Source organism: Lysinibacillus sp. FSL R7-0073, from assembly GCF_038009065.1.
Lineage (GTDB): Bacteria > Bacillota > Bacilli > Bacillales_A > Planococcaceae > Lysinibacillus > Lysinibacillus fusiformis.
The window spans coordinates 2,651,984-2,763,960 of the sequence record NZ_JBBPAS010000001.1; the positions used below are offsets into that span (position 1 = coordinate 2,651,984).

Annotated in this window: 142 protein-coding genes, 2 pseudogenes and 1 riboswitch (2 of these 145 running past the window's edge); of the genes and pseudogenes, 45 read left to right on the plus strand and 99 right to left on the minus strand. The window is 35.7% G+C overall.

Annotation, left to right across the window (positions count from 1 at the left end; translation table 11 throughout):
- On the minus strand, positions 1 to 77 hold the beginning of the coding sequence (locus MKY88_RS13115; protein WP_328200636.1) for a sigma-70 family RNA polymerase sigma factor. 406 nt of this gene lie to the left of the window's left edge; 77 of the gene's 483 nt are visible here — the first part of the coding sequence; it begins with the start codon at positions 75 to 77; its stop codon lies beyond the left edge, outside the window.
- 363 nt (positions 78 to 440) lie between these two features.
- Entirely contained in the window at positions 441 to 911 is a 471-nt protein-coding gene (locus MKY88_RS13120) for a hypothetical protein (RefSeq protein ID WP_193832203.1), read from the minus strand.
- A 144-nt stretch (positions 912 to 1,055) separates the two neighbouring features.
- Here MKY88_RS13120 and MKY88_RS13125 point away from each other — a divergent pair, with 144 nt between their 5' ends.
- Positions 1,056 to 1,688: a hypothetical protein gene (locus MKY88_RS13125; protein ID WP_069481600.1), complete on the plus strand. Its 633-nt coding sequence runs from the start codon at positions 1,056 to 1,058 to the stop codon at positions 1,686 to 1,688.
- A 229-nt stretch (positions 1,689 to 1,917) separates the two neighbouring features.
- On the opposite strand, the gene MKY88_RS13130 is transcribed toward MKY88_RS13125, so the two are convergent.
- The 5 genes from MKY88_RS13130 to MKY88_RS13150 all read right to left on the minus strand — a co-directional run bounded on the left by MKY88_RS13130 (position 1,918) and on the right by MKY88_RS13150 (position 6,987).
- Entirely contained in the window at positions 1,918 to 3,123 is a 1,206-nt protein-coding gene (locus tag MKY88_RS13130) for an EAL domain-containing protein (RefSeq protein ID WP_291760115.1), read from the minus strand.
- Between the two features lie 456 nt (positions 3,124 to 3,579).
- Positions 3,580 to 4,683 (minus strand): hypothetical protein, encoded by a 1,104-nt coding sequence (locus tag MKY88_RS13135; protein WP_340813871.1) that lies wholly within the window; start codon positions 4,681 to 4,683, stop codon positions 3,580 to 3,582.
- A gap of 14 nt (positions 4,684 to 4,697) precedes the next feature.
- Positions 4,698 to 6,029 carry an SPFH domain-containing protein gene (locus MKY88_RS13140; RefSeq protein ID WP_069481616.1) on the minus strand — a complete coding sequence of 444 codons (1,332 nt, stop codon included), beginning with the start codon at positions 6,027 to 6,029 and terminating at the stop codon, positions 4,698 to 4,700.
- Positions 6,030 to 6,175: 146 nt separating this feature from the next.
- A complete protein-coding gene (locus MKY88_RS13145) occupies positions 6,176 to 6,550 on the minus strand; it encodes a DUF423 domain-containing protein (protein ID WP_069481617.1) in 375 nt (124 codons plus the stop codon).
- A gap of 11 nt (positions 6,551 to 6,561) precedes the next feature.
- Positions 6,562 to 6,987: an acyl-CoA thioesterase gene (locus tag MKY88_RS13150; protein WP_328200634.1), complete on the minus strand. Its 426-nt coding sequence runs from the start codon at positions 6,985 to 6,987 to the stop codon at positions 6,562 to 6,564.
- Between the two features lie 395 nt (positions 6,988 to 7,382).
- Here MKY88_RS13150 and MKY88_RS13155 point away from each other — a divergent pair, with 395 nt between their 5' ends.
- Complete coding sequence (locus tag MKY88_RS13155; RefSeq protein ID WP_340813873.1) at positions 7,383 to 8,882, plus strand: SH3 domain-containing protein; 1,500 nt, start codon at positions 7,383 to 7,385, stop codon at positions 8,880 to 8,882.
- Positions 8,883 to 8,973: 91 nt separating this feature from the next.
- On the opposite strand, the pseudogene MKY88_RS13160 reads toward MKY88_RS13155, so the two are convergent.
- A pseudogene (locus MKY88_RS13160) lies at positions 8,974 to 9,268 on the minus strand (DNA polymerase thumb domain-containing protein); the annotation flags it as partial.
- 286 nt (positions 9,269 to 9,554) lie between these two features.
- Positions 9,555 to 9,788, minus strand: coding sequence for a phage terminase small subunit-related protein (locus MKY88_RS13165; RefSeq protein ID WP_328200628.1), 234 nt, complete (start codon positions 9,786 to 9,788; stop codon positions 9,555 to 9,557).
- A 163-nt stretch (positions 9,789 to 9,951) separates the two neighbouring features.
- On the opposite strand from MKY88_RS13165, the gene MKY88_RS13170 reads away from it, so the two are divergent.
- Positions 9,952 to 10,080: a hypothetical protein gene (locus MKY88_RS13170; RefSeq protein WP_255319037.1), complete on the plus strand. Its 129-nt coding sequence runs from the start codon at positions 9,952 to 9,954 to the stop codon at positions 10,078 to 10,080.
- A gap of 267 nt (positions 10,081 to 10,347) precedes the next feature.
- Here MKY88_RS13170 and MKY88_RS13175 read toward each other — a convergent pair whose 3' ends face one another.
- The 6 genes and pseudogenes from MKY88_RS13175 to MKY88_RS13200 form a co-directional block, all read right to left on the minus strand.
- Positions 10,348 to 10,530 (minus strand): hypothetical protein, encoded by a 183-nt coding sequence (locus tag MKY88_RS13175; RefSeq protein ID WP_328200627.1) that lies wholly within the window; start codon positions 10,528 to 10,530, stop codon positions 10,348 to 10,350.
- A gap of 200 nt (positions 10,531 to 10,730) precedes the next feature.
- Positions 10,731 to 10,997: a hypothetical protein gene (locus MKY88_RS13180; RefSeq protein WP_328200626.1), complete on the minus strand. Its 267-nt coding sequence runs from the start codon at positions 10,995 to 10,997 to the stop codon at positions 10,731 to 10,733.
- 301 nt (positions 10,998 to 11,298) lie between these two features.
- Entirely contained in the window at positions 11,299 to 11,535 is a 237-nt protein-coding gene (locus MKY88_RS13185; RefSeq protein WP_193832226.1) for a DUF3953 domain-containing protein, read from the minus strand.
- A 330-nt stretch (positions 11,536 to 11,865) separates the two neighbouring features.
- Positions 11,866 to 12,192: pseudogene (locus tag MKY88_RS13190) on the minus strand (hypothetical protein); the annotation flags it as partial.
- Complete coding sequence (locus MKY88_RS13195; RefSeq protein WP_340813874.1) at positions 12,170 to 12,493, minus strand: LuxR C-terminal-related transcriptional regulator; 324 nt, start codon at positions 12,491 to 12,493, stop codon at positions 12,170 to 12,172. The pseudogene MKY88_RS13190 and the gene MKY88_RS13195, both read right to left, overlap by 23 nt.
- Before the next feature lie 6 nt (positions 12,494 to 12,499).
- A complete protein-coding gene (locus MKY88_RS13200; protein WP_340813875.1) occupies positions 12,500 to 12,640 on the minus strand; it encodes a hypothetical protein in 141 nt (46 codons plus the stop codon).
- Positions 12,641 to 12,820: 180 nt separating this feature from the next.
- Between MKY88_RS13200 and MKY88_RS13205 the strand changes: the two genes are divergently transcribed.
- A complete protein-coding gene (locus tag MKY88_RS13205) occupies positions 12,821 to 13,822 on the plus strand; it encodes an alpha/beta fold hydrolase (RefSeq protein ID WP_445669183.1) in 1,002 nt (333 codons plus the stop codon).
- A 298-nt stretch (positions 13,823 to 14,120) separates the two neighbouring features.
- On the opposite strand, the gene MKY88_RS13210 is transcribed toward MKY88_RS13205, so the two are convergent.
- Positions 14,121 to 14,351, minus strand: coding sequence for a LuxR C-terminal-related transcriptional regulator (locus MKY88_RS13210; protein ID WP_340813877.1), 231 nt, complete (start codon positions 14,349 to 14,351; stop codon positions 14,121 to 14,123).
- Between the two features lie 7 nt (positions 14,352 to 14,358).
- On the minus strand, positions 14,359 to 14,532 hold the full coding sequence (locus MKY88_RS13215; RefSeq protein WP_328200622.1) for a hypothetical protein: 174 nt from the start codon (positions 14,530 to 14,532) through the stop codon (positions 14,359 to 14,361).
- A 459-nt stretch (positions 14,533 to 14,991) separates the two neighbouring features.
- On the opposite strand from MKY88_RS13215, the gene MKY88_RS13220 reads away from it, so the two are divergent.
- The 3 genes from MKY88_RS13220 (at position 14,992) to MKY88_RS13230 (ending at position 16,955) form a co-directional block, all read left to right on the plus strand.
- Positions 14,992 to 15,300: a hydrolase gene (locus tag MKY88_RS13220; RefSeq protein ID WP_328200621.1), complete on the plus strand. Its 309-nt coding sequence runs from the start codon at positions 14,992 to 14,994 to the stop codon at positions 15,298 to 15,300.
- Positions 15,301 to 15,424: 124 nt separating this feature from the next.
- Positions 15,425 to 15,934, plus strand: coding sequence for a DUF3231 family protein (locus tag MKY88_RS13225; protein ID WP_328200620.1), 510 nt, complete (start codon positions 15,425 to 15,427; stop codon positions 15,932 to 15,934).
- A 475-nt stretch (positions 15,935 to 16,409) separates the two neighbouring features.
- Positions 16,410 to 16,955, plus strand: coding sequence for a collagen-like protein (locus tag MKY88_RS13230; protein WP_328200619.1), 546 nt, complete (start codon positions 16,410 to 16,412; stop codon positions 16,953 to 16,955).
- A 411-nt stretch (positions 16,956 to 17,366) separates the two neighbouring features.
- On the opposite strand, the gene MKY88_RS13235 is transcribed toward MKY88_RS13230, so the two are convergent.
- Positions 17,367 to 17,618 (minus strand): hypothetical protein, encoded by a 252-nt coding sequence (locus MKY88_RS13235; RefSeq protein ID WP_340813878.1) that lies wholly within the window; start codon positions 17,616 to 17,618, stop codon positions 17,367 to 17,369.
- Between the two features lie 562 nt (positions 17,619 to 18,180).
- On the opposite strand from MKY88_RS13235, the gene MKY88_RS13240 reads away from it, so the two are divergent.
- On the plus strand, positions 18,181 to 18,570 hold the full coding sequence (locus MKY88_RS13240; RefSeq protein WP_328200617.1) for a spore coat protein: 390 nt from the start codon (positions 18,181 to 18,183) through the stop codon (positions 18,568 to 18,570).
- 152 nt (positions 18,571 to 18,722) lie between these two features.
- Here MKY88_RS13240 and MKY88_RS24620 read toward each other — a convergent pair whose 3' ends face one another.
- From MKY88_RS24620 to MKY88_RS13255, 4 genes are all read right to left on the minus strand, one after another.
- Complete coding sequence (locus MKY88_RS24620) at positions 18,723 to 18,878, minus strand: dUTP diphosphatase (protein ID WP_445669184.1); 156 nt, start codon at positions 18,876 to 18,878, stop codon at positions 18,723 to 18,725.
- 408 nt (positions 18,879 to 19,286) lie between these two features.
- Positions 19,287 to 20,192, minus strand: coding sequence for an NAD(P)/FAD-dependent oxidoreductase (locus tag MKY88_RS13245; protein ID WP_340813879.1), 906 nt, complete (start codon positions 20,190 to 20,192; stop codon positions 19,287 to 19,289).
- Positions 20,193 to 20,589: 397 nt separating this feature from the next.
- A complete protein-coding gene (locus MKY88_RS13250; RefSeq protein WP_340813880.1) occupies positions 20,590 to 21,465 on the minus strand; it encodes a hypothetical protein in 876 nt (291 codons plus the stop codon).
- A gap of 166 nt (positions 21,466 to 21,631) precedes the next feature.
- The gene (locus MKY88_RS13255) at positions 21,632 to 21,898 is read right to left on the minus strand and encodes a hypothetical protein (RefSeq protein WP_340813881.1); all 267 of its coding nucleotides are present in this window, start codon (positions 21,896 to 21,898) and stop codon (positions 21,632 to 21,634) included.
- A gap of 558 nt (positions 21,899 to 22,456) precedes the next feature.
- Here MKY88_RS13255 and MKY88_RS13260 point away from each other — a divergent pair.
- Positions 22,457 to 22,885: a HEAT repeat domain-containing protein gene (locus MKY88_RS13260; protein WP_193832231.1), complete on the plus strand. Its 429-nt coding sequence runs from the start codon at positions 22,457 to 22,459 to the stop codon at positions 22,883 to 22,885.
- A 595-nt stretch (positions 22,886 to 23,480) separates the two neighbouring features.
- Here the strand turns inward: MKY88_RS13260 and MKY88_RS13265 are convergent.
- The 4 genes from MKY88_RS13265 to MKY88_RS13280 all read right to left on the minus strand — a co-directional run bounded on the left by MKY88_RS13265 (position 23,481) and on the right by MKY88_RS13280 (position 25,995).
- Complete coding sequence (locus MKY88_RS13265) at positions 23,481 to 24,281, minus strand: cytochrome c oxidase assembly protein (RefSeq protein ID WP_328200613.1); 801 nt, start codon at positions 24,279 to 24,281, stop codon at positions 23,481 to 23,483.
- A gap of 13 nt (positions 24,282 to 24,294) precedes the next feature.
- A complete protein-coding gene (locus MKY88_RS13270) occupies positions 24,295 to 24,759 on the minus strand; it encodes a DUF2243 domain-containing protein (RefSeq protein ID WP_193833697.1) in 465 nt (154 codons plus the stop codon).
- Between the two features lie 274 nt (positions 24,760 to 25,033).
- Complete coding sequence (locus tag MKY88_RS13275) at positions 25,034 to 25,489, minus strand: GyrI-like domain-containing protein (protein ID WP_328200612.1); 456 nt, start codon at positions 25,487 to 25,489, stop codon at positions 25,034 to 25,036.
- 41 nt (positions 25,490 to 25,530) lie between these two features.
- Entirely contained in the window at positions 25,531 to 25,995 is a 465-nt protein-coding gene (locus MKY88_RS13280; protein WP_340813882.1) for a DinB family protein, read from the minus strand.
- A 163-nt stretch (positions 25,996 to 26,158) separates the two neighbouring features.
- On the opposite strand from MKY88_RS13280, the gene MKY88_RS13285 reads away from it, so the two are divergent.
- Positions 26,159 to 26,584, plus strand: a complete 426-nt coding sequence (locus MKY88_RS13285) for a VOC family protein (protein ID WP_340813883.1) — start codon at positions 26,159 to 26,161, stop codon at positions 26,582 to 26,584.
- A 765-nt stretch (positions 26,585 to 27,349) separates the two neighbouring features.
- On the plus strand, positions 27,350 to 28,705 hold the full coding sequence (locus MKY88_RS13290) for a lytic polysaccharide monooxygenase (protein ID WP_340814832.1): 1,356 nt from the start codon (positions 27,350 to 27,352) through the stop codon (positions 28,703 to 28,705).
- A 242-nt stretch (positions 28,706 to 28,947) separates the two neighbouring features.
- Here the strand turns inward: MKY88_RS13290 and MKY88_RS13295 are convergent, their stop codons facing one another.
- Complete coding sequence (locus tag MKY88_RS13295) at positions 28,948 to 29,148, minus strand: hypothetical protein (protein WP_328200609.1); 201 nt, start codon at positions 29,146 to 29,148, stop codon at positions 28,948 to 28,950.
- A gap of 311 nt (positions 29,149 to 29,459) precedes the next feature.
- A complete protein-coding gene (locus MKY88_RS13300; RefSeq protein WP_291760764.1) occupies positions 29,460 to 29,621 on the minus strand; it encodes a hypothetical protein in 162 nt (53 codons plus the stop codon).
- A gap of 319 nt (positions 29,622 to 29,940) precedes the next feature.
- Between MKY88_RS13300 and MKY88_RS13305 the strand changes: the two genes are divergently transcribed.
- A complete protein-coding gene (locus MKY88_RS13305) occupies positions 29,941 to 30,486 on the plus strand; it encodes a DUF7010 family protein (protein WP_258269275.1) in 546 nt (181 codons plus the stop codon).
- 252 nt (positions 30,487 to 30,738) lie between these two features.
- Here MKY88_RS13305 and MKY88_RS13310 read toward each other — a convergent pair whose 3' ends face one another.
- Both MKY88_RS13310 and MKY88_RS13315 read right to left on the minus strand, forming a co-directional pair.
- The gene (locus MKY88_RS13310; RefSeq protein WP_419182561.1) at positions 30,739 to 31,380 is read right to left on the minus strand and encodes a DUF998 domain-containing protein; all 642 of its coding nucleotides are present in this window, start codon (positions 31,378 to 31,380) and stop codon (positions 30,739 to 30,741) included.
- 172 nt (positions 31,381 to 31,552) lie between these two features.
- Positions 31,553 to 32,467, minus strand: a complete 915-nt coding sequence (locus MKY88_RS13315) for an EamA family transporter (RefSeq protein WP_328200608.1) — start codon at positions 32,465 to 32,467, stop codon at positions 31,553 to 31,555.
- Positions 32,468 to 32,917: 450 nt separating this feature from the next.
- Between MKY88_RS13315 and MKY88_RS13320 the strand changes: the two genes are divergently transcribed.
- Complete coding sequence (locus tag MKY88_RS13320) at positions 32,918 to 33,853, plus strand: EamA family transporter (RefSeq protein WP_258269326.1); 936 nt, start codon at positions 32,918 to 32,920, stop codon at positions 33,851 to 33,853.
- A 125-nt stretch (positions 33,854 to 33,978) separates the two neighbouring features.
- On the opposite strand, the gene MKY88_RS13325 is transcribed toward MKY88_RS13320, so the two are convergent.
- Complete coding sequence (locus MKY88_RS13325; protein WP_258269273.1) at positions 33,979 to 34,365, minus strand: hypothetical protein; 387 nt, start codon at positions 34,363 to 34,365, stop codon at positions 33,979 to 33,981.
- Positions 34,366 to 34,395: 30 nt separating this feature from the next.
- A complete protein-coding gene (locus MKY88_RS13330; RefSeq protein WP_193832239.1) occupies positions 34,396 to 34,860 on the minus strand; it encodes a DUF3291 domain-containing protein in 465 nt (154 codons plus the stop codon).
- Positions 34,861 to 35,367: 507 nt separating this feature from the next.
- On the opposite strand from MKY88_RS13330, the gene MKY88_RS13335 reads away from it, so the two are divergent.
- A complete protein-coding gene (locus MKY88_RS13335; protein ID WP_328200605.1) occupies positions 35,368 to 35,547 on the plus strand; it encodes a hypothetical protein in 180 nt (59 codons plus the stop codon).
- A 230-nt stretch (positions 35,548 to 35,777) separates the two neighbouring features.
- Here MKY88_RS13335 and MKY88_RS13340 read toward each other — a convergent pair whose 3' ends face one another.
- The 8 genes from MKY88_RS13340 to MKY88_RS13375 form a co-directional block, all read right to left on the minus strand.
- Complete coding sequence (locus tag MKY88_RS13340; RefSeq protein ID WP_340813886.1) at positions 35,778 to 36,146, minus strand: hypothetical protein; 369 nt, start codon at positions 36,144 to 36,146, stop codon at positions 35,778 to 35,780.
- Between the two features lie 185 nt (positions 36,147 to 36,331).
- Positions 36,332 to 36,916 carry a GNAT family N-acetyltransferase gene (locus tag MKY88_RS13345; RefSeq protein ID WP_193832241.1) on the minus strand — a complete coding sequence of 195 codons (585 nt, stop codon included), beginning with the start codon at positions 36,914 to 36,916 and terminating at the stop codon, positions 36,332 to 36,334.
- 137 nt (positions 36,917 to 37,053) lie between these two features.
- Complete coding sequence (locus MKY88_RS13350) at positions 37,054 to 37,335, minus strand: hypothetical protein (RefSeq protein WP_193832242.1); 282 nt, start codon at positions 37,333 to 37,335, stop codon at positions 37,054 to 37,056.
- Between the two features lie 132 nt (positions 37,336 to 37,467).
- On the minus strand, positions 37,468 to 38,184 hold the full coding sequence (locus MKY88_RS13355; RefSeq protein WP_340813887.1) for a UDP-N-acetylmuramyl pentapeptide phosphotransferase: 717 nt from the start codon (positions 38,182 to 38,184) through the stop codon (positions 37,468 to 37,470).
- A gap of 75 nt (positions 38,185 to 38,259) precedes the next feature.
- Positions 38,260 to 38,808: an aspartyl-tRNA synthetase gene (locus tag MKY88_RS13360; RefSeq protein ID WP_340813888.1), complete on the minus strand. Its 549-nt coding sequence runs from the start codon at positions 38,806 to 38,808 to the stop codon at positions 38,260 to 38,262.
- 4 nt (positions 38,809 to 38,812) lie between these two features.
- Positions 38,813 to 39,220, minus strand: coding sequence for a DUF6157 family protein (locus MKY88_RS13365; protein WP_340813889.1), 408 nt, complete (start codon positions 39,218 to 39,220; stop codon positions 38,813 to 38,815).
- Positions 39,221 to 39,299: 79 nt separating this feature from the next.
- Positions 39,300 to 39,608 (minus strand): hypothetical protein, encoded by a 309-nt coding sequence (locus MKY88_RS13370; RefSeq protein ID WP_232540604.1) that lies wholly within the window; start codon positions 39,606 to 39,608, stop codon positions 39,300 to 39,302.
- A 180-nt stretch (positions 39,609 to 39,788) separates the two neighbouring features.
- Positions 39,789 to 40,268, minus strand: coding sequence for a GNAT family N-acetyltransferase (locus MKY88_RS13375; RefSeq protein WP_328200600.1), 480 nt, complete (start codon positions 40,266 to 40,268; stop codon positions 39,789 to 39,791).
- Between the two features lie 436 nt (positions 40,269 to 40,704).
- Here MKY88_RS13375 and MKY88_RS13380 point away from each other — a divergent pair, with 436 nt between their 5' ends.
- A complete protein-coding gene (locus MKY88_RS13380; protein ID WP_328200599.1) occupies positions 40,705 to 41,349 on the plus strand; it encodes a pentapeptide repeat-containing protein in 645 nt (214 codons plus the stop codon).
- Positions 41,350 to 41,532: 183 nt separating this feature from the next.
- Positions 41,533 to 41,703, plus strand: coding sequence for a hypothetical protein (locus MKY88_RS13385; protein ID WP_193832248.1), 171 nt, complete (start codon positions 41,533 to 41,535; stop codon positions 41,701 to 41,703).
- A gap of 101 nt (positions 41,704 to 41,804) precedes the next feature.
- Here MKY88_RS13385 and MKY88_RS13390 read toward each other — a convergent pair whose 3' ends face one another.
- Both MKY88_RS13390 and MKY88_RS13395 read right to left on the minus strand, forming a co-directional pair.
- Positions 41,805 to 42,632, minus strand: a complete 828-nt coding sequence (locus tag MKY88_RS13390) for a DNA alkylation repair protein (RefSeq protein WP_340813890.1) — start codon at positions 42,630 to 42,632, stop codon at positions 41,805 to 41,807.
- Positions 42,633 to 42,795: 163 nt separating this feature from the next.
- A complete protein-coding gene (locus MKY88_RS13395; protein WP_340813892.1) occupies positions 42,796 to 43,677 on the minus strand; it encodes a cation diffusion facilitator family transporter in 882 nt (293 codons plus the stop codon).
- A 281-nt stretch (positions 43,678 to 43,958) separates the two neighbouring features.
- Between MKY88_RS13395 and MKY88_RS13400 the strand changes: the two genes are divergently transcribed.
- Entirely contained in the window at positions 43,959 to 44,162 is a 204-nt protein-coding gene (locus MKY88_RS13400; RefSeq protein WP_193832251.1) for a hypothetical protein, read from the plus strand.
- 352 nt (positions 44,163 to 44,514) lie between these two features.
- Here the strand turns inward: MKY88_RS13400 and MKY88_RS13405 are convergent.
- A protein-coding gene (locus MKY88_RS13405; protein ID WP_328201036.1) for an IS3 family transposase occupies positions 44,515 to 46,118 on the minus strand; the annotation gives its coding sequence in 2 pieces (ribosomal slippage) (positions 44,515 to 45,446 and positions 45,446 to 46,118; 1,605 coding nt in all).
- 351 nt (positions 46,119 to 46,469) lie between these two features.
- Here MKY88_RS13405 and MKY88_RS13410 point away from each other — a divergent pair.
- A complete protein-coding gene (locus MKY88_RS13410; RefSeq protein WP_083244692.1) occupies positions 46,470 to 46,577 on the plus strand; it encodes a YjcZ family sporulation protein in 108 nt (35 codons plus the stop codon).
- A gap of 412 nt (positions 46,578 to 46,989) precedes the next feature.
- On the opposite strand, the gene MKY88_RS13415 is transcribed toward MKY88_RS13410, so the two are convergent.
- The 7 genes from MKY88_RS13415 to MKY88_RS13445 form a co-directional block, all read right to left on the minus strand.
- Positions 46,990 to 47,712, minus strand: coding sequence for an SDR family NAD(P)-dependent oxidoreductase (locus MKY88_RS13415; RefSeq protein ID WP_069481645.1), 723 nt, complete (start codon positions 47,710 to 47,712; stop codon positions 46,990 to 46,992).
- Between the two features lie 248 nt (positions 47,713 to 47,960).
- On the minus strand, positions 47,961 to 48,119 hold the full coding sequence (locus MKY88_RS13420; protein WP_193832252.1) for a hypothetical protein: 159 nt from the start codon (positions 48,117 to 48,119) through the stop codon (positions 47,961 to 47,963).
- 206 nt (positions 48,120 to 48,325) lie between these two features.
- A complete protein-coding gene (locus MKY88_RS13425) occupies positions 48,326 to 48,613 on the minus strand; it encodes a hypothetical protein (protein WP_069481646.1) in 288 nt (95 codons plus the stop codon).
- Complete coding sequence (locus MKY88_RS13430) at positions 48,595 to 49,575, minus strand: anti-sigma factor (RefSeq protein WP_340813895.1); 981 nt, start codon at positions 49,573 to 49,575, stop codon at positions 48,595 to 48,597. Before MKY88_RS13430 ends, MKY88_RS13425 begins: the two co-directional genes overlap by 19 nt.
- A gap of 2 nt (positions 49,576 to 49,577) precedes the next feature.
- The gene (locus MKY88_RS13435) at positions 49,578 to 50,054 is read right to left on the minus strand and encodes a sigma-70 family RNA polymerase sigma factor (RefSeq protein ID WP_340813897.1); all 477 of its coding nucleotides are present in this window, start codon (positions 50,052 to 50,054) and stop codon (positions 49,578 to 49,580) included.
- 314 nt (positions 50,055 to 50,368) lie between these two features.
- Positions 50,369 to 51,214 (minus strand): MBL fold metallo-hydrolase, encoded by an 846-nt coding sequence (locus MKY88_RS13440; RefSeq protein ID WP_340813898.1) that lies wholly within the window; start codon positions 51,212 to 51,214, stop codon positions 50,369 to 50,371.
- Positions 51,215 to 51,270: 56 nt separating this feature from the next.
- Positions 51,271 to 51,405, minus strand: coding sequence for a hypothetical protein (locus tag MKY88_RS13445; protein WP_269781038.1), 135 nt, complete (start codon positions 51,403 to 51,405; stop codon positions 51,271 to 51,273).
- A 325-nt stretch (positions 51,406 to 51,730) separates the two neighbouring features.
- Between MKY88_RS13445 and MKY88_RS13450 the strand changes: the two genes are divergently transcribed.
- The 3 genes from MKY88_RS13450 to MKY88_RS13460 all read left to right on the plus strand — a co-directional run bounded on the left by MKY88_RS13450 (position 51,731) and on the right by MKY88_RS13460 (position 53,233).
- Positions 51,731 to 52,240 carry a DUF3231 family protein gene (locus MKY88_RS13450; protein ID WP_336636689.1) on the plus strand — a complete coding sequence of 170 codons (510 nt, stop codon included), beginning with the start codon at positions 51,731 to 51,733 and terminating at the stop codon, positions 52,238 to 52,240.
- A gap of 212 nt (positions 52,241 to 52,452) precedes the next feature.
- Positions 52,453 to 52,665 (plus strand): RNA polymerase subunit sigma, encoded by a 213-nt coding sequence (locus MKY88_RS13455; protein ID WP_340813901.1) that lies wholly within the window; start codon positions 52,453 to 52,455, stop codon positions 52,663 to 52,665.
- Between the two features lie 226 nt (positions 52,666 to 52,891).
- Positions 52,892 to 53,233 carry an ATPase gene (locus MKY88_RS13460; protein ID WP_258269252.1) on the plus strand — a complete coding sequence of 114 codons (342 nt, stop codon included), beginning with the start codon at positions 52,892 to 52,894 and terminating at the stop codon, positions 53,231 to 53,233.
- Positions 53,234 to 53,340: 107 nt separating this feature from the next.
- Here the strand turns inward: MKY88_RS13460 and MKY88_RS13465 are convergent, their stop codons facing one another.
- Positions 53,341 to 53,709, minus strand: a complete 369-nt coding sequence (locus MKY88_RS13465; protein ID WP_340813903.1) for a DUF6713 family protein — start codon at positions 53,707 to 53,709, stop codon at positions 53,341 to 53,343.
- A 177-nt stretch (positions 53,710 to 53,886) separates the two neighbouring features.
- Between MKY88_RS13465 and MKY88_RS13470 the strand changes: the two genes are divergently transcribed.
- Positions 53,887 to 54,087: a hypothetical protein gene (locus MKY88_RS13470; protein WP_258269251.1), complete on the plus strand. Its 201-nt coding sequence runs from the start codon at positions 53,887 to 53,889 to the stop codon at positions 54,085 to 54,087.
- Between the two features lie 112 nt (positions 54,088 to 54,199).
- Here MKY88_RS13470 and MKY88_RS13475 read toward each other — a convergent pair whose 3' ends face one another.
- The gene (locus MKY88_RS13475; protein WP_328200593.1) at positions 54,200 to 55,282 is read right to left on the minus strand and encodes a DNA alkylation repair protein; all 1,083 of its coding nucleotides are present in this window, start codon (positions 55,280 to 55,282) and stop codon (positions 54,200 to 54,202) included.
- A gap of 207 nt (positions 55,283 to 55,489) precedes the next feature.
- Here MKY88_RS13475 and MKY88_RS13480 point away from each other — a divergent pair, with 207 nt between their 5' ends.
- Positions 55,490 to 56,437 (plus strand): helix-turn-helix transcriptional regulator, encoded by a 948-nt coding sequence (locus MKY88_RS13480; RefSeq protein WP_328200592.1) that lies wholly within the window; start codon positions 55,490 to 55,492, stop codon positions 56,435 to 56,437.
- A gap of 143 nt (positions 56,438 to 56,580) precedes the next feature.
- Here the strand turns inward: MKY88_RS13480 and MKY88_RS13485 are convergent, their stop codons facing one another.
- The 6 genes from MKY88_RS13485 to MKY88_RS13510 form a co-directional block, all read right to left on the minus strand.
- A complete protein-coding gene (locus MKY88_RS13485; RefSeq protein WP_328200591.1) occupies positions 56,581 to 56,826 on the minus strand; it encodes a GNAT family N-acetyltransferase in 246 nt (81 codons plus the stop codon).
- Positions 56,827 to 56,982: 156 nt separating this feature from the next.
- Positions 56,983 to 57,324, minus strand: coding sequence for an aconitate hydratase (locus MKY88_RS13490; protein WP_069481658.1), 342 nt, complete (start codon positions 57,322 to 57,324; stop codon positions 56,983 to 56,985).
- Positions 57,317 to 57,655 (minus strand): YolD-like family protein, encoded by a 339-nt coding sequence (locus MKY88_RS13495; RefSeq protein ID WP_340813904.1) that lies wholly within the window; start codon positions 57,653 to 57,655, stop codon positions 57,317 to 57,319. Before MKY88_RS13495 ends, MKY88_RS13490 begins: the two co-directional genes overlap by 8 nt.
- A gap of 10 nt (positions 57,656 to 57,665) precedes the next feature.
- Entirely contained in the window at positions 57,666 to 58,925 is a 1,260-nt protein-coding gene (locus MKY88_RS13500; protein WP_328200590.1) for a Y-family DNA polymerase, read from the minus strand.
- The gene (locus MKY88_RS13505; protein WP_025117591.1) at positions 58,922 to 59,143 is read right to left on the minus strand and encodes a transcriptional regulator; all 222 of its coding nucleotides are present in this window, start codon (positions 59,141 to 59,143) and stop codon (positions 58,922 to 58,924) included. Before MKY88_RS13505 ends, MKY88_RS13500 begins: the two co-directional genes overlap by 4 nt.
- Before the next feature lie 513 nt (positions 59,144 to 59,656).
- Positions 59,657 to 60,094 (minus strand): carboxymuconolactone decarboxylase family protein, encoded by a 438-nt coding sequence (locus MKY88_RS13510; RefSeq protein WP_328200589.1) that lies wholly within the window; start codon positions 60,092 to 60,094, stop codon positions 59,657 to 59,659.
- Positions 60,095 to 60,416: 322 nt separating this feature from the next.
- On the opposite strand from MKY88_RS13510, the gene MKY88_RS13515 reads away from it, so the two are divergent.
- Complete coding sequence (locus tag MKY88_RS13515) at positions 60,417 to 60,917, plus strand: Rrf2 family transcriptional regulator (RefSeq protein WP_069481662.1); 501 nt, start codon at positions 60,417 to 60,419, stop codon at positions 60,915 to 60,917.
- A 102-nt stretch (positions 60,918 to 61,019) separates the two neighbouring features.
- On the opposite strand, the gene MKY88_RS13520 is transcribed toward MKY88_RS13515, so the two are convergent.
- On the minus strand, positions 61,020 to 61,646 hold the full coding sequence (locus MKY88_RS13520) for a nitroreductase family protein (protein ID WP_193832265.1): 627 nt from the start codon (positions 61,644 to 61,646) through the stop codon (positions 61,020 to 61,022).
- Positions 61,647 to 61,671: 25 nt separating this feature from the next.
- On the minus strand, positions 61,672 to 62,076 hold the full coding sequence (locus tag MKY88_RS13525; protein ID WP_328200588.1) for an Ohr family peroxiredoxin: 405 nt from the start codon (positions 62,074 to 62,076) through the stop codon (positions 61,672 to 61,674).
- 151 nt (positions 62,077 to 62,227) lie between these two features.
- On the opposite strand from MKY88_RS13525, the gene MKY88_RS13530 reads away from it, so the two are divergent.
- From MKY88_RS13530 to MKY88_RS13545, 4 genes are all read left to right on the plus strand, one after another.
- Positions 62,228 to 62,665, plus strand: a complete 438-nt coding sequence (locus MKY88_RS13530; RefSeq protein ID WP_419182560.1) for a MarR family winged helix-turn-helix transcriptional regulator — start codon at positions 62,228 to 62,230, stop codon at positions 62,663 to 62,665.
- Positions 62,666 to 62,984: 319 nt separating this feature from the next.
- The gene (locus tag MKY88_RS13535; protein WP_069481666.1) at positions 62,985 to 63,803 is read left to right on the plus strand and encodes a MerR family transcriptional regulator; all 819 of its coding nucleotides are present in this window, start codon (positions 62,985 to 62,987) and stop codon (positions 63,801 to 63,803) included.
- Positions 63,804 to 63,865: 62 nt separating this feature from the next.
- The gene (locus MKY88_RS13540; RefSeq protein WP_069481667.1) at positions 63,866 to 64,537 is read left to right on the plus strand and encodes a DUF554 domain-containing protein; all 672 of its coding nucleotides are present in this window, start codon (positions 63,866 to 63,868) and stop codon (positions 64,535 to 64,537) included.
- Between the two features lie 232 nt (positions 64,538 to 64,769).
- The gene (locus MKY88_RS13545; RefSeq protein ID WP_340813907.1) at positions 64,770 to 66,191 is read left to right on the plus strand and encodes a VanZ family protein; all 1,422 of its coding nucleotides are present in this window, start codon (positions 64,770 to 64,772) and stop codon (positions 66,189 to 66,191) included.
- A 273-nt stretch (positions 66,192 to 66,464) separates the two neighbouring features.
- Here the strand turns inward: MKY88_RS13545 and MKY88_RS13550 are convergent, their stop codons facing one another.
- Positions 66,465 to 67,745: a Na+/H+ antiporter NhaC family protein gene (locus MKY88_RS13550; protein WP_328200584.1), complete on the minus strand. Its 1,281-nt coding sequence runs from the start codon at positions 67,743 to 67,745 to the stop codon at positions 66,465 to 66,467.
- 104 nt (positions 67,746 to 67,849) lie between these two features.
- Positions 67,850 to 67,953: riboswitch (SAM riboswitch) on the minus strand.
- A 117-nt stretch (positions 67,954 to 68,070) separates the two neighbouring features.
- A complete protein-coding gene (locus MKY88_RS13555) occupies positions 68,071 to 68,307 on the minus strand; it encodes a DUF3953 domain-containing protein (protein ID WP_328200583.1) in 237 nt (78 codons plus the stop codon).
- A gap of 137 nt (positions 68,308 to 68,444) precedes the next feature.
- Here MKY88_RS13555 and MKY88_RS24625 point away from each other — a divergent pair, with 137 nt between their 5' ends.
- Both MKY88_RS24625 and MKY88_RS13565 read left to right on the plus strand, forming a co-directional pair.
- Positions 68,445 to 68,765 (plus strand): LysE family transporter, encoded by a 321-nt coding sequence (locus MKY88_RS24625; RefSeq protein ID WP_445669169.1) that lies wholly within the window; start codon positions 68,445 to 68,447, stop codon positions 68,763 to 68,765.
- Between the two features lie 998 nt (positions 68,766 to 69,763).
- Positions 69,764 to 70,678, plus strand: coding sequence for a class I SAM-dependent methyltransferase (locus tag MKY88_RS13565; RefSeq protein WP_328200581.1), 915 nt, complete (start codon positions 69,764 to 69,766; stop codon positions 70,676 to 70,678).
- A 164-nt stretch (positions 70,679 to 70,842) separates the two neighbouring features.
- Here the strand turns inward: MKY88_RS13565 and MKY88_RS13570 are convergent, their stop codons facing one another.
- On the minus strand, positions 70,843 to 71,220 hold the full coding sequence (locus MKY88_RS13570) for a VOC family protein (protein WP_328200580.1): 378 nt from the start codon (positions 71,218 to 71,220) through the stop codon (positions 70,843 to 70,845).
- A gap of 162 nt (positions 71,221 to 71,382) precedes the next feature.
- On the opposite strand from MKY88_RS13570, the gene MKY88_RS13575 reads away from it, so the two are divergent.
- Positions 71,383 to 72,576: a Ger(x)C family spore germination protein gene (locus MKY88_RS13575; protein ID WP_328200579.1), complete on the plus strand. Its 1,194-nt coding sequence runs from the start codon at positions 71,383 to 71,385 to the stop codon at positions 72,574 to 72,576.
- Positions 72,577 to 72,624: 48 nt separating this feature from the next.
- On the opposite strand, the gene MKY88_RS13580 is transcribed toward MKY88_RS13575, so the two are convergent.
- Complete coding sequence (locus MKY88_RS13580; RefSeq protein WP_328200578.1) at positions 72,625 to 73,380, minus strand: class I SAM-dependent methyltransferase; 756 nt, start codon at positions 73,378 to 73,380, stop codon at positions 72,625 to 72,627.
- Between the two features lie 263 nt (positions 73,381 to 73,643).
- On the opposite strand from MKY88_RS13580, the gene MKY88_RS13585 reads away from it, so the two are divergent.
- The 3 genes from MKY88_RS13585 (at position 73,644) to MKY88_RS13595 (ending at position 75,687) form a co-directional block, all read left to right on the plus strand.
- Positions 73,644 to 74,510 (plus strand): AraC family transcriptional regulator, encoded by an 867-nt coding sequence (locus MKY88_RS13585; protein ID WP_340813910.1) that lies wholly within the window; start codon positions 73,644 to 73,646, stop codon positions 74,508 to 74,510.
- Between the two features lie 16 nt (positions 74,511 to 74,526).
- Positions 74,527 to 75,108 carry a GNAT family N-acetyltransferase gene (locus tag MKY88_RS13590; RefSeq protein ID WP_340813913.1) on the plus strand — a complete coding sequence of 194 codons (582 nt, stop codon included), beginning with the start codon at positions 74,527 to 74,529 and terminating at the stop codon, positions 75,106 to 75,108.
- 141 nt (positions 75,109 to 75,249) lie between these two features.
- The gene (locus MKY88_RS13595; protein ID WP_340813915.1) at positions 75,250 to 75,687 is read left to right on the plus strand and encodes a hypothetical protein; all 438 of its coding nucleotides are present in this window, start codon (positions 75,250 to 75,252) and stop codon (positions 75,685 to 75,687) included.
- Positions 75,688 to 75,915: 228 nt separating this feature from the next.
- Here the strand turns inward: MKY88_RS13595 and MKY88_RS13600 are convergent, their stop codons facing one another.
- Positions 75,916 to 76,761, minus strand: coding sequence for an alpha/beta fold hydrolase (locus tag MKY88_RS13600; protein ID WP_193832275.1), 846 nt, complete (start codon positions 76,759 to 76,761; stop codon positions 75,916 to 75,918).
- Between the two features lie 317 nt (positions 76,762 to 77,078).
- Between MKY88_RS13600 and MKY88_RS13605 the strand changes: the two genes are divergently transcribed.
- Together MKY88_RS13605 and MKY88_RS13610 are read left to right on the plus strand one after the other, a co-directional pair.
- Entirely contained in the window at positions 77,079 to 77,366 is a 288-nt protein-coding gene (locus MKY88_RS13605; protein ID WP_340813917.1) for an SMI1/KNR4 family protein, read from the plus strand.
- A 40-nt stretch (positions 77,367 to 77,406) separates the two neighbouring features.
- Positions 77,407 to 77,892, plus strand: a complete 486-nt coding sequence (locus MKY88_RS13610; protein ID WP_340813919.1) for a tetratricopeptide repeat protein — start codon at positions 77,407 to 77,409, stop codon at positions 77,890 to 77,892.
- 39 nt (positions 77,893 to 77,931) lie between these two features.
- Here the strand turns inward: MKY88_RS13610 and MKY88_RS13615 are convergent, their stop codons facing one another.
- Together MKY88_RS13615 and MKY88_RS13620 are read right to left on the minus strand one after the other, a co-directional pair.
- Complete coding sequence (locus tag MKY88_RS13615; protein WP_340813920.1) at positions 77,932 to 78,144, minus strand: DUF3955 domain-containing protein; 213 nt, start codon at positions 78,142 to 78,144, stop codon at positions 77,932 to 77,934.
- A 228-nt stretch (positions 78,145 to 78,372) separates the two neighbouring features.
- Entirely contained in the window at positions 78,373 to 78,750 is a 378-nt protein-coding gene (locus MKY88_RS13620) for a hypothetical protein (protein ID WP_340813921.1), read from the minus strand.
- Between the two features lie 155 nt (positions 78,751 to 78,905).
- On the opposite strand from MKY88_RS13620, the gene MKY88_RS13625 reads away from it, so the two are divergent.
- Positions 78,906 to 79,049 carry an AsnC family protein gene (locus MKY88_RS13625; RefSeq protein ID WP_340813923.1) on the plus strand — a complete coding sequence of 48 codons (144 nt, stop codon included), beginning with the start codon at positions 78,906 to 78,908 and terminating at the stop codon, positions 79,047 to 79,049.
- A gap of 505 nt (positions 79,050 to 79,554) precedes the next feature.
- Here MKY88_RS13625 and MKY88_RS13630 read toward each other — a convergent pair.
- Entirely contained in the window at positions 79,555 to 79,875 is a 321-nt protein-coding gene (locus MKY88_RS13630) for a DUF4279 domain-containing protein (RefSeq protein ID WP_340813924.1), read from the minus strand.
- Between the two features lie 99 nt (positions 79,876 to 79,974).
- On the opposite strand from MKY88_RS13630, the gene MKY88_RS13635 reads away from it, so the two are divergent.
- Positions 79,975 to 80,274, plus strand: coding sequence for a hypothetical protein (locus MKY88_RS13635; RefSeq protein WP_328200573.1), 300 nt, complete (start codon positions 79,975 to 79,977; stop codon positions 80,272 to 80,274).
- Between the two features lie 43 nt (positions 80,275 to 80,317).
- Here MKY88_RS13635 and MKY88_RS13640 read toward each other — a convergent pair whose 3' ends face one another.
- From MKY88_RS13640 to MKY88_RS13655, 4 genes are all read right to left on the minus strand, one after another.
- Positions 80,318 to 81,361: a phosphotransferase family protein gene (locus tag MKY88_RS13640; RefSeq protein ID WP_328200572.1), complete on the minus strand. Its 1,044-nt coding sequence runs from the start codon at positions 81,359 to 81,361 to the stop codon at positions 80,318 to 80,320.
- Between the two features lie 12 nt (positions 81,362 to 81,373).
- Positions 81,374 to 82,150 (minus strand): SDR family oxidoreductase, encoded by a 777-nt coding sequence (locus tag MKY88_RS13645; protein ID WP_328200571.1) that lies wholly within the window; start codon positions 82,148 to 82,150, stop codon positions 81,374 to 81,376.
- On the minus strand, positions 82,147 to 83,382 hold the full coding sequence (locus tag MKY88_RS13650) for an acyl-CoA dehydrogenase family protein (protein ID WP_340813927.1): 1,236 nt from the start codon (positions 83,380 to 83,382) through the stop codon (positions 82,147 to 82,149). The genes MKY88_RS13645 and MKY88_RS13650 overlap by 4 nt, the downstream gene beginning before the upstream one ends.
- 158 nt (positions 83,383 to 83,540) lie before the next feature.
- Complete coding sequence (locus MKY88_RS13655; RefSeq protein ID WP_328200569.1) at positions 83,541 to 84,434, minus strand: LysR family transcriptional regulator; 894 nt, start codon at positions 84,432 to 84,434, stop codon at positions 83,541 to 83,543.
- Positions 84,435 to 84,574: 140 nt separating this feature from the next.
- Here MKY88_RS13655 and hutG point away from each other — a divergent pair, with 140 nt between their 5' ends.
- Positions 84,575 to 85,543, plus strand: a complete 969-nt coding sequence (hutG, locus tag MKY88_RS13660; protein ID WP_258269225.1) for a formimidoylglutamase — start codon at positions 84,575 to 84,577, stop codon at positions 85,541 to 85,543.
- Positions 85,540 to 86,724, plus strand: coding sequence for a sodium/glutamate symporter (gene gltS, locus MKY88_RS13665; RefSeq protein ID WP_328200568.1), 1,185 nt, complete (start codon positions 85,540 to 85,542; stop codon positions 86,722 to 86,724). Before hutG ends, gltS begins: the two co-directional genes overlap by 4 nt.
- 215 nt (positions 86,725 to 86,939) lie before the next feature.
- Here the strand turns inward: gltS and MKY88_RS13670 are convergent, their stop codons facing one another.
- From MKY88_RS13670 to MKY88_RS13715, 10 genes are all read right to left on the minus strand, one after another.
- Positions 86,940 to 87,764 carry a polysaccharide deacetylase family protein gene (locus tag MKY88_RS13670; protein ID WP_340813928.1) on the minus strand — a complete coding sequence of 275 codons (825 nt, stop codon included), beginning with the start codon at positions 87,762 to 87,764 and terminating at the stop codon, positions 86,940 to 86,942.
- A 5-nt stretch (positions 87,765 to 87,769) separates the two neighbouring features.
- Complete coding sequence (locus tag MKY88_RS13675; RefSeq protein WP_340813929.1) at positions 87,770 to 88,207, minus strand: SH3 domain-containing protein; 438 nt, start codon at positions 88,205 to 88,207, stop codon at positions 87,770 to 87,772.
- A gap of 290 nt (positions 88,208 to 88,497) precedes the next feature.
- Positions 88,498 to 88,893 (minus strand): VOC family protein, encoded by a 396-nt coding sequence (locus MKY88_RS13680; RefSeq protein WP_340813930.1) that lies wholly within the window; start codon positions 88,891 to 88,893, stop codon positions 88,498 to 88,500.
- Between the two features lie 43 nt (positions 88,894 to 88,936).
- The gene (locus tag MKY88_RS13685) at positions 88,937 to 89,386 is read right to left on the minus strand and encodes a GNAT family N-acetyltransferase (protein WP_328200565.1); all 450 of its coding nucleotides are present in this window, start codon (positions 89,384 to 89,386) and stop codon (positions 88,937 to 88,939) included.
- Positions 89,387 to 89,494: 108 nt separating this feature from the next.
- The gene (locus tag MKY88_RS13690; protein WP_340813931.1) at positions 89,495 to 90,331 is read right to left on the minus strand and encodes a D-alanyl-D-alanine carboxypeptidase family protein; all 837 of its coding nucleotides are present in this window, start codon (positions 90,329 to 90,331) and stop codon (positions 89,495 to 89,497) included.
- A 101-nt stretch (positions 90,332 to 90,432) separates the two neighbouring features.
- Positions 90,433 to 91,044 (minus strand): histidine phosphatase family protein, encoded by a 612-nt coding sequence (locus MKY88_RS13695; protein ID WP_340813932.1) that lies wholly within the window; start codon positions 91,042 to 91,044, stop codon positions 90,433 to 90,435.
- Positions 91,045 to 91,100: 56 nt separating this feature from the next.
- Entirely contained in the window at positions 91,101 to 91,520 is a 420-nt protein-coding gene (locus MKY88_RS13700; protein ID WP_340813933.1) for a DUF3995 domain-containing protein, read from the minus strand.
- A gap of 105 nt (positions 91,521 to 91,625) precedes the next feature.
- A complete protein-coding gene (locus MKY88_RS13705; protein ID WP_340813934.1) occupies positions 91,626 to 92,132 on the minus strand; it encodes a TetR/AcrR family transcriptional regulator in 507 nt (168 codons plus the stop codon).
- A 272-nt stretch (positions 92,133 to 92,404) separates the two neighbouring features.
- The gene (locus MKY88_RS13710; RefSeq protein WP_328200561.1) at positions 92,405 to 92,896 is read right to left on the minus strand and encodes a DinB family protein; all 492 of its coding nucleotides are present in this window, start codon (positions 92,894 to 92,896) and stop codon (positions 92,405 to 92,407) included.
- Between the two features lie 165 nt (positions 92,897 to 93,061).
- Positions 93,062 to 94,750, minus strand: coding sequence for an AAA family ATPase (locus MKY88_RS13715; RefSeq protein WP_340813935.1), 1,689 nt, complete (start codon positions 94,748 to 94,750; stop codon positions 93,062 to 93,064).
- A gap of 93 nt (positions 94,751 to 94,843) precedes the next feature.
- Here MKY88_RS13715 and MKY88_RS13720 point away from each other — a divergent pair, with 93 nt between their 5' ends.
- Complete coding sequence (locus MKY88_RS13720) at positions 94,844 to 95,275, plus strand: DUF5301 domain-containing protein (protein WP_069481697.1); 432 nt, start codon at positions 94,844 to 94,846, stop codon at positions 95,273 to 95,275.
- 257 nt (positions 95,276 to 95,532) lie between these two features.
- Here MKY88_RS13720 and MKY88_RS13725 read toward each other — a convergent pair whose 3' ends face one another.
- From MKY88_RS13725 to MKY88_RS13735, 3 genes are read right to left on the minus strand one after another with little or no spacing between them, the layout of a single operon-like run.
- Positions 95,533 to 95,847, minus strand: coding sequence for a YbjQ family protein (locus MKY88_RS13725; RefSeq protein ID WP_069481698.1), 315 nt, complete (start codon positions 95,845 to 95,847; stop codon positions 95,533 to 95,535).
- Positions 95,848 to 95,864: 17 nt separating this feature from the next.
- Positions 95,865 to 96,338 carry a nucleoside 2-deoxyribosyltransferase gene (locus tag MKY88_RS13730; protein WP_069481699.1) on the minus strand — a complete coding sequence of 158 codons (474 nt, stop codon included), beginning with the start codon at positions 96,336 to 96,338 and terminating at the stop codon, positions 95,865 to 95,867.
- Between the two features lie 10 nt (positions 96,339 to 96,348).
- The gene (locus MKY88_RS13735; protein ID WP_193832294.1) at positions 96,349 to 96,783 is read right to left on the minus strand and encodes a GNAT family N-acetyltransferase; all 435 of its coding nucleotides are present in this window, start codon (positions 96,781 to 96,783) and stop codon (positions 96,349 to 96,351) included.
- Positions 96,784 to 96,986: 203 nt separating this feature from the next.
- On the opposite strand from MKY88_RS13735, the gene MKY88_RS13740 reads away from it, so the two are divergent.
- Positions 96,987 to 98,021 carry a YdcF family protein gene (locus tag MKY88_RS13740; protein ID WP_340813936.1) on the plus strand — a complete coding sequence of 345 codons (1,035 nt, stop codon included), beginning with the start codon at positions 96,987 to 96,989 and terminating at the stop codon, positions 98,019 to 98,021.
- 108 nt (positions 98,022 to 98,129) lie between these two features.
- Here the strand turns inward: MKY88_RS13740 and MKY88_RS13745 are convergent, their stop codons facing one another.
- The 11 genes from MKY88_RS13745 to MKY88_RS24630 all read right to left on the minus strand — a co-directional run bounded on the left by MKY88_RS13745 (position 98,130) and on the right by MKY88_RS24630 (position 107,380).
- On the minus strand, positions 98,130 to 98,606 hold the full coding sequence (locus tag MKY88_RS13745) for a DUF4259 domain-containing protein (RefSeq protein ID WP_328200558.1): 477 nt from the start codon (positions 98,604 to 98,606) through the stop codon (positions 98,130 to 98,132).
- Between the two features lie 95 nt (positions 98,607 to 98,701).
- Positions 98,702 to 99,502, minus strand: a complete 801-nt coding sequence (locus MKY88_RS13750) for a hypothetical protein (RefSeq protein ID WP_328200557.1) — start codon at positions 99,500 to 99,502, stop codon at positions 98,702 to 98,704.
- Positions 99,503 to 99,518: 16 nt separating this feature from the next.
- Positions 99,519 to 99,815, minus strand: a complete 297-nt coding sequence (locus tag MKY88_RS13755; protein WP_340813937.1) for a DUF4274 domain-containing protein — start codon at positions 99,813 to 99,815, stop codon at positions 99,519 to 99,521.
- The gene (locus tag MKY88_RS13760) at positions 99,816 to 99,998 is read right to left on the minus strand and encodes a hypothetical protein (protein ID WP_328200555.1); all 183 of its coding nucleotides are present in this window, start codon (positions 99,996 to 99,998) and stop codon (positions 99,816 to 99,818) included. It abuts the gene before it with no gap.
- Positions 99,999 to 100,026: 28 nt separating this feature from the next.
- Complete coding sequence (locus MKY88_RS13765; protein ID WP_328200554.1) at positions 100,027 to 100,215, minus strand: hypothetical protein; 189 nt, start codon at positions 100,213 to 100,215, stop codon at positions 100,027 to 100,029.
- Positions 100,216 to 100,228: 13 nt separating this feature from the next.
- Positions 100,229 to 101,887, minus strand: coding sequence for a DUF6138 family protein (locus MKY88_RS13770; RefSeq protein ID WP_340813939.1), 1,659 nt, complete (start codon positions 101,885 to 101,887; stop codon positions 100,229 to 100,231).
- Positions 101,888 to 101,947: 60 nt separating this feature from the next.
- Positions 101,948 to 103,009: a suppressor of fused domain protein gene (locus tag MKY88_RS13775; protein WP_340813940.1), complete on the minus strand. Its 1,062-nt coding sequence runs from the start codon at positions 103,007 to 103,009 to the stop codon at positions 101,948 to 101,950.
- Positions 103,010 to 103,261: 252 nt separating this feature from the next.
- Positions 103,262 to 103,810: a hypothetical protein gene (locus tag MKY88_RS13780; protein ID WP_036126564.1), complete on the minus strand. Its 549-nt coding sequence runs from the start codon at positions 103,808 to 103,810 to the stop codon at positions 103,262 to 103,264.
- A 422-nt stretch (positions 103,811 to 104,232) separates the two neighbouring features.
- Entirely contained in the window at positions 104,233 to 104,832 is a 600-nt protein-coding gene (locus tag MKY88_RS13785; RefSeq protein WP_258269204.1) for an undecaprenyl-diphosphatase, read from the minus strand.
- A 754-nt stretch (positions 104,833 to 105,586) separates the two neighbouring features.
- On the minus strand, positions 105,587 to 106,789 hold the full coding sequence (locus MKY88_RS13790; RefSeq protein ID WP_258269203.1) for a multidrug effflux MFS transporter: 1,203 nt from the start codon (positions 106,787 to 106,789) through the stop codon (positions 105,587 to 105,589).
- A 486-nt stretch (positions 106,790 to 107,275) separates the two neighbouring features.
- On the minus strand, positions 107,276 to 107,380 hold the full coding sequence (locus tag MKY88_RS24630; RefSeq protein WP_258269324.1) for a hypothetical protein: 105 nt from the start codon (positions 107,378 to 107,380) through the stop codon (positions 107,276 to 107,278).
- An 802-nt stretch (positions 107,381 to 108,182) separates the two neighbouring features.
- On the opposite strand from MKY88_RS24630, the gene MKY88_RS13795 reads away from it, so the two are divergent.
- Positions 108,183 to 108,692: a DUF3231 family protein gene (locus tag MKY88_RS13795; RefSeq protein WP_258269202.1), complete on the plus strand. Its 510-nt coding sequence runs from the start codon at positions 108,183 to 108,185 to the stop codon at positions 108,690 to 108,692.
- 767 nt (positions 108,693 to 109,459) lie between these two features.
- Positions 109,460 to 110,005, plus strand: a complete 546-nt coding sequence (locus MKY88_RS13800) for a BclA C-terminal domain-containing protein (RefSeq protein WP_258269192.1) — start codon at positions 109,460 to 109,462, stop codon at positions 110,003 to 110,005.
- Between the two features lie 809 nt (positions 110,006 to 110,814).
- Here the strand turns inward: MKY88_RS13800 and MKY88_RS13805 are convergent.
- From MKY88_RS13805 to MKY88_RS13815, 3 genes are all read right to left on the minus strand, one after another.
- Positions 110,815 to 111,180 (minus strand): hypothetical protein, encoded by a 366-nt coding sequence (locus MKY88_RS13805; protein WP_069481710.1) that lies wholly within the window; start codon positions 111,178 to 111,180, stop codon positions 110,815 to 110,817.
- Between the two features lie 82 nt (positions 111,181 to 111,262).
- Positions 111,263 to 111,478 carry a hypothetical protein gene (locus tag MKY88_RS13810; protein ID WP_254664367.1) on the minus strand — a complete coding sequence of 72 codons (216 nt, stop codon included), beginning with the start codon at positions 111,476 to 111,478 and terminating at the stop codon, positions 111,263 to 111,265.
- 155 nt (positions 111,479 to 111,633) lie between these two features.
- The gene (locus MKY88_RS13815; RefSeq protein WP_340813943.1) at positions 111,634 to 111,795 is read right to left on the minus strand and encodes a hypothetical protein; all 162 of its coding nucleotides are present in this window, start codon (positions 111,793 to 111,795) and stop codon (positions 111,634 to 111,636) included.
- Between the two features lie 136 nt (positions 111,796 to 111,931).
- On the opposite strand from MKY88_RS13815, the gene MKY88_RS13820 reads away from it, so the two are divergent.
- A protein-coding gene (locus MKY88_RS13820; RefSeq protein WP_193833703.1) for an SDR family oxidoreductase crosses the window boundary here: on the plus strand, positions 111,932 to 111,977 show its 5' end (the start). It continues 905 nt past the right edge of the window; only the first 46 of its 951 coding nucleotides appear in the window; it begins with the start codon at positions 111,932 to 111,934; its stop codon lies beyond the right edge, outside the window.

Sequence of the window (111,977 nt, forward strand, 5' to 3'; positions counted from 1 at the left end):
TCCTCATCCATTTCAATAAGGGAAAGTATCGCTTCATGATCCCCGCGTATAGCATGTTGCTCTAATTCAAATTTCATCCTTTTCGCCTCCTTCCTCCATTAGACGGAGCGATTCTTCATTTCGTTCAAAAATTGTAAAATTTTCTTTTAAATTGGAAGTGCTATGGTAGTATTTTTCACAAATTGAATAAAACCAGTAAAACACATCTACTGTGCCTTACTGGTTTTATAGAAGCCCACATTTTGTGAGATAGAGAATTCTAAGTTTGATGCTTCAGTGTTCCACTCATTGTCATTCTCGGCTACCAAAGCGCAAAATGATGCATATTCCTTTCTCTGGTAACCCCTCGGTCATCGGTTCTCCTACTACCGTTTGTAGAATCATCGACCGTTTACCACCCCTGTGATTTAACCCCACCATAAAACGTTTATAAATATTGTTTACTGTGTATACACTCCTATGAAACCATCATCATTCCCATTATTAAGGAGTTTGATTTCCTCATAAGGATTCTTCTTGTTACTCTCTAAAAGAAATAGCTTTTTTTTATTTGCACTACTCCCTTCTGTAGTTGTATACGTAAGTGTTAAAATTTTCTTTTCCTTATTAAATTTAAATGAGTAATCAGAGTAATTCCTAGTAGTTGAATTTATCAAAATATATGTTTTATGTTCATTTTCATCATAAGCATAAATTCCATCCTTTAACTCATCTCCAAATATGTTAAGAACCTTTTTACTTTCTTCATGATTAGCATCCAGTTCTAGTACTCTTAAATTTTCTAATTTTGTATTTTCAGAAAGAACAATTTCGGGGTTGTTCTCTTCATAGTTAACATCCACACTATAGCTACAAGCCGTTTGCATTAACAATAATCCAAGTAAAGCACAAAATGTTAATCTCTTTTTCACGACTCTTTTTCCACCTTCTTTTAAAATTTAATAACCTTGGTTAATACTTACATATTATACAATAAGCAAACCTAGTATATACAAATATTGCCACTTAGTATATAATGGAAATTGAATTACAAATACAGGGGAGGTTGTTAAAAGATGACAGCAATAACTGGAAATAAGTTACTTAGTTCGTTGTTCTTTAGCTTTGTGTTATTTTTAGTTTTTAGTTGCAGTAGCCTTTTAGTCCATGCAGCCGAGAGTGATTCAGAATTACTACCCTTTGAAGAATTAGAATTTGTGCCAGATGATAGGTATAGCGTACCAACAGAAGATGGCGGCATGATTCTGTTTGAATCAGAAGAAGATTACCAATCTTATGTGAATAACAGCATACAACCTTTATGTGCTACATGTAATCAGACAACACAGACAACACTTGAAAAATACACTGTTTCACGTGCATTTATTGGTTATCATCCTGCTACACCAGGTTGGGATAAAGTGAAAAGTGTATCCATCGCTGGTGGAATTACTTGGAGTATAAACGGCTCCTTTGCACAAGGTTCATCGACGTTCGGTATTTCATTTTCACATAGTTTCACGTCTACAAGGACTTATGAATCGCAGTACCCTAATAAATATATCCGAGTGGGCGTTAGAAAAGACGTTATTTACCACAAAGTAAAAAATGTAGTAAGAAATCCTATGGGTACAATTATCAACACGTATATAACTGAAACCGCAACTCCATATGGTGATACGTATACTGAGTTAATGTATAGAAATTAAGAGAAATTAAGTAGCTATTAAATTGTAGTACAAGTCATAAATATCCTGTTACGAAAACCCAACTACAAACTTTTTTGTAGTTGGGTTTTTAATTTAAGGAATGTATGGAAAGCAACTCAAACACACTCTTTATTAATTAAAATAGACTAAATCCATGCGTCAATTGAGCGGTACAATCATTAGTCATACCCCATACCCCATCCCCCTTAATAGTTAACCATTTCTAGGCTTACCTAAAAATATTGTGTTCGTAAAGATAGTCATAGGAAAGGTCAACAAACAAGTATTCATGTTCGTTGATAGCGATTGAAAAGGTTCTTGTAATTTCGCCTGTTTCAATATCACGATAAAGTTCAGAGATTTCTCCACTTTGATCGTTTCGCATTTTAATAATCGTTTGTAAGAAGTATGGGCGCCAGCTCCAATTTTTATTGATGGCACGTGGCTGCAACTCCCAATTTCCCTCTATTCTCATGACGTTCGGCGTTAATTGGAAACCATCCTCATTACAAATGTATAGTCTAAAAGAATAGTTATCCAGTAATTCAGCTAAATGCTCTAATTGTGAGGTATTATCACTCGTTGGTTTTACACGGTGAACAATAGCCTCCAATTCTTCTCTTAATTTCTTTAGCTGCAAAAATTGTGCCTCTAGCATTTTCTTTTCAGACGTAATAAATTGCTGGCATTCTTTTTTAAAGCGTTCCTTTAATACCTCTTTATCAACAAGGTTCATATCAGGATTGGCTAAATAAGGACCTTGATAATAGCGTCCTCCGTTTTTCCATGCAAATTGTAGCTGATAAACCGTTTCAATTTCTTCGAATAATAGATTCGCACCTATTTTATAGGCAAGACTGCCAATAGCAGAAATCATATCGGATTGAGCAGACCAAGAATCATAATTTAAATCACGTGTATTCACTTTTAAAATATGGGGCGCCAATAATGCAATATGTTCTAAATGACTTTCAGCTCCTACTTCCTGAACAGCAATTTTTACCCCAAACGTCGTAAAATACCTCAGTGCATGGTGCAGTTTATTAATATCTCCTAAAAATCGATGCTCAGATACGACAAATACGATACGGTGTAAATCTTCTTCCCCAATATATTGTTGGATAATATTAAAATGGCTTTCACCAAAATCTTGCATCAATAAATTGGGGTTACTAGGAATGTATATATCAATATCTGATGCAATTTCCCCAATTTGGGCTAGTGCTGCATGCAAAATTTTATGTTCCATATCTATTCGATATTCTTCTGGAATATCTTCATTATTGACGAAATCCTTTAAATTAATTTGCTGACCTTCAATTTGTAGATGTCCGGAAATTTCGTAGGCTATCACCGTATGCGCGTCTGCGCTAAATATCGGCTGATAATACCCATGTATTTGATCTAAATTCGTTAACACTTCAATTGCGTCCATCTTCGAAACCTCCATTATGAATAACCTTTTATTTGTTATTCAAAAATAACATTAAATAGTCTTTTAACAGCTAAAAAAATGCTCTCTGACTGTATAATAAGTTGTTTATTGTAAAATCGCAACTTCACTTATTAACATTAATGGCGTATCTGTCTGAAATTTTTACACCGTCTTCGTTGTCATACTTATAAATTTCCCATCATTTCTAACGGAATAGGTTACTTTTTACGCCATCTTGTCATTTTATGCTTTCATTCTAACTAACATGTTATTTATTCTAGGCTGTTCGCTCATTTTGCTATTCATTATAATTTATGCTACAAGCTTCCCTATCGGCTGGGAAAATGGATGATAATGATTTATAAATTAGTCATTTCCCTAGCATCAAAAGACAATTTTATGAAAAAAGCAGTATTCCAAATGGTCAACTAAGCCCTGATGGAATACTGCTCGTCATTATTCAGACATGAAGAAATACCAAATGATGGCTATCACCATTAATGATAAGATAACAGCTATCGTTACACGCAGTGGTGATATAGGAGCATCCCCACCTACTCGACCCGTTTGCCCGTTGACCATAAAGCGATAAATTTTCTCTTTATAACGGAAGGAAGACAACCAAATCGGTAACATTAAATATTTGTATGTAATATCATCATGATTGGTCGAAAAGCGTAAATTCGATACTACATCCGCGCTATTTTCCCAACGAATTTTTGAAGTGATCTGCGCATGAAGATGATCATGGATATCCCTCTTGGCATGAAGCCAGCCATCCTGTAAGCCAATGCTATATCGTTCTGACAAAAAGCCGGATACATACTCTGGTTTATAAGCCTTATTGTTTAAAAGATTAAAAGGCTCAATTTTTCGCATCATATTCTGATCATAGCGAGTAGTTGCACTTATTAAGTGATCGTCAATAAATTCCTGATAAAAGCCACTTGTTGAATACCAATCTGTTTCTGTATGTGTTTTACCATCTTTATCTGTAACGGTGCGATGTCGTCCATATCGAGCAGAATATCTGGAGCTTGTTTTCGTATCAAACGTCCAGTATGGAAGATAGACCCCTTTAAAGGCATCTGGCCTAGCACTAATTTTGGCAGCTTTCGGTGTAAACAATCTACCTTTTATCCACTTTTGAAAATGTTCCCCAGCTTGCTTATCTGTTACTTCAAAAGCACATACACCATTTGGCGCTAATGTATTTTCAGCACTTGCTTCCATGACTTGATGGGAACCACAGTAAGGACAACTGTCAGCCACCTGTAGTGCATCGTATATCGTTTCCGCCGCACATGCTTCACAGATCACTGTTTTTTTCTCCACGCCCCAATTGAAATTGCCTCGTTCCTCCGCTGTTAAAAAATCCATTTCTTGAGCAGCTTTTTCTTCTTCTTGCTCTGGAGTAGCAATTTCTGTCTCAAAGCCACAATAGGGGCAAGTAAGCTTACCTGTCGCAGGATTAAATTCAATTGATGCACTACATGAAGGACATTCCGCATTAAAATCAAGCTTTACTTGTTTGACATTCTCAACTTCTTGCGTTGACATGAATCATCCTCTCCTTACTTCACGTCGTTTTCATCAAACACATCGCCACATTCAGGGCAGAATTTTGGCGGATTAGTAGGATCTTCTGGCGTCCATCCGCATTTATCACATGCATATAATAACGCTCCTGTAGGTTTTTTTGTCCCACATTCACTACAGAACTTTCCTTTATTTACCGCTCCACATGCGCATGACCACCCTTCTTCAACCGGTTTTTCTGTCCCACAATTCGAACAGAACTTCCCAGTATTTTCATGACCACATGTACATGTCCACGCATTAGCTTCTTTTGTTGTTTGATTTTGCATAGCTGCTTGAGCCATTTGAGCTTGCTTATTTTGTTCATTCAATTGATAAAGTTGACTTGCATTAACGCCACCAGCTTGTGCTGCCATGTTCATGCCCATAAATCCTGACATTGCACCCGCATCATTGTTGGCAGCCGCAATCATCGCATCTGCCTGTGCCCCTGTTAAATGAGCCGCAGCCATCCCAGGATCACGCATTACAGCATTGCGTTGTAATTGTTTAATCATTGCCTCATCTTCTTCAGACGCTTTTAGTGTACTAATGCCAAATGACACAACCGCTAATCCTCGTGTCGCAAGCCATTTCTCTGATAATACTTTGTTAAGAGCATCTGCTAATGCAACTGTATGGGCAGGTATTTCACTATACCGAACGCCACTTGCTGAAATTTGTGCGAACGCCGGTTGTAGCGCTGTCATTAATTCTGATTTTAACTGGCTATCAATAGAGTCCCGAGTATATTCACGCTCTACATTGCCACAAACATTTGTATAGAATAATAGTGGGTCTATAATTTTATAAGAATATTCCCCGTGACAGCGAATGGCAATATCAATATCTAAGCCAATATTGCGGTCAATTACACGGAAAGGAACAGGTGCAGGTGTTCCGTATTTATTACCTACAATTTCTTTTTTATTAAAATAATAAACTCGCTGATCTTTTGCAGGCTCTCCCCCAAATGTAAAACGTTTGCCAATTTGCTTGAAAGTCTCCATAATTCCCTGAGACAGGTCTGAACCATACATAATGGAAGGTTCAGTTGACGTATCATAAACATACTCGCCTGATTCTGAAGAAAACTCCACGACCTTCCCCTGCTCAACGATCATCATGCATTGCCCTTCATTTATCGCAATAATTGAACCATTACTAATAATATTGTCATTGCCTTTATTCGACCCACGTTTGGACGTGCGCTTCACTCCTTTAGTCACAAGCACATCTGCCGATAATGACTCACAATAGAAATATTCACGCCATTGATCCTCTAAAACGCCAGATAATGCGCCAACTCCCGCTTTTAATAAACCCATTTGATTTCCCACCTTCACATTGATGTTTAGCTTATTTTATCATCTATAAACAATATGTAATACGCATAATCAGACAAATTGTTTCACTTTTCTTTATTCTCGCATAAAAAAACGAGCAGCTCTTGTGAGAACTGTCTCGTTTTCTTTTATGAGAATGCGGCAATCGCTACAAGTACCCAAGCGACAATAAATAGCATTCCGCCTATGGGTGTAATCGCCCCAAGTTTTTTCACACCTGTCACTGCGAGGACATACAAGCTACCAGAGAAGAAAACAATCCCTGTAAACATTAAATATCCTGCCCATGAAAGCAGGCTAGAACTTCCTAAAAGCGCCTCATTCGAAAGAATACCTAACCCGATAATCGCTAATGCATGATACATTTGATATTGCACAGCTGTTTCCCAAATAGCTGCATAATGAGGCGATGCAAATTTATCCTTTAGTGCATGTGCCCCAAAAGCACCTAAAATTACACCAAGACAGGCCAAAACCGCGCCTAATGCTAAAAACATTTCCATTTATGGCTCTCCTATTTTGCCACAACGGCAATTTCTTTATATTTTGCATCCCAAGCAGGATCCACTTTACTTAAAGATATCGGACGCAATGTATCCTTATGAGCTAAAATATGTACAGACTGTGCAGTGGCCGCCACCGTACCATCCTCATGTAAAATTTCATAGCCATAAGTTGTTCGTAAACGGTCATGCTTTTCTATCCAAGTACGAACCGTTGCCACCTGCCCGTAATGCATCGCAGCCTTATAGGAAATCGATAAATCCATAACCGGTGACACATAACCATCTTCTTCTAACGCCGCATACTTAAAGCCCGCATCACTCACAAGCTGCGTACGCCCAATTTCCATCCAAATGATATAGTTTGCATGGTAGACAACGCCCATTTGGTCAGTCTCTGCATATCGAATCTCAATCTTTTTTTCACTCACAAACATTTTCTTCACCTCGTCCTACATTATAGCGTAAAAATATTGATTTGGCGGGGTTTTTGCTCTAAGGAAATTGGAACGGTGAAAAATAGAACGTTGCTTTTCTTGGTATTTAAAATAAATATCGATTTTTCTAATATAAATTTTTATCCCATATAAACTCATATAAACACTTTTAAGTCGGGTACTATCTGGGGTACCATGGGGTACCTCTTTATGATTAATAAATAAACATTCACGAGCAGTTACAAAACAACCTACAAAAACACCAGGTACTCATTTGAGCACCTGGTTATTTGTTTATTGCTTATATTACCCCTATCCCAAATATTGGGTTTGTGATAATATATATCTGAATCTTTTAACTTTGGAAAATATGAAAGGAAGTGTAATAACCAGATATGAAAAAGATATTGAAACCATTGATTAGTGTTATTGTCATTGGTGCCCTCTCTCTAACTATAAATATAGATAAAAATGTATTAGCTAATGATATTGCAAATACATGTAAGTATGATTCGGCATCGAAGGTCAACCCTGATTATTCCACAATGAACTGTTTGTTAACCGAAACAGCACTGAGTTATAATGTTCCTCCTGAAATTGTGAAGGCAATAGCGGAAGGTGAAAGTGGAAATTGGCGTCATTTCGATATTAATGGTGAAGCGATTGTGACAGATGATAATGGAATTGGCATTATGCAAATCACAAATCAAGCTGGCTACAATCAAGATAGACTAAAAAGCGATATTGTCTATAATATTCATGCTGGTGTAGAGACTCTAGATGATATGTTTAAGCGGAAGGATTTGCCTAGCATCAATGGTAGCGAAAGAGATGTATTGGAACATTGGTACTTCGCTATTATGGCTTATAACGGTACTAAGCCAGTAAATAGTCCATTTGTCCAAGCAACTGGTGAAATAAATGCAAATGCCTATCAAGAAAGAATTCTCCGTATTATTGAGAAATTGGAATTAATAGACTTAACAGAGATGCCTTTTACACGCGAACATTTTCAATATGACTCTAACAGCAGGGAAAATATTAAATTTTCAGCCATGAACTATGATTTTGATTTACCATTAACAAAATCAAAGTACTTTTTTAAAACAAATCAAAAAGTTAGTGCAACAACTAATGTAACAGTTAGGACAAGACCTACTACGGATAGTCCTTCTAAGGGTACTTTACGTAAAGGCGAAATTGTTACCATTACGGGCCCTTTTGAATATGAAGCAGTATCAACGAAGAAAAACCATTTTGTTTGGTATCCTGTGAAAAGAAATGACGGGACAGAGGGGTATGTAGCATCAAGTTATTTAAACTACTCAGCTTCAACGCCAACACCTACAACTCCAGTAGGTAGTATAGAAGTATCAAAGTTCGCTGATTACAAGGCAGACCAGTACTGGGCAGAGGATTTTCAATGGGCAGTAAACAAAGGTCTTATCAGCGGTTATCAAAACGTATACAACTCTGCAACAAAGAAATACGAAAACTTACTGAAACCAAATACAAATTTAACAGAAAATCAGATGTTATCTGTACTTTTCCGTTACTTTAAGTCTGATGAATTAGCTTCAACAAAACCTAGTTCTTCATGGAGTGCAGATGTAAACTATCAACTAGCAAGTAAGTACGCTCTACCAACGCTTGGTGGTAAATCAGCGTCTAAACAGGTATATGCAGTCAAAGACATCACACGTGGTAATTTTGCTCGTATCCTAGCATCTATGCATTATGGAAAAACAGTATCTCAGCCAGAAGCCATCCAGTTTCTACGTGACTTCGACTTAACAACTACTAAAACGGATGCAGAGTTTAAACCAAATGATTCTCTAACAGGAGCGCACGCAGTGGCATTCTTCCACCGTTATGAGCAAATATTCAATAAATAAATTGCTACATACAAGTGAAAAGGTGACTATAAAAGTCACCTTTCTTTTTTATGGTTGTCTAAATGGTGCTATAAAGCCATATGTGGAGTTACAATTTTGATAAGTAAATACCCCATGCATGGTGATACAATTGATTGCCCATAACACCAAACTGCTTTTCTAAGTCATCTAAATCAGCATTTGCTAATCCACCGACCGTTTGTATGCCCAGTTTATTAAGGTTAGCCTCCATCTGTTTGCCGATTCCCCACATTTCTGACAAAGGTTTCACAGGCCATAATTTTGTTGGCACGTCCTCATAAGTCCTTTGCGAAGCCTGTTTTCTTAGCATCAATGTCTAGCGCTAATTTAGCCATTAGCATATTTGGTCCCATGCCTACTGCACCATAATCTTTCATTTCATTAAGAGTAAAAGTCTTAGAAAAATCCTTTGTTTTTGTACTATCTATTGAACCATCATTAACAACACCAAATCCATGTCGTCCAACAACTCCATAAGCAGAATTAGTTACAGAAAGTTCAGCTTTAGAAGTATCATGACCGGAATTGAAATTAACAGTCAATCTTCCACCATAGCTATGATGTAAAAGGTTGATATTAAAAGTAACACTTCCCGAAAATTTAATTTTACCAATTCTTCCAGTTTTATCTAAATTCTCTGTATATGAGCTTTCAAACATACCCATCCCATAAGGTGCGCCTCTCTCTCTTAACGTTTTTTATAGAAGTTTGGAGTGCTCCATTTAATTTTTCGTTCCGATTGTCCTTAGAATTTTGATTACCATGAGTCAATTGTTTTTTCTGGAACATCAATATTTCAGCTATTGCTCGATTTGTAATATCACCGTTATGTTCCTTGAAAATTTTAAATGCCTTATCTCGATTTGGATCTCTTGCTCTAGCCATTTCTCATACACCTCACCTCCATCATTTGTTTTTAAACTACCTCAAGCTAGCTCCATACTTTTCCTGAATCTATTTAATATAAGAAAATATTAGATTTTAATATATTACTAGGTAATATTTTTCCAATTCATAGAATATAATTAAATAAGGAGGTGTTAGTAAAATGAAAAAGAAACTAGGTATGATTTTATTAGTTGCTGCCCTTTTCGGAGCTGCTGCTGCTTCTACAGCCCCTACTGCATCTGCTGCTCAGTGTTACTGGGTAGGGAAAGCTTGGATATGTGATTACTAAAAGATAAAGATAAAGATAACAAATAAATATATTTTTATATGTAGCCACATTACTAGTGGCTTTTTTTATTAGAGTTGAACTTCTTACTATAGCCATATCTCATAAACACTCCCTCCTGAAACATGTCTGGTGCACGATGAACCAGACCTATTATGTATTTCACTCTCAAAAGTAAGTACCGTTGCCCTAGCAGTCAAAGGGGAGGAAACTACTCACTTTACAGGGCAAAAGAAAAAGCCATATCCTTTGATATGACTTCCTAAAAACTTATTCACCTAATTCTTTATAAACACACTCGACAAATTCTTCATACTCTATTAGACCTTTGTCATGTAACAATTCAGCTAATGCTGCTACTGTATCAAAAGCTACATTTGCAAAGCTTATTTCTTCAGTCCTTTTTAACATACTTTCTTTGAGTTCAGGGTATTTTTCTAAAATGTTATCCATAATATCACCTTCCATGCAATAATAATCCAGGAGATGAAATAACTTTTTACTCTCAAAACCCCCAAACTCTGCACTCTCAACTCGTAATGTTTTGGTTGTTTGATGCAGTTTTCAAAGCAAAATAAAAAGCCACGCTCGAAAAAACGTGACCTGAAAGCTATATTTTATTTAGAAAACTAAAAAAACACTAATTCTGTATTTTATTCATACGGTAATGTCTCTATGGAATCACTTTTATTAGAAGTAATAAGCTTAGCTTTAAATTCTATACTTGTTGAAAGTTTCTGTAACATACTTAACTCATTAGAAAACTTTTCTATCTCAATCAATCCTTCACTTTGCAATCCAGAAATGACTAGCTCAAATTGTTTTAATAACTGTTGAATTAATTCTATATTCTCCATATATTTCCCTATAATAATTTCAGTGTCCACTATTTCTTCCTGATTGTTTGTGTCTTTAATCATTGATCGACTCTTCCTTTCTCTCTATTAAGTCATCTCTTCAGTCAGTGTGTACCTTCAATACACTAGATATTAATAAACATCTTAGGAAATGGAATAAAAACACCTCTTAAATCCTATTTAATTAGCACTATTATAAAGTGATTTAACTTTATTAACAATCTAATTTAATTTCATAGTTAATTTCATAATAAAAAGCCTCCATCCGAAGATGAAAGCTTAAATATTGTGGTAATCCTATTGTCGAGTGCTCACTTTTGACATCGTAGCGGAAGTTCACATATAAACCACTCCATTATGTTGATCATAGTGAGGCTGTGAATTGATACATTGATATATAAACCGCAAATAAAAATAGTCCGATTAATAACCAACCATAAACTTTTCTCTCGCTTTGAAATGCTTCAATACCTTTTGTTAACATGAATAAACCTGAGAAGAATACCATTAAAAAAATCAGATCGTAATCACGTGTTATAAGTAGGTAAGCTGAAAGAGAGACAGTTATGATAGCGAAAACAATTTGTAAAATGTTCATCATAATATTCCACTCCTCTTTAAATATCATATAACAAATAAGAAGTCGTGGAAATGATTGTAAATATTTTATCTTTTATATTAATTAAGATACCTAATCTCTAAAAAAATATGAGCCGGCCGTGTATGTCATGCTCCGAACAAGTTTGCTCAGCGCTGGTCGGTCGTCGGTCTGCCTTTCCCTAATATTTAGGTTTTCATAAATACCGAGGGAGGAAAAACCTACCCCGTCGCCCTACCTCCGAGTTTACATCATATTTTTTCTTTCACAAAACATGCTACATGTTTTACATTTGTTCTTTTTGTTACATATATATTTTTAACAGCTTACTTTTCAAGTAGTCTGCCCTACAGCTACTATTTTGCAAGTTGAGATTGCAAATCTAACTATTGTTTCAGGACTTATAGGTAAAGTACCTAACACAATGCCAAGACCTGTTTGTTCCACAATAAAATCTTCTGCAATAGAACCATTAACTGCTAAAAGATTAACTGTAGAACCGATAAGTGTACCTAGTAGTTGTCTGATTGGTCGTTCGCGACAATCACATTCGCACCCTGAATTAACAGGTGGCAACAAGTTAATTGTAGGTCCTGGTGGTAAAAATCCTACCCCTGTAACATCAGAAATGTTTACTTTAAAGGTTGTTGTACCATCTGTACTTCATCATTTGTTTCAATATGTTATTTCTCACTCTAAAGATAGTTGTACTCGAAAGCTTCATGTGTTTGCCAATAGCTCTCATGCTATCACCATCTAGTAATCTATGGAGTACCTCAATTTCTCTATCGCCATGTACTAACGAAATACGCTTTTGCACCTCTGCAATCTCTTGGTCATATTCCTTAATGCGATAATTTAACGAATATACACGACGTTGTACTTCTGTATACACTGGATCGCTTGTGCCACTACTTGCCTTTGGTAAAGTTGCCTCAATACCATACGTAGCTGTTTTCACTCTAATTTAACTATTGTTATTAACTTTCGCTACTGGCTGTCGTGCTTCCTCAATCGTTTCAACCATCCATCGATAATTCTCAATCCACTGTAATAAATCCTCTACCGCCACGTTGAATTTGCTTACTTTTTTATAAATCTTCTTCATCGTTTTGATTTTGGAACTTTTTCTAAAAAGTTTCTACACAAAATCTTTCACTTGTTCATACTCAGTTCATATTTTCGTCACTGTGAGTCCATCTTCGTCGTTTAGGCTTTCCTTAGGGCTCTTTAAGGTAGCCCAAAACGATAGGAGAAGAAATGAGTGAAAATACGAGAGGTGAAAAAAATGGACTTGGACATGTCAACAGGTAAAAAACCAATTAATAAGATGAAAAAATTGCTTATCATTTTACTTAAAATTTTAGCAGCATTAGTTATAACAATTGTCGTTTTTATAGCCATTGTTTTTGTCATTGATAAGATCAGTAATAAATTAGAAGCAGGGAAAATAAAGCCTTATGGTCAGTCTGTAACAGTAGATGGAAAAAATATGAATGTTTTGATTCAAGGACAAGGCGCAGAAACAATCGTGCTACTACCAGGTTTGGGAACAGGAACACCAGCACTTGATTTTAAGCCGCTAGTAGAAGAGTTATCGCCATTTTACAAAGTTGTAGTGATTGAGCCTTTCGGTTATGGATTAAGTGATATAACCGAAAAAGAACGGAGCACAGAAAATATTGTAAGTGAAATCCACGAAGCCTTACAGATTCTTAAAATTGACCGCTATATTCTAATGGGTCACTCCATTTCGGGCATTTACGCATTAGATTATGTGAACAAATATGAAAACGAAGTGAGTGCATTTGTCGGGATCGATAGCAGTGTTCCAAGGCAATATGGTGATAAGGTTGTTGAATCTCCAATACCTAATTCAGTAATTACACTACTCAAAGAATCAGGTCTAGGCAGATTGATAATGAAACTAAGTGCTGACCCATATGCTGCACTACCAGTTGATGAAGAAACAAAAGAACAAATGAGAATTCTTTCTTACAAAAACTTTAGAAATCCAACTATTGTGAATGAAATAGAAAATAGATCTCCTAATTTTAAAGCAGCTGAAAATTTAACATTCCCAAAAAACCTGCCTGTTATTTTCTTTTTACAACCGAATAGTGCAGCGATTGAAGGATGGTCAACACTACATGAAGAGCAAGTAAAAAATTCTGTACATGGAAAAGTGATGACATTTGAAGGAACACATTATTTACACCATACTCAATCAAAAGAAATCGCTGAAAACTTCAGGGCATTTATTGAAGAAGTAAAGCAAGACAGTAGATAATTTTAAAAATGAAAGTATGTTTGTAACTAGTTGATCTCTCAATCGCGTTATCTAAACACGCTCCTAGTGATATCCATGCTACAGCACCATGTACAAGTTTTCTTGCAAGTGTGCTGTAGCATTTCTTTCGAATGCCTATTTATTTTTCACACACTCTTAATTGGATTTTTTTCCATCAATAATTATATTAATGACAATTTCATTTGCTTAGTAGTCCATCGTAAATAACCAAGGTTCAATGGTTTCCGTCGCTTCACCCTCCTGTACAAAATCTTTCATAGGGGCACAAGGCCCCACTTCAAGCAATCATCTGTTTTACAATGTTATCCTTAATTCGTTTAATACTCGTTGCTGATAAAGTCATATGTTGGCCTATCCAGCGTTGTGACTTGCCGTCTAACATCCAATTCAGTACTTGAACCTCTCTGTCGCCAGTAACTCGTTCAATCAGCATTTGTACCTCTAATAGCTTCTTCTCATACTCTGCAATACGCTTTATATTTTTCGAACGTCTAATAGCCTCCTGCATAATTGGATCACCTACCGCCTGTTGCCTTTGGTAGTGTAGCCTCGATACCATACTGTGCCGTTTTTGCCCCTATAACCATTTCTGCTCGCATTTCTTTGATGGCGTTAACCATCCAGTGGTAGTCTGTAATCATTGAATCTAATGCATCTGGTGTAATAACTAATTTTCTTTCTTTTAACATAGGTTTGCCCTCCTAAGTTGTGTTATAATGACTTATCTGACTAGCCTAAAAGGGCATACCAATTCGAGCTGTAGCGTGTGACGACGCTGCGGCTTTTTTGTTAATTTTGGACAGATTATTTACTCACCATCGGCTCACCGATCGTTATGCCAAAAGTTATTAAATGGACATTTTCTCATATTGTTTCCTTAATACTTAAAAGTCCAATAGACACCCTTATATCCACCTTCATCTGTAAATTCAACAATTGCTTCTTCATTTTGCAAGAAGTATTCAACGAAAATTCCTTTTCCCAAATTCTTATGAGATACTTCGATGAAAACTTAAAATGGTCTATTAACTATTTTCTTTTTTTGTAAAACAAAATCATTACTAACTAGACAATTGCCAATCTACTTATATTTTCAAACCATAAATTAATAAGGAAAGGCAAGGATTACTTTCGAAGGAGGATTGAAAATGAGCATTAACAGAAAGGCTAAAAACTATAGGCGGAAAAAGTGCTATTCTTGTGATGAAAAGGAAAACCATCATGAGAGAGATACTAATCGCTGTAAAGGTTGTGTTTGTAATCAATTAAAACGTTTACAAACTCAAACTGAAGTTGATCTTTTCTTATTTGGTGGTCAAGTAATAGAAGATGTTATTTTTATTACCTTTGATCAAAATAATTGTTGTGCATTCTTTAATGATCCAGAAACAGAACCTGGTTCAACAATTGTCGTAGATTGTCAAGATATTCAAGCTATTCGATTTGAAGCAGACTAAGCTAAGTTTTAATTGTTTCCTTTCTCAAATTGTTCAGTAACCTTATTTTTTTATGAATTATTTTTAAAATTCCACCCATACTATCCTTGTTTGAAAAATGCCGAAACTAAAAAGGAAGTGTAGTATGGGGATACTTAGCGAAAATCCAAAAGATGAACCATTGCATTATGGAGAAGTATTTAGTGTTTGGACAAATTTAATCACAGATTATGGTATAATTTCTGGCTATCAAACGTTTTATAATCATGCTGGGGATGAAGATCTTAAAAAAATCATTGAAGATATCATCGAAAAATGTAGGGATGAAGTAAAGCAATTAGAAAAGATTCTAAAAACAAACGGAATTGGTTTACCTCCTGCTGCACCGGAAAGACCTGTAGCAAGAATGGAAGATATCCCTCCAGGAGCAAAATTTAGTGATCCAGAAATTAGTGCTGCACTGTCAGTAGACCTAGCTGCTGGATTAGTTGCATGCAGTCAGGCAATGGGTACATCAACTAGAGAAGACATTGCTTTAATGTATGGTCAATTCCATGCAGCAAAAGCTCTAATCGGCGCTAAACTACTGCGTCTCAATAAAAATAAAGGTTGGTTAGTTCCACCGCCATTACATGTAGATTATCCAGAAAAATAATATCTTTACCTGACAAACCGTTTCCCCAGTATAAAACTGGGGTTTTTTCTTTGACATAAATGTATAGCTAACCTTAATTTGCACAAATTATTATTGAGTGTATCGCACGCACTTGCTGTGGCGCTGGTTGACCGTCACGGCCTCCAAATTACTTAGGGCCACTTCCAGTCGTGTGACCCTTTTATTAATTTCTTTGTTCAAATTGTTCAGTAGTTAGCTGGAGCGTCTACAAACGCTGGTCTTTTTTTAACCTGAAGCCTAACTTGAAATACATTTTGATACATAGGATAAAAAGAGCTCTCCTAAACATCAATTCTCAAGAATCAAACACTTTGCCGAGTCAATGATGCTCTCCTAATCTAATTTTGAGCACTTTCTAAGGAGAAAGTGCTCCTTTTTATTTTTTAAACTATTAAACTATTGCCCTTTACTCCATATTTCACTCGAATAAAATACTACAAATGGAGGTGAAAAAATGGATAACTGTAGTAACTGTAATAAACGTTCCTGCTTATGTGGAAGCCAAATAGGACCATTCACAGCCGTTGATCTCTGTGGAATTTCTGGCCCTATTCCTCCTGTAACACCAACAGCATGTGGTGGGCTTTGCGAATATGGATATATATATAATCTAGGTCCTGAAACTGTAGCTGTAGAAGCAGATATTATTTTTGATTCAACCGGTATAGTTACTCCGGGAATTACGCATACTCCAGGAACCTCTCAAATTTTTGTTACTAGACCAGGAATCTACGAGGTTACTTTCATCGTCTCAGGGGTTGAACCTAACCAATTCACACTATTTTTAAATGGTGCACCGGTGACGCAGGCAGTCTATGGTTCAGGAGCCGGTACTCAACAAAACACGGGTCAGGTAATAATTTCTATACCATCCGGCGGGTTTCTTACACTTAGGAACCATTCTTCTGCAGCAGCAGTAATCCTTCAAACTTTAGCAGGAGGCACACAAATAAACGTAAATGCTTCAATTATCCTTAAAATGCTAAGTCCTATTATCTAGAGATATAAAGACAAAACTGAAAAATAATAGATTTTGTGTTAGGAGTGATTAACCTTTTGCGTAGTAATTACTCCTTTTTTCTTTTACAATTTATACACGCTTCCTTTACTGAACAATATCTTTCAAAAAGTCACTTAGACCATCTTCGAACAATATATGTAATAACTTTTTGCTCTCAAAACCACACCAAACTCCGCCCTATTGGTTACTGGTACATGCCAGCGCTCCTTGGTACCTAATGTTCCTGAGATACTTGGTCACTAAACCAGTCCTTTTTATTTGTATGGCTGTTTGATGCAGTTTTCAAAGCAAAATAAAAAGTCACGCTCGAAAAAACGTGACCTGAACTATATTTTATTTAGAAAGCTAAAAAACACTATTACTCATAGAGCATAAATGTAATTCTGTATTTTATTTATACGGTAATGTCTCTATGGAACCACTTTTATTACAAGTAATAAGCTTAGTTTTAAATTCTATACTTGTTGAAAGTTTCTGCAACATACTTAACTCATTAGAAAACTTTTCTATCTCAACCAATCCTTCACTTTGCAATCCAGAAATGACTAGCTCAAGTTGTTTTAATGGACGTTGTACTTCTGTATACACTGGATCGCTTGTGCCACCACTTGCCTTTGGTAAAGTTGCCTCAATACCATACATAGCCGTTTTCGCTCCAATGAGCTGTTTTTATCAGGGTTCGATACTGGCTGCCGTGCTTCCTCAATCGTTTCAACCATCCATCGATAATTCTCAATCCACTGTAACAAATTCTCTTTAGTAACTACTGTTTGCCCTTGTTTACCCATTAGGTTTGCCCTCCTAAGTTGTGATATACTACTTTTACTATATTGTCTTAAAAGGGCATAAACCAATTCGAGCTGTAGCGTGTGACGACGCTACGGCTTTTTTATTTTTAAATTTATTTCACAGGCAATTCACTATACATATTTAGCTATCTCGACATATTAATAGTAATGTAAAGCTAATTTAGCCTTACACCTCCGAATCTTGTTACTAAGGGTCGCTTCTACCTCAAGTGATCCTTTTATAATTTCTTTACTCAAAAGTACCCTATAGGATTGACTCTAGTCTAGAAACAACATGGCTAATTATAAGTATTGAAAAAATCGTATTTACTATATCTTCACTCCACATTCCTAATTGTCCAAACAACTGTATTTGATATGAATAAAATATTTATAGAATAGGAGGTGAATATAAAATGGCATCATTTGAAATTGGGGCGAGAGGTCTTTTCAATTTCCGAAACGAACGCTTTTTCCTATTAGTTGAAGATGAAATTACAATTCCAGAAAAAGGTGTGGAGATTGATCCAGTTAATATCTATGAGATTGACCAACAAACTTTCAATTTTATTAGAGAAGAAGGAGATACACCTGTAGTTGTACCACGTTTTAATCTTCCTACTGTACCACCTGGATTTGAATTAGAACGAAAATGTATTTTTACAGTTGATAATTCATACTTTGTCATCTATGAATTAGAAAATGGCACTGATAACTTCGTTATTTTAAGAATCAGTGCAGCTTTATTTAACTCATTAAGAAATTCTGGTGTTCGTGAATGCGTTCCTCAAGATTTCATTAATTAATAAAAAATCCAACCTTCAGTAAAATTATTATCATCATATTTAAAGTAATGTTCAGCAAGATTTCTCCTTCCTTGCTGAACATTTCCTTTCAACTAACCACTTTCTGTTTCCTTCCCAATCCACCATCTCTTGGCCCTATCCATTCAGCCATTTCAAGATCCATGGCATTCAATGCCACACTCACCTAGCTCAATCTGAAGGGCTAACACCTTCCAGTCAAAATTGTTCTGTCCTCGTAGTTCTGGATGCTCCTGCATGTTGTGCTTGTTTAGTGCTGCCTGTGTTTCAAATAGTTTTGTTAAGTTTATCGTTTCCCTTCCTCCTTCATTCGCTTTTTATTGCACCAGTAGCAAAGATTGCCCTTAATGTGCCTTGCTTGGTCTATATAACGTTTTCACTACTAAAAACCAGACTCTCGAATGAGTGCCTGGTTTTAATCCTTCACCTATAGTTCTTCCAATGATAAAATACATCATATTTTTTGATTTCTGGCGCCTGCCCAGTATCTATTATTTTTTAATTTTTTGTACCCTAGTGTACCCCAATAAAGTTGCGAGAAATTTTATCTAAATTAGACCTTTTAAACAATGGTATCCAGAGCGTACCAGTTTGTGTTTCTTATTCTAATCCCAACACAATGTTTGAAGTGTATGTCACAACCCATTAGCACTGAAGTATAGTTCCTATTTAGTCGGAGCAAAGGTGTTATAACGTAATTAAAAGCGTTCCATCGTCAGATCAGTATTTACTGAAACCGCAGCTTTATTACCTTTCGCAGCTGAAATCATTAAAGAGGATGGTTTAGATCTTTCAGTTTCCCCTGCAATATATACGTTTTTTTGGGTTGTTCTACCAACACCATCTGTTATAACTTTTCCATTTTCATGAATTTCACAACCAAGCTTCTCAGCAAATTGATTGGGGCGATAATAAGATGGGGCAACAAATCCGCCCGATCTTAAAATTGTTGCTCCTGTTTCAAACTCTATTTTTTGTAAGTAACCATCATTACCTATGAAGTTTTTTATCTTTTCCGATATAATTTTGATATTGTGTTTTTGTAACTCCATTTTACCTTCTTTAGATAATTGAACGCCATTTGTTAAGACAACCAAATCCTGCGACCAGTTATAAATTAACTTAGTCAAATGCAGTACGTGCTCTTCTTTTTCTGCAATAACCACTAATGGCTTATCTTTTTGCTCCCAGCCATCACAATACGGACAACTAAATAGACTTTTCCCATAAAATTTTCTTATACTCGCTATAGTAAATACTTCTTGAATGCCGGTGGCGAGAATTATTTTTTCTGAAAAAAATTCCTGATTAGTGGATGTTTTGACAGTAAATCGCTCATTACCTATATCCTTAATAATTTCAGTAACTGTTGAAGTAAAATATGATACGGACGGGTAATTCTCCAACTCTTTTAACACTATTTCTTTAAACGCTTGTGGTCTTATCCCATCACGAGTAATAAATCCATGTGATGCTTGTGTCACTCTATTCCTATTCGTTCTATCGTCAAATAATGCAATGTTTCTCCTAGCCCTTCCTAAAGTTAAGCTAGCACTTAACCCAGAAGGACCTCCACCTATAATAATACAATCAAGGACATCCATTTTTTATCTCCTTATTGATTTGGTTTTATTTTGAATTGTGATTTGCATAAGAGAACTCATTATTTCCCACATCATGGATTTTCATTCTTTACTCGTTATTATTGGTTTGCTTGTTTTTTAACGAATCATTTTTGTTTATTCCACTATCCTCCCGTTAATTTAAGTCCATTTGTTCACAATCTTTGGTATACAGTCTAATTCGGTTATTCATGAATATGGCCCTTATTTTAAGAAAGACGCATTCATTACTAAAGAAATGCACCCGATTGTTGAAGATCTTCTGTTAGATAAAGTACATTTTTTTCAAAATTTATATTACTTGGATTAAATAAAATAGCTTAAATAAAAAGAAGCGTTCCTTTTTCTGAAAGAAACACCCCTTATGTTACAAATATATTTAATCAAAAGTTCGGCATTGATTTTCGCTTTCTTCTTGCGAAATATATTTCTCTATTTTCACATCTGTCACTTTTAAGCCTGTTAGGTTCGAATCACTTATAGAAAAAGTAAGTTTATCATAATCTCCACCATGGTGTCCTGAATAGTTTAAGGCACTACCAAAAATTAGATGTCTCCTAGGATCTCCATTAATGGGTTCAATTTTTATTTTTGGACACATAAAAAAGTCCGAATAAGATGGACCCAAATGATATAAATAACGTGTAAACAATGCTTCTTCCAGTAATTTTTCTTTAGTAAGCCCATCCACTTCTTTTCTCCACCCTACAATGAGCCAATCATAAAGAGATTGTGACTTTAATCGCACTTTCTGTCTATTTTCCGAAACAATTAATTCTCCTTCTTTAGTTGTGCAGATTTCGCGTTTATTGTGAACTACACAAGTATATGCTGGTTCAATAGTGATTACTTCATTATCTGCCATTTTTAACGTCAATTTATTGGATGGATTATCTAAAGATACCTCAATTTTTTCATTCACTCGGTCAGAGTTATTAAGCCAGTAAACCACTTTTCTAAGCACACGTTCTTGAAAACCATCATAGTTACTGAATAGACGCTGAATCCCTGAATTATTTTCAACTTTAATGTATTGAACATCATTATACTCTAATGAATGCGTCCTTAATTGTTCTAAAAACGGTTGATTGGGATTCTTCTTTGTTTCAGCACTTTGGCTGACTGAATTAATAAAATGTACATCAATAAAATACTTATTAATAAAATTTTGTTTAGGTACTTCTTGATTCGCAAAAACAGTAGTATTATTTACGAGAAATAAAATACCAAAAAGGATGTATAGTGTTTTCTTCAAATAAAGCCTACCTACCTTTTTTATTGGTATCTTTCCCGAATGTTCTTCAACTATCCTGTCCATTAGCTTAAGTGTAATCCACTACATTCTCGATAAAATATCTGTTCACTATATAAGAATATGGCCATTTGCTTTCTTTTATCAGAAACGACCGTTTATGGAAAGGTTAAAGAAACCTAAACCAGGCAAACCATTGCCCTTGTTTGTTTTTGGTCACAAAAATTTGTCTGTGTGATGCATCATATGCCGGTAAATACTGTGGGAACAGTACTTCCATAAGCCAAGAATTGTTAGCTGTTTCCTCATCGCAATAATATTTCGCCATCGCATAAAAAGCATCCGGATGTGGTGCATTTAGAAGAAGTGTTAGGGTCTCTACTTTCCAACCTTTATAATTATCTTCTTTATAAACCTCAGGAATAATTGTATTCAATGCATTTATAAGACCTTTATCTGAACTGACATGTCCCAAACTTTGTGAGCTCAGACATTTACCGATGTTAATTAAAAAGGGTGTTTTCCCATTTGTTTCAGCAAATGATCAATATTCCTAAAATACAAGTGTAAATAATAACTCTTATAATGATTCATCTCCCCTAGAATAGTAAAGTAAGGAGTTTTTACGCTAATAACTGTAATGTACAATCTGGCTGGCCTTTAAATGGAAAAAGACGCATTCCGGTACTGCACCCCAAAAGTTAGTTTTTCACTCTAACTTTTGGGGTGCAGTACCTAATTGAGCTCGATTGTTGGAGATTATAATCATATATCTTGTTTAACTATTGCACCCTGTTAGTTTAATAAGAAAGGCAAATCTAATAAAGAATAGTACATACTTTTGATACGGTTCACCTTAATGTAGTTAGTTTCCATTTTTTGCATATATACTTACCAGCGATTCATCGCTATTTTCACCAAGACAACGTATAATAAGAGAAGCAGAAGAAAAAGAATTCATTTTTCCTCTAGTTAAAAAAAGAGGTGCAATTACTTGAAACAGTTTGAAAAAGCATTACCTGAGCAGTATGAAACATTAAAAAAGCAGGCCAATTATACGTCTAGCTGGCGAGAGCGTTTAGACGCAGTCGAAAAGTTATCGGCTTATCAACATGACAAAATCATAGATTTATTAAAAAATCGTATGCAGCATGATACTGTCAACAAGGTGCAATTAGCAGCCTATGAAGCACTTGTGGCGCTTGGCGAGGACGTAGAGAAGCCATCACCTGCACGTTTTGATATCATCAAAGGAACAGACAAAATTTTCCTGCGGGTTAAAAAGAGCTTGCCGAAGGACCATACAGTGGCAGACTTTGCGGATAAGCTAAAACGTATGCGTTTAGATGTCTTTGATGCGTATGAAGGCGACAAAGGTGTACAATTTATGAACTGGTTAGAGGAACGTTGGGCAAAACTGTAATTAGTAGTTTTGCGATTTATAAAGGAAAGTCATTCTCTCCACAAATGGAGAGAATGGCTTTTTCTTATCTTACGCTGCCGTTCATCGAAACTAATATTAAATTGTATCACTTCTTTATCATCTATCTTTATTGTATATAATTGAATTTCACCGCAACATAGTATAGTAATTAGATTCTATAAAGATAACAATATACCTGGTGTTAATTTAAGTACGTTTTAGTATATAAAATACCCTGTGAAAATAATACATAATCACAAAATGCTGAAACTTACAGTTCCAATAGCTTTGTTTGGAAACTTTTTTTAAAGAATGTTCTACAATCTGGCCCGATTGCGGAACAACTCTCCGATATATTTAGTAATTATTGTGGATTTTTCACTGTTAGTATTACAGTTAGTGGGGAGCCTATTTTTTTAGAAGGCATAGCAGTTTTTAATGTGCTCAATAGGAGTGGTTCAGCCTACACCGTTTAGGCTTCATTAATGGCTGAAGACATTATCGCAGCAGGTGCCACATCGGATTCTCCAATCAAAAGTTACGCAAACCGTTCCTTAACCATTATTCAATTAAGTTAAAAATAGCTCGTTACCAATTATGGTAATGAGCTAATGGTCTTTGCAACAACAGTATTTCTTGTCCTTTTAAACCACTGGTAAAACAGTATATAAACAAGTGCAATTTCTATTAGGTCTCCGCCGTAGTACATAATCATAGCACCCTGCTCTGCTTGCTCAGGAGATACACGACTAGGAGGATACGCATAAATATATTTGGACAATATCGAATGAGCTGTTAAAGCTATCAATAAAACGACTGAACGAAAAACATAAGATAATGGATGTGGAGTTGGATCAATATAGATAAATGCAATAGTAAACAAATAACCTGCTAGAAAAATATGAAGGTGAATCAACATATACAAAACAGAATTTTCGTGCATCATGTTAAATAGAGGGGTAGTATAGAGCAGCCATAAACCACCTACATTCAGTATAGTTGCTATGATAGGATTGGACACAAATCTGAAGTAAGAGTTACGTAGTATACGTGAAATAAAACGTGCCTTTTTCACAGGGATAGTCCTTAAGAATAAGGTAATAGGTGCCGATAGCGCTATAAGCAGTGGCGCTAGCATTCCAAGCAATAAATGGCCAACCATATGTGCTGAAAAATTTACATGTGCAAGCTCTGCTAATGGACCGATTAATGATAACATGGCACATAGATGCCCAAGTATCCAACATAATGTCCGAACAGTAGGCCATTGTTTTTTATGCTGATTTGAGAGTACGACTGCAACAATATAGGAAATAAAAGAAATAAAAAACGGGAAAACTAATAGGAGCTGTACAATGATAGAAAAATTTTGAATGTGAGGTTCATGTGTATGCAAAGGTGGTACCCCCTTATTGATTAGTTTTAAATAATAAGACTATACCAATTATGATTAAAATAGCCGCAAGCACATTCCAAATAATATCATAGGGGACAATATCGACATCATATCGAATTTGATGTAGCCTCATGAATTTATGCTGAATAATACCATCGTAAAGTTGAAATGTTCCTGCACCTAGAAAAATACCCCCAAGCCATCTTTTTAACCAAAATCCATGTTTTCGATGAAGATCTGCCAGTAAAAAAGCAGAACCAATTGTGGCAAAAAAGCTAAAGGCATGAAACAATCCATCAGAGACTAATCCCATATTAGCTGTAGATTTATCATAGAAATGATGCCAATGTAATAATTGATGAAAAACTACCTCGTCTATAAATGCTACTACACCAAAACCAAATAATATACCGGTCCACATATTACGTTGCCCATACTGAAAACGATTTTCGTGTTTATGATGTTTCTCCTCATACATTTTTGATATATCCAACCCATTCACCTCAATTTAAATTTTTATTAGTCTACCCATGAAATAAAAGGATTTAAACAATTTCAAGGAATAACAACTCCTTTGTTTACACCGTGTAGTAAACCCACAATTCCTATTGGTGATAAAAATCACTCATTTACCTCACGTTCATACTGCGTGAAACATCAATGTTTGATCTTGTGTGAAAATACTCATTTTCTTTAAAATAATGCACTACTATCATTTGTTCTTTTTCATCATTCCATAGAGTTTAAAGTTTTTAACGATGGTTCTCCTCAATTGGTAAAAATATTCTAACTTCCTCCTCTCTTCCTTCCATAGGGTGATATGTCTCCACAATATAAGATTTTAAAATTCTTGTGTAACCTTGTTCCTTAGACCACTTCAATAATTCAATATGAAGGGAGTTTAAATTAGATATTTTCCCTCTAATTGTTACATATTGTTGATTTAATTCAATCAACTCCATCCCTTTAGGTACTTTATTGAAAGCATCATTTACCATTAAACCTACATAATAATTCCCTTCGAGATGCTGAATATCTGTTTTAGGTTCAAATAGTGCAATCTCAATTCCTAGATGACTTTGTATTTCATTTGCGCGACTCCATAATTGTTTAGCAAGTAAAGGTACTTCCTTGTGAAAATTTTCATATGCTCCTCTGCCTTTTACTCCTACTAATCTAAAGTTATAGTTTAAACTTTGATAATCCAACTATATTCACCCCGCAAAATTTAATATGAAGAAAATTTTATTTAGCTATTCAACTTAAGCATTAGCTTCATACTTTTTATAATTCCCATGTGTAGATTCTCGTGATTCATATGAAACATAACCATATCACCTAATGTTTTCAATCCTAGAAAGGGTTCTAATAGTGGCTCGTTTAATTTTCCTCTACACGCTTGTTCAATGTGTATAGGTTGTTCTTCTAAGTCCCTAATTATCTGAGCCATAGAAGGAGGCTGTTCATCCCAATTTTCCGGGTTGCTCCCACTTGGAAACATTAGGTGATACGATAAAGGCAATTGCCTCTCTACGCTAACTGTTGGAAATATTGTGTGATCCCAACCTACTAAAATATGCCCAGCATTCCAGCGAATGTTGTTATTATGACCAACAGGTATTTGATTAGCTGTTTCCTCTGGAATCGTTCGAAGAAATTCAACAGACCATTGACGCCACATTTTCATTTGTTCAAACAGCTGTTCCTCACTCAAGTTTGATTTCCTCCTCTAATTGATTTACCAAAATTAAATTTAAATAGTTTTATATGATAATGCCATTTTGTGTAATAACCTCCCTTACTCGAGACGATCGAGTGTGGTAATCTTATTCTATATTATCAGAATTTTCCCACCAATAAACCAAGGAGGCATAAAATTGAGCGAAAAATTATTAAGAGTTGGTACGACGTATCTTCCTGTTTTAAGTGTTGAACTTTCAACAAAATGGTATATAAACAAACTAGGTGCTAAATTGTGTTATCAAGATAAAAATAAGTCCATTCTTAATTTTGCTAACCAAAGTATATTTTTAGTGAAGTCTAAGGAAAATCAAAGCTCCAATTTTTACGACATTTTTGGCAATGAACATTTTTCATTAACATTTGAAGTGAATGGCTTAAACGCGTTAGAAACTATACAGCAGGAATTTAAAGAAAAACAAATTAGAGTGGGAGAAATTGAGGAAAGAGGACACACTGGAAAAAATTTTATTTTCTTCGACTTAAATGGCAATAAGTTTGATGTATGGAGTGAATTAAGCCCTGACTTTAAGAAAAAAACCAATTTAAATAAATTAATGTAGTACTAAAAAGCCTAGGATCAAAATTTTTTTTGCGTACCTAGGCTTTGTTCATTAAATTATATAGGTATCTAATCTTCATTGTGGATGGTCTACACACGTAACATTATACGATAAATTAGAATTTGTTAACCCAGCCATTGAAAAATTAAACACACTTGACAGTTTATCATAATATTCTTACAAGGGATCGCTTCCTAAACAATATGGTGATCCCTTTTTTCAATACCTTATTACTAGCACTCTCTTTATCATAAATGTACCTCGGCATCCCTTGTAAAAAATCCATCTTAAGTTAATGACCATCCATTTTAATATCCCCTTTTCAACTTATTGCTTCATTCCCTTTAACCTCATAAATGGGTTTTCTTTATATTCCAAATACAACCATCAGCGGTGATTGTGCCACTGCTACCACTTCTTGAGATGCTATTGGTTTGTTACTACGGGGCGAAACTTAGTCTGTCCTTTATTGACATCTCTAATGAGCTTTACAAGCCCAATCGGCTGTATATTTCGAAATAATATCAATTAGTACGAAAATAGACAAATTTAAATATTTTATTAGAATTTATAGCTTTTTTTAATAGAAATTAGCTTATTAAAATAACATTTTCAACTAAAAAAGAACTTTATACCTATATTTTTACAAAAATTTTTTTTTACAAAATAAAACTATTGTATTATTTATCCGTAGTTTGAATAATTATTAATCTATTGCTATCATACTAGTCGCAATACAATTTCAAAATAAGGAGACGATGGATGATGAACACTAAATTTACAAAATTAAGCAAAAAAGGTCTGAGTGCTGCCCTATTAGCAGCCGGAATCATAGGGATTTCTACAGCTCCAAATGCATATGCACATGGATTTGTTGAAAAACCGGCTAGCCGAGCAGCCTTATGTACTCAAAATTATGGAGCTCTTAACTTAATGTGTGGAAGCATAATGTATGAACCACAGAGTCTAGAGGCGCCTAAAGGATTTCCGCAAAGTGGACCGATGGATGGAAAAATTGCATCTGCAGGAGGTCTTTTTGGTGGTATCCTTGATCAACAAACGACAGATCGTTGGTTTAAGAATACAATTACGGGAGGGCCTAATACGTTTACATGGAAGTATACTGCGCCACATTTAACAAGCAAATGGCACTATTATATTACTAAACATGATTGGAATCCTAATAAACCATTAACCCGTGCTGATCTTGAGCCAATTGGAACTGTAGCACATAATGGCTCTGCTGCATCGACTAACTTAACTCATACAATTAACGTGCCAACTGATCGTAGTGGCTATCACGTGATTCTAGCCGTTTGGGATGTCGCTGACACTTCAAATGCGTTTTATAATGTGATTGATGTAAACTTGGTGAATAATGGTGGCAATGTAGATACGGAAGCCCCAACTCAGCCAAATGGATTACATACAACAAAAGTTACTTCTACTAGTGCCGAGCTAAAATGGAACCCTTCTACAGATAATGTAGGTGTGAAAGAATATCAAGTATTACGTGATGGCAAAGTAGTTGCAACTATTCCAGGAACAACATTCACAGATAAAAATTTAAATTCCAATACAAAATATACTTACTCAGTAAAGGCAGTAGACGCAGCTGGGAATGTATCTACAGTAAGTGAGTCTCTAGTTGTAGAAACATTGAATGCTACTCCAGATACAGAATCACCTACGCAACCAACTTCACTACATACAATGGGAATCACTTCTTCAAGTGCCGACTTAATGTGGGGTGCTTCAGAGGATAATGTAGCCGTTGACCATTATGTTATATATAGAGGGTCAACAAAAGAACAAATGACTGCTGTTGGGACTTCAACAATCACGTCATTTATGGACATGAATCTTCAATCAAATACTTCCTATATGTATGCAGTAACTGCCGTAGATGTAGCTGGGAATGAATCCATTAAAAGTTCCATTTTAACTGTAACAACTAAAGAGCAAAGTACTTCTTATGAGCAATGGAGTCCATTTAAGGCGTACAAAAAAGGTGATATGGTAGAGTATCAAGGTAAGAATTATGAAGCGGTTCAAAGCTATCAAGGCTATGGAGATCCAAATTGGATAAACGCATTGTCTTTATGGAAAGAAATTAAATAAAAAATCAGTTTTTCTAGTAAGAGAATTCAGCATCGTTTTATTCCAATAGAAATTATTCAAGTAAAAAGCAGCTTGCATGCAAGCTGCTTTTTACAAGCTAATAATCCAAGGGGATTACAAAACAAGTTAGGTACATATAATTTCAATGAAGGAACCGTTTGATGATTGAAAAGAGTTTTCACCGCAACGTTTAGACTACAGTTCTAAGAAATAACCCCACCATCAGCTGAAGTTCATCTAAATTAATTATAGAGCTGTAATTTCCACCAAACCCATGTTTCAGAAACTTCATTGTAAATTGCTTTATACATGCTTAATGTACTATTACTTTGTTGAACACCAAATTGGAGGCTAATTTCACCAGTAGTTGAATGGATGTCCACTTTAAAATCAAAGTTATTATATGGAACTATCTCAGCAGAACGAAATTCATTTTGTATCATTATCAGACCACCCTGCCAATTGCATATGGACTGTTTCTGAAAATAATACAGAAAAGCCATCTCTAATATTTGTTGTTCCCAAAGTAACTAAAGGTGCTCCTGGCACGCTATTCTCGTCTTATACATTCAGATGCTTTATAACGAGCCTTCACCATACAGGCCACTTTCATCGCATACGGTGATCTGTCAACAATATTTCTATACTTATTTCCCCGTAAACAAAGTAGTCTTATTTTTAGTTTAATCAATAGTATCGCCACAAGGGAAAAATGTTTAACCTTCATTTGCAAATTCTCTATGTTGAAGGTGTATTACGGTCTCTTTTCAACAAATAACAAAATTAGTGTGGCGATTGGACCTAATATAACAGAAAGTAAGAACCAATTTAACCCCCTTCTATTCTTCCCTTGCGCCAATCCAGCATTGATTAACGCTAATGTACCCCAACCTACGAAGTATTGATTATCCATCATCTGTCCCCCTATTCCATTTAACCATACTGACCGTTAGTAAACATTTTCACAAATTTGATCATAACATATCCAAATGCTTCACATTGTGATTATGAACGTTTAGTTTCCAAAAGAATGTGATGGAAGAACAACTGACGAATGCAATGCTGGCTACCCCTTCATTTGACTGATTTTTTACGTTTCCCCTCCATTGCCATTTCCCTATATCCTCCGCTAAATAACCATAAAAAATACCATTTTTGAGATAATTAAGGTAAATATAATAATGAACTGTTATACTATAATATCTTCTCCCCATTTTATGAAAGGTGGTACATTTATGAGTAAAACTCTTGTAAATTTACAAAATGAGCTTATAGCTGAAACGAAAAAAGGATTCCCCATTCTACTATCTGGCGTCCTAGTCTTTTTAATTTTCACCCTCATGTATTTTGTTCTTCCAATAGAAGCTGTCCGTTTAATTTGGATATTTGGTTTGGGCGCTATTTTTCCTATTGGCATGTTCATTAGTAAAATTCTTGGCGTCAGTTTAAACTCTACAGACAATCCTCTAGGAATTTTAGGAGGAATAGTGGCAGCTCCTCAAGCTTTTTATATACCTGTATTTATCATTGTGTATATGAAAATACCTGAATACCTTCCCTTCACAATTGGTTTACTTGCAGGCTCTCATTTCCTTCCATACATATGGATTTATAAAAGTAAAGCCTATTTATTCGTTACTTTAGGAACCTGTTTTTCGGCTCTCATCTTAGGTGGTTTCTTTGTTGAATATGCTTTCACTCTTGTACCTTTAGCTATTTCGATTGTGTATGGGATTGGAGTTGCTTTAATTCAAAGAGAACTTAAAGCCAAACCAGTATAGTCATCTGTATAAGGTTATTTTTATGGAAGAAACCATATATGTATATTCCATAAAAATTATTTGCTTTATCATTGTGCTTGATTTTTCGGGATTTGTTGACTTTTTCCTTTTTATGTTTTATATTTACAATATCCATGTGCTGTTTAATCTCTAGTCAGATTAAGCAGCTTTTTTTTATTGCTATGTATCGTTCCTGCTTCTTTTCATCATACTCTCTTTTTACGTTTATATAAAAAAATTACCAGGCTCAAGTCATTGAGAACCTGGTTTTATTTCTGATGAGCGTAATAAAATTGTTAGTCCCATACCCCACACGAAAATTACACCATAAAAAAGTCTTTGTAATAAACCTGCTGGCAAAGGGAGGAAAAACAAAAGACTGATAAGGATAAGTAAGGCTATAAGTACAAGTAAGTTTGCATAAGTCCAATGTTTACCTTTAACCAATGATTTTGCATAGATCCCCATTCCAATTAAAACAGTCATCAGGCCTATTTGAGCTAAAATCGAATGCCAAAATAAATGAACATCTGCTGGTATAACACCAGATACAATATTTCCTAGTGCAAAAATAAGAATACATACTGTTGCTAATTTATTAATTAAATTCTTTTCTAAGTATTGGGATAGATACAATACGCCAACTGAAAATGATAAACCATTTACGATAAACAATACATTCATCCAAAAATGATACGGCGAACAAATTTCATGTGGCGCGATTGCATAAGTATACTTCCCACATGTAGTCACTCCTAAATCACTCATAGCTTGTTGCATCATATTATAAGGAACAAGTGAAGTCATAATAAAAATCGGTTCTATCACAAAATATAAAATGGTAACAATCCAACTCACTATCCCTATTTTTTTAGATACATATATAACATTCATCCCCCTTTTTATAATTATATATTTATTTTCATCATTAATTACCAATTAATAGCCATTAAACAATACGCTCTCCCTTCTTACCATAAAAAAAAGCTTTCATCCAAAGATGAAAGCTTCTATTTAGGCAGACTACGTTTTATATTTAGATTGATCGAACCTCTTAGATTGCATTCTAAAATTCCGTGGATTCATTACCAAAACGGGCTATTTGCCTCTCTTTTCGTACATTTAACATTTGTGGTATGAAAATTCCCAATAAAATACATACAATTCCTAGCCATTGCAGAGGAGACACGACCTCATGAACAAGCGTAATTGAAGCGATAACGGCTGTTGGTAGCTCGACAGCTCCTAAAATTGTTCCTAAACCCGTCCCTACTTTTGGGATACCAATAGAAAAACAAATAACTGGTATAACGACACCAAAGAAACCTAGGATTAGCGCATATTTCCATAATCCAGCCTGCAATGTACCATCCATCAAGTATGTTGGGGGGAACATGATGCAAACAAAAAGTGTTGCACTCGTTGTCATAAGAAAGCTTTTTGAATAGATCGGTACTTCGGTAGAAACACGTCCACTTGCAAATATATATAATGAAAAAGTTATAGCTGCTAGTAGTCCAAAGAGTATTCCTTTCGTAGATAATTGTTGTCCTAACCCTTCAAAAACACCCCCAGCGAACATCGTTCCTACAAATAAGATAATGATCGACAAAACCTTTTCGCGACTTGGGAAGGTTTTATTAGCAATCGCTTCAATGAGAACACCCATCCATGTGAATTGAAATAACAACACAATCGCAATAGATGCTGGCAGTTCTTTTACAGAAAAACCGTAAAAGATACTCGTTAAACTCATCGTTGTCCCAACCGCTAACAGTGATACTATATTTTTTGAGGATACTTTATGACGAGAAAAAGTAAGAACGAGTAATAATAGTCCAAACCAACCGAATACATATTGTCCCCCTAAAAGTTCAGGAAAAGTATAGCCATTTGAAAATCCAACTTTCAAAATGGAAGATAGGATCCCATAGCTACAGGCACCTAATAAAACCACTAAAGAAAACTTCAACTTTTTCAAAAAATCCCTCCAAAAAATAAAAAATCTCGTCGTCTATAAATAGACAACGAGCGAATGAAACAGAGTGGAAACTCTACAAAATTCCGCCACTCACGAACTTGCGAGCGTTTGCTTATAAAATTAGGACAATTGTATAAAAAAAGCTTCGAAGTGTCAATACTATTAATTTTCTCTCGCTAGCAAATCCAATACTCCCTTTTGAAAAATGTTTTAGCCACTATGTTAAGCCAAAGCCTTGATACATATGGTTTTGGCCTTTTTACCTTTTCTAAAAATCTTCTTTCCTCCACTTAAAAATTCTTTTTCAACAGCCATGATTATCGAAAAAAAAAGATTGTAAAATAGCAATCTGTGATTTATATTGGAGATTATGATTTTTTTTCTAAATCTCAAAATCATAACCAAATTCAATTTATATAAACGTTTTAGGAGGGAAGTGGATAAATGAAGATGTATCTTTATCCCCTACTAGTCATTATCGCAGCTAGTAGTTTTGGTATCGTTTCAACTATTATAAAACTGGCCATGCGTAGTGGGTTTTCTGTCTCTGAGGCCGTGACAAGTCAGTTTTTTATAGGCTTTTGTATAGCGGTATGTATCTTCTTAGTTACAAACAGATCCAAATTAAGCTTTAAAGGCGTTAAAATCCTTATATTCGCAGGTTTTCTAACAGGATTAACAAACATTTTATATGGTCATTCTTTGAACTTTTTGCCCGCTTCGTTGGCAGTTGTACTACTGTTTCAATTTACATGGATTGGTATGTTAATTTCTTGTATTACAAAACGACAATTTCCAAGTAGAATTGAATTAATCTCTTTAATCATATTGGTAGCTGGAACCATACCGGCTGCTGGCATAATTGATGTTGATTTATCCCAAATCCCTATGCAAGGATGGTTATGGGGGTTAGCAGCTGCTCTTTGTTATTCCTTATTTTTATATGTGAATGGAAAAGCTACAGCAAGTATGTCCACATCTAACCGTTTAGTGTTTGTTTCGTTCTTTGCCTTTATGATTACGGCGGTTTTTCAATCTCCCGAAATTATTTGGAATGGGACTTTGTTTAACGAAGGACTTTGGGTTTACGGATTGGCATTAGGATTATTTGGTATGATTATACCCGTGTTCTTATTCACTATTGCCGTCCCTAAAGTTGGATTAGGGATGTCATCCATTTTAAGTGCTGTTGAATTACCAATCGCAGTGATGGTATCCATTATCTTATTAAGCGAAACGGTCACAATTTTGCAAATAGCAGGTATCGTAACGATTATTATTGGTATATGTTTACCAACCATATTAGATAAAGATAGCTTGTTAAGAAACAACCAAACAACATACAAAAAATCAAGCAAAGAAATAGCAAAAGGATCTTCGATTTGAAGATCCTTTCAGACTGTAGACAAACTCAATGAATTTTGAGCTTGCCTACAGTCTTTTTTCTTTTACAATAAAATAAACTAAAGCCGTTGATTTCCACTATGGGCGGGGTTTGAACTGCTTAGAAATTAGTCCTGGTTGAAATGTAGCAAATGCCTTAAAGGAATTTTTTCAAAAAAATTATCATTTATCTTACCAGTATAAAACGTAAGATGAATATCACAATGAGCTAATGCAACATGATCCGTTAATTGTTTAGCAAATTGATCGATTAATTCTATATGTTCTCTTTTTACTTGTTTTTCGGAGTATACCTTCACAGTGATCAAATTCTCTCTTAAATCTTCTTCAAATACCCTTGCATTAGGAGGCAAGTTCAGATCCTTTATTTCAGAAGCACGGTTTTCATCTACAATTAACATCCTATAAATATCTTTCCCAAATCGAATATCCCATATTTCCATATCTTTAAATCTTAATTTACGTTCAAAATAATCAATCATAAAACCCTTCATTTATATTCATCCTTGCTCTATATGAATAATTTATGGTATACAAATAATCTCACCTTTTTCATCGAATGTATGCTTAAAATCAAATGCAAAAGGAGTTGAACCATGTTCAATATAGTAGTTGTACCTCTTAAATGCCTCCTCCCATGAGACACCCTTTACATACTCTGTCCACCAAACTACATAAGATAGGTGCTTTTCTGGGTATGGCTCGATCCATTTGCTCCTATCCCTTAATGCCTGTATATGCTGTCCTGAATAGGTAAAGCGATATAAAGATTGAAGGCTTCTCCATACTGTGAGCGTTAGAATTGGAGAACCCTTTCCCTTTACAGTTTCTTCGGGGAAAGTGACCCCTTCAGGTGAAAATGCCTCTATAAGTCCAGATTTAGTCGCCTGACGATATACTTCATTCCCCACTTGATAAAAATCACGAGAGATTGGGTGATCATAGGGATAGTTTAGCCTACCAACAGTATAGATTGAAACTAATGCCATAAACAGCCCTCCATATATACCCTTTTTTATAGATGTATTCAAGTAAAATTACGAAAATCCCTTCTTAATTAAATTGACTAGAAAGTTTCATAAAGAAAAATGCTACATATGTAACTCCATGGTTATTAATTAAAGACTTTCGGTTCTCAAGTTGTTCCAATTATCACTAATGGTTCTTTTTGATATTGATTTAAATTTCCTTATTTGAAATTTGCACATTTCTTCAGTTCTCCAGCTTTTTAGCGCAAGAAGTGATGTACTCATTAACAATAACCTATTAAAAAAGGTAATAATATTCAAAACCTAAAGTTTCTTCAGCTAAATCCATTCGAGACTCTGAAGAAAGGCTACAGGATAAGCTTATGTGCTTTAATGATCGTCTCCATTAGTTAAAGGACAATATTTTCAGAAATAACTAAAAAGAAGTAGCCTATTGGCTATTTCTTCATTTATTTTAATATCTTAAGTGAAAATGTTAATCTAATCATTATAGGAGGTGGAACTATAATGGAAAAGTTTATAAATTTCTTTTTAAGTTTAGTAATCGGTTTAACTGCAGGTATTCTAATAGTTAATAATCCACTTAATATAACTAATAGGGTCTTCTTCTTATTAATCTTACTATTAGCAACCGGTTTATTGATGATGGCACTTTACCGTAATCATAGAATTAAACTTAAAAAATAATAAAAGTACCATGAACAATATTAATTTTGTAACTGGATTTACATTTAGTCGTGTAATACAAAATACAGCATGATAACACATACACATACTTTAATTCTACATTTCTTTTTATTATGTATGGCACCTTGAAATACTTGTTAGCGATTTGTTTATATGTGAAAGCCATTATGTCTCAACACAATTTTTGCTTGCTGTAACAAACGTACTTGTGTGAGTTTTAATTTTTTTATCTACCACTTTTTTAATCTTTTCAACAAATAATCAAAAATTACAAATATAGTTATATAAATACTTCCCATTAATGAAGCTATATAAATAGTATCCTTAAAAGTATTAACATTAAAATTAATTAAACTAAATAATAGTGAAAAAATTAATGCACTTAATAAATGCTTCATATACATGAATATAACAATTTTATTTTTACTGTTTTTTTCAATTAAAAATGACACTACACCAGCTATAAGCATAGCTGGTGCAGTAAATGCTGTGCCATAAATACCGTATGAAATGCTGTATGTAGCTCCAATAAATAATGGAATAATAAATGCACCTATAATTAATGTAATAACAGCTGAGATAATTTTATTTTGTAACATCTTTTCACATTCCTCTTATTTTTTAATAACAATATATCTTACACAAATCATCAAAATATTTGTTAATCATTCCCTTCTCTCCTATTTTATATTAAAGTACAGAACATAAATTTTGGTAATTAAAAACTTCAAACATTATAAATCTATGCTTCTTTATATTAAGAAAAGAAAAAAGCCACTGCTCATTACAAGCGTGACTCTTCATTTAGCTCGATATATTCACTTTTCAAGATTGAAAAAAGGACAAGATCAACATATTTCCCTTTTTCAAATTCATGTTGTCTTAAAACACCTTCTTGGCAAAAATTTAATTTTCCCAGCAATCTTATTGATGCTTTATTTTCAGGTTCAACTTTCGCTTCTATTTTATTTATTTCCATCGACGTAAAGGCAAAATGTATAATCTTGCCTAAAGTCTCTTGCATGATACCCTGCCCCCAATAATCCGGTTTTAAATCATAACCAATTTCTATACGGTTATGTTCTTTTTCATAATTCAAATAGCCACATGTTCCAATCACTTTTTTCGTTTTGGCTTCTTCAATTACCCATCTTAAACCGATTTGTTCCTTAAAAATTTTTTCATACCAATTGATTTCAACCATTGCGTCTTCGACTGATTCAAATAAATTTAATGGAAGATACTTAACCACATTTTCATTAGCATAAAGCTCAAAAAGATCACTACAATCATCTACTGTGCCTTTTCTTAGAATGAAGCGTTCTGTTTCCAATTTAGGGAAATCTTTAAATTCGAACCTATTTTTCATAATAACTCTCCTTTTCACCATAAAATAGCATAATTGAATAGTAACATATTCAATTTAGAAAATTTTCAAAATTAATGATGATCCTTAACTATTAAAAAGCCACATCTAATTTTGGATGTGACTTGGTAATTGATTATTTATAATAAACTTCGTGACTTAGCATTGTTACCAGATACTATAAACTTTTCAATTTCTTCGTCAAAAAATAGATTGAATCTAAATTCGTTCATTATGCTTCCTGTATAATCACTAAGTCTTAATGTAGGACTTACCCAAAACACAACTTCATTTTCATCCATTTTCCAACCTTTTTCAAAGCCTTTGTGCTTTTCTTCAAGTCGTTCTTCGATAGATTGTCCGTTATTACTAATCGTATTTTTTACTAAATCAATAAAATTAGTTTGTGCCTTCATATTCATTTACCTCACCCCCACTCACACTAATAGAAGCGCTTATGGTATTATATGGTTACAAATGCAAAATTAAAACATTTAAGAACTTATATTCTGTAAAAAAAGCATCCATACCCATATTAGGGAAGCCGAACGATGTTACCAAATGATACGAAATTTACGTGAAGATTGCATGATGACCAAAATAATTGTTATCCCAACAACAGGATACCACAATAGATGAGCAGGGAGGATGAATATGAATGCATCAAATAGTACAGCTGTTAAAGTGCTAATTGTAATGGCTTGGGCATCCGTAAATTTATTGTGAATAAAATAATATAAAGTGAATGGTAGTGCTAACGTAAATATCGGAATATAAATGAATACAATAAAATGTTTAATGAGCGATATTGAAAGTACCGCTATGATAAAACCTATTGCTGTAGTAAGCGATTGTCCTATAAATAGGTTAGTTGTGAAATAGCTATAAAGCAGAATAAGCATGATTGCTACACAAGTAGAAATCCCGATTATTAAAATAAATGAATGGCCCATAAAGAAGGCTGCCATGGAGAAGCAAACTAAAGAGACCAATGGCAATAGTAATATTAAAGGATTTTGTCCTCTTTCTATATTCATAACATTTGTAAAGCCTACGAGAAATAATAAAGTAAAAGGGATCGCCAAATACCCTAATTCGATGTGGTTACTTAGATTAATATAATTCACCTCAAGACTGCCAACCATTATGATAACAAGTGAAGCAAAAATTTGACTAATTAATCTCCAAATGCTTGATAATTTAAATGCTTGAGTAAGCTTATCGGCTATTATAATAACTACGATGCCAATTAATAGAGCTGTATATAACAATTTTTTCCCTCCTGAAATACATTTTTAAAATAAATATGTAGAGCTTTTCTCGCTTTAAACTATTAATCCATGCATTTAAAAATACGCATCTAGTTCTTCCTGAGTAATTTTATTAATGAGTGTTATTTCCTCTTCGTTCGGAGATGTATGGCCTTCAAAATACCAAATAAATAGACCTTCTAATCGATAGTTTTCTACTTCACTTGGTGGCAGTATGACGGCTAGATCTAGTATAGTAGCGTAACTTTTGCCGATTTTAACAAGTCGTTCGTCTCCATTCCTAATGAGTCCATAGATTAGACTATCGCCATGTCCTTTTATATCGTCCAATTTTTCATAGCCTCTCTCCATGTCCATTTGGCTCCAAGTAAGCATTTGGGCATTCCATCCAAAGAGCCCTTTTTCAACATAAGCAGCCCCTATATGATTCGTCTTTTTTATAAAAAAGAAGAGTGCCTTATCCTTTAGCTGATAGCTGGGGATTAACACTAAATCACTATCCTTTAACAATAACGCTTCTTGAGGTTCTGAGTAGGATTCTGATTTCGCTATCATCCCCCAAGCATAAGCAATGAGGACAAATGAGATTACTAGTAACCATTTTTTTATGAAGAATTCCCTCATACCGTTATTTACCCCTTCGTTTAGAACGCATACCATTTAATAAAGTGATTTGATCCGAATGGAGAAATCGCTCATACCCTTCACTATTAACATCATATAGTGCAAGTTTCCCTTCATCATCATAGTGTATTCCCCACCCGTATTTCTTTACTAAAGGTGAGGCTCTAAAACACGCTTTAGACTTTTGGAAAAATTGTTTTCTGATTTCATCTAATGAATTCGATTCAATTTGATTTTTAATCAAATACGTTTGGAATTGCACATCTTCCTCAGTGTATTTGTATGGGTTATGTCTAATTAAATCAAATTCAATTGAAGCGATAGTAGGCTTGTTGTTCCTTGGGAGAGGAGTAACAGCGGAAGTAACTTCCGAATCCTCTGAAATTTTAATAAAGGTATTTTTATAACTCATCGAATGAACCCTCCTTTATATTACCATAATTGTAAAAAGTGTAAAAATAAAGTTTGAAAGACCTTCCATCTCTAATCATTTAATAAAGCTTAGAAACACTCTTACAGTATTCTTCTAACTCACTCCGTGTATATAATGATGTAATAGGGTATTCCCTTGAAGTTTCTATCGAATAGGTTAAATGAACGACTGCGTATTTATTCATCTTTTCAATCCAAAAAATCACATCATCATTATCTTCTCTTCTAGCCACCGCTATTGCCTCTTTCCCATAAAGAATATGTTGTTGTGAAATTTCTTTCTTTAACTCTTCATTTAATGCTTCTGACATACCTTTTGAAATCAGCCACCACGGATCGTTCATAAAATGATTGACACTTTCTCGCATCTGAGATCATCACCTCCGCTTATAAAATTTTTACATTTAGCCATAATTTAAAAAGAAGCAGCTACTTGGCTACTTCATCATAGTTTTCAATTTACTGTTTCTGCTACCGAACATCGTCGTACTTCCGTACATAGTCGTTCTCATACATAAAAGTTGGTCGTTATGTACTAGTTTCGTGTATTATTTTATGAATTGTCTCATAATAATTTCTTCGCCAATCCGTCCTATTAATCGCTCGTTCGTATCTTCAAATCCTACTTTTAAATATAACTTTTGTGCGGGGATATTATCTTTATCTACAACTAAGACAAGCTCATTACAATGAGGGAATTCTGATAGAACAAACTCAACTAGTAATATCATTCCCTGTTTTGCGTAACCTTTTCCTTGTTCAGCATGATTAATTGATAGTGCCGTTAATAACAAAGCGTTCGAATTATTAGAGTATTTCTTTACTCTTTCATTTGAATTCAAAAGAAAAAAACCAACAGGTGTATGATCACTTAAAATGACGATACGATACTGTCCTTCATTGATTTCCTCAAAATTGCTTGGAAGCGCAGAGAATTGTTTTTGTTCCTCTGTAAGGACAAAAGAGTTTAACTCTTCCATATATTCACTTGAGAAATGCTTTAATTCAACCCTTTTCAATTTTTCCATATGGTAATTCCCCCAATTACTTTTTCTATACTTTACCATTTTTTGCGATTTTGGTCATTCATTTATTTGAAATTTCTAAATAAACAATGCCCATGCACTCCATTAGTGAACTGTTTCGGATCCTGTTTGTTGACTTTCAGTACCACTGAAACACTTATGCTTACTCAGTGGAACATCACGTAGGTATTTGTCATATGTTATAGAATGTTCTTCTACTGAAGACACTGGAGTCAGCAACAGATGGATTTATGTACGCTGACTACTGGTAAGCCTATGCCTCTCTCCCTGCTTTGCAATATCATTGGAATGAACACTTTAGTCCAAAATTGTGATATAAATTTAGATTTGCTCACACTTTCCCTTAATATGAAAGACTTTTTATTTTATTTATTTTTCTATAAGATAGGTGCTAACTACATTCGAAGGGTGTGCTTTTATGTCACTTAATTTCCAACTTACATCACCAAAAATACCTGCTGATTTAGAAAAAGCCAATTTTCAAGATATTTTTTACGAGGAAGAACCTTTTTTATCAAATTGTATGATCGCAGATACAGTCATTGATAAGGAGGTTGTTGAGAGATTAATCGTATCTAAAGTTATTTTTAAAAATGTCACATTCATCAATTCTTCTTTTAAAAAAATGGATGTAACAGATGTCATTTTCGAAAACTGTGATTTATCTAACTTAAACTTAAAGGAAAGCCTTATACATAGAGTGGTTTTTAAAAACTGTAAATTATTAGGTGTGAATTTTTCCGAGGCTAACCTTGGAAATGTTTCTTTTGAAAATTGTATGGCAACCTTAAGCAATTTTCCTGAGGCTCGTTTAAAACAAGTAGTATTCGATAACACCAACCTACAAGGAGCGAATTATTTTGATTGCTTACTTAATAAAGTGGCATTTCATGAATGTGATATTAATGAGGTAGATTTTACAGAAACCTCTTTAAAGGGGATAGATATTAGTACGTGTACCTTTAAAAGACTTCAAGTATCTCTCGAAAGTTTGAATGGGTGCGAAGTATCTTCTGAACAAGCTATCGGCTTTGCTTCACTACTCGGGTTAACGGTTAAATGATACGACCAAGCAATGATTGATAAATTACTCAAAACAGCCTAGCATTTAAAAATAATTATGTTACGTTACAAGTAGCCATTGAAATTTATTTCTTTTTGGCTACCTTTTTGTTTTATGAAAAAAAAGCGTTTCTATTATAAAGCCTTTTGTTATAAGATATTCCGACTATTAGGAGGTGTCATAATGACCCTAAAGATTATTAAAACACTTTTATCTATTATTATGGTGTTCATGTATTATTTGGGCTTTTGGACAGAAACCTTCACGATAAAAATAGTTATCTTCTTTCTTATGCTCATCTTTATTTTCGAGGCAGGAGTGGAATCGGGGAAGAAACAAAATAACAGCATTTAATCAGAAAGTTTAAGGTATTTTCCTTCCCCTACCACCTATTCAACTAGTTCACATCAAGAACCTGTTGCTTTTGCATGAGCTATATTTTTTCCTTTTTATAGTTAATTGCCCTTCATTATTGTTCTTTTAGCTTTCTTTATAATTTTTGATGTTTCTTTTGTATCGGATTCGTTACTCCATTTTTCACAAAGCATCATGACAAAATCAGGTTGGGTTTTACTGGCATCGTTTAACCAATTTCCTACAGAATCTTGTACATACTTTGATGGATCTGATTTCATTTGGTTTAAAATAGGAAGGGCTTTACTAGGGTTCTGTTTTAAATCTTCGATATGCTTGGCCCAAACACCACGAGGACGAATAACTTCCATGGAAAATCTCCGTATATTTTCATCCTCTTCTTTTGCCCATTCTGTTAACAACTCAATACTTTCGTCAAGATGTTGCGCTATATCCTCTCTAATAGACATCCAAGATATTTCTCGAACTCCAAAATGATGATCCCCAGCAAATGGATAAATATATGCTAATTTTTCTTTCAAAGACGAGTTTCCATTTTTATTCATAAATGCTGCCCAACAGCGAACACTATCAGAAGGATGCGTCGCAAATTTTTTAATAATTTCTTCTTTCGTTTGGTCATTTTCTTCCTTTATAGCTGTATTTAATAGTTCACCAGTTAAACGAATAGCTTTCATTCCCGATTCAGCATTCTGTTTTAACATTTCCTCTACTACACTTTCTAATTTATGAGATAATCCTACTTTAGGTAAAACATGTTTCACTAACGTAATATGATTGATCCCCAACCATTCAGTTAAATTCACACTCTCTATTTCTCCTTCATTCAATAACGTTAGTACCTCTTCAGGGATATCACTAACTTTTCTAGCCCCTTTTCTGTTTACTATGTCTATATGAATTGGCATGAAGACTTCCTCCCACTATAATCACTTTTCCAAAGTAAGTTTATTATACTAATAATTTCTATTTAATTTAAATAAATTCACTTAAATATGGACAAATAGAGAAAAGCTTTTGACAAAGTGAAAAAAAGATTAGGACTCAAATTCATTGAGTTCCTAATCTTTTTTATCGTTTTTCTTCATTGGGTTCCACATGAACATGAACTTCATATACGCCCTGCTCATGAATCATTTTATCTTCAACATGGCAAGCTACATCATGAGCCTCTGTAATATCTAAATCTGCATTGACTAGAATTACAACATCGATCACTTCGTTGTTGCCATAATTTCTACCTCTAATTTCTTTAATCCCAATGACACCGTCTAACTTTAAAATAATATTTTTGTAGTTTTGAAGTATTTGCTCATCAAATCCGTCAGATAGTTCATGAGAAGCTTCTTTGAAAATATCCCAAGCGGTTTTACAAATTAAAAAACCTACAATAATAGCTGTTACTGTATCTAACCATGGCATATGTAATTGTGATCCAAATATCCCTACTGCTGTTCCAATACTTACCCATGCATCTGATAAGTTGTCTTTGGCAGCGGCCATAACGGCTTTACTATTTATCTTTTCAGCCAATTTTTTGTTATAACGATATACAAAATACATGACCAATGCTGATCCAAGTCCTATATACGCTGCGAAAATGTCAGGTGATTCTTTTCCACCTTGAAAAATGGAAGTACATGCACCAAATAATACTTGAATACCTACTGCCATCATAATAAACGAAGCTACCATAGAGGCAATGGTTTCACTTTTCCAATGACCATATCGATGATCATGATCGGCAGGCTTTTGTGAAAGCTTAAGACCTATAAGTACTGCAATCGAGGCAATAATATCAGTCGTATTATTTAGCCCATCCGCCTTTAAAGCTTCTGAGCCACTTATGTAGCCTATTCCAACTTTTACTACGGACAAAATTATATAAGCAATAATACTTATAATGGCACCACGTTCACCTAATTTAAGATTATTGTATTTTTCTTCTTCCAATTCATTACCTCCCACTTACGTACTTTTTTATAATAACAGCCCCACCCCGAGTGGGTCTACAGCAACCTTTTTGCCTAAGCCTACATAAGTGGAAGGGATATAAAAGAGTTGTTTATAGGAAAAATTCATTTCCTAAAGAAGCAGTATTCGGCCACTCCAACATTTATTTCAATATATTATTTTTACCCCTAACTTTCTTCGTATGGATCTCCTCTTACAACTAGAAATTGTTGTAGTTTTTTATGCTTGAATTTACATATACTGCATCGTGAGGTGATTAGATGGACAATGAAAAATTAGTCTGCAAGGCTTGTGGGAAAGATTCTTTTGCAACCGGTCAACTTGGTCATGGGAAATTATCCACTGATAGTAATGTCAGACCCATAGGCTCTTTTATGGCTTCAGGCTCCCCACTTATTTTGTCATTTTGTAAAAATTGTGGTGAAGTGGCATCATTCAAGGTAGCGAAACCTGAAAAGTTCTGATGGAAGGATCTTATGAGGTAAATGATTGAATATGGGGTATCACTCAATTCTAAAAGCGAAGCATCAAGCACAATTCAAAGCCATAAAAATTTTCTCTACGGAGCGCGGGCAGGGGTCCGACTCCCTTCGTTTCAATCAACTTTTGGGGTGATAAAATAGGTTGACCATACACCACTAAAAATGTTAACAGTTGTCCTATTAGTTCCCCAAGATCACTATTTATTTTTCGCTTATTTATCCAGCCTCTATTTAGGCATTCACAAAATAAATATGGAGAAAACATGATAAAAGCCATCGTGAATGTTTGAACTGCACCCCGTCAAGTAGACAGTGGAAATAATAAAAAAATGTATTAAGCGACTTGAGCTCTGAATTCTAAAGGACTCAAGCCGTTTAATCGTTTCTGGTAGCGATAATGATTATAAAAATGAATATAGTCATTTATCGCTTGTTCTAACTCTCCATATGTATCGTACTTATATAAATAATACTTCTCACACTTCAGTGTGCCCCAAAATGATTCAATGGGTCCGTTATCAATACATCGGCCAACCCGCGACATACTTCGTGTCATATCGGCTGTTTCCACAATTCGCTTAAAATCCTTCGATGTATATTGAAAACCTCGATCACTATGTATTAACGGCTGCTCGCCTGATTGTAATGATTGAATAGCTGATTTGATTGTTTTGAAGACAAGAGAATTATTATTCGAATTACCTAACACAAAACTCACAATCGAACCATCATACAAATCGATAATTGCACTTAAATAAGCTTTTTTCCCGTGTCCATACTTAAGTTCTGTGACATCTGTACACCATTTTTCATTGGGCTTTTCCGATGTAAATGCTCGATTCAATACGTTCTCCGCCACATGATGTGCTGGGGATTTTCGATAAAGCTTGCGCTTTCTACGAATAACAGACTTCAATCCACTAATTTGCATTAAACGATATATACGCTTTTCGTTAACCATCGCTTGATTATTTTCTTTTCGCCGACGATTGATGGTCAACGTTGTACGACGATAGCCATAAATACCATTTACTTGTTGGTAAAGGAGATGAATATCCTTTAAAATTGCTTCATTTTCAATTTCTCTGTTAGAAGGCTTACGACTTAGCCACTTAAAGTAAGCTGCACGCGAAACACCAGCTATTTCACATAGTAAAAGAATCGAAAGTTTTTCCTCTCGATGTAATTCTTGAATCGCCGAATAGCGTTGCTGTTGACGTATTTGGCTTAACGACGTCTCCTTTCGATTTCCTCTAACTTTTTTAAAAATAGATTTTCTGCACGTAATCGTTCATTTTCACGTTCAATACGTTGAATCTCTAATTTCAATTTCTCCTCAACGGTTAATTCGACTTCATCTTTTGTGCGACCGCGGCGATCACGTAATCCCTCTTCACCGTTAGTTTCAAATTTCTTCGTCCATTGATACACCTGTTGATACGAAACACCGTAGGTGTGCGCTGCCAACTGATAATTTTTCTGGTGCTTCAAACAGTACTTAACAATCTCAATACGTTCTTCAAAAGTTGCCTTTCTTCCTTCTATCATAGCTTGACCCATTCCTTTACCTGAATCTTTTAATTCACTATGACTAGTATACTTTTTTAACCATCTTTTTAAAACTGAGGTACTACTAATCTCATATGTCGCTAACACTTCCATCAGTGAATATTTCCGTTGAATGTAATCTTCCACAGCCGCTAATTTTAATTCTTTTGAATAGAATTTACATGAAGTAGCTTCCTGTAATCCATCACGTCCACTTGCCACATATTTCATTTTCCAGCTATGTAAAGTTTGAGGATGTATTGAAAACCTTTCGCACAATTCCCAGATAGTAAAGTGACCTTCTTCGAACAATTGAAGGATATGTAATTTTAACTCGATTGGATGTTTACTTCGCCCAAAAAAAGCTCCCCTTAGATAAACAGATTTTATTTTTTAATCTGTCTACCTAATAGGGAGCATATCAGTTTCTTCTCGATGGCTTTTGTTTACAGAAGACAGGTTGTCTGTCCTTCTTTATATCGCATTCGTTCTACTAAAACCAAGACGGGGCATTTTACATAACCTTTCAAGTAACCATTAAGATGTATTCTTTTTGGTTACTTTTTTGTGTGAAGGGCTAAATCAATCCTTTTCTATTGATTTTTTCTTTCACATATCGCTTACCCCATCTAGCAAATGATTCATCTGCTCAAGCTCTTTTCCCTATGCGTCTGGATAAATACCTTTAAACTTCCTCTAACGATACATACTATACATATAGAGAGAAAGGAGGGATACTTTATGAGTTATTACGGAGGCAATAACGGCAGCGGTTACGGTTCAACTTTCGTTCTAGTTGTTGTTCTATTTATTCTATTAATTATTGTCGGCGCTTCAGTTTTATATTAATCTCCCATTACTCATTTGTCCTTTATAGGAACAAATCGTAAGGTAATGATAGATAGCCATATTGGAGCCATTTATCCAACCCAAATCACCAGACTAAAAACCTATTCCCCTTCCCCCAACCATAACAATATTTTCACATTTTCATATGAACCTCTATTCATGAACAATTAGAGAATGGGCGAAGGAGATTAGGGTAATGGTTATGGCTCTAAATCATCATTTAGTTTAATATTGTCGAGGCAAGCTTTATATCTAAATATTAAAAAAATCCGACACTTCTCTGATGATATTGTTCGCCTCTAATGTTCATAACTACTAATACCACTTATTGTGTAAAGGGTCACATTCCTCTTTGTGGCCCTTATTAATTCACACATATACAGTCAAAGCTTCTAACACTAATACGGGAACATCAAGCATTTACATCTGTTATGGCAGGGACATTAATTTCCTTGACACATGAAGCGGGTGATAAATTAACCACACATTGCACAATAGCTACAATATCTTGGACAGGGATACGTGTACCTTCATATAATTGAATGGCCTTTTCGGCTCCTTCCTCATAAGGGACTTCTGCTGCTAGCTCCCCAGGATTAATACAAGTGACAGAAATTTTGTCTTCTCTTAAATGTTCACGTAAAGCATTTGTAATGCCTCGTAAACCGAATTTAGATGTGACAAATGAAACCTGTGCATTGTTTGTATGGTCTAACCCTGCCGTTGAACCAATTAAAATAACCTTTCCATGTTTCGCTTGTCTTAAATTTGGTAAAAGTGCCTGAATATATGTAATAGTGGATGTTAGATTGATATTGATTAAATTTGAAATATCCTCGACTTCATCTCTATCAAATGAATAATCATCCTCGAAGCCACGCTTTTCCCAAACCCCAACATTATAAATTAATACATCTATAGCGATATCTTTTAATTGTTCTTTTAATGACGGTATTTGTTGTTGGCTAGACAAATCAATGGAAAGCCATTGACGATTTACGCCATCATTGATATCTAAACTTTTAGGTCGTGTACGTGAAACTACCCATACAGTATCCCCCTTCACGGGTAAGCCTTTTACAAAAGCGTCGCCTAACCCCTGACTTGCTCCGAATACAATAATATTTTTACTCATTTTTACCATCCTTTCAGTATCAGCATTAATTAGTAGATTATAGTAACTTTAACATTAAGTCCATTTTGAGCTAGACTTGGGTCATCAACATTAAAAACAATATGTATGAAATATGAACACGGAGATAGCCTATACTTGTTCGATGAGTCGTTATTAATAATGGCTTGGCAATAAAGCTTAAAAATAAAAAAACCAGGTACTCCGCAGAGCGTCTGGCTTCCTTGTATTGGATTGCGTTTTAAACATAGTTATTGGGGTAATTCAGAGGATTTTTCAAATTCTAGTATATACCCATCTATTTTTGCTTTTTCTAATACTTCCATATATTCTTCTTTTCTTTCATCAAGTCTAGAATCTTGTGTGTTTTGATAACCTGGAAATAGATTGTAATCTACTGGTTTACCCATAAGTCCACCTCTTATTCTCTATTTTTTTACTCATTATAGAATATATTGATATTTTCTGACAATTACTTTCGCTATTTTTGATTACATAGGCTGACATGACATTCCAACTGTCGACTTATAAAAAACTTGTATCTATACTTTATTACCTATACATATTATGTTTCAAAAATCTTACAACGCATAGGTTATGGCCATGCTTGCTTGTATTAAGGAAATGGAGTAATAGACCAGCCAACAAAAAATAGAACTGTCATAAACAAAATAAGATAGCCACCAATAAAGAGTCCCCACTTGCCTAGAGAACGACTGGGTCTCGAAAGGATCGCAATGAACCCAAAAACGATTGTCAAGGTAATGAAATTCTTACTTGTAAATGGAGCACCATAGCCAACGATAATCCAACTATTAACCATGATAAGCGTCCATAGGCCAGTGCTAACACTAGCCCATCCAAAAACGTTGAAAATAATCTTTTTTAACGCACCCAATTCCATAATTTAACCTCCCCTAGTTTCATATGCTTAATCATTGTTAGACTTTGTAGCTGTTCAACTTCAGCTTTTGGTCCTGTAACGACAACCCCATATGTTTTCATATCATGCTGTTTTAAATAATGGATTCTCTCTTTTAGGTCCAGATTTTTATGAGCGGAAACAGCAGTAGCCGTCTCCTCATAATCAACTAGAAAATTTAAGATGGATAAAAAAGTTTGTTCATGAGAAGTAGCACCTTTAAATGGCGACCAATTTGTTTGATCAGGTTGTACAGGATAGCCAATAGGCGATACAACATTCCCATTTGCACTTAGCATGGTGTCCTCTACTCCTGTATAGATTGCTGCCCATGTAACATCTACATTTGGCATGTGCTGAACAACTTGATCTACTGTATATAAATCATTGAAAGAAAGATACGCTTCTACAACGGTTTCATTGGGTAACCCTTTTAATTTTCTTTGCTCCTCAATTGTATTAAATTCTCCTCGATTATTAGGATGTACTAACCATTGGTTCGTTTCAGTTGGATATTTTGGATACAATTTTTCAAGTTTTGAAGTAATCTTCTTTCCCACTAAATTATTTAACATAAAGCGTGTATCATAATGCTTCACGGGGTAGACCTCGTCACCAATTTGCTTGTATTGCTCAAATGATAATCCCATTGAAAAGAGCGAGAATTCCATATCAAATTCAAGTTCCTCCAATGTCGTATTCGGTTCCGTTACATAAAGAGTCTGACTTGTCACATCCATTAAGGTTGTAGACTTTGTACCAAAAGCATAGTACAAAAAAGTTAGCATATAACAAGTTGGGACAATTAAAAGGGCAATCGTCAGTGTTGTTACAATCAGTTTCCACTTAGATGATGCAATGGCTTTTTTTATAACATTTGTTGAAGGTGCCTCCCCTTTTTCACTATTCTTTGCTTGCTGTAATAATTGTTTATAAGAATCCACCTTTATTCCTCCCTTATAATTAGTGCGCGCATTTTTTTGCGACCTCGCGCTAAATGACTTTTCACCGTATTCACATTTAATTGCAAGATGTTTGCAGCTTGCTCATTTGTACAGTCATGTACATCACATAACAAAATAATTTGCTTTTCGATTGGTTTAATTTGTTCTAGTAGGTTGATTAATTTCAAATAAGCATCTTGTTCGACTATGATTTGCTCCGGTGTATTGGAATGAATTTGATCAATTTTATCGGAAGTTACATACCGCTTCTCTTTTCGTGTACTGTCGATATATGTATAGTAAGCTACTTTAAAAAGCCAAGGTTTGATGTCTTGAATTTCTTGGCCAAGAAGGGTAATATGCGCTTTTGTAAATGTATCCTGAAGCAAATCCTCCGCTGCACTATGATTTTTCGTAAGTGAATATAAATAGCGATATATATCATTCATATAGGTGATATATATTGTTTCAAGTTCCATCTCTTCCCACCTTTCAACCTATCCTCGTATAAAGGTCACAAAAGGTTGCAAATAATTTAAAATTATTTTAAATGTTTACTTCAAAAAAGTAGTAACACATCAAAAAACGGCAAAAATTCATACATAATAAATGGATTTTGCCGTTTTATCTATTTTAGAAATCAGTCAGTTTACTTAGAAACACTATTGCCAGACAGTCAAATTCTCTGTATAGCAAAACAGTGCCTTACAAACTTCTTCAATGTTCATAAAAGACATAGCTAATGCCGAGCTATTTAATGTGACAAGACAACGCTACGTTTTTCAAACATAAATTAATGAAGATATTTACCTTGTTTTGGGAGAGCAATTTGTTCAAAATTATCTACAAGTTTTTTTAATTCTCTTGTCAATTCTTTACCTTCCATTGGTAATCCATGACCCGTGATCGCAACAGATGGTTTTAATGCTTCTAATTTTTCAACAGACTTTCGAGCAGCTTGCCAATTCGTTGTTAGATATCTAGGTGGACCACTAATTTCCTTTGTCTGTGTAATAACTTTATAAAGGGATTCTTGTTTGACAGTCACAAATGCATCTCCAACAATAAGAGCTTTATCCTTTTCGCGATATAATGATATATGCCCCGGAGTATGCCCAGGAGTGTGAATCCATTGGAAACCTTGCATAAATGGTACACTACCATCTGAAGGAATTGCTTGAATGTTCTCCCCTAAATTAATGGCTTCGTTTGGAAAAAGAGGCGACATTTTTGCCACCAACCCGCTACTTACAGCAGGGTCAGCTTCTGGATAGCTTTCTGTTCCAGTTAAATAGGGCATTTCCAAAGCATGGGCATAGACAGGGACATTCCATCGGTTTATTAGTTCGATAATTCCTCCCACATGATCAAAATGCCCATGCGTCAGAATAATCGCTTTAGGCCGAGCATTGGGACCAAAACGTTTCTCAACTACTGAAATTATCTCCTCTGCGCTTTTGGGCATTCCTGCATCAATGAGCACAAATTCTTTTGTATTTGGGTCACCATAAAGTACAATATTCACAATTCGAATAGTATATTGATATAAATCAGGCACTACTTCTAGACCAACGCCACTCCCAATAGAAGTTGCCGGAATAAATTTATAGTCATCACCATAATTTAAATCTTTGTCCATATAAACCCTCTTTCTTTATAAATGAAGCCACAACCCGAGGATTGTGGCTTCATCTCTTACTTCTTTTCTATATTAGGAAATGGCTGTTCTTTTTTTTGCTCTTTTTCCTCTTTTATTTCGAGTTCTTCTGGATTCAATTCCATTCCGATTTCCTCTTGCTCTAATTCATTCTTTTGCTTTTCTTTTGTCAATTCATTCACCTCCAATAAGTTTTAACTTATCCTTCTGGTGACATTCTATACTTTTAACTTTATGTTTTCATATAAATATAACGTATAATTTGACAATAAACAGCCAATATAAAACTGCGTAGTGTCTCACTACTTAAAGAGCTGCAGTGATTTCGATCGCTGTGGCTTCTATTAGTGAATGCAATAAATTTTCTTGTCGGCTAGATACTGGTATAACAAAAATTGATACCTCAAATAATTTTTTAAAAATGGGTATTCCATTTCCCTTTTCACTCATACTACTCTTGGTTAAAAAAAGGTGAAAACCAGAAAAGGAAGTGAAAGTATGGGTATTCTTGGTGGAAATCCAAAAGATGAACCATTGCATTACGGTGAAGTTTTTAGTGTTTGGTCAAGTTTAATTGCAGACTATGGTATGATTTCTGGCTATCAAACGTTTTATAATCACGCTGGAGATGAAGATCTAAAAAAAATCATTGAAGATATCGTCGAAACATGTAAAGAAGAAGTAAAGCAATTAGAAAAGATTTTAAAAACAAATGGGATTGCTTTACCTCCAGCTTCACCTGAAAGACCTGTAGCAAGATTGGAAGACATTCCACCTGGCGCAAAGTTTAATGATCCGGAAATAAGTGCTGCACTTACCGCTGACGTTGCTGCTGGATTAGTTGCATGTAGCCAAGCTATGGGTACTTCTACACGAGAAGATATCGCTTTAATGTATGGTCAATTCCATATGGCAAAGGCTCAACTTGGTGCTAAACTTTTACGCTTGAATAAAAATAAAGGCTGGCTTGTTCCACCACCATTACATGTGAATTACCCAGAAAAATAAAATTAACTCTCTTTCCCCGAATCGAGGAATGTAAATGTATTATAGGCTGTAGCGTGTGACGACGTTACAGCTAGTTTTTTTTATGTATAAGTAATCACAAATGACACACACTATGATAGAGTGTATCGCACGCACTGATTAAGGCTGTGGCGCTAGTTGACCGTCGCAGCCTCCTTAGAGTGATTAGTACACCATTATAATTTACATAAGAGGTGTTTCGGTTGACCATATTAGGAAAATTACTGTATTTTGCTTTCCTTGTAACATTATTTTTAATTACTATGATTTGGGACTATTTCATAAATGATAATTGGGCTTTGCTCGAAAATTTATTTTTTTCCTTTTGGGTAGCGAGTTTTATATTTATGGCATTGCTACTTAGAAGTAAAAAAGATGACACAGAAAAAGCTAAAAATAGAAGCTGATTAGAATCATATCTAATCAGCTTTTTTCTATGTATAGTCCCCTCTTCATTACCCTTTTCACATTAGTTATTTCGATTTAAATATTGATAAATCTTCTACTAATCTACCCACCTATTTTTTAATCAAAGCTGAATGATGAATACAACTAGAGATTTAACAAGGAGCTACATATTATATAAAGGTAATCTGCAGATTATATATTTTCTAGTTGCAAGGAGGTGAATACATGCCTTTAACTACTGGTCCAATTGAAAACACAGGAAATCAACCAGCTAATGCAAGTAGTGTTCGTGTTAAAGTTCTTAATCTCACTGGAGGTTTGCTAACTGGCGTAGTAAGAGTTTTTAGATTAAACGGTTCGAGACAATTATTGTCCACTACACCTTTTGCGGCAGTTGCTAATGGTTCTACTTTTGTAACTCCAGCTGTTGGAAGTTCGCCTCAGTATGAAGTTGAAATTGTTCCCAATCAAAATGGCGGAATATATAGCGTTTATGGACGCACAGCTTCAGGTACTATCATTGCTGCCCAACGGTTTGTAAATTCGGAATTAACACAGATTTTCTAGATTTTAGTTCATGCCGAAAAGCCTTATACATTAGTATAGGGCTTTTCATTTTTTTCTTTGTACCAAAGGATAGCCTCCATTTAAATTTAATGCCTTAAAAGATGTGACTAAACATTTATTAAAAAGTATAAGTGGATGGCTGCAAGAATTCCCATCGGATAAATGATAGCTCTTGAAAACGAGTTTTTAAATCCATTTCGAGGATGTCTTTCAAATAATAGGTGTAGGATTGTATGTATGATAAAGAATATATCCAGAACCCAAAACGTTATTGTTTGATAGGGACTGAATAATAAGGAAAGAATAATGACATAAAGAAAAAGATGAATAACTGTGAATACTTGATAAGCCTTTGAATCTTTCATATCTTTTAATACGATAAATAATCGCCACTCCGAGCGCCTTATCGCATCCATTTCATGCAAAAGAAATATAGACAGGTTTAATAAAAAAAGGATTAGCAATAAATCAGGCATATAAAACCTCCTCATCTTTATACACCCTATGTTACTATAAAACCATTTTTCAAATTCCAAGTAAATCCTCTAAAATTTGTCGATATAAAGTCGTGAATAATGTTGAAATATGAGCTAGAATGTCAAATCACCCTTTTTATGATACAATTTACATATATTACGTAACGAGGTGATGGCGTGGAGGATAAAAAGTTAGTTTGCAAGTCCTGTGGTAGTAATTCTTTTACGATTGGACAAGTTGGTGGCGATTTTAATCAAGGTAATGTTAGACCTATTGATTCTGTCTTTTCAGTTGGCTCCCCGTTTATTTTTAACTTTTGTAAAGACTGCGGAGAAGTAGCGTCTATTAAGGTAGAAAAGCCACAATTTTTTAAATAATCTAGTTAAATGGGGTCACTCCCATCTCAGTGACCCTTAAGTGGTTTATTAGCCTCCAATATGTCTCTTCAATACTTTCATTAAAGTCGCTCATCCAACCAGTATGGTTACTTTAGCGTTCAACGCAAAATTCTGTTGTAGCTAGCTCCTTTCCATTTATTATTACCGCTAGCTTATGTTGACCTGGATAATGCTTTCGGGTTGTTAAATCATGAAAATGGTGATTCCGTGTATATTGGTGACTCTCTTTTTCGAAGGTGCGTTCCGTTATTTTGAATAGCTTCCTTGAAGTCGTTCCATTTGCTTTGACAAAATCTATCGCATATTCGATACGGAGCTTCTGTGGTGCTGTAGAATTAGTCTGAACTGTAAATGCAAAATCAAGGGTTTGTCCAATCGCCAACCTATCTTTTCCTAGCGCTAACTCATGGATTGTTACATCTGGAGAGTTGTCAAAGCCGAACAAGAAAAGTACCTCAGCATCTCCTTTTCTCAATAAACCTCGACATCCATGCTTAATAATCCAATCTGTTATTGAACTCTCTCCGTGCCATTCACGCGCAAGGCGTTTCACTAGTTCGGGATGGTCCTTGGAAATATCATTTACATTATTAGCGACACTTTTCTGTACATAGACAGATGGATCCTGTTTGAGCAGGTTCAATATCGGTAAGATTGGTGACGGGTCCAATTTGTATATTTCCAATGCCGATGCCCATGGTAACCTAGGGCGACACCCCTCACTAGCTAATCGTCTAATATGAGGATTAGAATGGCTCGCCCACTCTAACATTTGATTCATCATCTTTTGAGGGTCCTTTAAAATAAAAGGCCGAACAGCAAACTCTGCGCTGGAGAATTCCGTAAACACTTCTAATCCATGAATGGAGGTTTGCCAATCATCTAGTCCATTTACTTCTACAAAATCAGGTAAAAATAAATATTCCACTCCCTTACACTTAGGTGCAATTTTCATCAATATTGATAATGCCTCACAGTAGGATGTCGGCAAAGTTGTCCTTAAAGAAGTACTGATATGCCTAATACGCTGTTTGAATTTTTTCATTTCCCAATCGTCATCATGGATTAAATCCATGAACTTATGTGAATCAAAGGCAGGGTATTCAGCCTGTAATATAGTTATAAATTGATGGAAGAAATCTGTTGTATATTTACCCTCAAATGTGTCAGCCATGACCCATCCCCCTTTTCGTTAACATCACTTCCACTTCAAAGTTGTGTTTGTCTTGTGCCATTTTTTCTCCTTTTATGCTCTTCATGATGTGGTCAATGTACTTTTTATTAAAAGTTCATAAACATTGACTTCCAGTTTTACTATACCGGATAATAGTGACAACTACTGTCACTATTAATTTAGTTTTTTAATGAGGAGGAGCTTTTGATGCACAAGGCGCAAAGACTTATTCAGCTCATGATGAAGGTCAATGAACGTAAAAAATTTACCATTCAGGAGATGGCTGAAGAATGTGGTGTTTCACGCCGAACAATGATTCGTGATTTAATGGAACTGAGTGAACTAGGTGTACCGCTTTATTCCGAAGCTGGGCCTAATGGTGGTTATCGTGTTTTGCATGAAAAAGTGCTGCCACCTATTAGCTTTACCGAACACGAGGCAATTGCATTGTTCTTTGCTTGCCAATCATTACATAATTACAAAGCTCTCCCCTTCAAAAATGAAGTAAAAACGGCATTGGATAAATTTTTCTACTTTTTATCAAGTGAGCTAAAGCAAAAGATTGAAAGTATGCAGCAACGTCTTTTATTTTGGGTGCCTCCGCATGAATTAGAAGTGCCCTTTTTAAAGGAATTACTGGAGGCTGCACTTGAACAGCATGTTGTCACAATTTTGTATGAAGCGGCCACTACTAAAAATAGAACTATTCAACCTCTTGGAATCTATACGATGAATGGGCTTTGGTACTGTCAGGCTTATTGTTTCCTAGCAGAGGATTATCGAGTATTTCGCATAGATCGGGTGAAAGATTTTTCTTTAGCTGAAGATCAAAGCCTGAAATTGGACATGACAAATGAGCACATCAAGTCGTGGATCGTGCCAGCGAATGAAGAACATATGTTAGATCTTGAGGTTGAGTTAACACCAGAAGGAGTAAGACATTGTCAATCAGAACTATGGTTATCCCAGTGGATGGAGCTTCGTGAGAATGGATACGGGAAGATACTCGCAAAAGTGAACTCTTCCTTTACACCGTGGTTAGTCCATTTTTTTCTAGGCTTAGGCATGGAGGCCAATGTAAAACATCCCCCAATAGTACGGGAGCAAATTAAAAGTAAGCTACAGGAACTTATGAAGCAATACAATGAAGAATAAAAACCAGATTCTCAGTGAGCACCTGGTTTAATCTTTTTTGCCGTAGCTTCAAATATTCATGTTCATTTTTCTACTTATCCCCTTCATTCCTATATGTTCGTAAAATGCAATTGCATTGGCATTAAATTCCCAAACATTTAATTCTATAGATGTAGCTCCCCTTGCTTTTGTAGAGTCTTTCTCACACCAAAATCATGAATATAGGCATATTTACGTCGTACCAAAGATTGAAATGTAGGTGAATGTTCAATGCTTATTATTGCCAATCCTACAACTAATTCATCGTTCTTGGCGATAAAAATACGACTGTTTTGATCTTCAAGTAAGTCTTTAAAATAAGATTCTGGCATAACCGATTCAACACTTTTAAAAATGGCTGGTTCTTCCATAACATGGGAACATGTTCTTCGTGCCCTTCTCTCACAAGACTATTCACGGCATAATAATCCTTGCTAGTAGCTGTACAAATAGAAATGCTCACAGTTATCATCCCCCAAAATATCCCTTTTGGTATATTGTAACTTATGACTCATTTTGAAAACCAATCATTTATCGAGATAACGGAGGACGAGCTTTTCAACCTGTGTCTTCAAAGCCTGGTTAGCATAGCGGAGGACTACATCATTACCTGCCGTTGCAATTTGGACATCGCTAAAATATTCATCCACACGATGCCAGCCTACCACTCGTATATGTTGCTGGTTAAGCTGCCTTTTGAGATCAAAATACTCTTGACGTAAATCTTTTAATAATGCATCCATTAAAGGTACAAACACGATTTTCATTTTAAATTGTTCAGCAAATCGGTAATCATGCTGTACTGATTTTACAGCTAATTCCAACAATAAATACTTGTGTAATAGCTGGCGTTGTTCAGCTTTAATCATAATAATCAGCTTCTAGTTGAGCTGATTGAATATGCTGGATTGGAACACGTCTCGTTGTCAATAGTGTTTCAAGTAACAGTTCGTTTGTAGATAGGTTAATGGCATGAATGATTCCCGTCCAATGCATGATTTTTCCATCGTTCCAAACATTTAATTGAACATCTTGCTGCTGATGATAGGCTGTATCGATTGTTTGCTGTAACTCTTCCAGTTCCCATTCTGTCAGCTCTCTTGGTTGCGCTGTATAGACTTCTTTGCATTCCCTTAGCAGGTCCAAATGCTCCGGCATCATCATAGATGCCCATTTTATATTACCTCTGTCTTTTATCATCCAATCACTCCTATGCCAAATGACCACCAACTAAGCGATCACGCTTGATGGCTGTCCCTGCCCCGGTAAACGAAACCGCTCGTAACAACGCTGTTGCTCCAAACCTGTTGCGTATGGCATCCATCGTAGGTCCGATGAGCTGCCGTTGTGGTTTTCTTTCATCAAATAAATCCAATTGGATACTATGCTCCCTCTCAAGATTGGATATTCTTACCGATAACTGCCTTGCCGGTTCTCCCGCAAAGTGTTCATCCAGCAATTCTATGCACGTTTTATACATGACAAGTGTTTCATTTGTTGGTGTATCAATCGTTCTAGATCGATGAAACCCTTTGGTCATCGCATTCCGACTATATGAAAGACCCAGGCTAATTGTACGACCAACAAAACCAGCATCTCTCGCTCGCTTCATGACATCCTCACACATTTCTAATAGCACTACCGATAGATCTTTTCGTGTATGATAATCTCTCATTAACATTTGACCCTTTCCAAAACTTAATGCTCCATTAGTAATTAACGGTTCCCCTAGCTTTGATAGATCGATTCCCCATGCATGATGATATAGCTGATTGCCCATCACACCAAATTGCTCTTCTAAATCATTCAAATCTGCATTGGCCAACCCACCAACTGTTTGAATCCCCAACTTATTTAGGTTGGCTTCCATCTGTTTGCCGATTCCCCACATTTCGGACAAGGGTCTGACTGGCCAAAGCTTTTTCGGTATATCATCGTACGTCCATTGAGCAAAACCCGTTTTCTTTGCTTCAAGGTCCAATGCCAATTTAGCCATTAGCATATTGGGACCTAAGCCAACAGCACTTGGTACATTATATTGATCCAAAATGGCGGCCTGTATTTCTCGAGCTGCTTTTTCAGGTGATCCCCAAAGCTTTTCAGTACCTGTTAAATCGACAAAGCTTTCATCTACACTGTAAACATGTATGGCATCTACAGGAACATAATTAGCGATGAGCCTAGTAATAGTCATGGACATCTGTATAAAAAAGGACATTTTAGGTTCAAATAATTGGATATCGGGATGTTTCGGAATTTCGTAACGTCTACTGCCAGTCTTGATTTTATATTTTTCCTTCATCAATGGTGATGCAGCAAGGACTACACTGCCTGGTTGGTCGAAATTGGCTACTACAGCGACAGGTGTTTCTAAAATATCAATCCCATGTAGCATAGCGATACAGCTGGCATAAAAGCACTTCATATCTATACACATAATAGGTCTATTCGGCATTTCCCCATAGTTCATACAACCTCACGCTCTTTTCGGAAAACAGGAGTAACCGCGAGAACATTTCTGATGATAAAGGAACGCTTTGCTTGCCTCGTAAAACAAAATGCTTGAAATGAATCGCCAACAATTTTAATGACTCTTACACGTCTTTTTGTGACGGAACCATTTTTGGCTATATACATAATGTCCACTAGTTGATTGCGCTGCATAGCTTTAATCAGTTGCTCTCTCATCGTAGTTTCCTCCACTATCTCTCAAAATTTTGGTGTACCTTTAGTTTCCATTCCTACAACTAGTAACAGCTTCAGGGAACCCAACTTTATCCAATTCCATGAATGGATTTCCCTTCACTTATCATATGTAAGAACATTTGTTTGTATACATATTAGAACAAATGTTTGTTTTTTGGCAAGATGAAATTTTTGGAAACAAAAAAACGAAAAAAAATAAACTAAAATTTTAACATTCACTTTCATTTGTACGATAGGGTTTACCACTTATTTAAAGATGAAATTGCAGAAAAACGTGGAAGTATAATGGAAATTTGCTGAAGTGATATTAATATTGGAGATGAAACAGCTATTGGAGCTCACCATGTTTGCTCAACGCAAACATGAAAAATGTGACGTGGAAAATGAATTAACCATCAATTCATTAGATCATATCGAGAAAGCTGATTTCCAATTAAATAAAAAAGCAGAAATGCTGGTTTATCAACATTTCTACCTACTAACAAATCCTTTATATTATTCTGCGAAGTTGCCCATAGCAATCGAGATTCTATTCCAGCTGTTGATTTGGTTAATTAGAATGACTAAATCTACATATTCTTTCTCTGTATAATAATTACGAACTCGTTTATATAAATCATCAGGTACACGCATTTCAGACACTAAAGTAATGTGTTCGGTTAACTCTAAAGCGACCTTTTCTTCTTCTGAATAGAATGTACATTCTCTCCAAGCACTTATGCAGAATAGACGCTGTTCAGTTTCCCCCATTTTTTTTGCATCAGCAGTATGCATGTTCATACAGAAGGCACATCCATTTATTTGTGAAGCACGGATTTTAATTAGCTCACGAAGTTTTCTATCGATACCATTCTTTTTCGTGTATTTCTCCATTTCCATCATGATCTGCATGGCATCAGGTGCAATATGATAATAATCCATACGTTGTTCCATGTTACATTCCTCCGATTCAATTAAATTCCTTGATTGATGATCGTTTAGTAAAATTCATTCTTATTCAATCACGCCATTCTTGGGCATGAAGAATTTGAAAATTATTTGTTCCGATTAAATTTACTTACCACACTGCCTCCCTACAAGAAATTAAAGATAATGATAATCGTCGATTAATCTAATCGTTGATTATTATTGTCTTTAATATATGCCTGTTTTTAATTTTTGTCAAATTGATTTAATTTAGATGAAGTATTTTTGAGGTATGATAATATACAAGGTACATGTAAGTTTTCTAAAGGGATTAGAAGTAGGTGAATAAATGAAATATAGTGTCATGGTAGAGTACGCATTACACAGCCTTGTCTATTTAATAGATGTACCACCAGAAGAAAGTATTGGAATCAAGGATTTATCAGAATTTCAAGGGCTATCAGAAACATATTTATCAAAAGTATTAGGTAAGCTATCTAAAGCCGGGATTGTCAGTTCAGTATCTGGTGTTAAAGGAGGATATAAGCTTAGTAAAAAGCCTGAAGATATTTCTTTTTGGGATGTTGTAAAAGCTGTAGAGGGTGAAAGTCCCATATTTCAATGTAAGAACATCAAAGCAAATTTTGCAAACCAAACTGGAAATTGTGATTCCTGTGCATCAGGTACATCCAATTGCACCATTAATATAGTGATGTTAGAAGCTGAAGAGCAAATGCGGAACTATTTACGAGGTAAAACAATTGCATGGTTAGAAGAAGAGCTTAATCGTACATTGCCAAGTGAACGTATAGCAATGGCAAAAGAATTCTTCCACAAGAAAAATAATTAAACCAAAACAAATACACATACCGAAACAAAGCACAGCCTCTTAGCGACTGTGCTTTGCTTTTGCTTTATTTACTCATCCCGCAATGAGCGAACTGCCTAAAAATTATTGATTAAATCTTACAAGGCGATCTATTGGAAGACGTGAAGAACCGTAAGCAGGTGCCGCCGCTTCACCAATTGCTAATAATAAAATAGGTATTTCATTTGCAGGTAATTTCATGTATTCCGCAAACTTAGCTTTATCAAACCCACCCATCGGAACTGTATCATAACCCATTTCTTTCGCTAATAACATAATTTGCATCGTTACTAAGCCAGCATCAAAATGGACGATGTTCTCTAATGTTTTTGTCGAAGCTGACCCATACATTGTTAATGCGTCCTGAGCCAGTTTTTTCGCAATCTCTTCTGGCATATAGCCTAACTCCACATTTTTTGCATAGATTTCCTCAGCATTTACATACATCTCAATATCTCCAATGACAGCAATAATAGCAGAGGCTGTTTCGATCTGCTCTTGATTAAATGAAAAGAAATTAATATTCTTTTGGATTTCCTTATCATCAATGACGATAAATCGCCAAGGCTGCATATTGCTCGAAGAAGGCGCTGAAATAGCATCTTGTAGTAGCTGCATGATTGTTTCACGAGATATTTTAGTATTCGCATTGTATTTACGAACAGATTTACGCTCCTGCATAATTTGTTTTAGTGTTGAAGTTGATAGCATATGATTTCCCTCTTTTTCAAAAAATTTAAACTGCTTTAATTGTTACATCAATATTTCCCATTGTCGCTTTTGAATAAGGACATACAGTATGTGTTAGCTCTAATAATTGCTGTGCCTCTTCCAGCGTTACCCCTTCAATATGTCCTTCGATATTCACAGAAAGTACATAATCAAAAGCAGCTTGCTCCATTAACTTAACGGTTACTTGAATTGTTGATGCATTTTTAAGCTTTTTTTGGCGTTTAATCAAATCTAACGCACTATTAAAGCAGGCACTATACCCCGCAGCAAATAATTGCTCTGGGTTTGTTACATTGTCTAATTTTGAGCCTGGTGGTGCAATTTTTAAAGACAGGGATTGATCCTCTGCATAGGATGTGCCACTCCGCCCACCCTCATTAATCATAGTCGTTGAGTATAATTCTTTCATAAACGAAAACTCCTTTTCTATATCCATTATTTTAAATTGCACACAATTTAATTTTTACAAATTGAATTGTACACAATTTAATTGTGTTTGACAAGTAGGAACTTTATTTTTAATATAAATGTTAATAGAAGAACATGAAGAGGGGATTTTTATGCCTAATCATTTAGATAATCAACTATGCTTTCTTTTGTATGCCACATCAAAGGAAATCATTCGACACTATACATCATTATTGAAGCCATATGATTTAACTTATACAGGCTATATCGCCATCTTAGCATTGGAGGAAAACGAACAAATAACGGTAAAAGAATTAGGACAACGTTTATTTTTAGATTCGGGTACATTAACACCATTGCTAAAAAAATTAGAGGCAAAGGGTTATATTTGTCGTGAGCGTTCCAAAGATGATGAACGACAAATGCAAATCTATTTAACAGAGGTGGGCAATGATGTTCGTCGCAAGCTACCTGAGGTATCACGCCAAGTCATGCAACAATCAAATATTTCAGAGCAGCAATTTATACAACTAAAAAATGTTCTTCAAGACATCATACACAATGATTGGACCATGAAAAATAAAAATTAAGCAATGAATAGTATCACCTAAAACTTTAGATTCATGCTAGTAACAATCATTTTATACAATTAACGATAGAACCGTATTTGCACTACATCTCATCCAACTACGGTTCTTTTCAACATATCTGGGCAATTTGTAAAACACATTCACTTATCTCCCCTCTCTAATCTGGCGGTCCATACCCTACCCGAAATAATGGCTTCTTTTTTTGTCCAAACAAACTCGACAGCATATCGATGCTCTCGTACAATACCTAATTTTTATCGGGCTCGGACAAAATCAAGTACTATAATGATAATAGGACGTTTTTTAAAGGAAGATATAAATGAAAAATAGATTTTCAATTGGTGAAATGGCTAAGCTCCATAAAACAACTATAAAAACCCTTAGATATTATGATGAAATTGATTTATTAAAACCCATGCACACAGATAAAAACAACGGCTATAGATACTATTCAACAGAACAATTTGAGCAATTAAATACTATCAACTATTTAAAGGAATTAGGCTTTTCATTAAAGGAAATTAAAGGACATTTAGATCACAGGGATATCGACGACTTTTTGCATCTCTTAGAGGAACAGAAACGATTAACCGAAGAAAAGATTCAAGAACTGGAACGAATTAATCGAAGGTTCCAAGATCGAATTAAGGATATTAAATGGGCACGAGAGATAAAGGCATTGGGAGTCCCATTCATAATGGAAAAACAAGAGCGAAGAATCGTACGATTAATGGAAAAAATCAGTTCCGAGCATCAACTGGAAATTTCTTTGCGACAATTAGAGAATTTGTCGAATATGAATTCTTCTATATTTATTGGGGGCGTTGGCCTAACCGTAAGTATTCGTCATCTATTAAATAACCAGTTTCATGAATACAACTCAATATTTATTTTAGTCGAGGAGGAGGATAGGCATAGTCCTTTATTGGCCACGCTTCCTGAAGGAAAATATGCCTGTATTTATTTTAACGGCAATCATAATCATTCTCCCGCACATTATAAAGCCTTACTGAATTTTATTAAAGATCAAGGTTTCCAAGTGATTGGAGATTCCATTGAAAGAACCATAATTGACCATTACATTTCAGGAAGTAAAGAAGATTATTTGACAGAAATACAAATACCAATAAAGTCTTGACCCTCCCCTTACCGGAGGGTTTATTTTTTTACGTAAGAACACTTTTTTAAGGAGAATGAATTATGTTAGGAACAATATTTAATACAATGATGATTATAGTCGGAAGCATCATTGGAAGTATTTTTAAAAATGGGATAAAAGATGAATACCATCAAATCCTCATGCAGGCCATGGGATTAGCAGCAATGGGATTAGGAATAAATGCTCTAGTTCAACATTTACCTTCCAGTAAATATCCGGTACTTTTTATTGTCAGTCTAGCTATAGGCGGATTATTAGGACAAAAACTTAATTTAGAATCAAAATTTAATGCTTTAGTGAATAAATACTCTAAGGGGAATTTAGCTGAAGGATTATCGACTGCGATTTTATTATTTTGTATTGGGTCATTATCTATATTAGGTCCTATAGAGGCTGCATTAAAGCAAGATTATACATATCTGCTCACGAATGGTATATTGGATGGAATTACTTCGGTTGTTTTAGCCACTACATTTGGTATTGGAATAGCTGTTGCAGGTATTGTACTATTTCTATGGCAAGGTTCCATTTATTTAATAGCTAGTTTAATGGAGAATTCCATCAATAATGATCTTCTAAATGAATTGACGATTATAGGAGGTATATTGATATTAGCGTCTGGTTTAAGTATTTTAGGCATAAAAAAATGTAATACCTTAAATCTTCTGCCATCATTAATAATCCCTATTATTGTATTTTTGTTTATACATTAAAGAGCGATCAAACTCCTTATTAACAATCAAGTTTATTGTCTATAACGAACAAGCTAACTGCCCAAGCACAAAATAATTGCGTGCTTGGGCTTTCCCTTTTCTTAAGAAATCTTCATAAATATTCTCTCTAATTATTAATAATTTCCATTTACAATAATGAAGGTCGACATTACTGAGAATTATCTGGCATATAGCATTTGAAAATCATCATCAGAAAAAGGAGTATCACATCTTGGGAATTACTGAAATCATGAGCAACATCAAAATTTTGATGCTGCCCGTCATCATAATTATTGGCCTTGAATTTTTACTAATTGGACTTTATTTCTTTTATTATCAAAGACGACGATCAGATCACCAAAAACAAATTCCTGTAAAGAAGCTTCTTCTTGGTGCAATCTTTATCGGATATATTGTATTTGTTTTGGAGCTAACAGTGATTGGCCGTGGCACTTCACATTTCATGCAGTTGAACCTTCAGCCATTCAGCGGTTATATAGACGCGTGGAAAAAATACTCTTTACGTGATCTCCAAAATTGTCTATTTAATATATTAATGTTTGTACCATTAGGAATGCTTTTACCTTTAATTATGGCTAAATTTAAAGAGTTTAAGTGGCTTCTTCTAGTAGTTGTAGGTGCGACAGCCTCTATCGAAACTTATCAGGCACTTTCAGGAGCAGGGATTTTTGAGCTTGATGATTTAATCAATAACTCACTTGGCGGTATTATTGGCTACCAATTATACAAACTTGTCGCTTCTATTGTCCATAACAAAAAGGTAAAGGTGAAAACACTGATTGGAAACCTTGCTATACCTCTATTGATGGGCTTAATCTTTATCGTTATGAACATTGTCTACGCCCAACAGGAGTTTGGTCATCTAGCAATAAACGCATATACAAAATCAAAAATGTCAGATGTTCATGTATCCACATCATTGGAATTAAGCGCAGCACCCATCGTTGCTCCTGTCTATAAGAAAATCATTCAAGAGGATGACGTAAAAGACCTATTACAACAGAAACTAGGATTATCAGAGATGAATGCATCTGATGCCAAGGACAATGACGAAACGCTAGTGGAAGATAAGAATGGGGTCCCGTATACATTGGTTACAAATAATTCAGAGGGACAATGGTGGTTAACCGAGAATAATTATACGCCGGAGCAAACTTCAGCTGAAGGGCAAGAAGAAAAGGCGAAGTCATTGATGGATGAACTTTCTATACTACCACCTCAAGATGCAGAATTTGCTGTACAGGAGAATGGTGAATTTGAATGGACATTACCAGACCGTCCTGATGTAAATAAAGATTACTGGACTGGAGATGCCAGTCTTGGCCTAAAGCCGGATGGTCACATCTATTCATTAACATACAGTCTTCATGAAAATCAATTTATACGGGAGGTAAATATACTGTCTCCTGCAGAAATATATGAACGAATAAAGGAAGGCGATTTTCCTCAAATAAAGTATAACGCACTCGTACAGGAGGAAGACCTGATTATAAAAAAAGGAGACCAAATTGAGATTGAATCGATTGAGCTTTCGTATATGTATGATACAAAAGGATTCTATCAGCCCATATACAATGTTTCTGGCAAGTTCAACGACAATGATTGGTTTACTTTAATTCAGGCAAGAAAGTAACAGCTCGTTCCAAATACTTAAGCAAAGCCCAGGCTTCAATTAATAGAGCAACTGGGCTTTTTTATTTTCGACTGTAAGGGGCTTCGATGACGAAAAATCAAATCTATGAGCGTGAACAATTAGAAATGTTAACGAATGATCAATTAGGTTTAGAGAGCATCTATCTTCAAAGAGTATGTTGAATTTGGTAGTATATTACCAAATACTAAAAATGACAAAAGTCATCGAGAGTGAACTTCTCAACGGCTTTTGTCTACAGTCTGAAAATAAAGTTTAGGCTTTCTTTTTTTTCGGGTATCCAATGAGTATCGCTATCACACCACAAATACCAATAAGAATTGGATAGAAAGAGTACGGCAAGATACTAACTGGCGATATTTTAGCTACGCTTGCGGCTACAAGGAATTGGGCTCCGTATGGGAGAAGACCTTGGACTGTACAGGAGAAAATATCTAAAATACTTGCGGACTTTCTCGGCTCAATCTCATACTGGTCAGCAATATTTTTGGCAAGCGGCCCGGCAATTAAAATAGCAATTGTATTATTAGCCGTAGATAAATTAGTTAGACCCACAAGACCAGCTATACCAAATTCAGCACCCTTCTGCGATTTAATCCTGCGCGTTGCAAGACGGAGCAAAAAGTCAATTCCACCATTAAATTTAATAACCTCCACCATTCCAGCTATTAATATAGCTAGAAAGGCGATTTCATACATCCCTTCCATTCCTTCGCCAATCTTTTGTATAAGGCTCATTATGTGATAGCTGCCATCTGCTAAGCCAACAGCACCGGCGAGAATAATCCCTAATGCAAGAACGAGGAAAACATTCATTCCAGATAACGCTAAAATAATAACTAAAACATAGGGAATAATTTTTATCCAATTATAGCTTAGATGCTCTACTTGAGCTGCTTCCCCGGATGTCATAAACCCTAAAATAATGCTTGTGATAATAGCTGCCGGCAATACAATCCAAAAATTGACCTTAAATTTGTCCTTCATTTGCGCGCCTTGTGAACGAACGGCAGTAATAGTAGTATCTGAAATAAAAGATAAATTATCACCAAACATCGAACCGCCTACAACCGCTGCCATCACTAAAGCAATAGATAGCTCCGTAAGATCGCTTATCCCAACTCCAATTGGCGCCAGCGCAACAATCGTCCCCACTGATGTACCCATGGATAGAGAGATGAAACAGGCAATGATGAATAAACCTACGATAAGCAGGTTTTGCGGAATAATCGATAAAGCAAAGTTAACAGTGGAATCTACGGCCCCCATCCCCTTCGCTACCTCTGAAAATGCCCCTGCTAATAGAAAAATAATAACCATCAGCATGACATTTAAATTTCCCGCACCTTGGCAAAAAATATCAACCTTTCGGGAAAACGATTCTTTTCGATTCATCGCTAGAGCTACAGCACCCGAAATGCTGATGGCTACAATGACAGGGAACGCATAAAAATCACCCATTATAACCCCTGAACCAATAAATAAAATCATAAAAACAACAAATGGGATTAGCGCCCATGGATTCTCTTTCTTCATTGTCTACCTCCAAAAATTAAAAATCAGCCATGTTTTTTATTTTTTCACCATAAAAAAGGCCTCATCTTGAAATAACAAGAAGAGGCCTTATATTTAAAACGCTCCTCTTATCTATCAAGAACATTGCTTGCTGGATTTGGCACAGTAACTTAATAGTTCCGCTGCCGAGATTTCATCGGGCCAGTCCCTCCATCTCTCTTGATAAGAAGAAAAAATATTATTTTTGACACAATATTAAAATACTAAAATAAAATATCCATAATTGCAACATGTTTTTAATTAGAAAAAATTCTCAGAATTATCATCAAGTGCGGAATTCAACTTTTTAGACTAATAATACGAAGCTTTGAATGGACACATAAACCGAAAAGATAAATACCCCGACTAGAAACCAACCATATAATTTTCTCTCTCGCCGAAATTCATTAATTCCTAATGTTAACATAAATAAACCTAGAAAAAGGATCATTAAAAAGTTTAGCCGATAATCATGTGGCATAAGTCCGTAAATGGAAAGCGTGATGCCTATCATTGATAAAATAATTTGTACTGTTTTTAACAAAATAATCCCCCTTTTTGCTTGAACGAATACTATCAATTATCTAACCTTTTTTGAATAAACAAATTCTATGATGGGTGAGATGACAAATGTAAGCCCAACAACTAAGATCAAGGGATATTTTTCATGTCATTTAAATCATGCTTTGCCTTTTAACCTTCCAAGCTTTCCGAGATACGTTTGCGCCTAAAAAGCTAAATTTACATGGAGAAGCGATTGAAAAGACATCATTATGGGCCTATTTTTTTACAGGTGTTTGGTTAGTAGTTTCTGCACCAACTGCAATCGTTTGGTTCGCAATGGTTGGTGGCAGTGTAGCATGTACAACTATTGGACATTCAGCTACTGAAAGCTTACTTCCCTTCTTCTTCGGATTTATCACCGTTTCAATCCTTTGGGGGCTAATCCTTTCATATTTAAGTAGCATAGGTGGTAAAATAATGGGGAAAAGGCTTATGTAAATATGTTCGTTTATTTCAGGATTACTCTTTTTGTACGTTACTTTTTATGTATTCTGGAATGGTTTTGAAAAACCTATGTTTTTAATGTTGGTGGCAGAGAAAAAATAAGCGCTTATCCGTGTGTTTATATCTGTCACATTAGCACATTTCATTGCATGATGCCTGCCAAATACTAGTAGTGGTGGTAGAGGGCTAGATTACCCCATAAATTAATTCTCTTAAAATCTCATAAAACAAAAAACCAGATGCCCCTCATAGAAGAGCGCCTGGTTTTATTGTGAAAGTGAATCTTACTAACTTACTTAGTTTTGATTCGTATTAATACTACGCTAAGTTGGGGCGTGGAACAAGTTAAAATATTTTCCATTCAATTTTTGGTAGGAATTTATGTTTTTTCGAGCATAGGAGTTACGCATGTCCTATGTATTTTGCAAGTAGGAAACCTACAAAAAAGACTAGATACCTACATAATTTATGCAAGTTCTAGCCTTTTAAGTGAAAGTGAATCTTACTAATTAATATTGCTTAGCTTTAGATTCATTTATGAATACGAATAAACAGCTAAAAGGTTTCATTATTTGTCCTATTTTTTCGTAAAAAATAGGATTACCCGCACAAAAAGACCAGGAAGTCACGAAATAAGTGAATCCTGGTCTTTTTGAGAAAAGTGAATGTTACTAGCTTGCTTTAGTTTTTTTGTATTCTACTAATGAGATAGACGGTTGACGTTGCAATAAGTTACATAAAATTTAAAAATATTTTAATCGATTACTTGAATGGCAAAACCAAATATACCCTCTCCCCCATCTTCTGTAATACTACCTTTTTTATAAATAAAAATATCCAATTATATTTTAATCACATTCAAACTGCTGGATATACACAAAAACTTGACAAAAAAATTTATTTGCGCTATAATTTACATTTAATATTTTTTCTTATATAATAGGATTCTCCTGGCCAGGGGAATCCTATTTTTTATTGTAAGGAGTGTTCGGATGAAGAAGCAGAAATCTAGTATAACTTCATTAATAGCCGCCTTTAGCAGAGCCCACCATAGTCAATTTGATACGCCGAAAATATTTGATGATTATCTAGCACAGGAATTAATCTCCAAGGATGAATTTCAAAGTATTGAAGACAATATGGTGCAAGGTATTGAATTCTTCAACGAGGAAATTGCCAAAAAATATAAAGGCAAATCGAGAGAATTATTAAAATGGATTACGCAAGTTCAACTAGCGCCGACTCCCTTGGCACGTTCCGCATATTGTGAAAGAGTCTTACAAAACGAAATACAGCTCGGTGTTAAGCAATATGTTATTTTAGGTGCTGGTTTGGATACATTCGCTTTTCGACACCTCCACTTAGAACATGTATTAGAAATATTTGAGATTGATTTCCCAACCACACAAGCATTCAAAAAACAAAAATTACAAGAAGCGTCACTCAACCGCATCAATAATTTACATTTTGTGGCGATGGATTTTACGAAACAATTTCATAGTCAACCTCTTTTGGATCAAGGCTTTCAGTTTAAGAAAACATTTTTTAGTCTCTTAGGTGTCTCCTATTATTTAACGAAAGAAGAACTGGCTAGCTTATTAGACCATCTTTTTGCGCTAGTTCCAGCAGGTAGCTCACTTGTCTTGGACTATGCTGATGAATCGTTATTTAGTGAAAAGGGCATCTCTAACAGAGTAGATCATATGGTGAAGATGGCCGCCGCTGGTGGTGAACCCATGAGATCGTGCTATCGTTATGAGGAAATGGAGAAGATGCTAGATCAATCAGATCTACTTATTTATGAACATCTATCTCCATCTACAATTCAACAGCTTTATTTCCAGCATCGAACAGATTATCTATCAGCTTTTGAAACGGTCCATTATATGCACATTGTTAAAAAATAAGGTCTACCCCATTCATTTTTAAAATAATTCTTAATTTTCTATCTATTCCCCAGGCAATTAACTATTTCAATATAAGAATTATGTATATGATAGTAGTGTAAAGCTAATTAGCCTTACACCTCCTAGATTTGTTACTAGGGTCACTGTTTATAACAGTGACCCGCTTATGATTGGCAAACCCCTAATGGATTTCCATCTAGATCATAGAAGGTGAAAAATTTTGTTTCCCCTTCTTCTCCCATAGGATTTACGTTTACTTGTTGCTCTACTAGTGATTGGTAGGTCTCTTCAATTGATGAAGAAAGAAAATTGTAGTATTTCCCTACCCCAAAATGATTATCTGGAAAATGTAATGGTTGATGATTTTCCGTTTTTACTAAGCATACGACCGTAACAGATCGTTCCGCTATTTTCATGACCGCTGCGTCTTCTTCTATATATAAAAGCTTAAATCCAAGCTTTTCCTCATACCATTTGGCTGATAATTGAGGGTCTTTTATCGGGATAAAAATGGCCTCTACTCCATTTAATAACGATTGCATCTCTTTTCTCCTCCTATTTAAAATGATTTATATACTTTTTCTGTATATAGACTTGAATGTCCTCTAAAAAATTTCACCCTTGCATCTCTTCTTGTTTATTTTCCCTATTATTTGCTTATCCTAAATAGTATCGGAAATGTCTTTGCCCTTTTCCTAGAGGAGGTGCCAATCATTAAACACACGGTGTCATTTTTTCTCCTACTTCTAGTCGTTTTGTTGTTAACTGGGTGTTGGAATAAGCGGGAGTTAAATGAATTAGCCATTGTCACAGCTGTTGGAGTCGATAAAACGGATGAATTCATAGAGATTTCCGTTCAAATTGTTAACCCGAGTCAAATTGCGCCGAAGAATTCAACAAGCTTTCAAGTCCCTGTTTTTACCTATCACGCAAAAGGGAGAACCTTATTTGAAGCTATCCGAAAATTAACAACACTAACGCCAAGGAAACCCTATTATGCACATGTTCAAGCTATTATTATTGGTGAAGAGATGGCTGAATATGGTATGAATAGTATATTAGATTTATTTCAAAGGGATCCTGAGGGAAGAAGCGATTTTAATATTATTGTTGCTCATGAATCAACAGCGCAAGATATCTTAAGTATTTTAACACCATTAGAGGATATTCCTGCTAGTAAATTGTTAAAATCCTTAAAGGACTCTGAAGATGTATTGGGAACAACTGAATCAGTGATTTTAGACGATTTAATCGAGTCTTTAGGGAGTATTGATCATAGTGCTGTTCTGCCCTCCATTCAAATACTTGGAGATGCAGAAGCCGGAAAAAGGAGCTCCAATATAGAAAAAATGGATAGCCCCGCCAATTTAAAATACGGTGGACTTGCTGTTTTTAAAAACTATAAGCTTATAGGCTTCTTAACAGAGGAAGAAAGCAAATACTATAATTTCTTACACAACCATATAAAAGGGACCGTTCAAAAAGTGCCTTGTTCGGATAAGGGGAAAATATCAGCAGAAGTTTTAAATTCCTCTACAAAAGTTACTGGCAGCATAAAAAATGACAAACCTTCCATCCATATTCAGGTTGATCTTGAACAAAATATAGCGGAAATAAGTTGTCCAATGGATATAACAAAGCCAGAAACGATTGATGTTATTAATAAAGAAACAAGTAAATTAGTTCAAGAAAATTTAGAACAAACAATGCACACGATTCAAAAAACCTATCAAGCTGATATTTTAAAGTTTAGTGAGGTACTTCATCGTGAAGACCACCAAGCATGGAAACGTATCAAAAAAGATTGGGCCACGCTTTACCCTAATCTACCCGTGCATATTGAGGTAAATGTGAAAACAAAAGGTATTGGTACAGCTAGAAAATTAAAAGTAGATTAAACAATAAAAAATGACCAGACACTCCTTGAGAGTGCTGGTCATTGCTAATTAACGTATAGCTTCGAATGTAATAAATGATGAATGTTCATCAGGCTGTTGCTGAAATGTGTAATTAGCAGAGCATGTGATACCGGAAAAGCCTATACTTTGTAAAAGCAGTTTAAATTCTTCTAGACCGTACCAGCGTAATAAAAATTTTTGTAGCTCTGTATCAATCAATGTACCACTTTGCCATTTTTCATATTTTAAAACCGATAATGTATATTGGTCCATCCAATTAATCGCAATCGATTTCCTTTCAATCGATATCCCTTCATCTTCGGAAGTTGGATGATAACTTGTAGTAATTTCTCCAGTTTTCCAGTCTGTCGGTACGATTAAATCTACTAGAATACGTCCACCTGGAACAAGGTGATGATACATATTTGTTAAAGTTGACACGGCATCTTGATAATTTTCTATTAAACAGAAAGAGCCTGCTGGCATGATGATAGCTTCATATTGCTGATCTAATGTAAAATGACAAACATCGCCTTCATAAAGAACTGGTGTAAGCCCTCTATCGTGACATCGTTTACGACAGGACGCCAGCATTTCTGAAGAATTGTCAATCCCTTCTACATCGAAACCACTCTCCATGAAAGGAATATAGAAACGGCCTGAGCCGACACCTGCCTCAAGAACCTTACCTGTTAGTCCCTGTAAACGTTCCTTATAATATTCAATATCCCCACCAATAGAATATCCTACTGGTTTTGTTAAATCGTAAAGTTCCGTACATAACGGTCCATAATTACTATACATATTGTCTCCTCCGATTATTTGCGGAAGAATAATCCTTTTTAATTCTTCCGCACCTTCATATTATTTAATGGAAAATTAGAGCTGACTATCATTATGGATCACTCGCTTTCTTGTAAATTTAAATAAATTATACCTATATTTGTAATTCATTTCAATATATCTATTGATTTCGTTTCCAGTCCACTATAATGTACAAATTAGCATAAATTATCAAAAAACATTCCCATGCAAACGGTACGATGAAAATAAGAAAGGATGATCGTATGGATTATTTTGAAAGAATTCAAAACGCTATAGAATATATAGAGGATAACCTACAAGAAAAAATGTCGATCACAGATATTTCTTTGCAATCGTATTGTTCAGCCTTCCATTTTCAGCGACTGTTTCAAGCAATAACTGGATTTTCCGTACAGCAGTATATTCGCAATAGAAGGCTTTCTGAAGCAGCCGTTTTATTAATAACAACCTCTCAAGCTATACTTGAACTGGCAATTAGCTTTCAATACGGTTCTCAAGAAGCTTTTACAAGGGCATTTGTTCAGTACTTTGGGATATCACCGGCTAAGTACAGGAAGAGTGCAAATTCTATACCATTACAACACAAAATAAACTTTTTGGATTATAAAATGGATGGTGAACTCACTATGCAAAAACCAACAATTGTACAGGTAGGAAAAAAGTTAATCACCGGCTATCCCTATCAAACATCATTAAAAGATGAGAGGTATTATGCTGAAATTCCAGGCTTTTATCATGATTTTGGTCGCCAGCACTATTATGAACGTATTACACAAAAAGTGGCACCTAATATGGCCTATGGAATCTCTACAAGCTTTCAGGAGGATGGTGAGTTTTCTTTTATTGTTGGTGAGGAAGTCCAAATATTTGAGGAGCGTGTTCAGCAAGAATTTATCCATTTAGAATTACCTTCTGGTCAATATGCTGAATTTATCTTGAATAGTAGTGCAGAAGGTATACAGAATACAAGACGTTACATTTACGGGGTATGGTTGCCTAACTCTAATTACGAAAGAGATATGGGTCCTGATTTCGAAATAACAGATGTCATGCAATCTATCTATCCACATAATATGAAAATGAAAATTTACATTCCTATTAAAGGTTAAGAAAGGAAGCCAAAAAATGATGATTGAAAAGGTTTTTACTCAATTTCCTCTGCTACATACGACTAGTCTAACATTAAAGAAAATAGAAGCCTCTCATGTAGAAGAGTTGTTTGCCATTTATGATAATACTAAGGTTTTCGAGTTTTGTGGTATTATTCCAAAACACAACTATCAAACCGTACAGAAAATGATTGAGCATTTTGAAAGAGACTTCAAGAAGAAGAGTAGAATAAAATGGGGTATTTTTGAAGCGTCCCAAAGCGAGAAATTAGTGGGTATTATTGAGGCTATGGACTTTAATCAAAAAGTAAATATGGTGACAATTGGATATTACTTGGCGGAAGATTTTTGGAGAAAAGGCATTGCTACGAAGGCAGTTGAAATGGTCGTGAACTATTTTTTAGAGGAGGTTCAGGTGAATCGAATTCAAGCTGAAGTTATGCCATTAAACGAGCCCTCGAAAAAAGTACTACTAAAGAATGGCTTTATAAAAGAAGGTTTATTACGACAAGCAACATTCTGGTCCGGCAAAGGCATTGTTGATCTAGAAATATATGGATTACTGAAAGAAGATTATGTAAGCCATTCAAAAGACTAGACTTTTTTAGGAGTCTAGCTTTTTCTTTTATATGACAAGTAGATGGACATATTACCAACTCGAGATAGCTCTTTTACATAGATTAGAAATAGAAGACTAGCGCTAGAATTGACATTCAAACCATAAAGGAGCGTATCAAAAATGGATGAAAATCGATATTTAACACGATTGGATAGAAATTTAAATAATTATCATAAATTTTCTAAATGCTATTGTGAATCAAAGAACTATTGCACAGGTCACTATTACGGCTCGGATGATATGGCAGAAGAAGATTCATATCGCATCAAGTATTATAATAGTTCTCAGGATGGGAAAAAACAATTGGAGAGCCACGTAAAAAACAAAGATAAAAAACATTGTGAGGGTTGTATTTGTAGTCAGTTAGAATGTTTCGACCCGGGGACATTAGTAGATGTCTATCTTTCTGATGGCCATTGTTTTTGCGGTATTTACTTTATCTATCTCGATCCACATAGCTGCTGTGCCTATTTCCTTCAAATCGATGACACGGCTAGACCCGTTATTATTGACTGCCAGCAAGTGAATGCCATTAGCAAAACTAATACGGTAAGCTAGTGCATTGGCTCTTCTCTTTTGGAAGTAGCCTTTTGTAGGTGTTTAATAATGATCTTTCACCTACTTGGATTCCTGTTGATCAGCATGTGCGCAACGAATGATCGGACTCTCCTATCTTACCATAGGGTGAAAGATTTTCACCGTTAACGGCTATCTCCTTCCTATTTCTATATGAAAAAAAGAGCAGGATGATAACATATGTTACCAACTGCTCTAAGTTTTAAAAAATTATCCTTCGTTTATCCAATTAATGAGCTGTTCATCAAATGACTCAGGCTCTTCAAACATAGGGTTATGACCACTTTTTTCAAATATAACTTTCTTAACCTGAGGAGCATCCTCTATTGCCTCCCATAATGAAACAGGGGCAACTAAAAAATCATACCTCCCTAGTCCAACAAAAACTGGTTTAGTGAATGATCGAGTTAGTTGTAAAAGATTCTTCTCAGCGAAAGCCCTCCCCCAAAGATAATCTATAACTGCCATATTCGTATAAACGCCTTCCCACATAGCTGTAGCATTAAATGAATAATCATAGAAACTATGTGCACCCATACGAATACACATATGAACAAAACGTCGTTCAGGTTCCATCTTTAAATCTTGCGCTAAGAAAGCAATTTCGCGTTCAAATTGTTTTTTTCGCGCGACACTAGCATTAGCATCAAAAAAGGACAGACTTTGCTGTTGTCTTTCTTGGCTATTCGTTGTAGCTGTATTTAATAGAATCACCTTCCGAACATGCTGAGGGTATGTGTCAGCATACGCCATCGCCATAAATGCATGCCCTGAGTGCCCTAAAATAATGAAATGTTCCAACTTTAACAATTGTCGAGCTTGTTCAATATCGTCGACAATTTTCTCTAAAGTATAATCTTCTTGTTTTAAAGGACGAGGAGGCTTCACAAATCCACGATGATCTAAAAAAATAAGCTGAAAATGCTTGGAAAGGTTTTCTGAGAACAATCGCGGGTAATACACACTGCTTCCTACGACTAGAATAGGCTCACCCTGTCCCTTTATACAATAGTGCAATTCAAATCCGTCACAAATAATCTTTTGGTCTCTTGTCATTTTATATCCTCTTTTCTTATTAATCTATCACTCCCTTTCCTCTTTGCATTCCCGTGTCTTTTCCATCGAACGCTCTAGCATTCTATTCACCTCATGGATTTACTTTTACGCAAACAATACCATTACTTCTGGTTTCTAGCAAATTATTGATTATATAATAAGGGAAGCATCTAAAAAAGGGTGGGAGGAAATGAAAGAAAGTGTATTAGAACGTTTGAAGGTATTTCTACTCAATAAGGAACACCAAACATTATTAGGCGAACCAGCAAATTATCTATGCTCAACAGAGGCTCGGTGTACTATTCAATAAGGATTACGTGCAGTTCATGAAAATGTTTGGTGGAGCCTATGCAGGATTAGCAGTTCTTGCTTTTTCTAATGGTTCCAGTATAGGAAATGAAACAGTCATCGATTTAACACTAGCATTTCGTCAACAATTCAGTGAGGTCCTTTCTCCAACTAGCTATGTCATTTCGATGGATGGTGAAGGGAATCCCATTTTTATGGACTCATTAGGCAAGGTTTTTCTTTGTGATTATGGAATAAACCAATTATTAGCTGAATCTTTCGAGCAACTGATCGAAGAAAATTTTTTTGAATGGTAACCCATAGGATGCGAAACATTACATACAAGGGGTTTAATCAATGGATAAACAATTAGAGCAAGTTCTAACATTAAGAGAAAATGGCCAGCTTAAGGAAGCCAACCAATTAATGGTGGCATTGGTCGAAGAAGAACCTGAAAATGCTTACTATCAATTTCAATGTGCCTGGACCTACGATTCTTTAGGACAAGAAAAAGAAGCTGTTCCCCACTATGAAAAAGCCATTCAGTTAGGATTAGAGCCAGCTATTCTAGTGGATGCCTATCTAGGTTTAGGGAGCACGTATCGGACATTGGGGTTGTACGAACAAGCGAAACGGACATTGGAACAAGCTATGCACGAATTTCCTGAAGCCGAGCATGTAAAGGTTTTTTATGCCATGACACTTTATAATCTTGGTGAACATGCAAAATCTATGGAAATATTATTGAATACTTTAGTCATTACAACCAACCATCAAGGCATTAAAGATTACAAAAAAGCTATTCATTATTACAGTGACAAGCTCGATCAAATATGGTCTTAACAAAAAAAACAGGCTTCTATAAAAGCCTGTTTTTTAGCGTTATTTTGCGATATTTTGTTTTTTTACCGTTGACAAGAAGATCAATGCTAGTATGCCACTAAAGAAAAATAAATAGCTCAATGGGATTAAAAAGAAGTTCTTCTCCACAATTACTCCGTTTGCTAGCACCTCATCGCCAATAATTCCTTTTATAAATAAACATAAAACACCTATCACCATAGGTATTGTTGCTAATAAATATTTCTTCATCATCGTTACCTCCATATAATTTGACTATTGTTTGTGATTTATTTTCAAGCACATCTTCTGATTTGCTATTGCTATAATAATCCCCACCACATCTCAAGTCAATATTTTTTTATCGAAAATCAATAAATTGTTATTGTTTTCATTTCCGATTTATTCTTTCCCAAAAAGATAGAAAGTATGGTAAAATAAGAACATACATTCTATCTCTCTTATTTTTTTACGTGTGATAGATTAGTTATTTGAATAAATTTTAAGGCGAGTGGCATTAAATAATAATATAACGTAGTGTCGGATAATCTGTTGCGAAGTATTAATTGATTGTTTAAATTTATCTTTAACGATAGCAATTTCATACACATTTAGATGATAAACTTCGCTTAAAATGCTTTCAAAGTTCACATGCTGAACATCCAAAATGACACGACAACCACTATTCGTCTTTCCTGTTTTGTTTCTGGACAGGATAAATAGCTTGGATTGCTCCATGTACTTGAAAGCTGTAGAGATTGTGTTGAACCCAACCTCTAATTTGTTGCTCAAATGCTCTCGACTTACTTTGATAATGCCGTTGCCGTTGTATGTAAGATCATAAATCAATTTTTCTAGCACTCTATGTACTTTCCCTCCAGGATAAATACCTTGGGTTGCTAGTACTTCTTCTAATTGCCTTGGTTTGCTAGTACTTCTTCTAATTGCTGCAGGCGATCTTCTTTGAGTTGCCGATCTCCTTTTTGATTGCCGTATGTAATAAATGTTTGGACTGCTTGGTTTATAATAAAGATGAAAAAAATGATGAGAAATGGCAAGGTCGGAATCCAAAAGATGCTGGGAAAAGTAATCGAGAAATTGCTCGATTACTAGGTGTTTCTGAAGCAACTATTAGGAGACGGTTGAAGGAACTAAAATGACTGGATACTCTATGTAGAAAACATATAGAAACGAATAAACGTTTGTATAGAAAATATGTAGAAATGCACTTTTTTATGGGGACACCGAAATACTAGGCTTTGCCTAGTCTAACACCCCTAGTAATAGCAGATTTCCCTTATGACGTTTTATGGCTTTTCTTATGAACATTGTTTATACATCTTTTTATACAAACATCTTAAACGTTGGTATAACAGTATTTTTACTTGTTTGTTTTGTTCTTTGCTTTGCATAAAATCGTGTATATTTCATATGACAAATGTGGCCATTTCTTATTAGTAATGATTGATCCAGAGATTTCAGCTAAGTTGATGGTGTGAAAGTTCCTGAAAAAGCAAAAAATTGAAAATAAAAAGCCTCTGTTATATCGTTAGAGGCATTTTTATTTTCAATTTTTATTTCATCACGATAAATATCAATATCATATTCTGAGTTGGTGTCATAAGCAAATTTGATAAGTTTTTGGTCGAAGAAAAGGCCTGATGTTTAGGGGAAAATAAGGACAACTGCTATTTTACATTTTAAATTAAATTCTTTTTGAAAGTGATTAATGATATTTACTTTATTTGTGAAAATATCAATTAGTTCATTAATTTGTAAAGTAGGATCACTTGTCAATTGGTAATCTATTTCGTAAGTCCATGATGTGGTATAACTTTCGTGTTGTGTCTTTCCAATTGTATAAATTTCTCCTTTTGTACGTGTTTCTGTTGGTGTTATTACTATTTTTCGTGTGAATTCATCTAATGGAAAATCATCTCCAAATATACAGAAATAAGTTCTTATATTAGTAGTTGGCTTTTGCATTTTTCCCCTTTTGATATTTCTGATTTTATGGAATATATTGAAAATAATTATAACACATACGTTAGAATATTCCAAAAAAGGGGTGTATTATTATAAAAAATGGAAAAAGTATTTTATAGTTTTTTCGCTTTTGTATTAATGTTAGCAATAATGATACCTTCAGTTAGTGCTAACACACCTAGTTCTTCAGATGAAGATTTTGCTCACCTTGGGCTAGTTAATCTTGAAGAGGTAGATGGTGAAGAGCTAAATGGCGAGGAAATAGAGGCTGCTCCATTTGCTGGCCCATCGAAACCACATTTTGAGCATTTCGGAGGTATAAGTGGCCTTACTCAAATGGGCTCTAGCCGAGCTGCTTCATTTGTTAAAGCAAATGGCTACAAGGATGCACATGATTAATAAAAACAGCTACTTCAATGAAAAGTAACTGTTTTTTAAACGGTTAAATAGAAGCTGACGCTTGTTTTATTAAGGCAGCAACCATTTTATCCATTTGAGCAAAGCGATCATCCTTGGTTTGCCCTTTGGCATAACGATAATAGATTTGCTGACAAATGACCGCTAATTTGAAATAGGCAAATGTACAGTAATATTGAATGTCTAAAATATCCCGCCCACTTTTTTCAGCATAGCGTTCAATAAATTGCTGACGGGTATAAAATCCTGGCAATACCGTAACGGGTGGGTCACCCAGTGCATGTAACAGCATTTTGGGATCATCCGCTTGCATCCAGTAACTCATTGCGACACCTACATCAGCAAGTGGATCCCCTACTGTGGTCATTTCCCAATCAAATAAACCAATCATTTCGGAATAGTCCTCAGAAAACATAGCATTATTCAATTTATAGTCATAATGAATAATGGTTGCCTCCTCATTATGAGGAATATGTTTTTTTAACCAATCTGTTAAAGCTTTTACTTCAGCGTACTCTGCTGTTTTAGCTTTATCATAGCGCTCGATCCAAGCATGTACCTGTCGTTCCATAAATCCATCAGGCTTCACCATGTCCTTTAATGGTGTGTTCTCATATGGAATTGCATGGAGTGCTACTAATGAGTCAACCATCTTTTCAGACAGCTGACGGGTTAGTTCCTCAGTCGGTTTTATTCCTTTTGGAAAATAGGTGTCGAGGACGATACCTTTTTTGCGCTCCATTAAAAAGAAATCACTGCCAATAATATCTCGGTCCTCCACATAAACATAAGGTTTTGGAACCGCAGGTAAAAATGGATGCAATGCTGATAAAATAGTAAACTCTCTCTTCATATCATGGGCCTTCTTAGCAACTGGGCCAAGTGGCGGCCTACGAAGGACCACTTCAAAATCAGCTATTTTCAAGCAATATGTTAAATTGGAGTGACCAGCACTAAATTGTGAAATTTCCAATTGCCCCTGTGGTAGTTCAGAAAAATGGCTTTCTAAAAAAGCGCGCAATTTGACTACATCTAGTCGTTCACTTGCCCTTACTTGCATTGTATCCATCTTATCCCTCCCTTAAATAATGGAGCTCATGCCCCCATCAACAACAATGACATCACCTGTCACATAATCTGATGCTGCCGATGCTAGAAATAACGCCACACCCTTTAAATCATTTTCGGAGCCAAGTCGTTTTAATGGTGTAGCGCCCATCAAATAATTTTGACCACGTTCAATTAATACATTAGACATTTTGGTTGGAAAAAAACCAGGGGCAATGGCATTGACATGGACACCATGAGGTCCCCATTTAACAGCTAAATCCTTCGTTAATGTTATAACAGCCCCTTTGCTGGCATTATAGGCAATAGTATCCATAAATGCAGGTAGTGTACCACCAAGCCCTGCGATAGAAGCAATATTAATAATTTTCCCGCTTTTCTGCTCTAACATCAATTTGCCGACTGCTTGGCTCATTAGGAATGTTCCATTCACATTGACATCAAATACTTTTTGCCAGGCTTCATACGGCATATCGATAGCAGGTGTTCCCCATGAGGCCCCACTGTTATTGACTAAAATATCAATTTTGCCGAACGTAGTCATCGTTTGTGCCACAACATTGGCAATATCCTCTGGTTTAGTCACATCACAGGCTAACGCTAATGTTTGAACCCCTAATTTTTCAAGAGCTGAAGCGACCTCCTCACATGCTTCCACTTTTCGCGAGCATAAGACAACATTGGCTCCAGCTTCGGCAAAGCCTTGGGCAATTTGCGCTCCGAGTCCACGTCCCCCACCTGTCACAATGGCTGTTTTCCCCTGTAAGCTAAATAACTCCATTACAGTCATTTCACCAGCTCCTTAAGTTTTTTCGCATGCTTTTTTAATTCCAGCTTGGCAACTGTATTACGATGCACTTCATCTGGCCCATCTGCTAAACGCAATGTTCGAGAATTTGCCCACTGTGCAGCAAGTGTTGTATCAGGCCCTACACCAGCAGCTCCAAATGCTTGAATCGCTCTGTCTATGACTCTCAGTGCCATATTCGGAGCAACAACCTTAATCATCGCAATTTCTGCTTTTGCCTCTTTATTGCCCACCGTGTCCATCATATAAGCAGCCTTTAATGTTAAAAGTCTTGCTTGCTCAATATCAATACGTGACTCGGCAATTCGTTCACGCATCACACCTTGATCTGCCAGAGGTCGGTGAAACGCATGACGCTCCTGTACACGTACACACATTTCCTCTAATGCCCGTTCAGCCGCACCGATAAGACGCATGCAATGATGAATTCTTCCAGGGCCTAAGCGACCTTGGGCAATCGCAAACCCTTTTCCCTCTCCCCATAAAATATTGTCTACAGGTACGCGCACATTCGTAAAGGTCACCTCTCCATGTCCCTCTGGTGCATGGTCATAGCCAAAAGCCGTTAACATGCGCTCCAATTTTACCCCTGGCGTATCCATTGGTACGAGAATCATAGATTGTTGCTCATGAATAGGGGCTGTTGAATCTTTATGTTTACCCATAAAGATAGCTACTTTACAGCGTGGGTCGCAAGCACCAGTTGTCCACCATTTATGACCATTTAAAATATATTCATCGCCATCTCGTTCAATACTTGCCTCAATATTCGTAGCATCACTTGACGCTACTGCAGGTTCAGTCATCGCAAAGCAAGATCGTATTTCCCCGCGTAATAACGGTTCAAGCCATTGCTTTTTTTGTTGTGAGGAACCATAGCGAACAAGTACTTCCATATTACCTGTATCAGGTGCATTACAATTAAACACTTCTGGTGCCAATAGTGAACGTCCCATAATTTCACATAATGGAGCGTATTCTAGATTTGTTAACCCCGCTCCGTATTCACTATCTGGTAGAAATAAATTCCATAAACCTGCTTCCTGTGCTTTCTGTTTTAGCTCATCCATAATGGGTGGAATCGCTCCCCAACGATCCTCCATCGCCTCGATTTGTGCAGCATAAACGGCCTCATTCGGATAGATATATTGCTCCATAAAATTCGTCAGCTTGTCCTGTAACTTCACAACTTTTTCACTATATGAAAAATTCATTGGAAGAAACCCCCTTTGCTTGAACTCCGAAAAAAATGAATCATTATTCATTTTTATTCTTACATTAAATGTTACCGCTATTTTTCTAGTAAATCAATTCCATTTCACGAATTTTCTAATTAAAAGGAAAATTTCATGTATATAGCAATTGGATTAATTTACATTGTTTTCGTTTCGAAAAACTGCAGTATATCTTTCAGCAATTGACGGATAGCAAATGGTAAATGGCGGTTTTTTAAGTACACCAAATAAACATTCCGACTTAGATTCGCTCCTTCTATTTCCTTTTTAACAATGGTTTTAGCTGTTGGACCCTGTAAATAGTTTTCTGGTAAGATGGTTATCCCTAAATTTTCTCTTACAAGAGATACAGCCGTTTCAAAACGTTCAATTTCAAATTGAATATCGATGCTCTTACCTGCCTGTTCAAAAGTATTCAAAATATCACGTCTTGTTTGAAACCCCTCTGTACTTATAATAAAGGGCTCTGCACTAATATCTGAAATCGATAAAGTCTCTTTCTTCGCTAACGGATGATGTAGTGGTAAAACCGCTACTAAACGTTCCTCATATAAGGTTTTAACTTCAAGCTCTGGATCATCCATCAACTGATTGGTAATAATTAAATGGGTTTTATAGCTTTTCAAGGATTTTTTTACACGCTTACTGCCTAAAATATCCACTAAATGGATCATCATTTGGGGATACTCTTTTTTATAGTTAGCAATTACTTTAGGAAGCCAATGCTTGATTGATTCCATTACACCAATAGTGATTTCACTTGTGCCATGAACAACGACTTCATCCATTTCTATTTTTAGCACTTCCATATTTTTCACAATAACTTTTGCACGTTCAAATAGCACCTCACCTGCTTCCGTTAACTGCAGATTTCTAGTATTTCTGTCTAACAAAGGTGAGCCTATCTCATGTTCTAGTTTTTTAATGGCATTACTTAAGGAAGGCTGCGAAATATGCAGTCTTTCTGCGGCTTTTGAGAAATTCATTTGCTCTGAAACAGCGATAAAATATTGTAATTGTTTAATATCCAATACGGTGATCCTCCCTCATTTATAGTTTAAAGCTATAGATTGATATTAATTATATATTAGTAATTATAATTATGTGAATATATAATGAATTACAACAATATTTTTTCTACAATAATATTTGCAATGGGGATGATAAGATTATGTACACAATGACAGATCAAAAACAATGGAAAGGCCGTATAGATTCAACAACAAATAAAAGCAGTTTCCGTTTGCATCAACAAGTAAAACGAATCGCGATTAATGATGTAAGCGCTTCAGATAAGAAAGGTGCTGCAATGATTGGCTTTATGTGCGATGAGGGTGTACGTCGAAATCAAGGTCGAGTAGGAGCAGCAAATGGACCAAACGCACTACGTGAAGGACTATCTAGTTTACCGTGGACGTTTGAGGAGGAACAACAAATTCTTGATGTAGGGAACATCATTTGTCTCAATCACGCACTAGAGGAGGCACAGCGAGAGCTTGGTGATGTGGTTAGCATCCTTTTACAAAAGAAATTACAATGTGTTGTACTCGGTGGTGGTCACGAAACACTGTACGGTCATTATTTAGGTGTTCGTGCGGCATTACCAAAGGAAGCAAAAATCGGCATTATCAATATCGATGCTCATTTTGATTTACGACCATATGACGAGCAGCCTTCTTCTGGTACAATGTTCCGTCAAATTTTAGAGCAAGACCCACATGTCGATTATTTTGTTGTTGGCATACAACGCTATGGCAATACAAAAGAGCTATTCGAAAAAGCAGATGAGTTACAAGTGAAGTATGTAGTAGAAGATGACATGACATCATCGGCTAACCTTCAGCCATTAATGGATGATTTACAAAAATATATGGATCAACACGATTATGTGCTTTTAACATTATGTATGGATGTATTAAACGCAGCATCGGCGCCAGGCGTAAGTGCACCTTCACCGTTTGGACTTGAACCGACAACTGTGCGTACGATTCTTCAAAAAGTAACTTCGCATCCGCATACTCACTCTTTTGATATTTGCGAGGTTAATCCGTCATTAGACGAAAACGGACGTACGGTGAAATTAGGTGCTTATTTTGTCTATGAAGCACTGAACAACTTACTTGGGGGGCAAGGTTCATGATCGAAATTAATCAAATTACAACGGTGTTTCTAGCCGTTGCACTCTTTGCATTAGGTGGCTTTCTCATTAATAAAATTGGATTCTTAAAACGTTTTTGTATACCAGCACCAGTGGTCGGTGGCTTGCTGTTTGCTGCACTAGCGACCATTTTAAAGACTACAGGAACTCTAGAAATATCACTGGATACATCATTACAAAGCTTATTTATGATTACATTTTTCACAACCATCGGCTTAGGAGCAAGCTTTAAGCTAGTTAAGCTTGGCGGAAAATTACTTATTATTTACTGGCTAGCATGTGGCTTCCTTGCCCTCATGCAAAATGTCATTGGAGTTTCTCTTGCGTCACTGATGGGAATTCATCCTCTGATCGGTATGATGGCCGGTGCCGTATCCATGGAAGGTGGCCATGGTGCTGCAGCAGCATTTGGACAAACATTAGAAGATTTGGGCATTTCCTCAGCAATGACAATCGGTGCTGCGGCTGCAACTTGTGGTTTAGTGGCTGGTGGTTTAATTGGTGGGCCAATCGTTAAATATTTAGTTGGTAAATACAATTTAACACCCGATGAACAAGAAGCTGAAGAAATCGAATATGAAAATAAACATGAACAAATTACATCTGATTCCTTCTTTACACAAGTCTTATTAATTACTTTCTGTATGGCCGTCGGTACCTATGTTGGAACATTATTCTCAGAAGCGACAGGCTTCGTTCTGCCAGGCTATGTAGGAGCTATGTTTGTAGCTGTCTTAGTCCGCAATATTATGGATAAATTTAAACCAGAAGCAATCAATATGAAGAGTATCTCATTAATTGGCGATGTGACATTAGGTGTCTTCCTTTCAATGGCACTAATGAGTGTTAAATTATGGGAAATTGCTGATTTAGCACTTCCATTATTTATCATCGTCTTTGCGCAAGTATTCTTTATTGTTATATTTAGCACTTTCGTCTTGTTTAAATTACTCGGCAAAAACTACGATGCTGCCGTGATGGTTGCTGGTTTCGCAGGACATGGTCTAGGAGCAACACCGAATGCCATGGCCAATATGTCAGCCGTTGTCCAACGCTTCGGGCCTTCTAAAAAAGCCTTTCTCGTTGTACCAATTGTAGGCGCCTTTTTAATCGACGTGTTTGGTATTCCTATTATTATTACAACTATTAATTTATTTAAATAAAAAACAAGCCGTACTTTTGTCTCTAAAAGACTAGTACGGCTTTTTCTATTATTATTCCCCTCACGTAAACTATACTCTAAAAGTTCTTACAGCTGAAATTACTAGAGCTGCGTGTCAATTGCCCCTATTATGTATACAAGGCGTCACAGTTCACTGAAAGGATTCATCAAAAAAATCTAAGTCAGATAACTATCAGACTTAGATTTCATCGAATATTATTGTAAAATCTCACTAACCGTAACAAATTCATAGCCTTGCTTTTGTAAGTAGAGAAGGACATTATCTAAACCATTGGCAGTCGTTTGATGGATATCATGCATTAAAATAATACTGCCGTCTTTTACAGATGCTTTCACATAAGCTAAAATTTTATCTGGATTATGATGCTTCCAATCAAGCGTATCAATTGACCATAAGATCGAAGGAATTGTCATTACCGAACGAACTTGATCATTTGTCGCCCCATATGGTGGACGGAAAACAGTTGGATACTGACCAATCGCTGCATAGATTGCATTGCTTGTGCCATTAACTTCTTGTTTGACACCAGCGATGGATAATGCAGTTAATTTTTTATGGTTTGATGTATGATTGCCAATTTCATGCCCACTGTCATAGATTTGCTTAACGATTGGAGCATTTTTTGAAACATTTTTCCCTACCATAAAAAATGTTGCCTTTGCATCATATTTTTGTAATGTAGCTAAAATTTGCGGTGTTACTTTGGCATCTGGCCCATCATCAAAGGTTAAAGCTACACGTTTTTTTGAACCCTTTGGTGCTGGCACCCCTTTATTATAAACTTTATTATTAGTAAGCTGGAAATTGGCTAATTCAGAAGCTTTGACATACCCTTTTTGGTCACCCGCTTCTACATAAGCCCATCCCGCAAGCGTTATGTAATGCTGCACAGTCATCTTATTCGCGATTGTTCCTAGAACTTCTCCATTTGGACTAGCCGTCAAGCGTAACACAGCACCGTTTGGAGCATTAATTCGTTTCTTTGTTGGTACAGGTTTCTTTAGTGCATTTGTTGCCACATAGCCTATATCCTCTCCATATTGGACGAAAGACCAACCACCAGGGCTGTACCATAGACATAGACCATGCGTCCTTCATATAGTTGACCAGCATGCTGAGCATTTTGACTTGGTGCCGTAAATAAAGTAGTGCCACCCTTCTGAATAACTAAGTAGCCCTCCGACTTTACCTTAACTAAAACGTCAGATGTTACATAGCCGGCCAGCTCTGGCGTTTGAATATGCGTCCACCCTTTACTTGCTTGTGTCACTATGATGAAGCTACCTTTCGCAACTTCACCGATTTCCGCACTATTTGTGGATGGCTCATCGTAAATAACCGCATCTTTATTGATCTTTTGAATCTTCTCTGATCCTTCAGCACTTGCTGACAGCTGCCCCACCATTAAGCCTAGTAAAAACGTCAAACAAAAAGCATAAGCATAAGGTAAAAATTTTTTCATTATTCTACACCGCCCTTGATGTCTTTCCATGTCTGTAAATTGCTAAGATTTAACTTTAATTATAGAGTAATCGTCTATACCAGAAAATAGTTATAATCAACTAGATTCCGAATTCAAGTTTTTTAGAAAGGCATGGATACAGTACTCCTACCCTATTTTCTATAAAACTATTCATTAATCAAGTTGATTTCAGCACCAATGTGTGTTACTTCGATAAAAGGACAGCGATTGCCTATATTAGTTGCGCTGTAACAATTCGAACAAACGGTTGAATGCCATGAGCACAAAAATTATGGTGCTACTAATTCAACCTTTATTCTATCAGGGTCCTCAAAAAAAACTGCATAATGATCTTCTCCTCCTCCAAATGGATGCTTATTAGCATATAGAATATGAACGCCCTTTTCTTCCAACTTCTTTGTCATATCATCAATTTGTTTCCTGGAACTTGCGTGAAACGCCAAATGATTTAAACCTACACGACTTCGATGATAAGCGATATCCAAAAACTTTTCGTTCGTTTGGACAAAAACAATATAGGTGTCGTCTATTTTCCAGCTCCGACCACTTTCCCATTCCTGATAAGGTTGATAACCCAATTCCTCTAAAAACCATCCCCAAAAATGTATGGTGTTTTTCAAATTAGAAACATTTATTTCTATATGGTGAATAAGTCCTTTTGACAAATGGATAATCTCCTTTTCAACAAAATTTTGAACTGCTAAATCTTCATTTATCTATCCATTCATATTGAATATCTGGTAAATTCTCTTCATTTTCATGTCCTCTTCCAATGATGGTAAATCCATTCTTTTCATAAAACCGTTGTGCGTTTTTATTTACTTCGAACGTAAATAGCGTTAATCTTCCACTTGATTGTTTTTTTACATGGTCTAATAATGTTTGGCCTACTCCTAATCCTTGATAATCAATATGAATATAGAGCTGACTAATCTCCTTCTCGTTATAAGCAATCATTCCGATTACTTGATTATCCATGAACGCTAAATCGATTTGAAATGCTTCAAGTAATATATGGTTTAAAAAATAAATGTGGCTTTCCATGCTATGCTGTTCTTCCTGCCCAATAGCCTGTTTCTTGCTGTCTCGCCACATCACCACTGTTTGTTCCGCATATATGGGATCATATGGGATGATTTTAAATGGGTGTTGGTTCACTACGACTCTACCTCCATAGCATTTGGTAACTGCTAGATAATTTCTTCCATTCCTTGCAAACATGTATAGTTTAACATAAATAGCCAATCATTCGTGAGTTATGCCCTATTAAAGAGCATCGTAGGCTGTCAAAGCATCTTCGATATGTGGGGGTGGTGTCCAAGCATAACCTGGAGCATTTGTCGTAATGAATAGAAATTTACGTCCATATTTTTCCATTAATGATGCTAGACATAACCCTGCTTCTGGCGTATATCCCGTTTTTCCACCCAAAATTGTTCCATCCATGCTAGGCATTCTCGTAAATAATGAATTTGCTATTAGCAATTCTGTTGGAACATGTGTCGTGTAAGCTTTCGAAGTAAAAATTTGATAAAAGGTCGGGTTTTCTAATGCATAACGGAGAAGCTTACTCATATCCTGTAAGCTTGATACATGTGCCTCATCATGTAGGCCGCTTGTATTGACAAAATGCGTTGCGTCCATGCCAAGTTCCTGTGCTTTATTGTTCATGTAAGTGACGAATTCATCCTCGCTGCCAGCTATGGCTTCAGCCAGTGTAGCCGTTGCATCTGCACCTGATGCAAGCAATGTGCCGTATAACAAATCTTCAATCGTGACAAAATCTCCTGCATGAAAGCCTGCCATAGAGGCATTTTGAGCGGTATATTTGGCAATTGTTTGAGGTTTGATGATCGTTTGCATTTGTAAATCATCCGTCATTTCAATTGCAACAATAGCAGTCATAATTTTTGTTAATGAAGCAGGATATATGATGGCATCCGCATTTTTTTCATATAATACATCGCCCTGTTCATTAAGTAGCAAAGCATTTTTACTATGTAAGGACGGTAGCTCAAGATGTGCAAACTCTTGTGTTTTGTTTGTATCATATAATACGAAAATCACGATAACCAAACAGCAAAATAAGACCCATTTTTTCATAAAAAAACGCCTCCTACACAATTATAATAGGCGGCAATTTTGAATATTCCTTAAGTTTGAATAAAAGCAAAGAAGGAAAGGCTCCAATACGCTTTAATCCGTTAATAGACATCTTCGAAATTAGAACAAATTCTTGTCACTTCTTGATTAGCTAATTTAAAAAACACATCTTGAGAAACCTCTAATTGAAGTGCATCTTCTTTATGAAGTCCTGCATAAATCCCTCGTAAAATACGACCTGTTAGACCGTGTGAAACAACGACTACCTTTGGATGATCTTGAATCTCTTTAAGCCAAGAGGACAGTCTGCTCACTACCGCTTCATAACTTTCCCCATCTGGCGCATGGAAATACCAATTAAAAGCATCTGTGTTCGTCAATAAATCTGGCCACGTTTGCTGAATGTCTGACATTTTTAAACCAGCCCATTGTCCAACTGCCACTTCTGTTAATCGTTGATCAAACTCCACCTTATTCTTATCGTAGCCAATCGTTTCACAAAGTATTTCTGTGCTCTCCACGGCTCTTCCAAGTGGGCTTGAAATAATTTTCCACTCATGAGCATGACCAATAAAGGTTTTCAGCATCCGAGCATTTTGTTGCACTTGCTCTCGACCAAGCTCCGTTAATGGTGAATCTAGTTGTCCTTGATATCTTCCCTGCGTATTAAATTCGGTCTCGCCATGACGAAGTAAGTAAATTATTTGCTGCATTAATTGGTTCCCCCTATCCAATAGCTTACTCTCATCATGTTAGAGGATTCATTCTTTTAAAGCAATAACAGGATATAGACGAAGCCCAAAAACAAACATAAGGGACTGTATAGCTTCGTATCATTTTTAGCAAATTGAGAATGCTTGATTGTTTTAAAAAAACCAACATATTTGAGATCACCAATTGCTCGTATACTAAATACAATGGCACAGACGATACTTCCTATTTTAGAATAGGTGGAGGCAGGTAGGGCTGTCATATATCCCCCTTGGACAAAAATGATAACACTCGCTAATAGAACTAGCAAAGCCACACAGAGTGTTCCCCATTTTCTAGGACTGAAAACTGCTTGTTGACTGCCTTCTCTAATGGGAATAGCTGCTCCAGTCCCCCATTGCCCACCGAATGCCCAATACACATGAATAATACTTATCAACCATAATAGACACACTGAAACTAGTGATAAAATTAACATAGTCCGTTCCTCCTTTTCCATCAATAACATACGCCATCGTATGTTCAGGGTATAAATAGGGTCCCTAAAGATTTGTTATACACCCTCTTAGGGACACAAAAAATTCTATAACAGCAGCTTCACCATTTTCTCTAAATCAAAATGGGGGTTGGCTTCATAGCGAGTCATCCAGCCAACATAGCTTAAATAAGCAAGCCTTGCTCGATCGTTTGATTGTTCTTCTTCTATACCTTTTTTTTGATAAAGCTTGGCGACACAGTCAATTCGTTGTTCTTCAATTCGAACAATTCGAGTAGCGACATGCGCATCATATTTAGACCAAGCATAGATACCCATTTCTATTTTCTTATCTTTATGAAAGCTTATGCGTAAGAGCTGCTCTAAAGTAGCCCCTTCCTGCTCCATACTTTCAATAATGGCTTTTGTCGCATGTGTTTCCCAATAATCAAGCATGGCATCTAATAGTTCTTGATGATCCCGAAAATAATGATAAAAGCTGCCTTTACTAATGTTTAAGGATCGAGCTAGTGCCTCGATACGTACTTTATGTATACCGTCTTCTGCTAATTGTTGTAGGCCGACTTTTATCCAATCATCTCTCGTTACTTGCATACTCATTCTCCTTAAAAATACGATGGCGTATGTTTTGTCTTATATTACCACTTCATTGATAACTCATCAACTTTTCTGGTCTTTCTGATGTACATTGATATGATTATTCACTGTAAGATTAATGGTGATTACACGTGGTAAGATAGCACACACTAGAAAAATGCCAATGAACTTTTTCATTCGCTTCCCTCTCTTCTTTCGGATTGTTATTGCTCTGGTATAAAATATAGGAACATCCGATTTGGACATTCCTATTCTCTACAGAATCCTTTTTAACAGTCGCGTTGCCCTGGCCAAACTCCTTGCATTTTACTTAGAAAGACGATTTGTCCAATATGATAGGCGTCATGCATTGCTATACTCTTCAGCTCAAGTACTAATGTTCGTTCTCCACGTACCTCTGTCTCTAAATCCACTTGTGTTGATTTTGCTAGTATTTTTTCAAGTTCACGGTGTACATACAAGTATTCTTCTTTTGTTTCCTTCCAATTTTGCAACGTCAAAGTTGGTAGACGGAAAGTAGCGTCATTATTTTCTGCCTGCGGTTCATTGTCTGTTTCATCAAGATATCGCATGAGAAGTCGTTTTTTATAGAAAAGTAAATGACAAACTATTTCCCAAATGGAATTCGTTGTCCCCTCAGTTGGTTTCCAAGTTGCCTGTTCAAGCGTAATATCCTCTAGCACTTTTTCAAGCGGTGGAAACCAGTCTTCTTGATCTAAGCAACTTGTCCATTGTTGTAGCAAAAGTGTCTTTACATCCATTTTCTTTTCCCTCCCATTTGGTGAATGCCCTTTATGTGTTGAAAAAGCTTTTAGTGAAAGTGTCTACGAATTAGGTTATTTTCTTTTGCCACTCGCTCTTTACATTTTTAATATGATTATCCGCTAGCCGACTTGCTCTAGAACAGACGTATAACCAAACTATCTTTAAAAAGTATTATCAAATAAATTTTCTGCCATGCCCAATAAGATGTCCTGCTCCTCAAATGTCATCAGCTGTTCTTTTGTTATCGATGCCTGTTGAATTAGTCGGTTTGATTGAATGGTTACCAGTTTTTCGAACAAGTTTCGAATATAACGGCCGTTCGAGAAATTAGGAATGCTTTCAATTGGGATTTGATCTAGCTGCCTTTTCATATGATGTGCAAAGGATTCACCATATTGATAGTCATTCGTTTGACAAAGCATAGCAAAAATCTCATAGAGTTCCTGCGTACTAAAGTTATCAAACTGTACAAAATGATTAAAACGTGATTTAAAGCCTGGATTAGATTGTAAAAATTCCTCCATAAGCTCTGTATAACCGGCAACGATGATTACTAAGTCATCTCGTAAATCTTCCATAGCTTTTAATAAACTATCAATGGCTTCCTTGCCAAAGGCATCTTGTTTATCATTGATCAAGGAATAGGCTTCATCAATAAAAAGAACACCTCCTTTTGCTTTATGGACCACTTCTTGAACCTTTAGCGCTGTTTGTCCCACATATCCTGCCACAAGCCCTGCACGATCTGTTTCCACAAAATGACCGCTTGATAGGACACCAAGATGCTTATAAATTTGACCGATAATACGTGCCACTGTTGTTTTACCTGTGCCCGGATTACCAGAGAAAACAAGATGATAGGTAATGGGAAAACTCGTTAAGCCATGATCCACCCGCAAACTTTGAATTTTAATAAAATTGATTAAATTATGTAGTTCCTTTTTGGCATTTGGTAGACCTACAAGGCTATCTAGCTGCATTTGCAGTTTCTCTATCTCTTGCTCGATTTCAGGTGTAATCCGTAGCCGTTCATCATCGATAAATTCGCCACTATAAATGATCTTTCCTTCTTCATTATAAAAGTCCCCTCGTCCATGCTTTTTGCCATGCACCAACTCCCCTTTATAAGAGGCCTGTCCATTTGCGTAATAAAGTACCCCTTGTCCTGTCATCGCATCCTCTTTAAATTGGCCTTCCGCTTCTAGAATTCCTTGCCGAGAATAGATTTTCCCTTTACCATGCTTCATATCCTCAAAGAAGTAGCCATCATATTGGAGCGCTGTCACACCAAGGGAAAGCTCCTTAGCTGTCGGTGATTCAGTAGGATAATAGAGCTTCCCTGCCCCCTGCATATGATGCCAAATAAAATCACCCTCGTATTGTAAAAAACCAGTTGGATAGTATTGTTTGCCTTTGCCCTTTTTCATGCCATGAACAAAATCACCCTCATACTGAGGCTGATTTAAATGAAGATATTGTTCTCGCAAAGCTTGATAAGGGGCAATAAGATCCTCTTCATAATATAAAATGCCGTAACCATCCATTAAATCATTTCGAAAATGCCCTTCATAATGAATGGAACCGTCCTTATATAAAATGCCATGGCCTTGTTTTTTATTTTGAATAAATTCGCCCTGATAAATAAGTTGCCCTTTTAAATACATAATGCCATTTCCTTGTTTCATATGATTGACGAATTCACCCTCAAATAATCGTTCACCATCTTGATCAAATAATATGCCCTTGCCATCATAAATATCGTGACCGAAATCATTTTTTTTGACACCACCTTGATACATGATCGTTCCGTCTGGGTAAAAAAGTTCTTTTTCTGCATGATTATGTGTCATTTTATTGCCTTCCTTTGTCATTTCAGTATATGCTCAATTATAGCGTGGATAAGAATACATATGTGCGAATTTTTAGAATTTAAGGAGAAGAGCATGAAAAAAAGATATAAAATACTTCTAGGCATTTTACTACCTCTACTAATTCTGTATATCTCTACAATGCTGTTAACGCGGGACACGGATTTTTCAAAGGAGGTTACGGAACGTCTAGATGTAGAGGAAATTAAGTCGATTGAAATTATTCGTGCCTCAGATGAAAAGACAATAACAATAACAGATGAAGCTGAAATGAATCAAATCATGCAGCAATTAAACGAGCAACCATTAAAAAAGGTTTGGTTTACTAAATCTAATTTTAAAGAGGCTTATTGGATCACTTTAGCGATTAATGGCGATCGAGAAGTTGGCTTACGTTTAGATGATGCCGAGCATTTATTCGTTTATTTATATGAAGAAAATTACATGAAGGATTACAAACTTACTAGTGATTTCGATACGTCATTCATTGAACAGCTTTTTCAGTAGAATAAACATAGACACCCCTCCATGCTAATGATGATTCATGTCAATGATATAAGTTCAAATACCTTTTGAATGGTGTATTAGATGACATGTAAACTTTTACTATTTCATTTTGTTTGTTGTTCTAATCGGTTGTAACCTAAGGCTTTGACTTTTTCAGACGAAATAAGAACTGGGAAGTACAGCTTGAGGTTACAGTGACAACAGAAACGTGAAATAAAAAAGGACTTTAATCCATTCGATTAAAGTCCTCATACTATTTATTTTAATCTGACAGCCGTGCCATATACTAATACTTCTGATGTGCCATCCATCACGGAAGACGTTGCATAGCGTACGCCAACAACTGCATCTGCGCCTAAATGCTTGGCCTCTTCCTCCATTGCCTGTGTCGCAATTTCACGAGAGCGCACTAGCATTTCAGCATACTCTTTCATCTCTCCGCCCACAATATTTCGAAGTCCAGCCATCATATCACGCCCAATGTTTCTTGACTGTACAGAATTCCCCTTCACTAAACCTAATGTTTCAACCACTTCTTTTCCTGCCACCACATCGGATGTTGCTAATAGCATCGTTTTTCCTCCTCGTGTTACAATTTTTGTATAGCCTCTACAGCCTCTTCAATAGTAGATGTAATAACACCATTACGTTTAATTAAGCCTATTACAAATAAATTACGGTAGACAAATTGATTCTCGAGCCCATCTCGTACCAATGCCTCTATTTTTTGCATATTGTCCCGTCCTTGTTGGCGAACATCTGTCATTACACCAATAATAGGACGATTCAGCATAGAAAACGCCCCAATTTCAGCGGCTACACCAGAGTCAATCTCAACCCCATCTAATACGGCAATTAATACATCACTATTTTGTAGCATTTCTAAGTCTGCCTGAGCAATCGCTAAACTATCCGCATAAGCCGACTTATCATTGATAGCCTCGTTCTCCTGTGGAACATATAAGGCAATGCCTGGGACAGCTTCACGAATTGCTGCTGCTAGTTGTTCATTTACTAAACGATCTCCTAAAGAAAATAATCCATTTGCTAAATATGCTTTCATGTTGAACTCCTCAATCTATTGTTTTTTCAAAAACGATTTTATGTCTTCCCTTTTCATCTACAAATGTGGAAGCAATATCAAAACCATGCTTGAGATTAGCGATGAGCATGGTTTTGAGAGTATTTCTGCCATATGTACGAACTTTGTCAAAGCCCAGTGTTTTAATATGTTCATGCTGTTTTATCATTAATTGGCTAGCAATCCCCTGACCTCTCTTCGTGACATGAACACCACCCAACCAACTATAAAAAACACCATCTGGATGTGGATATCCTAGTTTAAAGCCGATGACACTTGCATCCTCCACCGCCAAGAGGCAAAGTAGGCCCTCTTTCTTCGCTAGCTTTTCAACCGTTAGCTTAGCACCATCAAATACATGGGCGTGTAGTTCTTGCAATGACTCGATCCAATCATAGGGTAGACCTTCTATCGTCACAATATACATGTTCATCAACTCTATCTGTTTGATAGTATAACAGAAATACTCTACCTTGGTGATGCTTTAAAAGAAACCGATGCTATGCTGTTCTATTCCTTCATGGAAGGTCTATGTCATTGCCCACGCTGGAAGTTAGTTGATTTCAGCTAATAATTCCTTATAATAGAAAGATATCATCCATCCACAACATCACTAGAGGTGTATTTTTTATGTATTTTGGCATTATTCCACTAATTTTATTGTTCATTTTTCTCTTTTCTTATTGGAAAGACCCGAGAAGGATGATTAACGGACTACTATTTAATATGTTTGTCTGTTCATTTCTGTTATTCTGCTTCATTGTTTCCTTTTCATCCGATCTTTACTTATTAAGAATGGCTGTCGTTATTCCACTAATTGCCCTTTTTCTCCTTATTCCCTTTGCAATTATTGCTTTAATGTTTGGCCTGTTTTTAAATGCTAGAGTATTAATGAAACGGGAAGGTAGACGCTTGGCTAATTCATTAACCTTGCTAGTAGCTATTGGCATTTTATTATTTATTTTGTTACCGATTATCAATCCAGCTAGCTTGTTTTCAAGTCATCTCCAACCAATATTTGCTGGGGTATCCCTTATTACATTTTATTTCTTTATCCATTTATCTAATTTCTTATCAGCTTATTTTCTCTATCAATTTAATCGCCCCAAGTATAATCAAGATTTTATCATTGTACTGGGAAGTGGCTTAATTAATGATAAGGTACCGCCCTTGTTAGCTAGCCGCATTCAAAAAGCGATCGATTTCTATCATAGACAAGCTGCAGTAGGTACCCCTCCCACTATTATCTTTTCTGGTGGACAAGGATCTGATGAGAATCTACCTGAAGCAGAAGCCATGCAAAGGTATGCGATTGAGAAAGGGATCCCTATAGAGCATACGCTACAAGAAAATCTTTCTGTCAATACGTATCAAAACATGTTATTTTCGAAACAAATCATGGACAATATCAAACAAGGCGAGGCATATAACAGTATCTTTACAACAAATAATTTTCACTTGTTTCGTGCAGGAATTTATGCAAGACTGGCTGGCTTAAAGAGTCAGGGCATTGGTTCGAAAACGGCCTTTTACTATTGGCCAAATGCCATGATTCGTGAATATGTAGCGATTGTTGTTTTAGAACGGAAACGACATATGAAACTGATTGCCCCAATCATTATTATTACCATCTTATTAGCCCTATTCAGTTTTTTCTTGGTCTAATCAGTTGAAAGGATTCAATACACGTATTTGAATCCTTTCATGGTGTTTTATAGCAAGAACTCTGCCATCCCCTAATAGAAGCTCTTTATCAAAAGTAAAGGGTGTTTTCTATCCGCCCATTTGTTGCAAGCGGCTAATATCTAACTCTATTCTCTGTATGAGATAGGCAAGATTAGATGACCATTCTAGCCAATCCCCAGACTCACGCCATAGTTCTATAATTTCTCTTTCTCCGTACTGATCTGGAATCTCATTCTTAATGTCTTTCAGATATTTTAAAATAAATGCCAACGAGTCTTCATCTGCCAGCAGTTGCTTTTGTGAATGAACGTTTTTATGACCACAAAATTCCCCACTATCGAGATAGTCAATATAAAGCTCTGCACACGCCATGGCACTAACATCATAGAAAAAGTCGATATCATCTAAGGTCTCTCCAAAAAATCCTTTACTTTTCATTTCTTGTACAATGTTCGATAATGGTACATACTTTGATTCTTGATGATGTTCTATATAATCCTGTAACATGCCAACTACATCTAAACCTTCATCGCTTTCCAACGCTTTATAACCCCATGCACCCATCGTGTCGCACCTAGCCCTTCATATAGGATATTTTTAGTACTTGTTAAGCCAATGAAGCCGTCATTAAAAAGAGCCACAGCAAACAAGGCTTCTTTTTATAAATAAGAGCCAAAGTAGAAATTCACTTTTTCTTCTGAATAGCCGTCCTGACCTCTCCAAGTTGCCATAGCCATAAAATCAGTTCCCCGCCCGCGTTCCTTGCGATAATCATCTGTCGATTCTAATAGGCCAGCATATCCCCATATTTCCATAACGGCATCTCGCTCATATTGGTTGGACTTGAAAACATCCTTCCAACGCTTTTCTAATTGTCTAGCAGCATCCGTATTTTTACAGGACTTTATAGCCTCTAGCATCTGTTTGAGAATCTGTATATCTGCCTCACTAACTATTAATGACTCTTGTTCTTTTATTAAACATTCTAGATCGAGTAAACAATACACTAGCCAGTTTAAGCGAACACCTCCCCACTTCATTCTTTCAAAATTAAGGACATTTACATCTTCGTTTATATAGTTTTCATTCGACATTATTTTATGTTCATTACAATAGCCACAGGCACTGTAGGATACTAACTCTTCAAGTCGCTCATGATACGTATGGATCGGTAGTTGTGCAGTTAGAGCCCAACTTGATAACGCACTCCGTAAATATACCTTACGGGTCGAGAGGCTGTGCAAAAAAGCCTTCACCACAAGATCCTTAGTTAGCATTTCATCATGAAGCTGTCGCAGTCTTTGTATACATTCATCATGGGAAATCGTTAATCGTTCAAACATCAAGCCCATCCTTTTCGCATACTGAAAATCTTCCTCTGTATACGTATATTCCCCATCTCTCCATCTACCAGACTGCCAATATGTTTGCATTAAAATTTTCTTTGCCTTTTGATCCATTAAAAACTTCCTCCTACTAAAGTTCTAACTTGACCTTTAGTTTCTCCGCCATCTCTTTCCATTGCTGCTTCCAAGGCGAGCCATCCAGTTCATTTTCTGTTTGCTTGAGCCAATAATCACCCTCCATTAGCTCGAACATTTCCATAAAGGTTATCACCGCACACACCGGATTGTTTAAAGCCGCTATCATCGACTCTGGCCCATCATCCCAGTTGTAATGATTGACAATGGCATGCAAAATAATAGACGAGGAAACTTTGCTAATTTGTTGACACATTTTATCGAGATTTTGTTCATAGAGGATGGTATCCACTTATCGCTGTTCTTCCGAATTCAAGGTCAACCTGATGGCACCTGGTGTATCCATGAGTAAATCGGCTATTTCGCTATGCGCTCTTGCGGCATACCAGGCAGTGGCTGTCATTCCTTCTGTTGCCTGTAATAAAATGCCTCTAGCAAGTAGTAGTGAAATAACTTCTTGTTGCTTAAATTTCACGGCTTTTCTGAGTGCCGTATCACCGAGCTTATCTTCGTACCTCCAAGTCTATATTTTGCGCAAGCAGAAGCTCAATCCCTCCCATTGACATCCGATTTGTGATGAAAAGCATTAATGGGGTTCTTCCTTGAGCATCGTGTTCGTTTACATCAAGCTTGTTCACAGCTTCTCGCACCGTCTCAAAATTTTTGGATTTGCTAACCTCCGCCCATTTCATTTGGCTTTCCCTCCTAATTGATCCATTGTTGTAATTTTTCTAGCTCTTCCTTCCTTTCTGAGGTTTCTTGTTTTATACGCTGGGCAAGCTTCTTAGCACCGCCAAATATTCTGTACAAAACAAATTCACGCTCATAGCTTTCCCTAGTCTCTAACTCCTGAACAAGCGCCTTTAGTAGGTCTACTTCCATATTTTCAATCCCTTTTAGCGGCTTTGCTGATTCATTGGCACCAAGAAGAATGGCTACAAACATAGGAAGGAGCTCTACCGATAAGCCGTGAGCTTCAATAAAAGCCTCCCCATAGGAATCCTGCACAGACTGATGCTCGGAATCGACAAGGCTCATATAGCTTTGCACAAGCGGAAAATAATCCTGACTATATAGCCCTAATCCCAAAACAGCATAGGTTCCAGGCATGGCTGATTTTTCGCTTGGCTCTACATCCTGGTACCATGCATATTCCTTCATTGCCACTTGAGCATAGTCTGCTAATAAAGGAAAAAGGCTAGGATAGGCTAGGCAATTAGCAAAAAACTGATGAAGCTTTGATTTGGCTAGCTTTTTAAGCGGAAGGAAATTTTTCACTTTCGTCTTTAAAGTCATTTTATAGCCCTTCGGAAAGCCTTCCTGTAAAAGATGAATCATATAGTGAAGCGCTTCACGATAAGCCGCTTCCTCTTCCTTTTTTATTTGTATATCAATCGTTTGCAAAATATCATTTGCTCTGCCCTCAAAAAAAGCACTTTTGCGCTTACTTTCAAAACGTCCACTTCCATTTTGTAAATACTCTGTTGCCTGCTGTGAGCCAAGCTGTTTAGCAAGTCTGAGATATAGCAAACGAGTAGCTGGTTCTTTATAACCGATTTTGACCGCTACATAGAGAAAGAAATCTAGCTTTTCCTGCTCCATATAAGGTTCTATGTCTTCGTTTTTAAGTACCCACGTATTGGTGTAATCATCTGTTTGCTCAAAATAGCCCTTTAAAAAGTGGTCTTCTGCCCAATGTTTAAAAGCATTTGTAAAATAATGGTTCCACTGATCTAAACGCTCTTTATTCGCCAAATGTTTTTCCTGTAGCTGACGAATAATCGGTTCGATCGCCTCTGCTGTTTGTTGAAAAAAATGTGGATTGACTAAATGCTGTGCTAAGAAAAACTCATCATTGTCACTTGGACGCACAGGGAGCTCTGCCATAACTTTCATTTCAATAAAAGACACTAACTCTTGTTTCATGAACGCTAGCTTTTGATCATTAAGCAGCTCCTTTTGAAATTCCCCCATCGTCTCACCATACTCAAATTCAAGCAACACCTGAAAATGATAATCAAAAAATCGGGGACCATATAGCTGTGCCTGAAACATTTGCTCCATCTTTGTACATAAAGCAAAAAAAAGATCCTCAACATAGTTTTGTTCTATAATTTCCTGTATGTATGTCCCTGCATCCACCTTATAAGCACTATCACTCCAGCTAAATGGTTCATAGACATCTATATAAATAGTCCCGTATTGACTTTTGCCTTTTTTCCATGTGATTTTTAAATAGTTAAAGATACCTACTTGTAGTCGGCTTTGATGTTGAATACCATCAAGACGTTTACTCTCTTGCTGATAAATGGTGGTAAGTTGATCCCACACATCCGTTAAAAATAATTCTATAGACTGCTGCATATGCTTCATCCTTTCTTAGAGAAAAATCTCTCGCCAAATAATATTTAGCGAGAGATTACCTTATCCGATTGTTTTCACAACCGCTCCTTCTTGATTCTTTATATGTGTTTTCATAATTTGAAAACTAACACCATCTAAAGAAGATATGGCAAATTGCTTTTCTTGCGGCACTAGATTTTGACTTAACTCCTCAACTGCCTCTTTGTTCAATGTAATGGTAATTTCCTGTTCATTTTCCTGATAACCTACTATATTATCTGGTTTAAATACTATAGTTAACTCTTGACCGACTAAGCTAAGATTTTTGTCCTTTACGATTCGTCCACGTAATAATTTGCCAATGACATCTGCCTGCTTCGCTCCTAATTGAATAACATTGGATTGTTTGTTAAACAAGCCCTTTTTTCCTACTTGCCAAGCTAGTTGATCGACGAATAAAAAGCCTGTACTTGAACCATCTTCCATCATCCCTCGCTCTACTGCCTCAACAATCTCAGGGTTTTGTAATAGCGAGGGGCGTGTTAAGTCAGTTATATAACTTGGAATTTGGTTAATACCCGCCTGTAGCACACCTAGAGTTTTCCATGTCTGCATTGCTTCTAGTTCATCCTCTGTAATACCAACCATTTGGATAAACTCCACCTTGCCATTCGGCGTATCTATTTCAGCAAGCTCAGGATCATGCGTAAAGGCTAGCGCTGTTAATTGCGTATCAGCATCCAGACAGATCGGACCATTTGCATCCAAATAATCACCTGCTCTAAAAACATTCCCACTATTAAAAACATATCTACCCATATTCTGTAATAGATTCAACGCCCATGCTGGGGGCTCTTCCTCATCTTCGGAGCGCACTAAGCGAAACGTCAATTCAAATCCATAACCACTATAGTCTTTATTTTCAAGCTCTTTTTCATATAACTCCGAGAACCCATATGTGACAAAATGCCAATGGGGAATTAGAGTTTCACTTTTATAGGCACTTATACCATCCAAAGGGTCTTCTCCACCTAAAGAATAAGGAATCATGGTGCCATAATGCTTTGGCTCCTGTTCCCCATGCACCTGTGATACTGCTTCATCAATCGCATCCCAGCCTACCGCCATAACCTCTTCACTCATTTACGTTTCCTCCTTGCAGTTGTCGCTATCGACTCTACTAACCTATTCTTTATGATACCAACTTTATGGTAGCTCATTAACAGCATTAGGACTCATTTTCATCTTTCGTGCAACTAGGTTTATTTTCATTCTACATGAGGAAAATATTACTAACGCAAAAAAATTAGGCCATCTTCTGGATAACCAAAAAGATCGCCTGAATAACCTACTATTCTGCCATTTAAATTTATACGTTCTATCAATCAAAATAGGTTAGCCATACATCATAGCTGGCTCACGCACAACATGTAAATAGTCTGCCAATTTACCTGCAAATACTTGCTCTAAGTATGGTAATTGTGCTAGGCAATGAGGCGTCATTAATGCTGGATTTTGATAAATCTTTAAACCTCCCACTTTTAATAGCGTCGCTACAAACTGGGAACAAAAATAAGCGCGTTCTCTTCTTACTTCCTTTTGCATCATCACACCAAAAAGCCCGATAAAGTTGTATTTATAACGATCTCGATTCCAATACATATAACGCACGATTTTAGCCATTTCTAAATATTGATAATGAGAAATTCTACAGCGATAAATGACACAATCCGCTGACTCAAATAGTCCTCTTTCCGCATCCTCTCGCAAAAAGCCACCACTTAAAGGATTGTTTAATTGCCTACGTCCAAAGCTAAACATTTCGTATAGCCCATCATCAAATGCGATTGACGCATGATTCATCTCTTTCCCAGTATACATACCTATCGCTTTGGATAATAATGTCCCTGTTTTAGTTAATACTATGTAAATCGTATGTGCCATTTCTTCACCTACTCCAATATACTTTCTACAACTACCAATACGTTTTAAAACTTCAAATGGTTTCGTGAATTTCCTTTTTTTATAAGTATATACTATGAATCTTAAATATTTCCTTAGCAGAACCTGAAGAATTTCTTAAGTTTTAGTTTTATTGGCTAATATGCTGAGTTAGCAAACTAGGGTATCAACTTTTGAGCTACCTTTATTTATATGCCGTTAATTGTATTCTTATGTGAGTACTTTTGGGGTACAGAAGATTTTTTACTGCGGTACTTGGGGTACAGAAAAATAAACGGACAGGTAACTAGAAAACTATAAAAACTAAGTCACTCAGTTTTTGTAGTGAACCCCAAAAGTTAGATTTTTGGTCTAACTTTTAGGGTGCAGTACATTTTGATGTGACCTTAAATATTGGGTTTACATTAGATTTTTTTAGCTTTATGAAATTTGCTTCTGATTACTTTTTCAAAGGATTCATATTTGGTAATTCCATTTCCTATTAGTGTTAATTTCGGAATTGTAAAGTAAATTATTATTGCAGAAGTAATACCAATCGAAGCACCTACAATAACATCTAATGGATAATGAACTCCTACCCAAATACGTGAAACTCCGACTAATATCGCAAGCAAAATCCAGAGAATCCATTTTCCCTTTTTAAACAACCAAAAGGACATACAGAATGAAAAAAATAATATGGTATGATCGCTTGGAAATGAATTATTTATTGCTTTTTCTATCAACTGATTTGTATTTGACAGGACAGCAAATGGCTGGTGATTAAAATGTAATAACCCTGCAAATTTCCCTATAATTTCAGCCAAAACGAAAGCAATACTTGCGCAGATGAGCATTATTTTATTTTCTCTATCTTTGGTAAACCAGAACAGAATAACAAAAATAGCTAAGAAAATAACTGTGTATTCAGCAATAATAATCATTGGTAAATTGAAGAATTGAAATTCTTTCCCAAGACTATTAAGCATTCTGAATAAATCATCATTTATTTCCAATATATTCAAGACACTCTCTCCTTTATAGCTTTATAGAGCTATGTTAAGAAAAAATGTATCTTTAAACCATTGTAAAAGGTGACAATTAATAGTTTAAGCTAACATTATTGTCACTTTGGCTTGAAACTCTTTATGATTAAAAAAAGACTACCAATTTAGTAGTCTCAATTGCTTGTTTCCGACATACACGTACAAGCGAACGTGTTTATTTTGTATATTTTATTTTGTTAGTGCATTTCCGTGCACTTGTTACATAGTAAGTTTGACTGAATTCTATGGAAAGTGGACGAAGTTAACATATAAACCACTCCTTCAGTTTTATTAGCCTTTTATATTAATTAAGATAACTAATCTCTTAAAAAATATGGGCCGGCCGTGTATGTAATGCTCCGAACTAATTTGCTCGGCGCTGGTCGGTCGTCGGTCTGTCTTTACCTAATATTTAGGATTTTATAAATACCAGGAGAGGAAAACCTTACCGCACCGTCCTGCCTCCAATTTTACAAGATAAAATTTTAAATACCTAATCTATAACGAATGTAACGTATATAACGTTTGTAATAACATCTATCACATTTGTAACATGTCCAATTCTCTATACGCTTTTACAGATTCATAAGCCCCCATTGTTGCTTTAAAATAAAATTTGATTAAAGATACCATGAAAAAACAGATTTTACGTTATAAATAAAAAGAATCCATTTTGAAAAAAAGATTAATCAAAATGGATTCTTACCTATAAGTTTAGTTTTTATAAAAAGGGTTAATCACTTTCTTGCTGCCTAAAGTCTTTTTTATAAAGTAAGGGTAGACTTATTAAAAGCATAACAATACCTAGTGCTAAAAAATAAAGTGGCATCGCAAGGAGTGTTCCATTATGAAAAACGCTAATACCATAGGTTATAGCACTAACGAGTAAATAATAACCTAAGCTAAATATCGCACCCGCAGAACCAATGACATCTTGAAAGTCAATGAGTGCTAAGCTTAAACAGTTAGGTAAAGCTGTTCCTGTACCAAACAAAATAATAAATATGCTAACAATCATAGTTGGCATTTGTAATGAAATCGGTAAAAAGTGTACCGATGTAGCAAGCAGTGTACCGATGAGCATAATGACTAATCCGCGTACAATAATCTTCTCAGCTTTTATGTGGCTGACGAGTCGTTTTGATAGCATTGCGCCTGCGATAGAAGCGAGCGCAACGACAATGCCTAAAAAACCATACATCGCACTTGTTAGTGTAAAGTATTGCGTAAAAATAAACGGTGCTTCGGCATAATAGCTAAATAATACACCGTTAATACCACCAATTAATACGCCATAGCGCCATAGACGAGCATTTGTTATCATGCGCTTTACTATTGGTAGTAGAGGCTTTATCTCGATAGTAGCAAGCGCTGTTTCAGGTAAGCGTAAAAACGCATAGCAAAATACAGTAACACTCATAGCGACCAATACCAAAAATACCACTTTAAAGCCAAAATAATAATCGGCAAAGCCACCGATTAACGGGCCAACGGCTGGTGTGAAAGCCATGGCTGCTGAAATTTGAGCGAACAATTTGTGCCGTACAACGCCTGAAAAGCTTTCGCGTAAAATTGTTTGTGTCACGACAGAACCAACACTTGCACCAAATGCTTGAATAGAGCGCGCAACTAATAAAACCGCCATTTCACTTGCTACTAAACAAAGTACATTACCAACAAAATATAATATCAGCCCATAAAGCATTGCCTTGCGCCGGCCGATTTTATCAGATAAACGCCCAAAGAAGAATACCCCGAAGGCAAAAGCGATGAAGTATACACTCATTGTAAGCTGAGCATCACTCATAGAAGTTTCAAATGCTTCTGCGATAGAAGGTAATGATGGGCTAAAAATAGTTTCACTAATTTGTGGGAAGCCTACTAATACAATTAATAATAATAAGCTGGGTGTTTTGTTCCCGATGTTTTTCTTCAATATAATCCTCTCCTAGATAATTATAGGTTTGAAAGAAAAACATCGTAGCTTGGGAAATGGTGGCTTCACGAGTTTAATTTTTTCTAAATCCCTCATGAATTCACTTCCTTCTAATTTAAAATACGAATGGATTGTACCATCAAAGGGTAAGACAGTGCAACTCATTTAGGTATAATATGTAAAAAGTACATCTTTTTTTTGCGAACGGCACGACTTTATTTATTTTCTACACCCATTTTTCACCTCTCCTTTTATTGCACATTATCTTTCAAAGTCGTTCTTCTCATTCAATAACATCTCCACAATACCCAAATTGGTAACAATCCTAAAAACAGTTTAATATAAGAAGCTGAAAAAGAAGTGATGGATTTATTCTTAGCAGTTTACCGAAATGACTTCTGCTTCCTCGTAAATTCGTGCATTCTGTTGTTTATTTTTAATTTTCCTCCTGTACAATATCTTTCATAGGGGCATGAAGCCCCTACATCACGCTAGCATCTGTTTTACAATATTATCCTTAATACGTTTAATACTAGTTGCTGACAAAGCCATGTGCTGTCCTATCCAACGTTGGGATTTGCCATCTAACATCCAGTTCAACACTTGAACCTCTCTATCACCAGCAACTCTATCAATTAGATTTTGAACCTCTAAAAGCTTCTTCTCATACTCTGCAACACGTTTTTGTTCTTAGACCGTCTAATAGCTTCCCGCATAATTGGATCACCTACACCGCCTGCTACTTTTGGTAGTGTAGCTTCAATTCCATACTGTGCCGTTTTTGCCACTATAACCATTTCTGATCGCATTTTTTGATGGCGTTAACCATCCAGTGGTAGTCTGTAATCATTGAATCTAAAGCATCTGGTGTAATCGTTAGTGTTCTTTCTTTTAACATAGGTTTGCCCTCCTAAGTTATGATATAATGACTTATCTGACTAGCCTAAAAGGGCATAAACCAATTCGAGCTGTAGCGTGTGACGACGCTACGGCTTTTTAAATGTATAACTAGATAAAATTCGTGCAAATTATTTTGTGTAGTGGCGAACTACTTAAAGAGCTGCAGAGAGTTCACTCGCTGTGGCTTTTATCTAAAATGTTGAATCGCCTAACAAAATTGAAATTTGTTACATAAAATGTAAGTGTCCTGTTATTGTTTTAGATATATCACTCCTGCTAATCTTTGGGAATCTGATACTTCCCTTGGTATTTTTTTCAATAGTATAAGATTGCTTATACCTTGATCACTTTCTTAAAAAAGTGGTCCTTTTTATATTTCTAATTAGTTTTTTATACCTCATATCTTAAAAATCTTATTAATGAGTGAATGGGGATCCTTTTTTCACCCATACTAACCATGCTTTAGCCATAAATAAGAAAAGGATGTGTAAGTATGGGTATTCTTGGTGGAAATCCAAAAGATGAACCGTTACATTACGGAGAAGTTTTTGCTGTTTGGTCAAGCTTATTAGCAGACTATGGGATGATTTCAGGCTATCAAACATTTTATAATCACGCTGGTGATGAAGATCTAAAAAAAATTATTGAAGATATCATTGAACTTTGTAGAGATGAAGTAAAGCAATTAGAAAAAATTCTAAAAACGAATGGAGTTGCTTTACCTCCAGCTTCACCAGAAAGACCTGTAGCAAGAATGGAGGATATTCCTGCTGGTGCTAAGTTTAATGATCCTGAAATTAGCGCTGCCCTTAGTGCTGACCTAGCTGCAGGATTAGTAGCATGTAGCCAAGCAATGGGTACTTCCACTCGCGAAGATATCGCATTAATGTATGGTCAATTCCATGCAGCAAAAGCTCTAATTGGGGGCAAACTATTGCGTCTTAACAAAAATAAAGGTTGGTTAGTTCCACCGCCATTACATGTAGATTATCCAGAAAAATAATATTTTTACCTGACAAACCGTTTTCCCAGTTTTAAACTGGGTTTTTTATTTTGTATATTCAGAACGAGTTTATAATATTTTTATAAGGATAATGTTATAAACCCGATTAACATAATTTAGTTTTGGGATAGCATAATTTGTTTTTAATATCGCCCCACGATGTTTTTGTACTAAGCTATCCCATATTACATACAAACAATCAGCTGGAATGTGTGGTGCGGCTTTTTTAAATGTATAAGTCACCTTAAATTGTACACATTAAGTATGAGTGTATTCGCACGCACTTTAGCTATGGCGCTAGTTGACCGCCATGGCTTTTTTGGGTTTTATTTAAAGGAAATGAACTATAAAACCCAAGCGTACTAATCATATAAATATTAGTGTTAAGCTAAACTAGTTTAACAGGTACCTCCTGATTTGTTACTTAGGGTCACTACTATCCCAGATGACCTTTAAATGGTTTTATTATTTCAAGGACAAATCACTATACATAACCAGCAACCTCAACATAGTTATAGTAGTGTTAAGCAAATTAGCTTAGCAAACCCACACTGAACTGCCATTTCCAATTAGGGGATGGCTCTTTTTTTATTTATACTTCTATATGGTATGCCATCAAGACTTTGTCGCCACTTACTGCACATTTTCCTCACAATGTGCAGTAACTTAACCTTCAATAACAAACGATTAAATTTAGTCGATTGTTAGCCTATTGCCCTTTACTCCATATTTCACTCGAATAAAATACTACAAGTGGAGGTGAAAAAATGGATAACTGTAGTAATTGTAATAAACGTTCCTGCTTATGTGGAAGCCAAATAGGACCATTCACAGCCATTGATCTCTGTGGAATTACTGGTGCTATTCCTCCTGTAACACCAACAGCATGTAGTGGTCTTTGCGAATATGGATATATATATAATCTAGGTCCTGAAACTGTCGCTGTAGAGGCTGATGTTATTTTTGATTCAACAGGGATAGTTACTCCAGGAATTACGCATGCTCCAGGAACCTCTCAAATTTTTGTTACTAGACCAGGAATCTACGAGGTTACTTTCAGCGTATCAGGGGTTGAACCTAACCAATTCACATTATTTTTAAATGGTGTACCCCTTCCACAAACAGTCTATGGTTCAGGAGCTGGTACTCAACAAAACAACGGTCAGGCAATAATTGCAATACCGTCTGGAGGTATACTTACTCTTAGAAATCATTCCTCCGCTGCAGCAGTAATCCTTCAAACTTTGGCAGGAGGCACACAAACTAACGTAAATGCTTCTATTATCCTTAAAATGTTAAGTCCAATTGTCTAGAGATATAAAGACTCTCTTTGTTTCAAAACTACAAAAAATAGATTTCGTTGTTAGGAGTGATTAACCTTGTGCAGGAATTACTCCTTTTTTCTTTTATTTTGAAAATGGCTATAGCACTCTGCTTAAATTTTAAAGGTACTTCATAAATAAAAAGAAGTACCTTTAAGCTTTTATGAAGTTTGAGTATAAATTAAATAAAAAGTTTAGTTCAATGTCTTCGTTTTGAAATTTATCAACTAAAACAATACATGACTTTTTAGAAATTGTGATTTTATGTTCTCTTTGAGTTTCATTACATTGATAATAGAATTGTATACTTGATAGTTTTCCATCGACATTCGATTGTTCAAAGTTAGGACTTCTATCTACGTTTTCTCCATAATAAGCAGCAGCATTTACATTTGGTGTTGTTATAATAGAGAACCATGCACCAGTTACTGAATTTACTTTTCGAATAATTGTATCAAAATTTATTGTAAAGGGCTCTATATTAAATTTGTGATATTTGAGTGACTCACACTGTCTTTCCTTAATATTTAGATCTTAATAAAGGATGATAACCTTAAGGCACACCGACTACCTCTGAGTTTACATCCTATTTTCTATCACAAAACATGCTACATGTTCTACATTTGTGCAATATCTCTTTCTTTTTACATTATATATTAAAATTGGGTCCTACTCAGAGATGAGTATTCTGAAAAATAAAGTACTTGAAATTTTATTGCAGCTTCTTTAATACGTTTTTTCAGCTTGGTTATACTGTATTAGTAATAAAAAAGACATCCCTTTAAGGAATGTCTAGGCATTTATCTATAGATATCTAATAAATTTAATAAGTACATTTCTGTTTCATTGATTGAAAGCATTATTTCCTTATGCAGGTGATCCTCTATACTATCTTCAGAAATAAACTGTAAGTATTTATTTACTTCCACAAAGAATTTTTCAAACTCTTGTAAGAATTCATCAATTTTTTGATCACCAGGTGTTACAGATAGATAAATAGTTTTGAATAAATTAAAGTCACTATATGCATTACTTAAAAAATAGATAGCCAATATTTTATCGCTAGTGACATATGATTTTACAAAGGTCAGATTTTGTTTTAATTTATTCAATGAATTTATAAGATTTGTTGTTTGTTTTAGCATATTTGCAGTATTACTATACATCTACTAACCACCTCCAATTTAATAATAAGCAAAAAATCACCAAATTGGAATAATATTCTGCATTTTTCATCTTTTAAAAATATTATAGGATCTGCCATTGGATGATGGCATCGGTCCAAACACCAATGATCAGTAATACAAATACCCAACCTACAAACAGGATGTAGATTTTTAATAATGGGCTATCCGCAAATCCTCTTGAAAAGGGGCTCACCTTTAAAACATCATGAGGATATTTCAACAATATATACGAAAAACTGCCAAAAATGAACGTTACCCATATAGCGGTCATGAACATTTCCAAGTGTCACTCCTAAACATCAAGATTCAACTATCGCATACTTATTATATTGATCTCCCTACTCTCTTGTGCCATCAATGCTGTAATGCCTGCATCCTCATTTAAAACAAAATAAAAATGAGCTCGATCAAAACTTGAGCTCATAGATTCTTTTATCCTAATGGGTAATAAGGTTCGTAATTTGGATGCCAATAATACGGGGGTCTAACACCAATACTCGGTGTAAACCAGCTGTAATTTAAATAATGAATGTTTAATTGATTTACGTTATTTTCTAGTAACCTTGTCACTTCTGGGAAAAATTCAATCTCCATTCTAACAATCCCCCTGCGATTATAGTCGTTTCCTTGCTTTAACATAAGAAGGTAATTAATCATAGTATATGTTGAAAAGGAGGGATTGGTTATTAACAATCCAAGTGACGGGCCAGCTAAAGATAACCAAGATTTAATGGAACAAATCCGTTTATATCAAAAATGGTTTGAGGACAATAAAA

Bases quoted from the DNA above. Each gene is read 5' to 3' on its own strand.
- MKY88_RS13210 (WP_340813877.1), bottom strand. From the start codon at position 14,351: ATGCAGGAGGCTATTAGACGTTCGAAAAATATAAAGCGTATTGCAGAG.
- MKY88_RS13690 (WP_340813931.1), bottom strand. From the start codon at position 90,331: ATGAAAAAATGGGTCTTATTTTGCTGTTTGGTTATCGTGATTTTCGTA.
- MKY88_RS24625 (WP_445669169.1), top strand. From the start codon at position 68,445: ATGCTTTGCCTTTTAACCTTCCAAGCTTTCCGAGATACGTTTGCGCCT.
- MKY88_RS13770 (WP_340813939.1), bottom strand. From the start codon at position 101,887: ATGCAGCAGTCTATAGAATTATTTTTAACGGATGTGTGGGATCAACTT.
- MKY88_RS13340 (WP_340813886.1), bottom strand. From the start codon at position 36,146: ATGTTACAAAATAAAATTATCTCAGCTGTTATTACATTAATTATAGGT.
- MKY88_RS13495 (WP_340813904.1), bottom strand. From the start codon at position 57,655: ATGATAAAAGACAGAGGTAATATAAAATGGGCATCTATGATGATGCCG.
- MKY88_RS13400 (WP_193832251.1), top strand. From the start codon at position 43,959: ATGGACAATGAAAAATTAGTCTGCAAGGCTTGTGGGAAAGATTCTTTT.
- MKY88_RS13415 (WP_069481645.1), bottom strand. From the start codon at position 47,712: ATGAGTAAAAATATTATTGTATTCGGAGCAAGTCAGGGGTTAGGCGAC.
- MKY88_RS13720 (WP_069481697.1), top strand. From the start codon at position 94,844: ATGAAAAAAAGATATAAAATACTTCTAGGCATTTTACTACCTCTACTA.
- MKY88_RS13390 (WP_340813890.1), bottom strand. From the start codon at position 42,632: ATGCCAATTCATATAGACATAGTAAACAGAAAAGGGGCTAGAAAAGTT.
- MKY88_RS13610 (WP_340813919.1), top strand. From the start codon at position 77,407: ATGGATAAACAATTAGAGCAAGTTCTAACATTAAGAGAAAATGGCCAG.
- MKY88_RS13230 (WP_328200619.1), top strand. From the start codon at position 16,410: ATGGATAACTGTAGTAACTGTAATAAACGTTCCTGCTTATGTGGAAGC.
- MKY88_RS13140 (WP_069481616.1), bottom strand. From the start codon at position 6,029: ATGGGTTTATTAAAAGCGGGAGTTGGCGCATTATCTGGCGTTTTAGAG.
- MKY88_RS13765 (WP_328200554.1), bottom strand. From the start codon at position 100,215: ATGAAATGGGCGGAGGTTAGCAAATCCAAAAATTTTGAGACGGTGCGA.
- MKY88_RS13725 (WP_069481698.1), bottom strand. From the start codon at position 95,847: ATGCTATTAGCAACATCCGATGTGGTGGCAGGAAAAGAAGTGGTTGAA.
- MKY88_RS13385 (WP_193832248.1), top strand. From the start codon at position 41,533: ATGACCCTAAAGATTATTAAAACACTTTTATCTATTATTATGGTGTTC.
- MKY88_RS13295 (WP_328200609.1), bottom strand. From the start codon at position 29,148: ATGATACAAAATGAATTTCGTTCTGCTGAGATAGTTCCATATAATAAC.
- MKY88_RS13730 (WP_069481699.1), bottom strand. From the start codon at position 96,338: ATGAAAGCATATTTAGCAAATGGATTATTTTCTTTAGGAGATCGTTTA.
- MKY88_RS13745 (WP_328200558.1), bottom strand. From the start codon at position 98,606: ATGGGTGCATGGGGTTATAAAGCGTTGGAAAGCGATGAAGGTTTAGAT.
- MKY88_RS13750 (WP_328200557.1), bottom strand. From the start codon at position 99,502: ATGGATCAAAAGGCAAAGAAAATTTTAATGCAAACATATTGGCAGTCT.
- MKY88_RS13435 (WP_340813897.1), bottom strand. From the start codon at position 50,054: ATGGAACTTGAAACAATATATATCACCTATATGAATGATATATATCGC.
- MKY88_RS13710 (WP_328200561.1), bottom strand. From the start codon at position 92,896: ATGGATGTAAAGACACTTTTGCTACAACAATGGACAAGTTGCTTAGAT.
- MKY88_RS13440 (WP_340813898.1), bottom strand. From the start codon at position 51,214: ATGGACAAAGATTTAAATTATGGTGATGACTATAAATTTATTCCGGCA.
- MKY88_RS13380 (WP_328200599.1), top strand. From the start codon at position 40,705: ATGTCACTTAATTTCCAACTTACATCACCAAAAATACCTGCTGATTTA.
- MKY88_RS13145 (WP_069481617.1), bottom strand. From the start codon at position 6,550: ATGGAAATGTTTTTAGCATTAGGCGCGGTTTTGGCCTGTCTTGGTGTA.
- MKY88_RS13650 (WP_340813927.1), bottom strand. From the start codon at position 83,382: ATGAATTTTTCATATAGTGAAAAAGTTGTGAAGTTACAGGACAAGCTG.
- MKY88_RS13305 (WP_258269275.1), top strand. From the start codon at position 29,941: ATGAGTAAAACTCTTGTAAATTTACAAAATGAGCTTATAGCTGAAACG.
- MKY88_RS13180 (WP_328200626.1), bottom strand. From the start codon at position 10,997: ATGATTAAAGACACAAACAATCAGGAAGAAATAGTGGACACTGAAATT.
- MKY88_RS13505 (WP_025117591.1), bottom strand. From the start codon at position 59,143: ATGAGAGAGCAACTGATTAAAGCTATGCAGCGCAATCAACTAGTGGAC.
- MKY88_RS13565 (WP_328200581.1), top strand. From the start codon at position 69,764: ATGAAGAAGCAGAAATCTAGTATAACTTCATTAATAGCCGCCTTTAGC.
- MKY88_RS13240 (WP_328200617.1), top strand. From the start codon at position 18,181: ATGGCATCATTTGAAATTGGGGCGAGAGGTCTTTTCAATTTCCGAAAC.
- MKY88_RS13640 (WP_328200572.1), bottom strand. From the start codon at position 81,361: ATGGATACAATGCAAGTAAGGGCAAGTGAACGACTAGATGTAGTCAAA.
- MKY88_RS13335 (WP_328200605.1), top strand. From the start codon at position 35,368: ATGGAAAAGTTTATAAATTTCTTTTTAAGTTTAGTAATCGGTTTAACT.
- MKY88_RS13450 (WP_336636689.1), top strand. From the start codon at position 51,731: ATGGGTATTCTTGGTGGAAATCCAAAAGATGAACCATTGCATTACGGT.
- MKY88_RS13480 (WP_328200592.1), top strand. From the start codon at position 55,490: ATGCACAAGGCGCAAAGACTTATTCAGCTCATGATGAAGGTCAATGAA.
- MKY88_RS13220 (WP_328200621.1), top strand. From the start codon at position 14,992: ATGAGCATTAACAGAAAGGCTAAAAACTATAGGCGGAAAAAGTGCTAT.
- MKY88_RS13310 (WP_419182561.1), bottom strand. From the start codon at position 31,380: ATGAATGTTATATATGTATCTAAAAAAATAGGGATAGTGAGTTGGATT.
- MKY88_RS13630 (WP_340813924.1), bottom strand. From the start codon at position 79,875: ATGCAAAAGCCAACTACTAATATAAGAACTTATTTCTGTATATTTGGA.
- MKY88_RS13520 (WP_193832265.1), bottom strand. From the start codon at position 61,646: ATGCTATCAACTTCAACACTAAAACAAATTATGCAGGAGCGTAAATCT.
- MKY88_RS13595 (WP_340813915.1), top strand. From the start codon at position 75,250: ATGGATGAAAATCGATATTTAACACGATTGGATAGAAATTTAAATAAT.
- MKY88_RS13420 (WP_193832252.1), bottom strand. From the start codon at position 48,119: ATGGGTAAACCAGTAGATTACAATCTATTTCCAGGTTATCAAAACACA.
- MKY88_RS13675 (WP_340813929.1), bottom strand. From the start codon at position 88,207: ATGAAAAAATTTTTACCTTATGCTTATGCTTTTTGTTTGACGTTTTTA.
- MKY88_RS13290 (WP_340814832.1), top strand. From the start codon at position 27,350: ATGAACACTAAATTTACAAAATTAAGCAAAAAAGGTCTGAGTGCTGCC.
- hutG (WP_258269225.1), top strand. From the start codon at position 84,575: ATGTACACAATGACAGATCAAAAACAATGGAAAGGCCGTATAGATTCA.
- MKY88_RS13570 (WP_328200580.1), bottom strand. From the start codon at position 71,220: ATGCAATCGTTATTAAATGGAGTAGAGGCCATTTTTATCCCGATAAAA.
- MKY88_RS13270 (WP_193833697.1), bottom strand. From the start codon at position 24,759: ATGTATGAGGAGAAACATCATAAACACGAAAATCGTTTTCAGTATGGG.
- MKY88_RS13425 (WP_069481646.1), bottom strand. From the start codon at position 48,613: ATGGAATTGGGTGCGTTAAAAAAGATTATTTTCAACGTTTTTGGATGG.
- MKY88_RS13615 (WP_340813920.1), bottom strand. From the start codon at position 78,144: ATGATGAAGAAATATTTATTAGCAACAATACCTATGGTGATAGGTGTT.
- MKY88_RS13775 (WP_340813940.1), bottom strand. From the start codon at position 103,009: ATGAGTGAAGAGGTTATGGCGGTAGGCTGGGATGCGATTGATGAAGCA.
- MKY88_RS13550 (WP_328200584.1), bottom strand. From the start codon at position 67,745: ATGAAGAAAGAGAATCCATGGGCGCTAATCCCATTTGTTGTTTTTATG.
- MKY88_RS13200 (WP_340813875.1), bottom strand. From the start codon at position 12,640: ATGAAGAAGATTTATAAAAAAGTAAGCAAATTCAACGTGGCGGTAGAG.
- MKY88_RS13135 (WP_340813871.1), bottom strand. From the start codon at position 4,683: ATGTCAACGCAAGAAGTTGAGAATGTCAAACAAGTAAAGCTTGATTTT.
- MKY88_RS13345 (WP_193832241.1), bottom strand. From the start codon at position 36,916: ATGAAAAATAGGTTCGAATTTAAAGATTTCCCTAAATTGGAAACAGAA.
- MKY88_RS13510 (WP_328200589.1), bottom strand. From the start codon at position 60,094: ATGGAACAACGTATGGATTATTATCATATTGCACCTGATGCCATGCAG.
- MKY88_RS13540 (WP_069481667.1), top strand. From the start codon at position 63,866: ATGTTAGGAACAATATTTAATACAATGATGATTATAGTCGGAAGCATC.
- MKY88_RS13215 (WP_328200622.1), bottom strand. From the start codon at position 14,532: ATGTTAAAAGAAAGAAAATTAGTTATTACACCAGATGCATTAGATTCA.
- MKY88_RS13795 (WP_258269202.1), top strand. From the start codon at position 108,183: ATGGGTATTCTTGGTGGAAATCCAAAAGATGAACCGTTACATTACGGA.
- MKY88_RS13780 (WP_036126564.1), bottom strand. From the start codon at position 103,810: ATGGCACATACGATTTACATAGTATTAACTAAAACAGGGACATTATTA.
- MKY88_RS13175 (WP_328200627.1), bottom strand. From the start codon at position 10,530: ATGGATAACATTTTAGAAAAATACCCTGAACTCAAAGAAAGTATGTTA.
- MKY88_RS13460 (WP_258269252.1), top strand. From the start codon at position 52,892: ATGCCTTTAACTACTGGTCCAATTGAAAACACAGGAAATCAACCAGCT.
- MKY88_RS13375 (WP_328200600.1), bottom strand. From the start codon at position 40,268: ATGGAAAAATTGAAAAGGGTTGAATTAAAGCATTTCTCAAGTGAATAT.
- MKY88_RS13410 (WP_083244692.1), top strand. From the start codon at position 46,470: ATGAGTTATTACGGAGGCAATAACGGCAGCGGTTACGGTTCAACTTTC.
- MKY88_RS24630 (WP_258269324.1), bottom strand. From the start codon at position 107,380: ATGTTAGATGGCAAATCCCAACGTTGGATAGGACAGCACATGGCTTTG.
- MKY88_RS13515 (WP_069481662.1), top strand. From the start codon at position 60,417: ATGAAATATAGTGTCATGGTAGAGTACGCATTACACAGCCTTGTCTAT.
- MKY88_RS13580 (WP_328200578.1), bottom strand. From the start codon at position 73,380: ATGTATAGTAATTATGGACCGTTATGTACGGAACTTTACGATTTAACA.
- MKY88_RS13245 (WP_340813879.1), bottom strand. From the start codon at position 20,192: ATGGATGTCCTTGATTGTATTATTATAGGTGGAGGTCCTTCTGGGTTA.
- MKY88_RS13695 (WP_340813932.1), bottom strand. From the start codon at position 91,044: ATGCAGCAAATAATTTACTTACTTCGTCATGGCGAGACCGAATTTAAT.
- MKY88_RS13325 (WP_258269273.1), bottom strand. From the start codon at position 34,365: ATGAAGGGTTTTATGATTGATTATTTTGAACGTAAATTAAGATTTAAA.
- MKY88_RS13585 (WP_340813910.1), top strand. From the start codon at position 73,644: ATGGATTATTTTGAAAGAATTCAAAACGCTATAGAATATATAGAGGAT.
- MKY88_RS13715 (WP_340813935.1), bottom strand. From the start codon at position 94,750: ATGACACATAATCATGCAGAAAAAGAACTTTTTTACCCAGACGGAACG.
- MKY88_RS13600 (WP_193832275.1), bottom strand. From the start codon at position 76,761: ATGACAAGAGACCAAAAGATTATTTGTGACGGATTTGAATTGCACTAT.
- MKY88_RS13370 (WP_232540604.1), bottom strand. From the start codon at position 39,608: ATGCGAGAAAGTGTCAATCATTTTATGAACGATCCGTGGTGGCTGATT.
- MKY88_RS13705 (WP_340813934.1), bottom strand. From the start codon at position 92,132: ATGCAAGTAACGAGAGATGATTGGATAAAAGTCGGCCTACAACAATTA.
- MKY88_RS13800 (WP_258269192.1), top strand. From the start codon at position 109,460: ATGGATAACTGTAGTAATTGTAATAAACGTTCCTGCTTATGTGGAAGC.
- MKY88_RS13155 (WP_340813873.1), top strand. From the start codon at position 7,383: ATGAAAAAGATATTGAAACCATTGATTAGTGTTATTGTCATTGGTGCC.
- MKY88_RS13150 (WP_328200634.1), bottom strand. From the start codon at position 6,987: ATGTTTGTGAGTGAAAAAAAGATTGAGATTCGATATGCAGAGACTGAC.
- MKY88_RS13530 (WP_419182560.1), top strand. From the start codon at position 62,228: ATGCCTAATCATTTAGATAATCAACTATGCTTTCTTTTGTATGCCACA.
- MKY88_RS13635 (WP_328200573.1), top strand. From the start codon at position 79,975: ATGGAAAAAGTATTTTATAGTTTTTTCGCTTTTGTATTAATGTTAGCA.
- MKY88_RS13535 (WP_069481666.1), top strand. From the start codon at position 62,985: ATGAAAAATAGATTTTCAATTGGTGAAATGGCTAAGCTCCATAAAACA.
- MKY88_RS13300 (WP_291760764.1), bottom strand. From the start codon at position 29,621: ATGATGGATAATCAATACTTCGTAGGTTGGGGTACATTAGCGTTAATC.
- MKY88_RS13810 (WP_254664367.1), bottom strand. From the start codon at position 111,478: ATGTTCATGACCGCTATATGGGTAACGTTCATTTTTGGCAGTTTTTCG.
- MKY88_RS13170 (WP_255319037.1), top strand. From the start codon at position 9,952: ATGAAAAAGAAACTAGGTATGATTTTATTAGTTGCTGCCCTTTTCGGA.
- MKY88_RS13165 (WP_328200628.1), bottom strand. From the start codon at position 9,788: ATGGCTAGAGCAAGAGATCCAAATCGAGATAAGGCATTTAAAATTTTC.
- MKY88_RS13350 (WP_193832242.1), bottom strand. From the start codon at position 37,335: ATGAATATGAAGGCACAAACTAATTTTATTGATTTAGTAAAAAATACG.
- MKY88_RS13500 (WP_328200590.1), bottom strand. From the start codon at position 58,925: ATGAACTATGGGGAAATGCCGAATAGACCTATTATGTGTATAGATATG.
- MKY88_RS13590 (WP_340813913.1), top strand. From the start codon at position 74,527: ATGATGATTGAAAAGGTTTTTACTCAATTTCCTCTGCTACATACGACT.
- MKY88_RS13490 (WP_069481658.1), bottom strand. From the start codon at position 57,324: ATGATTAAAGCTGAACAACGCCAGCTATTACACAAGTATTTATTGTTG.
- MKY88_RS13525 (WP_328200588.1), bottom strand. From the start codon at position 62,076: ATGAAAGAATTATACTCAACGACTATGATTAATGAGGGTGGGCGGAGT.
- MKY88_RS13185 (WP_193832226.1), bottom strand. From the start codon at position 11,535: ATGATGAACATTTTACAAATTGTTTTCGCTATCATAACTGTCTCTCTT.
- MKY88_RS13645 (WP_328200571.1), bottom strand. From the start codon at position 82,150: ATGACTGTAATGGAGTTATTTAGCTTACAGGGGAAAACAGCCATTGTG.
- MKY88_RS13805 (WP_069481710.1), bottom strand. From the start codon at position 111,180: ATGTATAGTAATACTGCAAATATGCTAAAACAAACAACAAATCTTATA.
- MKY88_RS13475 (WP_328200593.1), bottom strand. From the start codon at position 55,282: ATGGCTGACACATTTGAGGGTAAATATACAACAGATTTCTTCCATCAA.
- MKY88_RS13360 (WP_340813888.1), bottom strand. From the start codon at position 38,808: ATGAGGGAATTCTTCATAAAAAAATGGTTACTAGTAATCTCATTTGTC.
- MKY88_RS13225 (WP_328200620.1), top strand. From the start codon at position 15,425: ATGGGGATACTTAGCGAAAATCCAAAAGATGAACCATTGCATTATGGA.
- MKY88_RS13205 (WP_445669183.1), top strand. From the start codon at position 12,821: ATGGACTTGGACATGTCAACAGGTAAAAAACCAATTAATAAGATGAAA.
- MKY88_RS13485 (WP_328200591.1), bottom strand. From the start codon at position 56,826: ATGGAAGAACCAGCCATTTTTAAAAGTGTTGAATCGGTTATGCCAGAA.
- MKY88_RS13235 (WP_340813878.1), bottom strand. From the start codon at position 17,618: ATGTATGGTATTGAGGCAACTTTACCAAAGGCAAGTGGTGGCACAAGC.
- MKY88_RS13365 (WP_340813889.1), bottom strand. From the start codon at position 39,220: ATGAGTTATAAAAATACCTTTATTAAAATTTCAGAGGATTCGGAAGTT.
- gltS (WP_328200568.1), top strand. From the start codon at position 85,540: ATGATCGAAATTAATCAAATTACAACGGTGTTTCTAGCCGTTGCACTC.
- MKY88_RS13815 (WP_340813943.1), bottom strand. From the start codon at position 111,795: ATGGAGATTGAATTTTTCCCAGAAGTGACAAGGTTACTAGAAAATAAC.
- MKY88_RS13700 (WP_340813933.1), bottom strand. From the start codon at position 91,520: ATGTTAATTTTATCACTAGTTTCAGTGTGTCTATTATGGTTGATAAGT.
- MKY88_RS13330 (WP_193832239.1), bottom strand. From the start codon at position 34,860: ATGGCATTAGTTTCAATCTATACTGTTGGTAGGCTAAACTATCCCTAT.
- MKY88_RS13130 (WP_291760115.1), bottom strand. From the start codon at position 3,123: ATGGACGCAATTGAAGTGTTAACGAATTTAGATCAAATACATGGGTAT.
- MKY88_RS13740 (WP_340813936.1), top strand. From the start codon at position 96,987: ATGTATTTTGGCATTATTCCACTAATTTTATTGTTCATTTTTCTCTTT.
- MKY88_RS13465 (WP_340813903.1), bottom strand. From the start codon at position 53,709: ATGCCTGATTTATTGCTAATCCTTTTTTTATTAAACCTGTCTATATTT.
- MKY88_RS13735 (WP_193832294.1), bottom strand. From the start codon at position 96,783: ATGTATATTGTGACGATAGAAGGTCTACCCTATGATTGGATCGAGTCA.
- MKY88_RS13125 (WP_069481600.1), top strand. From the start codon at position 1,056: ATGACAGCAATAACTGGAAATAAGTTACTTAGTTCGTTGTTCTTTAGC.
- MKY88_RS13320 (WP_258269326.1), top strand. From the start codon at position 32,918: ATGTATCTTTATCCCCTACTAGTCATTATCGCAGCTAGTAGTTTTGGT.